Annotated in this window: 112 protein-coding genes and 1 tRNA gene (2 of these 113 cut by a window edge); 28 read left to right on the plus strand and 85 right to left on the minus strand. The window is 66.4% G+C overall.

The features are described 5' to 3' along the window. The 10 genes from RIU96_RS08295 to pdxS all read right to left on the minus strand — a co-directional run. Positions 1-1,633, minus strand: partial view of a DEAD/DEAH box helicase gene (locus tag RIU96_RS08295; RefSeq protein ID WP_144741226.1) — the 5' portion only. It extends 1,136 nt beyond the left edge of the window; 1,633 of the gene's 2,769 nt are visible here — the first part of the coding sequence; it begins with the start codon at positions 1,631-1,633; the stop codon falls past the left edge of the window. Positions 1,634-1,638: 5 nt separating this feature from the next. Next, positions 1,639-2,517 (minus strand): twin-arginine translocase subunit TatC, encoded by an 879-nt coding sequence (gene tatC, locus RIU96_RS08300; RefSeq protein ID WP_144741368.1) that lies wholly within the window; start codon positions 2,515-2,517, stop codon positions 1,639-1,641. A 75-nt stretch (positions 2,518-2,592) separates the two neighbouring features. Next, entirely contained in the window at positions 2,593-2,838 is a 246-nt protein-coding gene (gene tatA / locus RIU96_RS08305) for a Sec-independent protein translocase subunit TatA (RefSeq protein ID WP_144741229.1), read from the minus strand. A gap of 51 nt (positions 2,839-2,889) precedes the next feature. Beyond that, entirely contained in the window at positions 2,890-3,834 is a 945-nt protein-coding gene (locus tag RIU96_RS08310; protein ID WP_144778983.1) for a helix-turn-helix transcriptional regulator, read from the minus strand. Beyond that, positions 3,824-4,768: a helix-turn-helix transcriptional regulator gene (locus RIU96_RS08315; RefSeq protein WP_136648467.1), complete on the minus strand. Its 945-nt coding sequence runs from the start codon at positions 4,766-4,768 to the stop codon at positions 3,824-3,826. Before RIU96_RS08315 ends, RIU96_RS08310 begins: the two co-directional genes overlap by 11 nt. Then, a complete protein-coding gene (gene pafA, locus RIU96_RS08320; protein ID WP_144778981.1) occupies positions 4,768-6,159 on the minus strand; it encodes a Pup--protein ligase in 1,392 nt (463 codons plus the stop codon). Before pafA ends, RIU96_RS08315 begins: the two co-directional genes overlap by 1 nt. 3 nt (positions 6,160-6,162) lie before the next feature. Further along, entirely contained in the window at positions 6,163-6,351 is a 189-nt protein-coding gene (locus RIU96_RS08325) for a ubiquitin-like protein Pup (protein ID WP_259787984.1), read from the minus strand. Between the two features lie 9 nt (positions 6,352-6,360). Further along, entirely contained in the window at positions 6,361-7,854 is a 1,494-nt protein-coding gene (gene dop / locus RIU96_RS08330; RefSeq protein ID WP_259790467.1) for a depupylase/deamidase Dop, read from the minus strand. Then, positions 7,851-8,417 (minus strand): pyridoxal 5'-phosphate synthase glutaminase subunit PdxT, encoded by a 567-nt coding sequence (gene pdxT / locus RIU96_RS08335; protein ID WP_259790503.1) that lies wholly within the window; start codon positions 8,415-8,417, stop codon positions 7,851-7,853. Before pdxT ends, dop begins: the two co-directional genes overlap by 4 nt. 2 nt (positions 8,418-8,419) lie before the next feature. Then, positions 8,420-9,304, minus strand: coding sequence for a pyridoxal 5'-phosphate synthase lyase subunit PdxS (pdxS, locus tag RIU96_RS08340; RefSeq protein ID WP_144318273.1), 885 nt, complete (start codon positions 9,302-9,304; stop codon positions 8,420-8,422). Positions 9,305-9,372: 68 nt separating this feature from the next. On the opposite strand from pdxS, the gene RIU96_RS08345 reads away from it, so the two are divergent. Beyond that, positions 9,373-10,722 (plus strand): MocR-like pyridoxine biosynthesis transcription factor PdxR, encoded by a 1,350-nt coding sequence (locus tag RIU96_RS08345; RefSeq protein ID WP_259801678.1) that lies wholly within the window; start codon positions 9,373-9,375, stop codon positions 10,720-10,722. On the opposite strand, the gene RIU96_RS08350 is transcribed toward RIU96_RS08345, so the two are convergent. From RIU96_RS08350 to RIU96_RS08365, 4 genes are all read right to left on the minus strand, one after another. Beyond that, complete coding sequence (locus tag RIU96_RS08350; RefSeq protein WP_311204876.1) at positions 10,700-11,935, minus strand: HNH endonuclease signature motif containing protein; 1,236 nt, start codon at positions 11,933-11,935, stop codon at positions 10,700-10,702. The genes RIU96_RS08345 and RIU96_RS08350 overlap by 23 nt on opposite strands. A 330-nt stretch (positions 11,936-12,265) precedes the next feature. Continuing rightward, positions 12,266-13,780, minus strand: coding sequence for a proteasome ATPase (gene arc, locus RIU96_RS08355; RefSeq protein WP_259794981.1), 1,515 nt, complete (start codon positions 13,778-13,780; stop codon positions 12,266-12,268). Positions 13,781-13,789: 9 nt separating this feature from the next. Continuing rightward, a complete protein-coding gene (locus RIU96_RS08360; protein WP_136648448.1) occupies positions 13,790-14,623 on the minus strand; it encodes a tRNA (adenine-N1)-methyltransferase in 834 nt (277 codons plus the stop codon). Between the two features lie 158 nt (positions 14,624-14,781). Further along, a complete protein-coding gene (locus tag RIU96_RS08365; protein ID WP_144778971.1) occupies positions 14,782-15,987 on the minus strand; it encodes a M18 family aminopeptidase in 1,206 nt (401 codons plus the stop codon). 26 nt (positions 15,988-16,013) lie between these two features. On the opposite strand from RIU96_RS08365, the gene RIU96_RS08370 reads away from it, so the two are divergent. Further along, positions 16,014-16,805: a RecB family exonuclease gene (locus tag RIU96_RS08370; protein WP_136648444.1), complete on the plus strand. Its 792-nt coding sequence runs from the start codon at positions 16,014-16,016 to the stop codon at positions 16,803-16,805. On the opposite strand, the gene aspA is transcribed toward RIU96_RS08370, so the two are convergent. Genes aspA through RIU96_RS08405 form a run of 7 tightly spaced genes read right to left on the minus strand, consistent with a single transcriptional unit; the run spans position 16,802 to position 22,572 of the window. Continuing rightward, positions 16,802-18,229 (minus strand): aspartate ammonia-lyase, encoded by a 1,428-nt coding sequence (gene aspA, locus RIU96_RS08375; RefSeq protein WP_144741256.1) that lies wholly within the window; start codon positions 18,227-18,229, stop codon positions 16,802-16,804. The genes RIU96_RS08370 and aspA overlap by 4 nt on opposite strands. Before the next feature lie 31 nt (positions 18,230-18,260). Continuing rightward, positions 18,261-19,109, minus strand: coding sequence for an ATP phosphoribosyltransferase (gene hisG, locus RIU96_RS08380; RefSeq protein ID WP_311204877.1), 849 nt, complete (start codon positions 19,107-19,109; stop codon positions 18,261-18,263). A gap of 16 nt (positions 19,110-19,125) precedes the next feature. Beyond that, positions 19,126-19,389 (minus strand): phosphoribosyl-ATP diphosphatase, encoded by a 264-nt coding sequence (locus RIU96_RS08385; RefSeq protein ID WP_144318265.1) that lies wholly within the window; start codon positions 19,387-19,389, stop codon positions 19,126-19,128. An 11-nt stretch (positions 19,390-19,400) separates the two neighbouring features. Then, complete coding sequence (locus tag RIU96_RS08390) at positions 19,401-20,057, minus strand: HAD family hydrolase (protein ID WP_374058457.1); 657 nt, start codon at positions 20,055-20,057, stop codon at positions 19,401-19,403. A 16-nt stretch (positions 20,058-20,073) separates the two neighbouring features. Then, positions 20,074-20,454, minus strand: a complete 381-nt coding sequence (locus tag RIU96_RS08395) for a hypothetical protein (RefSeq protein ID WP_040422764.1) — start codon at positions 20,452-20,454, stop codon at positions 20,074-20,076. A 23-nt stretch (positions 20,455-20,477) separates the two neighbouring features. Continuing rightward, complete coding sequence (gene mshC, locus RIU96_RS08400) at positions 20,478-21,692, minus strand: cysteine--1-D-myo-inosityl 2-amino-2-deoxy-alpha-D-glucopyranoside ligase (protein WP_144741262.1); 1,215 nt, start codon at positions 21,690-21,692, stop codon at positions 20,478-20,480. Between the two features lie 22 nt (positions 21,693-21,714). Further along, complete coding sequence (locus RIU96_RS08405; RefSeq protein WP_144318261.1) at positions 21,715-22,572, minus strand: undecaprenyl-diphosphate phosphatase; 858 nt, start codon at positions 22,570-22,572, stop codon at positions 21,715-21,717. Between the two features lie 46 nt (positions 22,573-22,618). Here RIU96_RS08405 and RIU96_RS08410 point away from each other — a divergent pair, with 46 nt between their 5' ends. Next, positions 22,619-23,656: a YncE family protein gene (locus RIU96_RS08410; RefSeq protein WP_136648435.1), complete on the plus strand. Its 1,038-nt coding sequence runs from the start codon at positions 22,619-22,621 to the stop codon at positions 23,654-23,656. Next, complete coding sequence (locus tag RIU96_RS08415) at positions 23,653-24,738, plus strand: quinone-dependent dihydroorotate dehydrogenase (protein ID WP_136648434.1); 1,086 nt, start codon at positions 23,653-23,655, stop codon at positions 24,736-24,738. The genes RIU96_RS08410 and RIU96_RS08415 overlap by 4 nt, the downstream gene beginning before the upstream one ends. On the opposite strand, the gene RIU96_RS08420 is transcribed toward RIU96_RS08415, so the two are convergent. Next, the gene (locus RIU96_RS08420) at positions 24,713-25,060 is read right to left on the minus strand and encodes a hypothetical protein (RefSeq protein WP_136648433.1); all 348 of its coding nucleotides are present in this window, start codon (positions 25,058-25,060) and stop codon (positions 24,713-24,715) included. The two genes, RIU96_RS08415 and RIU96_RS08420, sit on opposite strands and share 26 nt — an antisense overlap. Before the next feature lie 29 nt (positions 25,061-25,089). After that, entirely contained in the window at positions 25,090-25,620 is a 531-nt protein-coding gene (locus tag RIU96_RS08425) for a YbhB/YbcL family Raf kinase inhibitor-like protein (protein ID WP_136648432.1), read from the minus strand. Positions 25,621-25,783: 163 nt separating this feature from the next. Between RIU96_RS08425 and RIU96_RS08430 the strand changes: the two genes are divergently transcribed. From RIU96_RS08430 to RIU96_RS08440, 3 genes are all read left to right on the plus strand, one after another. After that, positions 25,784-25,869 (plus strand) — tRNA-Leu (locus RIU96_RS08430). Positions 25,870-25,920: 51 nt separating this feature from the next. Further along, complete coding sequence (locus tag RIU96_RS08435; protein ID WP_144689356.1) at positions 25,921-26,568, plus strand: TVP38/TMEM64 family protein; 648 nt, start codon at positions 25,921-25,923, stop codon at positions 26,566-26,568. Positions 26,569-26,574: 6 nt separating this feature from the next. Continuing rightward, positions 26,575-27,123: a MarR family transcriptional regulator gene (locus RIU96_RS08440; RefSeq protein WP_136652558.1), complete on the plus strand. Its 549-nt coding sequence runs from the start codon at positions 26,575-26,577 to the stop codon at positions 27,121-27,123. On the opposite strand, the gene RIU96_RS08445 is transcribed toward RIU96_RS08440, so the two are convergent. From RIU96_RS08445 to RIU96_RS08455, 3 genes are read right to left on the minus strand one after another with little or no spacing between them, the layout of a single operon-like run. Then, on the minus strand, positions 27,120-28,331 hold the full coding sequence (locus RIU96_RS08445; protein ID WP_144689358.1) for an SPFH domain-containing protein: 1,212 nt from the start codon (positions 28,329-28,331) through the stop codon (positions 27,120-27,122). The genes RIU96_RS08440 and RIU96_RS08445 overlap by 4 nt on opposite strands. Further along, positions 28,331-28,759 carry an NfeD family protein gene (locus RIU96_RS08450; protein ID WP_144689360.1) on the minus strand — a complete coding sequence of 143 codons (429 nt, stop codon included), beginning with the start codon at positions 28,757-28,759 and terminating at the stop codon, positions 28,331-28,333. Before RIU96_RS08450 ends, RIU96_RS08445 begins: the two co-directional genes overlap by 1 nt. 19 nt (positions 28,760-28,778) lie before the next feature. After that, positions 28,779-29,621 carry a DUF3097 domain-containing protein gene (locus tag RIU96_RS08455; protein WP_144689363.1) on the minus strand — a complete coding sequence of 281 codons (843 nt, stop codon included), beginning with the start codon at positions 29,619-29,621 and terminating at the stop codon, positions 28,779-28,781. 45 nt (positions 29,622-29,666) lie between these two features. On the opposite strand from RIU96_RS08455, the gene RIU96_RS08460 reads away from it, so the two are divergent. Next, on the plus strand, positions 29,667-30,437 hold the full coding sequence (locus RIU96_RS08460; protein ID WP_144689365.1) for an Rv1486c family protein: 771 nt from the start codon (positions 29,667-29,669) through the stop codon (positions 30,435-30,437). Here RIU96_RS08460 and RIU96_RS08465 read toward each other — a convergent pair. From RIU96_RS08465 to RIU96_RS08475, 3 genes are all read right to left on the minus strand, one after another. Beyond that, positions 30,434-31,504 (minus strand): ferrochelatase, encoded by a 1,071-nt coding sequence (locus RIU96_RS08465; protein WP_144689367.1) that lies wholly within the window; start codon positions 31,502-31,504, stop codon positions 30,434-30,436. The two genes, RIU96_RS08460 and RIU96_RS08465, sit on opposite strands and share 4 nt — an antisense overlap. A gap of 10 nt (positions 31,505-31,514) precedes the next feature. Beyond that, positions 31,515-33,041: a DIP1281 family NlpC/P60 protein gene (locus RIU96_RS08470; protein ID WP_311204878.1), complete on the minus strand. Its 1,527-nt coding sequence runs from the start codon at positions 33,039-33,041 to the stop codon at positions 31,515-31,517. Positions 33,042-33,576: 535 nt separating this feature from the next. Further along, the gene (locus RIU96_RS08475; protein WP_006840297.1) at positions 33,577-34,056 is read right to left on the minus strand and encodes an Rv1476 family membrane protein; all 480 of its coding nucleotides are present in this window, start codon (positions 34,054-34,056) and stop codon (positions 33,577-33,579) included. A 298-nt stretch (positions 34,057-34,354) separates the two neighbouring features. On the opposite strand from RIU96_RS08475, the gene acnA reads away from it, so the two are divergent. The 8 genes from acnA (at position 34,355) to RIU96_RS08515 (ending at position 42,196) form a co-directional block, all read left to right on the plus strand. Then, complete coding sequence (gene acnA / locus RIU96_RS08480) at positions 34,355-37,135, plus strand: aconitate hydratase AcnA (protein WP_222119742.1); 2,781 nt, start codon at positions 34,355-34,357, stop codon at positions 37,133-37,135. Between the two features lie 100 nt (positions 37,136-37,235). Beyond that, a complete protein-coding gene (locus RIU96_RS08485) occupies positions 37,236-37,802 on the plus strand; it encodes a TetR/AcrR family transcriptional regulator (protein ID WP_311204879.1) in 567 nt (188 codons plus the stop codon). 24 nt (positions 37,803-37,826) lie between these two features. After that, a complete protein-coding gene (locus RIU96_RS08490; RefSeq protein ID WP_136652549.1) occupies positions 37,827-38,555 on the plus strand; it encodes a glutamine amidotransferase-related protein in 729 nt (242 codons plus the stop codon). A gap of 39 nt (positions 38,556-38,594) precedes the next feature. Continuing rightward, positions 38,595-38,864, plus strand: coding sequence for an ACT domain-containing protein (locus RIU96_RS08495; protein WP_136652548.1), 270 nt, complete (start codon positions 38,595-38,597; stop codon positions 38,862-38,864). 4 nt (positions 38,865-38,868) lie between these two features. Further along, the gene (locus RIU96_RS08500) at positions 38,869-40,239 is read left to right on the plus strand and encodes a PFL family protein (protein WP_136652547.1); all 1,371 of its coding nucleotides are present in this window, start codon (positions 38,869-38,871) and stop codon (positions 40,237-40,239) included. A 40-nt stretch (positions 40,240-40,279) separates the two neighbouring features. Next, positions 40,280-40,966 carry a MerR family transcriptional regulator gene (locus RIU96_RS08505; RefSeq protein ID WP_136652546.1) on the plus strand — a complete coding sequence of 229 codons (687 nt, stop codon included), beginning with the start codon at positions 40,280-40,282 and terminating at the stop codon, positions 40,964-40,966. After that, positions 40,963-41,451, plus strand: coding sequence for a hypothetical protein (locus RIU96_RS08510; RefSeq protein ID WP_136652545.1), 489 nt, complete (start codon positions 40,963-40,965; stop codon positions 41,449-41,451). The genes RIU96_RS08505 and RIU96_RS08510 overlap by 4 nt, the downstream gene beginning before the upstream one ends. Positions 41,452-41,461: 10 nt before the next feature. Further along, on the plus strand, positions 41,462-42,196 hold the full coding sequence (locus RIU96_RS08515; protein ID WP_144318246.1) for a glutamine amidotransferase: 735 nt from the start codon (positions 41,462-41,464) through the stop codon (positions 42,194-42,196). 6 nt (positions 42,197-42,202) lie between these two features. On the opposite strand, the gene RIU96_RS08520 is transcribed toward RIU96_RS08515, so the two are convergent. From RIU96_RS08520 to RIU96_RS08560, 9 genes are all read right to left on the minus strand, one after another. After that, positions 42,203-42,466, minus strand: a complete 264-nt coding sequence (locus RIU96_RS08520) for a hypothetical protein (RefSeq protein WP_136651253.1) — start codon at positions 42,464-42,466, stop codon at positions 42,203-42,205. A 12-nt stretch (positions 42,467-42,478) separates the two neighbouring features. Next, a complete protein-coding gene (locus RIU96_RS08525; protein ID WP_259809910.1) occupies positions 42,479-44,107 on the minus strand; it encodes an ABC-F family ATP-binding cassette domain-containing protein in 1,629 nt (542 codons plus the stop codon). A 565-nt stretch (positions 44,108-44,672) separates the two neighbouring features. Continuing rightward, complete coding sequence (locus tag RIU96_RS08530; protein ID WP_136651251.1) at positions 44,673-45,053, minus strand: metal-sulfur cluster assembly factor; 381 nt, start codon at positions 45,051-45,053, stop codon at positions 44,673-44,675. Next, complete coding sequence (gene sufU, locus RIU96_RS08535; RefSeq protein ID WP_136651250.1) at positions 45,046-45,507, minus strand: Fe-S cluster assembly sulfur transfer protein SufU; 462 nt, start codon at positions 45,505-45,507, stop codon at positions 45,046-45,048. Before sufU ends, RIU96_RS08530 begins: the two co-directional genes overlap by 8 nt. After that, entirely contained in the window at positions 45,504-46,763 is a 1,260-nt protein-coding gene (locus RIU96_RS08540) for a cysteine desulfurase (RefSeq protein WP_144741291.1), read from the minus strand. Before RIU96_RS08540 ends, sufU begins: the two co-directional genes overlap by 4 nt. Then, entirely contained in the window at positions 46,763-47,518 is a 756-nt protein-coding gene (gene sufC / locus RIU96_RS08545) for a Fe-S cluster assembly ATPase SufC (protein ID WP_144318244.1), read from the minus strand. The genes RIU96_RS08540 and sufC overlap by 1 nt, the downstream gene beginning before the upstream one ends. 33 nt (positions 47,519-47,551) lie before the next feature. Then, positions 47,552-48,718, minus strand: coding sequence for a Fe-S cluster assembly protein SufD (sufD, locus tag RIU96_RS08550; protein ID WP_259809907.1), 1,167 nt, complete (start codon positions 48,716-48,718; stop codon positions 47,552-47,554). A 3-nt stretch (positions 48,719-48,721) separates the two neighbouring features. Then, positions 48,722-50,128: a Fe-S cluster assembly protein SufB gene (sufB, locus tag RIU96_RS08555; RefSeq protein ID WP_136651268.1), complete on the minus strand. Its 1,407-nt coding sequence runs from the start codon at positions 50,126-50,128 to the stop codon at positions 48,722-48,724. 31 nt (positions 50,129-50,159) lie between these two features. Continuing rightward, on the minus strand, positions 50,160-50,885 hold the full coding sequence (locus RIU96_RS08560; protein WP_144741297.1) for a helix-turn-helix transcriptional regulator: 726 nt from the start codon (positions 50,883-50,885) through the stop codon (positions 50,160-50,162). Positions 50,886-51,013: 128 nt separating this feature from the next. On the opposite strand from RIU96_RS08560, the gene mptB reads away from it, so the two are divergent. From mptB to RIU96_RS08585, 5 genes are all read left to right on the plus strand, one after another. Continuing rightward, positions 51,014-52,639 (plus strand): polyprenol phosphomannose-dependent alpha 1,6 mannosyltransferase MptB, encoded by a 1,626-nt coding sequence (gene mptB, locus RIU96_RS08565; RefSeq protein ID WP_136651245.1) that lies wholly within the window; start codon positions 51,014-51,016, stop codon positions 52,637-52,639. Between the two features lie 6 nt (positions 52,640-52,645). Continuing rightward, the gene (locus RIU96_RS08570; protein ID WP_144772639.1) at positions 52,646-53,569 is read left to right on the plus strand and encodes an ABC transporter ATP-binding protein; all 924 of its coding nucleotides are present in this window, start codon (positions 52,646-52,648) and stop codon (positions 53,567-53,569) included. A 12-nt stretch (positions 53,570-53,581) separates the two neighbouring features. Then, on the plus strand, positions 53,582-54,355 hold the full coding sequence (locus RIU96_RS08575) for an ABC transporter permease (protein ID WP_006840274.1): 774 nt from the start codon (positions 53,582-53,584) through the stop codon (positions 54,353-54,355). A gap of 129 nt (positions 54,356-54,484) precedes the next feature. Next, positions 54,485-55,339: a COX15/CtaA family protein gene (locus tag RIU96_RS08580; protein ID WP_258562694.1), complete on the plus strand. Its 855-nt coding sequence runs from the start codon at positions 54,485-54,487 to the stop codon at positions 55,337-55,339. 25 nt (positions 55,340-55,364) lie between these two features. Beyond that, positions 55,365-56,333: a quinone oxidoreductase family protein gene (locus RIU96_RS08585; protein ID WP_136651241.1), complete on the plus strand. Its 969-nt coding sequence runs from the start codon at positions 55,365-55,367 to the stop codon at positions 56,331-56,333. Here the strand turns inward: RIU96_RS08585 and RIU96_RS08590 are convergent. Further along, positions 56,330-57,244 (minus strand): heme o synthase, encoded by a 915-nt coding sequence (locus RIU96_RS08590; RefSeq protein ID WP_136651240.1) that lies wholly within the window; start codon positions 57,242-57,244, stop codon positions 56,330-56,332. The genes RIU96_RS08585 and RIU96_RS08590 overlap by 4 nt on opposite strands. Before the next feature lie 277 nt (positions 57,245-57,521). Here RIU96_RS08590 and tkt point away from each other — a divergent pair, with 277 nt between their 5' ends. From tkt to pgl, 5 genes are all read left to right on the plus strand, one after another. Then, positions 57,522-59,597: a transketolase gene (tkt, locus tag RIU96_RS08595; protein WP_259791462.1), complete on the plus strand. Its 2,076-nt coding sequence runs from the start codon at positions 57,522-57,524 to the stop codon at positions 59,595-59,597. 35 nt (positions 59,598-59,632) lie between these two features. Further along, on the plus strand, positions 59,633-60,718 hold the full coding sequence (tal, locus tag RIU96_RS08600; RefSeq protein ID WP_136651239.1) for a transaldolase: 1,086 nt from the start codon (positions 59,633-59,635) through the stop codon (positions 60,716-60,718). 97 nt (positions 60,719-60,815) lie between these two features. Continuing rightward, positions 60,816-62,351, plus strand: coding sequence for a glucose-6-phosphate dehydrogenase (gene zwf / locus RIU96_RS08605; RefSeq protein ID WP_136651238.1), 1,536 nt, complete (start codon positions 60,816-60,818; stop codon positions 62,349-62,351). A gap of 42 nt (positions 62,352-62,393) precedes the next feature. Next, positions 62,394-63,326: a glucose-6-phosphate dehydrogenase assembly protein OpcA gene (locus tag RIU96_RS08610; protein WP_136651237.1), complete on the plus strand. Its 933-nt coding sequence runs from the start codon at positions 62,394-62,396 to the stop codon at positions 63,324-63,326. 25 nt (positions 63,327-63,351) lie between these two features. Next, complete coding sequence (gene pgl / locus RIU96_RS08615) at positions 63,352-64,068, plus strand: 6-phosphogluconolactonase (protein ID WP_136651236.1); 717 nt, start codon at positions 63,352-63,354, stop codon at positions 64,066-64,068. Here pgl and secG read toward each other — a convergent pair whose 3' ends face one another. The 19 genes from secG to RIU96_RS08710 all read right to left on the minus strand — a co-directional run bounded on the left by secG (position 64,069) and on the right by RIU96_RS08710 (position 83,310). Beyond that, positions 64,069-64,305, minus strand: coding sequence for a preprotein translocase subunit SecG (gene secG, locus RIU96_RS08620; protein ID WP_136651235.1), 237 nt, complete (start codon positions 64,303-64,305; stop codon positions 64,069-64,071). A gap of 18 nt (positions 64,306-64,323) precedes the next feature. Next, a complete protein-coding gene (gene tpiA, locus RIU96_RS08625) occupies positions 64,324-65,106 on the minus strand; it encodes a triose-phosphate isomerase (RefSeq protein WP_136651234.1) in 783 nt (260 codons plus the stop codon). A gap of 20 nt (positions 65,107-65,126) precedes the next feature. After that, complete coding sequence (locus tag RIU96_RS08630; protein ID WP_136651233.1) at positions 65,127-66,344, minus strand: phosphoglycerate kinase; 1,218 nt, start codon at positions 66,342-66,344, stop codon at positions 65,127-65,129. 106 nt (positions 66,345-66,450) lie between these two features. Further along, positions 66,451-67,464 carry a type I glyceraldehyde-3-phosphate dehydrogenase gene (gene gap, locus RIU96_RS08635; RefSeq protein ID WP_136651232.1) on the minus strand — a complete coding sequence of 338 codons (1,014 nt, stop codon included), beginning with the start codon at positions 67,462-67,464 and terminating at the stop codon, positions 66,451-66,453. A 159-nt stretch (positions 67,465-67,623) separates the two neighbouring features. Further along, positions 67,624-68,613, minus strand: a complete 990-nt coding sequence (whiA, locus tag RIU96_RS08640) for a DNA-binding protein WhiA (protein WP_259790041.1) — start codon at positions 68,611-68,613, stop codon at positions 67,624-67,626. 44 nt (positions 68,614-68,657) lie between these two features. Next, a complete protein-coding gene (yvcK, locus tag RIU96_RS08645) occupies positions 68,658-69,617 on the minus strand; it encodes a gluconeogenesis factor YvcK family protein (protein ID WP_259809890.1) in 960 nt (319 codons plus the stop codon). A 24-nt stretch (positions 69,618-69,641) separates the two neighbouring features. Continuing rightward, positions 69,642-70,517 (minus strand): RNase adapter RapZ, encoded by an 876-nt coding sequence (gene rapZ, locus RIU96_RS08650; RefSeq protein WP_136651229.1) that lies wholly within the window; start codon positions 70,515-70,517, stop codon positions 69,642-69,644. Positions 70,518-70,536: 19 nt separating this feature from the next. Next, complete coding sequence (gene uvrC, locus RIU96_RS08655) at positions 70,537-72,606, minus strand: excinuclease ABC subunit UvrC (RefSeq protein ID WP_136651228.1); 2,070 nt, start codon at positions 72,604-72,606, stop codon at positions 70,537-70,539. Positions 72,607-72,612: 6 nt separating this feature from the next. Further along, positions 72,613-73,140, minus strand: coding sequence for a PH domain-containing protein (locus RIU96_RS08660; RefSeq protein ID WP_136651227.1), 528 nt, complete (start codon positions 73,138-73,140; stop codon positions 72,613-72,615). Between the two features lie 97 nt (positions 73,141-73,237). Further along, a complete protein-coding gene (ribH, locus tag RIU96_RS08665; protein WP_136651226.1) occupies positions 73,238-73,723 on the minus strand; it encodes a 6,7-dimethyl-8-ribityllumazine synthase in 486 nt (161 codons plus the stop codon). A gap of 32 nt (positions 73,724-73,755) precedes the next feature. Further along, on the minus strand, positions 73,756-75,012 hold the full coding sequence (locus RIU96_RS08670) for a bifunctional 3,4-dihydroxy-2-butanone-4-phosphate synthase/GTP cyclohydrolase II (protein WP_136651225.1): 1,257 nt from the start codon (positions 75,010-75,012) through the stop codon (positions 73,756-73,758). 5 nt (positions 75,013-75,017) lie between these two features. Then, positions 75,018-75,611 (minus strand): riboflavin synthase, encoded by a 594-nt coding sequence (locus RIU96_RS08675; protein ID WP_136651224.1) that lies wholly within the window; start codon positions 75,609-75,611, stop codon positions 75,018-75,020. Next, positions 75,612-76,586 carry a bifunctional diaminohydroxyphosphoribosylaminopyrimidine deaminase/5-amino-6-(5-phosphoribosylamino)uracil reductase RibD gene (gene ribD, locus RIU96_RS08680; protein WP_136651223.1) on the minus strand — a complete coding sequence of 325 codons (975 nt, stop codon included), beginning with the start codon at positions 76,584-76,586 and terminating at the stop codon, positions 75,612-75,614. Next, positions 76,583-77,239 (minus strand): ribulose-phosphate 3-epimerase, encoded by a 657-nt coding sequence (gene rpe / locus RIU96_RS08685; protein ID WP_136651222.1) that lies wholly within the window; start codon positions 77,237-77,239, stop codon positions 76,583-76,585. Before rpe ends, ribD begins: the two co-directional genes overlap by 4 nt. Before the next feature lie 232 nt (positions 77,240-77,471). Continuing rightward, the gene (locus tag RIU96_RS08690; protein ID WP_136651221.1) at positions 77,472-78,896 is read right to left on the minus strand and encodes an RsmB/NOP family class I SAM-dependent RNA methyltransferase; all 1,425 of its coding nucleotides are present in this window, start codon (positions 78,894-78,896) and stop codon (positions 77,472-77,474) included. After that, entirely contained in the window at positions 78,893-79,816 is a 924-nt protein-coding gene (gene fmt, locus RIU96_RS08695; protein WP_259790038.1) for a methionyl-tRNA formyltransferase, read from the minus strand. The genes RIU96_RS08690 and fmt overlap by 4 nt, the downstream gene beginning before the upstream one ends. Positions 79,817-79,838: 22 nt before the next feature. Further along, the gene (gene def / locus RIU96_RS08700) at positions 79,839-80,339 is read right to left on the minus strand and encodes a peptide deformylase (protein WP_136651219.1); all 501 of its coding nucleotides are present in this window, start codon (positions 80,337-80,339) and stop codon (positions 79,839-79,841) included. A 31-nt stretch (positions 80,340-80,370) separates the two neighbouring features. Further along, positions 80,371-82,386 carry a primosomal protein N' gene (locus tag RIU96_RS08705; RefSeq protein ID WP_144318224.1) on the minus strand — a complete coding sequence of 672 codons (2,016 nt, stop codon included), beginning with the start codon at positions 82,384-82,386 and terminating at the stop codon, positions 80,371-80,373. Between the two features lie 27 nt (positions 82,387-82,413). Continuing rightward, positions 82,414-83,310: a VOC family protein gene (locus RIU96_RS08710; RefSeq protein WP_211346224.1), complete on the minus strand. Its 897-nt coding sequence runs from the start codon at positions 83,308-83,310 to the stop codon at positions 82,414-82,416. A gap of 116 nt (positions 83,311-83,426) precedes the next feature. Here RIU96_RS08710 and RIU96_RS08715 point away from each other — a divergent pair, with 116 nt between their 5' ends. Beyond that, entirely contained in the window at positions 83,427-83,906 is a 480-nt protein-coding gene (locus RIU96_RS08715) for a MarR family winged helix-turn-helix transcriptional regulator (RefSeq protein ID WP_144318223.1), read from the plus strand. Here RIU96_RS08715 and metK read toward each other — a convergent pair. From metK to pyrR, 11 genes are all read right to left on the minus strand, one after another. Further along, on the minus strand, positions 83,903-85,147 hold the full coding sequence (gene metK, locus RIU96_RS08720) for a methionine adenosyltransferase (RefSeq protein ID WP_144689384.1): 1,245 nt from the start codon (positions 85,145-85,147) through the stop codon (positions 83,903-83,905). The genes RIU96_RS08715 and metK overlap by 4 nt on opposite strands. Positions 85,148-85,214: 67 nt before the next feature. Beyond that, positions 85,215-86,432, minus strand: coding sequence for a bifunctional phosphopantothenoylcysteine decarboxylase/phosphopantothenate--cysteine ligase CoaBC (coaBC, locus tag RIU96_RS08725; protein ID WP_259793638.1), 1,218 nt, complete (start codon positions 86,430-86,432; stop codon positions 85,215-85,217). Between the two features lie 78 nt (positions 86,433-86,510). Continuing rightward, a complete protein-coding gene (gene rpoZ, locus RIU96_RS08730) occupies positions 86,511-86,819 on the minus strand; it encodes a DNA-directed RNA polymerase subunit omega (RefSeq protein ID WP_170228699.1) in 309 nt (102 codons plus the stop codon). A 28-nt stretch (positions 86,820-86,847) separates the two neighbouring features. After that, on the minus strand, positions 86,848-87,438 hold the full coding sequence (gene gmk / locus RIU96_RS08735) for a guanylate kinase (RefSeq protein WP_136651213.1): 591 nt from the start codon (positions 87,436-87,438) through the stop codon (positions 86,848-86,850). Positions 87,439-87,442: 4 nt separating this feature from the next. After that, the gene (gene mihF / locus RIU96_RS08740) at positions 87,443-87,766 is read right to left on the minus strand and encodes an integration host factor, actinobacterial type (protein WP_136651212.1); all 324 of its coding nucleotides are present in this window, start codon (positions 87,764-87,766) and stop codon (positions 87,443-87,445) included. 232 nt (positions 87,767-87,998) lie between these two features. Beyond that, positions 87,999-88,808 (minus strand): orotidine-5'-phosphate decarboxylase, encoded by an 810-nt coding sequence (pyrF, locus tag RIU96_RS08745; RefSeq protein ID WP_259793640.1) that lies wholly within the window; start codon positions 88,806-88,808, stop codon positions 87,999-88,001. Next, positions 88,809-92,150: a carbamoyl-phosphate synthase large subunit gene (carB, locus tag RIU96_RS08750; protein WP_311204880.1), complete on the minus strand. Its 3,342-nt coding sequence runs from the start codon at positions 92,148-92,150 to the stop codon at positions 88,809-88,811. A 22-nt stretch (positions 92,151-92,172) separates the two neighbouring features. Then, complete coding sequence (gene carA / locus RIU96_RS08755; protein ID WP_144689393.1) at positions 92,173-93,324, minus strand: glutamine-hydrolyzing carbamoyl-phosphate synthase small subunit; 1,152 nt, start codon at positions 93,322-93,324, stop codon at positions 92,173-92,175. A gap of 18 nt (positions 93,325-93,342) precedes the next feature. Next, positions 93,343-94,626, minus strand: a complete 1,284-nt coding sequence (locus RIU96_RS08760) for a dihydroorotase (RefSeq protein ID WP_136651208.1) — start codon at positions 94,624-94,626, stop codon at positions 93,343-93,345. After that, entirely contained in the window at positions 94,623-95,546 is a 924-nt protein-coding gene (locus RIU96_RS08765; RefSeq protein WP_144772643.1) for an aspartate carbamoyltransferase catalytic subunit, read from the minus strand. Before RIU96_RS08765 ends, RIU96_RS08760 begins: the two co-directional genes overlap by 4 nt. Further along, complete coding sequence (gene pyrR / locus RIU96_RS08770) at positions 95,543-96,109, minus strand: bifunctional pyr operon transcriptional regulator/uracil phosphoribosyltransferase PyrR (RefSeq protein WP_136651206.1); 567 nt, start codon at positions 96,107-96,109, stop codon at positions 95,543-95,545. Before pyrR ends, RIU96_RS08765 begins: the two co-directional genes overlap by 4 nt. 203 nt (positions 96,110-96,312) lie before the next feature. On the opposite strand from pyrR, the gene RIU96_RS08775 reads away from it, so the two are divergent. Then, positions 96,313-97,647, plus strand: coding sequence for a TIGR01777 family oxidoreductase (locus RIU96_RS08775; protein ID WP_144689399.1), 1,335 nt, complete (start codon positions 96,313-96,315; stop codon positions 97,645-97,647). Between the two features lie 630 nt (positions 97,648-98,277). Here RIU96_RS08775 and RIU96_RS08780 read toward each other — a convergent pair. The 16 genes from RIU96_RS08780 to alaS all read right to left on the minus strand — a co-directional run. Beyond that, positions 98,278-99,036: an ATP-binding cassette domain-containing protein gene (locus tag RIU96_RS08780; protein WP_311204881.1), complete on the minus strand. Its 759-nt coding sequence runs from the start codon at positions 99,034-99,036 to the stop codon at positions 98,278-98,280. A 10-nt stretch (positions 99,037-99,046) separates the two neighbouring features. Next, positions 99,047-100,093 (minus strand): ABC transporter permease, encoded by a 1,047-nt coding sequence (locus RIU96_RS08785; protein WP_259823583.1) that lies wholly within the window; start codon positions 100,091-100,093, stop codon positions 99,047-99,049. After that, positions 100,090-100,938, minus strand: coding sequence for a sugar ABC transporter substrate-binding protein (locus RIU96_RS08790; protein WP_396136766.1), 849 nt, complete (start codon positions 100,936-100,938; stop codon positions 100,090-100,092). Before RIU96_RS08790 ends, RIU96_RS08785 begins: the two co-directional genes overlap by 4 nt. Before the next feature lie 571 nt (positions 100,939-101,509). Beyond that, the gene (locus tag RIU96_RS08795; protein ID WP_144689405.1) at positions 101,510-102,361 is read right to left on the minus strand and encodes a PPK2 family polyphosphate kinase; all 852 of its coding nucleotides are present in this window, start codon (positions 102,359-102,361) and stop codon (positions 101,510-101,512) included. A 13-nt stretch (positions 102,362-102,374) separates the two neighbouring features. Continuing rightward, the gene (nusB, locus tag RIU96_RS08800) at positions 102,375-102,941 is read right to left on the minus strand and encodes a transcription antitermination factor NusB (protein WP_136651199.1); all 567 of its coding nucleotides are present in this window, start codon (positions 102,939-102,941) and stop codon (positions 102,375-102,377) included. Beyond that, positions 102,941-103,504, minus strand: coding sequence for an elongation factor P (gene efp, locus RIU96_RS08805; protein ID WP_006840229.1), 564 nt, complete (start codon positions 103,502-103,504; stop codon positions 102,941-102,943). The genes nusB and efp overlap by 1 nt, the downstream gene beginning before the upstream one ends. 69 nt (positions 103,505-103,573) lie before the next feature. After that, positions 103,574-104,665: an aminopeptidase P family protein gene (locus RIU96_RS08810; protein WP_144318210.1), complete on the minus strand. Its 1,092-nt coding sequence runs from the start codon at positions 104,663-104,665 to the stop codon at positions 103,574-103,576. After that, positions 104,652-105,098, minus strand: a complete 447-nt coding sequence (gene aroQ, locus RIU96_RS08815; protein ID WP_136651197.1) for a type II 3-dehydroquinate dehydratase — start codon at positions 105,096-105,098, stop codon at positions 104,652-104,654. The genes RIU96_RS08810 and aroQ overlap by 14 nt, the downstream gene beginning before the upstream one ends. Further along, complete coding sequence (gene aroB, locus RIU96_RS08820; protein WP_136651196.1) at positions 105,095-106,144, minus strand: 3-dehydroquinate synthase; 1,050 nt, start codon at positions 106,142-106,144, stop codon at positions 105,095-105,097. The genes aroQ and aroB overlap by 4 nt, the downstream gene beginning before the upstream one ends. Positions 106,145-106,156: 12 nt before the next feature. Continuing rightward, a complete protein-coding gene (locus RIU96_RS08825) occupies positions 106,157-106,711 on the minus strand; it encodes a shikimate kinase (RefSeq protein WP_136651195.1) in 555 nt (184 codons plus the stop codon). Further along, on the minus strand, positions 106,704-107,930 hold the full coding sequence (gene aroC / locus RIU96_RS08830; RefSeq protein ID WP_144318209.1) for a chorismate synthase: 1,227 nt from the start codon (positions 107,928-107,930) through the stop codon (positions 106,704-106,706). Before aroC ends, RIU96_RS08825 begins: the two co-directional genes overlap by 8 nt. A 13-nt stretch (positions 107,931-107,943) precedes the next feature. Beyond that, positions 107,944-108,348 (minus strand): prepilin peptidase, encoded by a 405-nt coding sequence (locus tag RIU96_RS08835; protein WP_259807932.1) that lies wholly within the window; start codon positions 108,346-108,348, stop codon positions 107,944-107,946. 28 nt (positions 108,349-108,376) lie between these two features. Next, the gene (locus RIU96_RS08840; protein WP_311204883.1) at positions 108,377-109,186 is read right to left on the minus strand and encodes a shikimate dehydrogenase; all 810 of its coding nucleotides are present in this window, start codon (positions 109,184-109,186) and stop codon (positions 108,377-108,379) included. Beyond that, positions 109,186-110,334, minus strand: coding sequence for an endolytic transglycosylase MltG (gene mltG / locus RIU96_RS08845; protein ID WP_144318206.1), 1,149 nt, complete (start codon positions 110,332-110,334; stop codon positions 109,186-109,188). The genes RIU96_RS08840 and mltG overlap by 1 nt, the downstream gene beginning before the upstream one ends. Further along, the gene (ruvX, locus tag RIU96_RS08850; protein ID WP_144318205.1) at positions 110,331-110,825 is read right to left on the minus strand and encodes a Holliday junction resolvase RuvX; all 495 of its coding nucleotides are present in this window, start codon (positions 110,823-110,825) and stop codon (positions 110,331-110,333) included. The genes mltG and ruvX overlap by 4 nt, the downstream gene beginning before the upstream one ends. A gap of 58 nt (positions 110,826-110,883) precedes the next feature. Continuing rightward, positions 110,884-113,159: the 3' portion of an alanine--tRNA ligase gene (alaS, locus tag RIU96_RS08855; protein ID WP_144318204.1), read on the minus strand. Its footprint extends 391 nt past the window's final position; only the last 2,276 of its 2,667 coding nucleotides appear in the window; its start codon lies beyond the right edge, outside the window — the gene reads right to left on this strand; it ends in the stop codon at positions 110,884-110,886.

Raw genomic sequence — 113,159 nt, forward strand, 5'->3', positions numbered from 1 at the left:
GCAGCTGCAGGTAGTCGACCAAGTCCGCTGCGGGATCATCCGAGGGCGGGGCGAAGGAGGCGATGTCGCGCTCCAGCTGTTCGCGAAGCGAGCCCACCTTCGCGCGGAGCCGCTCGATCTCGCGCACCTCGCCGACGACGGAGCGATCGGTCTGGAACTGCGCAAACGACTGCTCCACCAGCCGGATCGAGGCGTCGAAGCCGTTCATCTTCAGCATGTTGATCGCCATGTTGTAGCCCGGGGTAAACGGCGAGATCAGCGGGTAGGTGCGTGTCGACGCCAGCCCCGCGACCTCGCGGGGATCCATCGCCGGCGCCCACTGCACCACCGCGTTGCCGATGGGGTCGATGCCGCGGCGCCCGGCTCGCCCCGTGAGCTGAGTGTATTGGCCCGGCGTGAGGTCGACGTGCGCCTCGCCGTTGAACTTGACCAGCTTCTCCAGCACCACGGTGCGCGCCGGCATGTTGATGCCCAGGGCGAGGGTTTCGGTGGCGAAGACGACGCGCACGAGTCCCTGGACGAACAGCTCCTCGACGATGTGCTTGAACGCGGGCAGAAGCCCGGCGTGGTGGGAGGCAAACCCGCGCATCCAGGCGGTGCGCAGCTGGCGGTAGTTGAGCACCTGCAGGTCCTCGTCGGGGATGCCCTTGATGCCCTTATCGACGATCTCCGCAATGCGCTCCTGCTCCTCCGGCGTGGTCAGCTCCTTGCGCGAGCGCAGGCACTGGAACAGGGCGCCGTCGCAACCGGCGCGGGAGAAGATGAACACGATCGCCGGGAGCATGTCGCGTCCCTGCAGCGCCGAGACGACCTCGGGGCGGCCGACGGGTTTGGTGCGGTCGACGGGGCGCTCGCGCCCGGAGCGTCGTCCAGCAGCGCGCGAGCGAAATCCCCTGCCCTCCTCGAAGTCGCGGCGGCCCTCCTCGGCGCGGCCGGACTCGATGCGCTCGATGGCGTACTCGAGGTCCCGGTTGACGCGGCCGTCGGTGCCCGGCTCGAACAGCGGGAACACCTTGCGCCCGACCATCATGTACTGGCTCAGCGGCACGGGGCGGTGCTCGGAGACGATCACCGCCGTGTCGCCGCGCACCGTGGCCAGCCATTCGCCGAACTCCTCGGAGTTCGACACCGTGGCCGAGAGGCCGATCACGCTGACGGAGTCGTCGAGGTTCAAGATGACCTCCTCCCACACGGCACCGCGGTCGCGGTCGGCGAGGTAGTGGATCTCGTCCATCACCACGTGCGAAAGCAGTGCTAGCTGCGGGGACTCGGCGTAGATCATGTTTCGCAGCACCTCGGTCGTCATCACGACCACCTCGGCGGAGCCGTTGATGCTCACGTCGCCGGTGAGCAGACCGACAGCGTCCTCACCGTGCTCGGCGACGAGGTCGTGGTACTTCTGGTTGCTCAGCGCCTTGATCGGAGTGGTGTAGAAGCACTTCGTGCCGCGCGACAGGGCCAGCGACACGGCGAACTCCCCCACGATGGTCTTGCCGGAGCCCGTCGGCGCGCAGACGAGCACGCCGCGGTCCTGCTCTACGGCCTGGCAGGCCTTCACTTGGAAGTCATCGAGCTCGAAGCCCTGGTGAGCGCGAAACTCGTCGAAATGGGTCTGCGGTGAAGGCGTTGACATGCCCTCTACAGTACGTCTTTGAAGTGGTCCTCTTCAGGTGGGACGACGGGCGTGGCGCTGACGGGGGCTGGCTCGGCGATGGGGCCGGACGCCTCCTCGTCGTCAAGGTCCATCCACTCGGGTCGCTCGACCCTGCGGCGCTTGTCGTTGATGCGGCAGAACTGGAAGGCCAGCTCGACGAGCACCACCATCGCGACGGCCAGCGCGATCATCGAGAACGGGTCCTGGCCCGGGGTCATGAACGCGGCGAAGATGAACAGGCCGAGGATGATGATGCGGCGCTTGTCTTTGACGTGGTCGTAACGTAGGAACCCCGCGAGGTTGAGCATCACGATGATCAGCGGCAGCTCAAAGCTCACACCGAAGATGACGATCAGCGAAAGCAGGAAGTTGTAGTACTCGCGGCCTGTCAGTGCCGCGACCTGGACCTCGTCGCCGATGGACATGAGCACGTAGAGGCCCTTGTCCAAAACGAAGTAGGCCAACAGCGCGCCCAGCACGAACAACGTCACGGCGAGGGAGACGAACGCAAAGGTGTAGCGCTTCTCGTTGCGGTGCAGACCCGGGGTGATAAACGCCCAGATTTGGGTGAGCCAGATCGGCGAGGAGAGCACGATGCCGGCCAGCGCGCCCACCTTCAACCGCAACATGAACATCTCGAACGGTGTCGTCGCCAGCAGGCGGCACTGCCCGTCGCCGGTGAAATCAGCGCGCAGGTCTTCCGGCAGGTTGCAGTACGGGCCGCGGATGATCTCACCGAGCGGTGCCAGGCCGAATGGCGCGTTTTGGTACCAGATGAAGCCGATCACCGTTCCGACGAACAGCGCCGCCAGGGATATGACCACTCGGCGCCGCAGCTCCTTGAGGTGCTCCATCAACGGCATGCTGCCGTCGGGGTTCTTCGCCTTCTTCCGCTTCGCCGGGCGCTTGCCGCCGGTTACGACACGAGCCACGACTACTTAGTTCTGCGGGCGGGGCTGGTTATCGGCGATCTGGGTCGCGCTCTGGGTCTCAGGAGCGGCCTGCGGGAGCTCGGCCTGGACGGGCGCGGGCTTGTCGTCGTTACGCATTTCGTTGACTTCGCTCTTGAAGATACGAGCGGAACGGCCCATCGAGCGGGCGAGATCCGGCAGCTTGTTCGCTCCGAAGAGCAGCAGGACGATCGCCAGGATAATGAGGATTTCCGGCCAACCTAAGCTAGGCATGGGGTTCCTTTCAAAAATGTCGCTGTCGCCTCAGTGGGCGCCGTTAAGGGTTTAGCTTAACCCATCCACCCCGGTTTGAGCGCGCCGAACGGTCTCGCGCGCCAGATTCCCAGGTTCGACCAAGCGAACGCGATCGCCCTGGCTCAGACAGAACCGGATAAGCCAGTCGTCGTTGCCGTAGGCCATCGTGGCGCGGACCCAGTCGCCGCTGCCGAGGTCGGAGTCGAGCTCGATTTCGAAGTAGTCGGCCAGCCACGTCGCGTCGCGGCGGATGGCGAGCTCCGCCCGACGGCGGGTGGAGAACCCGAAGGGGTCGTTCGGATCGAAGCCCGTGGGGTTGCTCGGGGCGTTGGAGGGGGCGTCGAGAAGCTGCGCGCTGACGATGCGATCGAGCCGGAAGCTTTTCGCCTCGGCGAGGCCTTCCTCGTACGCGCGGAGGTAAGTCTGCCCGTTCTGGTGGAAGATCGAGGCCGGTGAGACGATGCGCGTCGATGTCGTGCCCGAGGACGCCGAGTAGTAGACAATCTCCAGCTGGCGCGAGCGCGCGATCGCGTCGGTGAGGATGTGCACGTCGCTTGTCGACGCCTCCACCTCAGGCTCCGTGTCATCGACACTGTGGCCCTTTATCGCCGCGCGCAGCTTCGCGGCCGCCGAGGTGACGGCAGCCTGATCGACGAGGCCGGGCATGGTTTCGAGCGATTCGAGAGTGAGTAGCAGGGCGTTCGCCTCCGTCGGAGTCAAGCGCAGGGGCTTGTTTAGGCCCTGGTCGTCGATGACGGTGATGCCGGTCCAGTTGGCCACGAGGTCGATCAGCTCCCCGGGCCCGCTGCCCACGCCGGACATCGACAGCCTGGTCAGGTCGCGCATCACCTCCTCGTGGGAGTAACCGAGGTCGCGCGCGATCTCCATCGGCGTCGCCTCGCGGTGGCTGTGCAGGTACGGGATCAGGTTGAGCGAGCGCACGAGGCCCTCGAGCTTGGCTGGGCTATCCTTCATCGCTGGCCTCCACGGTTGCCGACAGCAGCGCGATCACGTCTCGCCGTACGTCGTCGGGTTCGATCTCGAACACATCGGGCGCAACGCTGGCGACGGTGCGCACAAGCCAATCGCGCTCGACGCCGACGAACTCGACGACGTCCCCGACGCGCGTGCCCTTGGTCTCCAGCTCGAAGGACGCCGAGGTGGCGACGCCGATGCGGGCGTCAGTGACGGGCCCGCGCAGGATGTCGTTGACTACGTCAGCAAGCGGGCGCGACGCCGCGTGGAAGCGCTCGGCGGAAGTGACGCGCACGTTGCTGACCCGCATCGCGCGAAACGCCCGCTCCGCCTCCCGCTCAGCGTCCCACCCGACGACGTAGGCGCGGTTGTTCAGCGCCACGATTCCCCACGGGTCCATGACGCGGCGTTGCACGTCCGCGGCGGGCGCAGGGGCGTAGTCGAACACCATCCGCTTCTTGGCGCGCACGCACGCGGTGACGCCTTTGACCGTTTCGGCATCAAGACGCATCACGTCGTTGTCCACGCTGGCCAGTGCCGGGCTGTCGAAGGAGCGCGTCGCGCCCGAGGCGGCCAGCTTGGTCCACCCGGACCGGGCGAACGCGCCGAGGCTGCGCTCGCGCCCGAGATCGCCGGCCAGGCCCAGCACGGTGGCCTCTTCGTCGGTGAACTCAATCGGCGGCAGCGTGTAGGCGTCCTTGTCCACCCACACCAGCCCGTTTTCCATCCGCGCCGGCACGCCCGCGCGCCGAATGGTCTGGATGTCGCGGTTGAGCTGGCGATGGAAGGATGCGCGCCCCTTCTCGGAGTCGGCGTAGTCCTTGTAGCCCTCGACGCGGCCGCGCACCCACTCGTAGTCGCGGGGGCGCTGCGTCCCGAGCAGGGCGAAGGTCAGGTTGGTTAACCGGTCGATTGCGGGGTCGTCGTTCGCCATCAGCCCTCCTGGTGGTTCTCGAGCATGTATTCAACCAGCTTTTCGACGTCCGCGCTGGCCTCGCCGTCCGTGGCAAACGGATCGAACAGGGCCACCGTGCGCGGTTCGGGGTGGTTGACCTTGAGGTGCACCCAGTCGACGTTGACCGACGCGCCGGATTCCCGGGCCGCGGCAAGGAATCGCCCACGCAGCGCCGCGCGGGTGGTGCGCGGAGCCGTGGTCGTGGCCTGTTCGATCGCCTCATCGGTGGTCCAGCGCTTGACCAACCCCTTGCGCTGCAGGTGGTAGAAGAGCCCGCGCTCCCGGCGGATGTCGTGGTAGGCGAGGTCGACGTGGGCCAACTTCGGGTGGTCCCAGTCGCAGCCCAGCCGCGTTTTGAACTGCTCGAGCAGTTTGCGCTTGATCACCCAGTCGATTTCTTGGTCCACGCCGCTGAAGTCCTTGGTCTCGATCGCGTCGAGGGTGCGGCCCCACAGGTCCACCACGCGCGCCATCTCGGCGTTAGGGGTGCCCTCGTCCGGGCGCTGGGCTAGCCAGGCGCGGGCGGCCTCAAAGATGCCGCGCTGCACCTCGAGCGCGGTGGCTGCGGAGCCGTCCTTGAGCCGCAGCACCGTCGCCCCAGTCGGGTCGGCCGAGATGTCCCGAATGTGCTCGATGGGGTTGTCTAGCTCGAAGTTGGGCATGGCGAACCCGGCCTCGAGCATCTCGATAACCAGCAGCGTCGAGCCGATCTTCAGCGCGAACGTCGGCTCGGCCATGTTCGAGTCGCCGACGATGACGTGCATGCGCCGGAACCGGTGCGAGTCGCCGTGGGGCTCGTCGCGGGTGTTGATTATCGGGCGGGTGCGCGTGGTGGCGCTGGAGACACCCTCCCAGACCTGGTCCGCGCGCTGCGAGATGACGAAACGGTTCTTCTTAATCAGCCCCGCGCCGCAGATCAGCTGGCGGGTGATCATGTGCGGCATGAGCTGCACCGAGAACGGCTTGAGCGCGAGCTCGCGGCTAATCAGGTAGTTCTCGTGGGCACCGTAGGAGTTGCCGCGCGAGTCCACGTTGTTCTTAAACAGGTAGATCTCGCCGCCGATGCGGTCCGCGGCGAGCGCCTCCTCGGCGGTGCGGGAGAGGCGATCGAAGATCAGCTCGCCCGCCTTGTCACTGTTGAGCAGCTGTGTAATGGAGTCGCACTCGGCGGTGGCATACTCGGGGTGCGCGCCCACATCGAGGTAGAGCCGTGAGGCGTTGTCGACGAAAATGTTGGAGCTGCGGTGCGCCGACACGACCGGGCGAAACAGGTAGCGCGCGACCTCCTCGGGGCTTAAGACCTGCGAGCCGTCGCGAAACGCAGTGACCCCGAACTCCGTTTCCACGCCCATGACGCGGCGCGTGAACATGGGCTACTCGCCGCCCTTTTGCACGTAGGAGCGAACGAACTCCTCGGCGTTGTTGTCCAACAGCGCGTCGATCTCGTCGAGGAGGTCGTCGGTGCCGCTCGTGTTGAGCTGCGCCTGGCCCGCCTCGAATGCGCCGTCGTCTTCGCTGACGTTGCCGTCGCCGGAGCCACCGTGAATCTGCTGCTGTGCCATGTGTAGAGCTTAACGGTTCAGGGCGGCAATAAGCTCGTCGACGCTCCCGGCGGATTCGATGAGCTCGCCGACATCGGCGCGCGTGAAGCCATCGACGTCGTCGATGCGCACCTTGTACGGGCCCTGGTCGGTGTTAAATAGCACGGCCTGCCAGTTCGATGCGAGGATCGAGTCGCCGAACGTGGAGCTGACCGTGCCGCGGAAGTAGGCGCGTGAGTCATCCGGCGGTGTTACGGCCGCGCGCCGGATCGTCTCGGTGTCGACAAGCGTGCGCATCCTGCCCTTGCGCACGAGCGCGTGGTGCAGTGAGGTTGCGGGGTCGATGTCGGCGTACTGCAGGTCGAGCGCCTTCAGCTTCGGGTCCGCGATGTCTACGCCGCGCTTCAGGTACGCGCTGACCAGGGCCCATTTCGCGGTCCAGTCGAGGCGGTCGGCGGTGCTCAGCGGGTCGCGCGCGAGGTCGCCGAGAAGCTCGCCCCACAGCTCAAGCACTTGCTTATCGACGTCACTTTCAGCGGCAACCCTCTCGCGGTACACGCGCAAGATGTCGATGGCGCTTAGGGTGCGGCCGTCGATAAGCGAAAGCTCGTGCGTGCAGCTCGGGTCGTGCGAGACGTTTTTGATTTCGGCGACGGGGTTGGCTAGCGCGAGGTCAGAAAAGTTGACGCCGCCCTCGATGGCGTCGAGGACGAGCTTGGTCATGCCGAGTTTGACGAAGTTCGAGTACTGGCTCATGTTCGCGTCACCAACGATGACGTGGAGGCGGCGGAAGTGCTCTTCGTTGGCGTGCGGCTCGTCGCGGGTGTTGACGATGCCGCGGTTGAGCGTGGTCTCCAGGCTGATCTCCTGCTCGAAGTAGTCCGCGCGCTGTGAGATCTGGAAGCCGTCGCGCTCGCCCTCCTGGCCAATACCGACGCGGCCTGCGCCGATGATGACTTGGCGCGTGACGAAGAACGGGATGAGCGCCTTGGCCAGCACCCCGAAATCAGTGTGGCGCGAGTACTGGTAGTTTTCGTGGCTGCCGTAGGACGCGCCCTTGCCGTCGACGTTGTTCTTGTAGAACTTCAGCGGCGGGCAGGGATCCTTGTCCTTGAGCACGCTCACGCCCTGGGCGTGGAGCTCGGCGATGCTGGCCGCGGCCTCGCCGAGGACGACGTCGCCGGCGGCGTCGTAGATCATCGCGTCGAAAGCGTTGGAGACCTCGGGCGAGGAGTACTCGGGGTGCGCGTGGTCAACGTAGAAGCGCGCGCCGTTGGACGTGACCACGTTGGCCACCCCGATCGCGTTGGCGTCGACGATGGGCACCGTGTGGTAGCGGCGCAGGTCAAAGCCCCGGGCGTCTTTCAGCGGGGCCTCGTCCTCGTAGTCCCAGCGCGCCCGCGCCCCGGTGTGCATCGCGGCGTACGCGACCACGGCGTGGGTGGAGGTAACGATGGGGCTCAAGCTCGAATCGCTTGGCGACGTGATCCCGTACTCCGTTTCGGTGCCCATGTAGCGCGTCATGCGCTCGACGCTACCTTGTCCAAAAACCGCGCGTGAATGGTGGTGTCGCCGGTGAGCTCCGGGTGGAAGCTCACCGCCAGGGCGCTGTCGGTCTCCACGCCGACGATCCGCTCCCCTTTCGTCGCGATGACCTTTACTCCCTCGCCGACGGCGACGACCTCGGGCGCGCGGATGTAGGCGGCCGTGACCTGGCCGTACGCGCTGTCAATGGCCTCAACGGCGCTGTCGACCTGTCGGCCAAAGGCGTTGCGGCGCACCCGCATCGGGATGATCCCCAGGCTGCGCTGGCCAGGGGCGGGGTCGACGATCTCGGTGGCCAGAGTGATGAGCCCGGCGCAGGTCCCGAGGACGGGCGTGCTGTGGTGCAGGGCGGTGCGCAGCGCGTCGTCAAGCGAGAAAATGCGCATGAGGCGGTCGATGGTCGAGGACTCGCCGCCGGGGATGACGACCCCGTCGAGGCTGGCCAGCTCGGCGGCGCGGCGCAACAGCGTGACCTCGGCGCCGAGGTCTTCGAGCATCTCGACGTGCTCGCGCACCCCGCCCTGGAGCGCGAGGACCCCGATCCTTACCATCCGCGCTCGGCGAGGCGGTGCGGCGCGGGCAGGTCGCCGACGTTGATGCCCACCATCGCCTCGCCCAAGCCCCGCGAGGCCTCGGTGACCACGGCGATGTCCTCCCAGGCGGCGGTGGCCTTGACGATCGCGGCGGCGCGGGCGGCCGGGTCGCCGGATTTGAAGATGCCCGAGCCGACGAAGACGCCGTCCGCCCCGAGCTGCATCATCAGCGCCGCGTCGGCGGGCGTCGCGACGCCACCCGCGGTGAACAGGACAACCGGCAGCTCGCCGTGCTCCGCGACGTGGGCGACGAGCTCGTAGGGCGCCTGCAGCTCCTTCGCCGCGACGTAGAGCTCGTCGCGGTTGGAGTTCCACAGCGACTGCAGGCCAGCGATCTCGGCTTTGATGGTGCGGATGTGCTTGGTGGCTTCGGAGACATCGCCGGTGCCAGCCTCGCCCTTGGAGCGGATCATCGCTGCGCCCTCGTTGATGCGGCGCAGCGCCTCGCCGAGGTTGGTGGCGCCGCAGACGAACGGCACGGTGAACGGGCGCTTGTCGATGTGGTTGACGTAGTCCGCGGGGCTCAGTACCTCGGACTCGTCGATGTAGTCCACGCCGAGGTGTTCCAGGATCCGCGCCTCAATGACGTGCCCGATGCGGGCCTTGGCCATGACGGGGATGTCGACGGCCTCGATGATGCCTTCGATGAGGTCCGGGTCCGACATGCGGGCGACGCCGCCCTGCGCGCGGATGTCGGCGGGCACCCGCTCGAGCGCCATGACGGCCACGGCTCCAGCGTCCTCGGCAACGCGCGCCTGCTCGGGCGTGACGACGTCCATAATCACGCCACCTTTCAGCATCTGGGCGAGACCTGACTTCACTGTGTTTTCACTCATACAACCATCGTGGCGCGCGAACTGGTAGATTTCTAGTGCCACTTATTGCCGATTATTTTGGACCAGTTGTGTTTCGCGTCGACCGCCACCACCCCACCAGCATCCCCGCGCAGATCGCGTCCGGCATGCGCGGGCTCGTCGCGTCCGGCCAGCTCGCCGCCGGCGACCGAGTGCCGTCCACGCGCGAGCTCGCAGGCCAGCTCGGAGTCTCTCGCGGCAGTGTCGTCACCGCCTACGACCAGCTCATTTCCGAGGGGTTGCTGAAGTCATCGCAAGGCGCGGCCACGGTGGTCCACCCCGAGCTGCGCCGCGTATCGACGCCCCCACCCACGCGCCCGGTGCCTGGGCGCTCGCGTGCTGATCGCCCCATATCTCTGAAACCGTCAGCGGGCACGGCAGGCGCGATCCGCCCGGCCGCATGGCGCCGCGCTTGGCGCGAGGCGGCGTCCTTTGCCCCAGCCGCATTGGATCGTTCCGGGCAGCCCGAGCTGCGCCGCGCGATCGCCGAGCACCTCCGCCTCGCGCGTGGCCTCGTCGTCGACCCCGATAGTGTGCTCGTCACCGGCGGGTCGCGCGAGGGCTTGCTGCTCATCCTCATGTCGCTGGGCCGCGCGCTCAACGTCGGCGTGGAAACGCCAGGACACCCTGGTCTGCGCAACGTGATCCCTCTCGCTGGGCACACGGCGGTGTCCTGCGCGACCGATGAGCGGGGGCTTGTCGTTTCCGCTTTGCCCGAGGGGTTGGACGCGTTGCTGGTGACTCCTTCGCACCTCTACCCGATTGGCGGGTCGATGCCGGCGACCCGCCGCGCGGCGCTGCTGGAGTGGGCCGCGGAGCGCGGCGTCGTCATCATCGAGGATGACTTCAACAGCGAGCTGCGCTACCGCGTATCTCCCCTGCCCACTCTGGGCACTCTGCCCTCGAAGGCCAGCGTGATTGCTCTCGGCACCTTCTCTACCCTGCTGAGCCGGCAGCTCAGCGCGGGCTACGTTGTGGCCGACGCGGCCACGAGCAATCGGCTCCGCGAGACACGTGACACTTTGGGCATGCCGGTGTCGCCCGTGACGCAGTACGCGATTGCGCACCTGCTCGAAGGCGGGTTTGTCCGGCGCAATACCAAGGCCACGCACAAGCGGCTCGCCGAGCGCAAGGAGACCCTTGCGCGGTGCGTGCTACCCGCGCTGCGGGCCTTCGAGGCGGAGACGATTCAGCAGGAGCGGTCGCTTGGTGTTGACATGGTCGTGCGGTTTCCTGATCCTGCGGCGCAGGGCAGGTTTGTCGGGTGGCTGGAAGAGTGTGGCGTGGTGGGGGCGTCGATAAGCGATGGGCTCCTTCTGAGCTTCGGACATTTGAGTGAGGACGATTTTGAGCGGGTGGTGGGCGTGATCGCGTCGGCTAGCACCACGCGGCCGAGTTGAACTCCTCGAGGGTGAGAGCGTCGTCGTCGCGCACCGGCAGGGCGCGGTTGTGGCTGACGTACCTGGTGCCGTCGGGGAAGACGAAGTGGATGTCGCCCAGCTCCTTGCGGATGGTGACCGCCCCGTCGGTGACGAGGCTGTGGCAGGCCGAGCACAGCGGCAGCAGATTATCCAGGTCAGACGCGCCGCCGTCGGCCCAATCGTGGATGTGGTGCATCTCCATGAAGCGCGTGTGGCTGCACCCTGGCATTGCGCATTGCCCGCGCCACATCAGCATTAGCGCGTTGACCTGGGCGTCGTTGGCGAGGCGGAAGGCGCGGCCCGTATTGAGAACGAGCCCGTGCTCGTCAACCCGGTTGACACTGTAGGACGCGTTGCTGAGGAAGTTTTTCACCGCGTCGGACGATGCGCCAGGGTTGTTGGGAAGGTACGCGCCGCCGTCGGTGGTCATCACGACGTTGACGTGCGCTCCCGGTGCGCGCAGGGGGTTCTTCGGCCGCGTCAAGGCGATGTTGACGACGCCCATAAACGCGCTGACTAGGGCCTCCCCCAGGGGCAGGCCGAAGCCTGAGCAGCCGGCTGTCCGCTCGTCGATCTCGGCATCGAGCTTGCCCTTGTCAATCTGCCCGCTGGGGTCGCGTAGCGCGTCCCAATCGACGTCGTGAAAGGCAAGCTCGCCCACCTTCATCGCCGCCATCACGCGCGCGCCCTCCGCGGCGTTGAAGTTGGCCCACATGCCGATCCTTCCGTCGCTGCGGGCTTTCAGGCGCACATACGACTTGCGCGCGAGGCCTTCCCCCGATTTGCGGTAGCGCAGCAACGCGAGCTCCAGCTCGTGGTAGGTCATCGACGCGGCTAACTCCACCAATTCCGCTTCATTCTCGGCGGTCATGTGCGGCAGAATTAAACGCACCTTGGAATAAGAGATGCGGCCTTCTAGAAAGGCGCTCGACATCAGGTTGAATTCGAGCATTGCGCGAGCCACTTTCACGTACTCGTGGGCGGTTGAGTTGGACAACGACAGGGTTCGGACCATCCACAGCGCAGTGGATGGCGAACCGTAGCGGGTTGCGAGTTTGAGAGCGTCGAAAAGCGCGACGGCCATGAGCACCGCGGCTTTCTTGCGTGTGAATGATCCGAAGCCTTGCTGAATCGTCTCGACGATTGCGCCCGGAGATTGATGATGGTCGAGGTCGGTGATCGTTGTTGACATGGTTCCCCCAAGTGACTAGATCGAGTGTTCGATGCGGTTATGGGTGCACTATAACAAGGGGGTCAGACATGTGCGTTGAGCTGGGGAAACGTAGGTTATGGCAATGCTTATGACGTTGGGTTCAAAGTCCGCATTGCGGACTCGTTCGAGAGGTTGGGGCAGGCGCGTTTGGGCGGCTTGCGAGTCCGCATTGCGGACTAGCATGACGCGTCACCGAACGGTTCTAGGCCATGGCTGGGGTCTAGCGACTCCGCATTGCGGACTCGGTTGATGAGTCACCAAACGCCTTCCAGCCCAAATTAAGCCCGAACATTCCGCATTGCGGACTCGCTACCCCACGACCTCCGCACCGACGACGCGCCGGCCCTGCCGCCCGGTGATGCGCGCCCACTCGTCGGGGTTCGCGGTGTTCGGCAGGTCTTCGTTCTCGTCCTGCTCCGCTCGAACGGCGATGCGCAGGTGTTCGGCGCTCAAGCCGCTTGACGACGCCCCCGAGGCGTGGTCCTTAATAGCTAGCTTCTTCGCCCTGGCGACGACGTTCGCGATCATCGCTCCGGAGACGAAGTCGTGGTAGTGGAGCATCTCGGTGGAGCCGTCGACAAGCTCGAGGCGGACGAACGGGCGCGGGGCGAAGAGGGCGTCGACGGCGGCGTCGATAAGCGAGGGCACGGGCTCCGCGTGGGGGACGGATTCGGTGAGGTGGCGCGCAAAGATGTCTTTGGCCTCGTCCTTTGTGGGGCGGGAGACGCGGATTTTGATGTCGAGGCGGCCCGGGCGCAGGATTGCCGGGTCGATGAGCTCCTCGCGGTTGGTCGCGCCGATGACGATGACGTTAGCGAGGCCCTCTACGCCGTCGATCTCGGTGAGCAGCTGCGGCACGACCGTGGTTTCCATGTCGGAGGAAACCCCGGAGCCGCGGGTGCGGAAGATCGATTCCATCTCGTCAAAGAAAACGATCACCGGCCGGCCCTCGGAGGCGAGCTCGCGGGCGCGCTCGAAGATCAGCCGGATGCGGCGCTCGGTCTCGCCGACGTACTTGTTCAGCAGTTCCGGGCCCTTGACGTTGATGAAGTGGGCCGAACCGCCCTCACCGATGCTGCTGGACAGCGAGTTCGCAACGGCTTTGGCGATGAGTGTCTTGCCGCAGCCGGGCGGGCCGTACAGCAGCAGGCCTTTCGGCGGAGCGAGGTCGTAGGCCTTGTACAGCTGCGGGTGGACGAATGGCAGCTCCACCGAGTCGCGGATCGTTTCGATCTGGGTGGACAGCCCGCCGATGTCGGCGTAGGTCACATCTGGCACTTCCTCCAACGACAGCTGGTTGACCTCGGTCTTGGGCACGCGCTCGTAGGCGAAGCCGACGCGGGGGTCGAACAGGAGGGTGTCACCCGAGCGGGCGGTGTCGAGCAGGGGCTGGGCGAGATGGACTAGCGATTCGCCGCCCTGCTGGTCGGCGACGACGGCGCGATCCGTGCCGATGCGCTCGACCATCGTCCCGAGCTGGCCCGCGCTGTCGAAACCGCAGGCCTCGACGATCACGGTGCCGTCGCCAAGCCGGACGAGGGTGCCCGGCACGAGCGAGCCGGGGGCGACGTTCGGCGACACCTTCACGCGCATGCGCCGCCCCGAGGTGAAGATCTCAGCCTCCATGCCCTTGCGCGACCCAGACAGGTAGACACCGTAGGGGTTAGCGGGCTCTTCGAGAGACTCAAGCTGGGCGTACAGGTCGTTGAGCTTGTCGCGGGAGGCCTTCAGCAGCTCCGCGAGCTGCTTATTGCGGGCGCCCATCGCCTGGTTCTCGCGCTTGAGTTCGCGCAGCTGCGGGCCGAAAGCGTCATCCTCGATCATAAGTCCACCCTACCTGCGGGCTTTGCGCTGGGGACGCGGGGGCGTGACGCCGTCGGCAAGCCTGCGAGTCCACACCAAAAACGCAGTGTGGGCATTCATCCGGTGCTCAGGGCGCGTCGCCAGCCCCTCGACCTTCCACTCGCGCAGCAGGGTCTCCCACGCCCTGGGCTCCGTGAAGCATTTCGCCTCGCGGATTGCCTCCATGATGTTCATCAGCTGCGGAACGGTGGCCACGTACGTCATGAACACCCCGCCCGGGATGAGCAGGTCCTTGACCGTGTTAATGAACAGCCACGGCTCGACCATGTCCAGGATGATTCGGTCAACGGGGCCACCCAGATCCTCGCGCGTCACCTCGCCGAAGTCACCCAAACGCGGCTCCCACCAGGCGGGTTCCGAGCCGAAGTACTCCGCGACGTTGTCACGCGCGAACGCGAAGTGGTCCTCGCGGATCTCGTAGGAGAAAACCTTGCCCTCCGGGCCGACGGCGCGGAGCAACGACATCGACAGTGCCCCAGAGCCCGCGCCGGCCTCGAGCACACGCGCGCCCATGAAAATGTCGCCCTCGACCAGGATCTGGGCGGCGTCCTTGGGGTAAATCACGGCCGCGCCGCGCGGCATGGATAGCACGTGGTCCACGAGAAGGTGGCGGAAGCACAGGTAATCGGAGCCCAGGGATGAACGAACGACGCTGCCCTCGTCAATGCCGATGATGTCGTCGTGGGCCACGATGCCCTTGTGGGTATGGAACTGCCCGCCCTCGACTAGCTCGATGGTGAAATGGCGCCGCTTAGCGTCCGTGAGCTGGACTTTATCGCCCGCTTGGAACGGTCCTGAGTACATCGGTTCTCCTTCGTGCATAAAATTAAGCTGTCCTGTTGCGAGGCGTATGAGTCACTGATAAAAACTTAGGCGAGACAAGGATCCGGAAAAAATAAGCGGTCACACTGTAAACGCGCCCGCCGCCGAGGGGGTCGGCGGCGGGCGCACGGTGGAACCACCTAGTCTCCACGCAAGAACGCCGCTAGGGCTTCAGTAAACCAGGCCATGTCCTGAACACCCACTTGCTCGCGCGCCGAGTGCATCGACAAAAGCGGAACACCGACATCCACCGTCGGGATGCCGAGCCGCGTCGCCGAAATCGGGCCGATGGTCGAACCGCACGGCACGTCGTTGTGGCCGACGAACGTTTGCACGGGCACGTTCGCCGCGCGCGCCGCACGGATCCAGGCCGCGGAGCTCACCGCGTCCGAGGCGTAGCGCTGATTCGCGTTGACCTTAAGCACCGGGCCCTTGCCCAGCAGCGGGCGGTGCGTCGGATCGTGCTTGCCTGGGTAGTTCGGGTGCACCGAATGCGCAGCGTCTGCCGACACCGCCAGCGAGCCTGTGTAAAAGTCCAGCGGATCGCCGAGGCTCGCCGTAATGCGCGCCAACAGCCTTTCTAGCAAAGGACCCCCGGCACCCGTCGTTGAGGCCGAGCCCACCTCCTCGTGGTTAAACGCCGCGAGCACGAGAACATCCTCGGCGGAGTCCTGCGCGCGAAGCAGCGCCTGCACGGAGGCGAACACGCTCGATAGATTGTCCAAGCGACCGGACATGACCGAGTCGCCGACAACCGCGGCCGGTTGCGTGTCCGCCGAGATCAGCTCATGCGCCACAATCTCACCGGCGTCCACGCCAGCCGCGCGAGCAACGAGCTCGGACAACGGCAGGTTCCCACCCACAATGGGCTGCAGGTGGACCTGCCGGTCAATGCCCTGGTCCGCCCCCCGCGTCAGGTGGATCGCCAAGTTCGGCACCCGGGCCACCGCGCCGGTGTCCACCAGCTTCACCGAGCCGTCCGCGCACACCACCCGGCCCGCAAAGCGGAGGTCGCGATCAAACCAACTCGACAGAATCGGCCCGCCGTAGACCTCGACAGCGACCTGCGTAAAACCCTCCCGCACAAAATCCGGATCCGGCTTGACCATCAGCCCCGGCGAATCCGTGTGCGAGCCCACGATGCGCACGCGCGGGTTCGGCTTGCGCGGCACCCACCACGCGAGCACCGCGCCGCCGCTAACGACCACGTGCCCGCCGGGCGTGAGGTCGGAATCCGGGGCGTAACCGGCGTCGATAAGCATGCTCTCGACGTTGCCCGCGGCGTGGAACGCTGACGGGCTGGCGTCGAGGAACTTCAGGAAGTCCGCGGTATCGGTGAGTGTCATACCCCCACTCTAAGATGAGGGGCACAATGACTTCTCGACCACTCGCCCTATCCCCCTCCCGAGCCAGCGACTACAAGCAGTGCCCGCTGCTCTACCGCTTCCGCGCCATCGACCGCCTGCCTGAGCCCAAAACCGAGGCGCAAGTCAAAGGCACGCTGGTGCACGCCGTGCTCGAGGAGATGCACAGCTGGCCGCGCGAGCAGCGCACGTACCCCGCCGCGGTCAAGGCCATCGTGCCGGCATGGGAGCGTCTCATCGAGCAGGACCCCGAGGTCGTCGAGCCCATCAGCGACCGCCAGCAGCTGCTTATCGACGCCCGCACACTGATCCGCGGCTACTTCCACATGGAAAACCCGCTCGGCTTCGACTCCACCGAGCAGGAAATGTACGTCGACGGGGTGCTGCCCAACGGTGTGCCCGTGCGCGGCTTCATCGACCGCGTCGACGTCGCGCCCACCGGCGAGGTGCGCGTCGTCGACTACAAGACGGGCAAAAAGCCACTGCCCCGCTACTCCGCGGACGCGCAGTTCCAAATGCGCTTCTACGCGCTGGTGTACTGGCGGTTCTTCGGCACCATCCCGGCCCAGCTGCGGCTGATGTACCTCAAGGTCATCGACTCGATGATCCTGACCCCATCGCGCGAGGAGCTGGAGTACTTCGAGCGCGACCTGGGTGACCTGTGGGCAAAGATCGAGGCGGACGGGCGCGAGGGGCGTTTCCGCCCCCGCACCTCGAAGCTGTGCGACTGGTGCTCGTTCCAGGACATCTGCCCCGCGTTCGACGGCACCCCGCCGGAGTACCCGGGGTGGCCGAGCTAGGACTCGTCGTCGAGGTAGAGCTTGCCGCGGAACTCGGGGTGCATGAGGTTTTCCTTGCTCAGCGCCCGGTTGAGCTCCTCCTCCGTGAGCAGGCCCTTCTCCAGGATCAGTTCGCGCACGCCGCGACCGGTCCGGGCGGCCTCCTTGCCCACCAGGTCGCCGTTGTGGTGGCCGATCAGCGGGTTGAGGTAGGTGATGATGCCAATCGAGTTGGCCACGTAGGCCTCGCACACCTCGCGGTTGGCCGTGATGCCGGTGACGCACTTCTCGCGCAGGGTGGCCGAGGCGTTGCTGAGAAGCTTCACGGAGCCGAACAGGGACTGCGCGATCACCGGCTCCATAACGTTGAGCTGGAGCTGACCGGCCTCCGCGGCCATGGAGACGGTGATGTCGTTGCCGAAGACCTTGAAGCAGACCTGGTTGACCACCTCGGGGATCACCGGGTTGACCTTCGCCGGCATGATTGAGGAGCCCGCCTGGCGCTCCGGCAGGTTAATCTCATTCAGGCCGGCGCGCGGGCCGGAGGACAGCAGGCGCAGGTCGTTGCAGATCTTCGACAGCTTCATCGCGGCGCGCTTGATCGCGGAGTGCATCATCACGTAGCCGCCAGTGTCGGAGGTGGCCTCGATGAGGTCCGGTGAGGCCTGGATGTCCAGGCCGGTGACCTCGCGCAGCGCTGCGACCACCTGGTCGCGGTACCCGCTTGGGGTGTTAATCCCCGTGCCGATCGCCGTGGCACCAAGGTTGATCTCCAAAAGCGCGTTCGCGGCGGTGGAAATCGTGCGCTGCTCCTCCCCCAGGTTGGAGCCGAACGCCGTGAACTCCTGGCCCAGCGTCATGGGCACGGCGTCCTGGAGCTGGGTGCGGCCCATCTTGATAATGTCGTTGAACTCGTCGCCCTTGGCACGAAATGCCTTCTGCAGCTCGTCGAGCTGGTGCAGCAGGCCCTGCACCGAGTAGTAGAGACCCAGGCGGAAGCCCGTCGGGTAGGCGTCGTTGGTGGACTGCGACATGTTGACGTCGTCGTTGGGGTTGATGACGTCGTAAGCACCCTTTTCCTCGCCGAGGTACTCCAGCGCGAGGTTGGCGACGACCTCGTTGACGTTCATGTTCACCGAGGTGCCGGCGCCGCCCTGGTAGATGTCGATGGGGAACTGATCCAGGCAGCGGCCGCGTTCGATGATTTCGTCGCAGGCCCAGATGATGGCCTCTGCCTTGGATTTCGGCAGGACGTGCAGGCGGCGGTTCGCCATCGCGGCGGCCTTCTTCACCTGAGCCATGCCGCGGATGAAGTCGGGAATGTCGTTGATTTTCGTGCCAGAAATTTGAAAGTTGTCCACGGCGCGAAGCGTGTGCACGCCGTAGTACACGTCCGCGGGAACGTCCATGGTGCCGAGCAGGTCTTCTTCAATGCGAGTAGCCATACCCGTGAGGATACCCACCAAAGGCGGGCGACTAGAGGCGCGCGATACGAAGCTCCGTGGCCAGGATGCCTTCCGCGCCTACCGCGGCGAGCTCGTCCATGGTCTGGTTCGCCTTCTTGCGCGGCACCATGGCGCGCACGGCCACCCACCCCTCGCGCGAGAGCGGGGAGACGGTGGGGCCGGTAATACCCGGGGTGATGGCGGAGGCGCGCTCAAGGTTGTCGAGTGAGATGTTGTAGTCGACCATCAGGAAGTTCTGTGCGTTGAGGATGCCGCGGATGCGCTTGAGCAGCACGTCGTGGTCCGGCCCGCCCTCGTTGCCGCGGCGGCGGATGATAACCGCCTCGCTGCTGACCAGCGGCTCACCGAAGGGGGCCAAGCCCTGCTGGCGCAGCGTCGCGCCGGTGGAGACGACGTCGGCGATGACGTCGGCCACGCCGAGCTTGATCGCGATCTCCACTGCCCCGTCTAGTCGCGTTACGTCGCTCGGCGTGATCCCGTGCTGCGCCAGGTAGGTCTTCACAAGGTGCGGGTACGAGGTGGCGATGCGCTTGCCCTCTAAGTCCGCGACGCTCCACTGCTGATCGGCGGGGGCCGCGAAGCGGAACGTGGAAGAGCCGAAACCGAGCGACATGACCTCGTTGACGTCGGCACCGGAGTCGGCGGCCAGGTCGCGACCCGTGATGCCGAGGTCGAGGTGGCCCTGGGCGACGTAGATGGCGATGTCTTTCGGGCGCAGGAAGTAGAACTCGACGCCGTTTTCCTCGTCGACGACGTTGAGGGACTTGTTGATGCCGCGGCCCTTGTAGCCGGCCTCCTTGAGCACCTCGAGGGCTTTTTCGGACAGCGAGCCCTTGTTTGGCACTGCAACCTTGATCATGGTGATCCGTTCTTGTTTAGAGGTACTTGTACACGTCGTCGGGGGTCAGGCCGCGCTTGAGCATCATCACCTGGGTCCAGTAGATGAGCTGGCTCATCTCCACGGCGAGCTCCGCGTCGGACTGGTACTCGGCCGCGATCCATACCTCGCCGGCCTCCTCGATGATTTTCTTGCCAATGAAATGCTCCCCCTTGTCAAGGGCCTTGACGGTCCCGGAATCAGCCGGCCGGGATGCGGCTTTGGCGGAGAGCTCGGCGAATAGTTCATCGAAGTTTTTCACGGGGGTCTACTCTATCGCACCGGTTGTGTGATGTCCGCGTACCACCGCACAACATCCTTGGGCCCCGCCCCGAGAAAGTTGGCGGGGTCAAAGCTGACGACACCGTCCGGGACGGTCTGCGCCAGCCCGAGGACGCGACACCCCGCGGCGGCGGCTGCGCTCATCCCCGCCCAGGAGTCCTCGAAGACCAGGCAGTCGCGGGCGTCGAAACCGACCCTGCGCGCCGCCTCCAGGTACATGTCGGGCGCCGGTTTCGTGCGCTCCACCTCGTCGCCGGCGATCGAGTCGACGAAGAAGTCGCGGCCGACGGCGTTGATGAGGGCGTCGGCAAGCACGCGCTCGGTGTTGGTGGTGACCAGCATGGGCACACCAGCCTCGCGCAGCGCGGCGAGCAGGCTCTGTACCCCGGGGTTGGGCGTGAGGTCACCGGAGGTGAGCTCGCCCATTCGGCTGTACATCCAGGTTTTGTACCGCTCGTAGTCGCCGGGGCCGAGCTCGACGCCAGCGTGGGCGGCGCAGATCGCCAGCGTGTTGCCGAAGCTGCCGCCGATGGTCTTTTCGCGCAGCTCGGGGGTGAGCCGACGGCCCAGTTTTTCGGACAGCTCGTAGGTGGCCACGCCCCACAGCGGCTCCGTGTCGACGAGGGTGCCATCCATGTCCCAGAAAATCGCAGGAGGTAGCACGCTACTCCAGCTCGGGAAGTTCGTTCAGCGCCTCGTCGTCCGCGCCCGTGGCTGCGGCCGCCTGGAACACCAGCGACTCCAGGTCGGCCTTCTCCTCCGGTTCCAGCACGGCGTTGGCGTGCGCGGCGTTGAACTCGCTCAACGAGGCGTAGAAGGGCACGACGACTTTCTTCAGGTCCTCGCCGGCGGGGTCGTCGCCAAGCAGCTCAAGGGCGTCGAGAAAGCCCTCGATCTTCTGCTTCAGCTCAGGAAGGACTTTCGGGTCGAAGGGCTCGTCCCACAACTCCTTGTCCTCATCGCGCAGGTAGGAGCCAGTGGCAAAAGTGGTGAGGTCGGAGATGAATTCGTCGACGTCGTCTTGGAACTGCTCGCGGATGGTCATGCTCACATTGTGGACGAAAACGTCTACACCTGCACGCCAAGCAGCCCATCGATGGCGCGCGCGACCGTGCCATCGCAATCCCCCGGCGCCTCATCGATGACGCACAGTGCAGTCGCGGTGTCGAGATCGTCGGCCAAAGCGGCACGCAGCTTATCGACGACCACATCAGCGTCGGCCGAACTCACCTGGCGCGCCAGGTTCTCACGCCACCGGGCCAAGCGCTGCTCGGCGGTCACGAGGATCTCGTCGGAGAAGTCCCGGTCGGTGCGGTAGTGTTCGGCGAAGACCGCCAGCCGGATCGCGCCGGGCTCGTGGCCCTGCTCGGTGAGCTTGTGCACGAAGACTAGGTTGCCCAGGGACTTGGACATCTTCACGCCGTCGAGGGCGATCATGCCCGCGTGGACGTAGTGCGTGGCCATGCGCGGCTCGCTGTAGGCAGCCTCGGCGTGCGCCGCCGAGAACTCGTGGTGCGGAAACGCCAGGTCGGAGCCGCCGCCCTGGATCGAAAACGTCGCCCCCAGGCGGTTCGTCGCGATCGCCGAGCACTCAATGTGCCAGCCAGGCCTGCCGGGGCCGAAGGGCGAATCCCAGGCGGGCTCGCCGTCGCGGTGGCCGCGCCACACGAGGGCGTCCAGCGGGTCGCGCTTGCCCTCGCGCTCCGGGTCGCCGCCGCGCTCGGCGAAGTACGTCTCCATCTCCGCGCGGGAGTAGTTCGACTCGTAGCCGAACTGGGCGGTGGCGTCGATGGAGGCGTAGATGTCGCCGTGGTCGAGGCGGTAGGCGGCGGAAGCGTCGAGAAGCTTGCCCACCATCTCGATGACCTCGTCGACGGACTCGATCGCGCCGATGTAATCGCGCGGCGGGATGACCCCGAGGGTGCTCATGTCCGAGCGGAACAGGTCGATCTGGCTCTGCCCCAGCTCGCGCCAGTCCACCCCGTCGCGCTCGGCGCGCTCGAACAGGGGGTCGTCGACGTCGGTAATGTTCTGCACGTAGTGGACGCGGTGCCCGTTGGCGATCAGCTGGCGCTGCACCAGATCGAAGGTCAGGTACGTCGCCGCGTGGCCCAGGTGCGTGGAGTCGTAGGGGGTGATCCCGCAGACGTACATCCCCACCTCGCCGTTGGCGTTGGGGGTGGTATCGACCGGCTTCACCACCTGATCCGCGGTGTCGTAGAGATTCAATTCGACCGGGGTCCCGCTCACCGCGGGCACCTCGGGGGTGGGCCAAGAATGCATGAGCACTACCCTACATCGGCCCCTACAGCGGGCTCATCACTCCTGCCGCGAGCAGCGCCATCACTACAAGGCCCAGCGGAATGCGGTAGGCGGCGAACCAGGCAAACGAGTGGTTGGCCACGAACTTCAGTAGCCAGGCGATGGAGACGTAGCCGAGCACGAAAGCCACACCACTGCCGACGAGCAGCTGCATGCCCGTCGCCGCCTGGCCGGCCTGCGGAGCGAACGCGTCGGGCAGGGAAAACAGCCCAGAGGCGAGCACGGCCGGGATGGCGAGCAGGAAGCTGAAGCGGGTTGCCACCTCGCGGTCGAGGTTGAGGAACAGGCCGCCGGAGATGGTGCCGCCGGAGCGCGACACGCCGGGGATCAGCGCCAGGCACTGCCACAGGCCCATGATTACGGCGTCTTTCATGGTCAGCTCGTCGTAGCCGCGCGTTTTCTTGCCGTAGCGCTCGGCGAGGATGAACACGAGGGAGAACACGATGAGCACCGTGGCGGTGATCCACAGGTTGCGGAAGTTCTCGCGGATCAGGTCTTTGAGCAGCACGCCGAGCAGCGCCACTGGGATCGTGCCGACGATGACCATCCACCCCATGCGGTAGTCAAAGCCGCGCTTGTCCTTGTTGAACAACCCCGCGAACCATCCGGTCAGGATTTGCCAGATCTCTTTGGCGAAGAACACCAGCACGGCCAGCTCGGTGCCGAGCTGGATCACGGCGGTGAAGCTCGCACCAGCGTCTTGGCCCCAGAAGAGTTCCGAGACGATGCGCAGGTGCCCCGAGGAGGACACGGGCAAGAACTCCGTGAGCCCCTGCACGACGGATAGGACGATTACTTGGAGCCAGCTCATCTGCTCCGCGGCGGCGGTTGCTGCGTTCATGAGCAATCAGGCTACCCCCGGATAGCGGTTGCTAGAGTTAGGAGGCGTGATAACCCTACGACGTTGCGTGCTCGCCGGTACCCTCCTCGCCTCTGCTGTGGGCCTGTCTGCCTGCCAGTCAGCCGCGGGCGGCGGCGACGCCGGGGAATTGGCTGTGAATATGGGCAACGCCGAAGCACAGCCCTCGCCGCCGGCGACTGACCCGGCCGGGCGCGTCGTCGACTTCGCCGCGGTGCAGGACCTCGACGCCACCGGGGATACGCTCGCGGTGCGCGCGGGCGACACTTTGACCGTCGGAACCTTTGAGCAAGTCACCTCGGGAACGGCCACGGAGTATCAGCTCGATCCGGCTTGCGGCGATGCCTCGGCCCGGGCCGGCAGCTTCGTCGTCGCCTGCGGGTCGCAGGTGCGCATCTTCGATTCCACGGGCGAGCGCAGCTTCGACACCCCCGCCCCCGCCTCCGTCGCGGCGGTGACGGCGTCAGGCGACGTGGTCACCGGATCCGCCGACGAGCGCACGGTACGCATCTACCGCGACGGCGACGAGGTGAGCAACTTCGGCGTCGCGCGCGAGACCGACCAGCTTCTGACGGTCCCGCGCGAGGGCGCTCCGGACACCGCCGTGCGCGTCAACCATTTCGACACCACGATCCAAGAGCTCGACCTCGAAGGCGGGCGCCAGGGCGGGACGCTGCGCGTGGGCCTGGGCGTCGGCGGTGTCGCCACCGGCGGTGACGGACTCGTGCTCGCCGCCGACAACACGGGCTCCCAGTTGCTGGTCTACACCGTGTCCGACATCATTCGGCTGCAGCAGTCCGCGCCCGTCGCGCAAAGCCCGTGGGGAGTGACGTGGGACGAAGAATCGGCGCTGGCCTGGGTCACCTCCACCGCGACGAACACCGCCGAGGGCTACGACATTTCCCAGGGCGTGCCCCTGAAGGCCGCCGAGGCGCGCACCATCGCCGACGCGCAGAACATGGTCACGCTTGACGACGGCACCCTGGTCATCGCATCCGCCTCCGGCGACGGCCTGCAGGTGATCACGCCGGAGGAAAAGAGCACCCTGAAGGAGAAAACGTCATGAGCCTCTACGACGCCGCGCTAGCGGTCATGTTCCGCGTCCCCGCCGAGCGCATCCACGGGGTCATGGGTAGCGCTCTGCGCGCGCTGCACGTCGCCAAGCCGCTGAACCGGGCGATGGAGCGCGTCGTGCGCGTCCACGACCCGGTGCTGGAGCAGACTCTGTTCGGTGTCACCTTCCCCGCTCCCCTAGGCCTGGCCGCGGGTTTTGATAAGAACGCCCGCGCGATCAACGCCTGGCCGGCGGTGGGCTTCGGCTACGCGGAGGTGGGCACGATCACCCCGAAGCCGCAGCCGGGCAACCCCGCGCCACGGCTGTTCAGGCTTCCCAAGGACAAGGCGATCCTCAACCGCATGGGCTTTAACAACGACGGCGCGCTCGCGGCCGCGACCAGCCTGGACGAGCGCTCGCCGCGCGCCGTGGTCGGCGTGAACATCGGCAAAAACAAAGTGTCCACCGACGCCGTGGCCGACTACCGCGCCGGGGCGACGGTGCTGGGCCCGTTGGCGGATTACCTCGTGGTCAACGTCTCCTCCCCCAACACCCCCGGGCTGCGGGACCTGCAGGCTGTCGAGGAACTGCGCCCGATCCTCAGTGCCGTGGCGGAGGCGACGAGTACCCCGATTTTGGTGAAGATCGCCCCGGATCTGAGCAACGAGGACGTCGACACGGTGGCGGACCTAGCGCTTGAGCTGGGCCTCGACGGCATCGTGGCCACTAACACAACCATCTCCCGCGACGGGCTGGCCACGGACGCGGCCGAGGTGGAGGCGATGGGCGCGGGTGGTATCTCGGGAGCCCCTCTGGGCGAGCGCTCGCTAGAGGTGCTCAAGCGGCTCCACACCCGCGTCGGCGACCGGCTCGTGCTGGTCAGCGTCGGCGGAATCTCCACCCCGCAGCAGGCGTGGGAGCGCATCGCGGCCGGCGCGAGCCTGCTGCAGGGCTACACGCCGTTTATTTACGGCGGTCCGGGCTGGATCCGGCAGATCCACACCGGGCTCGCTGCGCAGGTGCGTGCTCACGGCCTCAGCTCCATCGGTGAGTCGGTCGGCAGCGGCCTTACGTGGCGCTCTGACGCAGAATAAGAGCGCACACCACCGCCGCCCCGGCCCACAGCAGCAGCCAGTAGGTCGGGGTGGCGAAGATCGTCGCTGCGGGCAAAAGAACGCCGAGGATCACGAGGCCCACGGCAACCACGAGAGCCACCACCTGCGCGCGCGAGCGGCTCTGGCCGCGCACGAACGTGGCATTCGCTCCGAAGAGAAGCGCGGCGGCCGCGATCGTGAGCACCTGCGGGGTGATCTCGAAGACCGCTTGGCCGCGGAAGAAGGCGACGGCGGCATAGATCACTAAAACGACGGCGAGGGCGAGAAACGCCCCACCCACGCGAAGTTGAATCGGAATCATTGCCGATTGAGACTACCGGACGCGTCCGGTTAGTTCTCGTACCAGCCCCACAGAATCGCGCGACCGATCGAGTGGAAGTAGAGGTTGAAGCCCAGCTGCGTCGGGTTGGCGATCTCGTCGGCCGGCAGCTCCTCGACGTCGACCGCGTGCACGGCGAACAGGTAGCGGTGCGGGCCGTGGCCCTCCGGCGGATTCGCGCCGTAGAACGCCGTCACACCGGAATCACCCGTCAAGGTCACGGCACCCACGCCCAGGTCCTCCTTGGCGCCGGCGCCGGATGGCAGCTCGGTGACGCTGACCGGGATGTTGAACACGGACCAGTGCCAGAACCCGGAGGCCGTCGGGGCGTCGGGGTCGAAGCAGGTCACTGCCAGGGACTTGGTGCCCTCGGGCAGGTCGGACCACGCGAGCTGCGGCGAGGTGGCGTCGTCGCCGACCAGCGCCTCGCTGAGCTTCTCGCCGTCGACGATGTCGGTCGACGTTAGCGTAAACGTCGGCAGGTCCTTCAGCGGGGCATAGGGGTCGGGTCCGGGGAAACGGGAATCGTTGTAATTGCTCATATCTTAATTCATACCGAAATATGTTCGCCGGGTAAATGACAACGGTGGAAGACCTTGGCGTTGGGTGGGGCGTCGATAAGCGGGGTGAGCTGGCGATTTGTGCGCAACGCGGGGCTGCCCCTATAGTTATCCAGGTGCCAAGCCGAAAGGCTTAAAACACCCAGCCCGGGTGGCGGAATGGCAGACGCGCTAGCTTGAGGTGCTAGTGTCCTATTAACGGACGTGGGGGTTCAAGTCCCCCCTCGGGCACAACCCACCGGTTCCCCTGGACGGAGCCGGTTTTTGCATTGGAAGGACCCCATGAGCAGATCCCGGATTGCGCTCATCGCGGTCGCCGCTGCCCTATTCATCGCCTCATGGATGCTTCTCGACGTCCCCCCGCTCGCCGTCCTGCGCACCTGGGCCGACCAAACCGGAGCCTGGTTCCCGATCCTGTTCTGGGTGCTCTACGTCGTGGTTACGCAGTTCCCCATCCCGCGAACCGTGATGACGATCTCGGCCGGGGTGCTCTTCGGCACGGCGTGGGGCATCGTGATCGCGCTGAGCGCAACGACGGTGGCGGCGGCGATCTCGCTGCTCGTGGTGCGCTTCCTGCTGCGCGACTTCGTGGAGCCGCGCCTGAAGCACCCCGCGATGGAATCGCTCAACCGGCGGCTTGAGCAGCGCGGGTGGCTGGCGATCGCGAGCCTGCGGCTCATCGCCGTCGTGCCGTTTTCCATCCTCAACTACGCCGCCGCGCTCTCGCGCGTGCCGCTCGGCGCGTTCACCTTGGCCACCCTCGTCGGGTCCGCGCCCAACACGGCGATCGTGGCGGTGTTCGGTGATGCGCTCACCGGCGAGGCGAACCCCGTTGTGTTGGTCATCATGGGGGTGCTCGCGGTCGTCGGGACCGCTGGCTTGCTTCTCGACGCCACCCTGCCGACACGCCGACTAAACCCGCTAGACTAGACCGATATGATCGCCGTCCACGCCCGCTACCGGGGCAAAGAAAAGGGCCGCGCCCAGCTTGTGAAGCGCTCGGCCGAGGCGTTGTCGACGCTTCCCGGGGTGGGCACGTTCGAGGTCGTTGGTGTGGAGGACATCCGCGCGCACGTGGACACGCCGGACGACGCGCTGAACGTGATCATGGCGTTGTTGTCCGACGGTAACTGGACTATCGGGCTCGGCATCACCGTGCGCGGGCCGGCGCTGAGCGCCGCGACCGAGGCGGCCGGGCGCAAGCCGGGAAGTGTGGGTGTGAGCACCGAGGCGGACGGCAGCGCGGCCGCGGACATCGCGGCCACGTTCGCGCTGATCGCGCACGTTTTGCTCAAGCGCACCCTCGAGGGCCGGGAGGCCACGGCGCTGGTGCGGCGCGGCATGAACCAAAACGAGGCTGCCGAAGCGCTGGGCATTTCCAAGCAGGCGATGAGCCAGCGCCTTCAGGCGGCCGGGTGGCAGGCGGAGCAGGCCGGCGTCACACTCGCGCTCAATCTGATCAGGCGGGCTGCCCAGCTGGACTAGGAGTCCTGCTCCGTGACAGGCTTAACCACCGGCTCCTGCACGCGCGTGCGCGGCTCAAGGTCGCGGCTGGCGGTGACGGCGCTCTCGATCTCGGGGCGATCCATCGTCGGGTCCGGGGCGTCGACGTGCTTGTTGGCCACGGCGCGAGCCTCGGCCAGCGCCTTGGCCAACTCCGGGTCGGTGGACGTGTCGAACCAGCGGTCGGTGTCCTCCACCCCGGCCATGTCCTTGGTCTCCTGGTCCACGCTGGAGGTTTCGTAGCGGAAGACCCCGTCGTCATCCTTGTTGGCGAACGCCTTGGCAAACTGCTCGAGCGAATCGCCGAGCTGCGAGGGAATCATCCACATCGTCGCGGCCTCGTTGTTCGCGATCTCCGGCAGCTTCTCCAGGTACTGGTACGCCAGCAGCTCGGGCGTGACACCGGAAGACTTGATCGCGGCGTTGACCTTCTGCAGCGCGCGGGCCTCACCCTGCGCGGAGAGGTACTTTGCGGCGCGGTCGCCCTCGGCGCGCAGGATCATCGCCTGGCGTTCGGCCTCGGCGGACAAAATGGCGGCGTGCTTCTCGCCCTCGGCGGAAAGGATGCGGGCCTGCTTCTCACCCTCGGCGGTCTTGATATCGGACTCGCGCCTACCCTCCGCGGTAAGAATCATCGCGCGCTTCTCGCGGTCCGCCTTCATCTGCATCTCCATGGACTGCTGGATGGACGGTGGCGGATCAATCGCCTTGAGCTCAACGCGGCTGATGCGAAGGCCCCACTTCGCGGTCGCGGCGTCGAGCTCGCCGCGCAGGCGCCGGTTGATGGTTTCGCGCGACGTCAGGGTCTCTTCCAGGGTCATGCCGCCGACGACGTCGCGAAGCGTAGCGACGGAGATCTGCTCCACGCCGACGAGGTAGTTATCCACGCCGTAGATCGCCTTGGCGGGGTCGTTGATTTGGAAAGTGACCACGATGTCGATGGCCACCGTCAGGTTGTCCTGAGTGATCACGGCCTGCGGCGGGAAGGACACGACGCGCTCGCGCGTATCGACGCGCTGGCGAACGCGGTCGATAAACGGCACGAGCAGGGTCACTCCGCCGGAGACGGTGCGGGTGTAGCGGCCAAGGCGCTCAATGACCGCGGCCTCGCCTTGCTGGATCATCTTGATGGAACTGAACAGGATCGCCACCACCAAGATGATGATGACGGTTGCAACTATTGCGCCCACTAGGGCTCCTTCCAGACGACCGCAACGGGGCCGTCGATATCCGAAACGGTAACGTGCGCTCCAGCCGGAATGGTCTCGTACGGGTCGAGCGAGCGGGCGGACCAGATGCCGCCGTCGAGACGCACCTGCCCGCCGTGCGGAGTGATGTCCTCGAGCACTTCGGCGCGGGCGCCGACGAGGGCTCGCGGGCTGTCGTCGTAGGCCCCTGGTTTGTGGAACTGCTTGTGCAGGTAGGGGCGAAGGAAGAACCAGAACGCGGCCGAGGACGCGACGAACACCGCGATTTCGGCCCACAGGGGGATCCCCGCTAACGAGACACCGGCTGCTGTGAGCGCACCCGCGGCGAGCATAAGGAACGTGAATTCACCGGCGGCCAGTTCGAGGCCAGCCAGTACTGCCGCTGCGATAAACCAAACGATTGCGCCCACACCCGCCACCTTACATGCGTCAGAGGTCCGACTTTTTGAGCTGCGGGTTGGTGACGAAGTCAACGAGCCTTTCGACGGCCCCGATCAGTGTGTAGTTCAAGTCCTTGTACGTGTTCACGGCTGAGTACACGCGGTGCCACCCTTCCGAGGTGTCGCCCCAGCCGAGCCGGCGGCACACGCCCTGCTTCCAGTCCTCGCCGTACGGCACCTGCGGCCACTCGCGAATGCGCACGCTCGCGGGCTTCACGGCCGCCCAGATGTCGATGTAGGGGTGGCCGGTGACAAGGACGTCGGGCCCGACGTTCTCCACGAGCCGGGTCTCCTTGCTGCCCTCGACGAGGTGGTCGGCGAGAACGCCGATGCGCCTGCCCGGGCCGGGCTGAAACTCCTCCAGTCGTGCCGCGAGGTTATCGAGCCCCTCGAGGTACTCCACCACCACTCCCTCGACGCGCAGGTCGTGGCCCCACACCTTCTCCACAATCGCGGCGTCGTGGATGCCCTCAACCCAGATACGGCTCGGCATCGCGACTTTCGCGCGCACCCCCTCGACGCGCCGCGACCCCGAGTTCGACACCGCGGGGGCCTGTTGCTCAGCGACGGCGCGCGTCAGCGTAACCCGGCGGCCCTCGACCTCGAACGCCCCGGGCAGCATCTTGAACAGCCGCTGCGTCCCGCGCCGGTCTTCGAGCCGGACGAAGTCGCCATCGTGGGTGCGATCGAACGCGATGACTGCGCCCACGAAATCGGAGCCGACGACCTCGACGACGATGCCCGGTTCGGCCTGGACCTCGGGGTATGCGGGCTTGCGTCGGCGGGCGTGGCCTTTGAGGATATCTGAGCCATAGGGGTCGTTACGTGTCATAGTCGGCTCAGTCTACCGCGCGGTGGTGCGCTACCATTGCCCCTCATGCACATCCGAGCAGGCGTCTACTCCCCGCTGCAAAACACCGCGGTGTGGCTCGCCGCGTGGCTCTACGGCGCCGAGTCCACCGACGAGACGGCCGCGGCGCTGACCGACCTCGGCGGCCGTCACATCTACCGCGACGAGGGCATCGCCGCCTTGCTTCTCGACGCCCGCACCAGCGCCGACTTGAGCTCACGCGAGCCTGTAGTCCGCCTGATTCTGTGGGGGCCGGGCCAGGCGGCCACGCTGCGTGCCGGCTCCCCCGCCGCGCAGGCGCTCGGGCCAGCCGGCGCGCTCGTGATCAAGGGCGAAGATGGCCTCTCCCACGTGCTCGTGCCCCACTACGACGTTGAGAATGCCGGCGTTGCCTGGCGCTGGTTCGAGGAGACGGAGCGGCTCCCGGAGCCGTCGTGGCTCAGCCCCGGCGAGGCGGACGCGCTGCTGGCGCGGGCGGCGGACGACGCGGCGGTGCTCATCGAGGCGGCCGGCGGTGCGCGCACCGACCTGCCGAACCCCCGGCTCACCGTGGGCTCGATCGCGGACTTCTACGACACCCCCGGATTGCCGAGGGGTGTGACGCCGCGGGCGGCGAAGATCTTTGCGCGGGCGGATCGCGTCGCTGCGATCGTCGAAACGGTGACTGAGCGCGCGAACGACCACAGCTTCGACCCGCAGCTTTTCGCCCTCTGGCGTCACATCCGCACCGCCCGGATGGCCGGCGTTGCCGACGCGGTGCGTGACTACCAGAGGGCGTGGGATCGGGCGTACCGCTAGACCACCGGGTTCTGCGGGTGACTCGGCGCCGGCATGCCCGGGCGCTGCATCATGCAGCAATCCGGCGCGCACGGCGAGCCGTTGACCGTGCAGCCCTGGACCGTGACCTCTGACAAGGTGGCGGGCTTTTCCTTCTGGGTGACGTTTTCGGCGATGTCCACCACCATTGAGGCGAACCCCGGCTCGAGTCCGACGGTGGGAACGCGATCCACCGTCATGCCCGCTTCGGCGCAATCGTCCTTGAGCTCGGTGTCGAGGTCCCACACCACTTCCATGTGGTCGGTGATGAACCCGATCGGGACGCACACGATGTGCTTGACACCCTCCTTGCCCAGCTCGAGGGAGCGGTCGACAACGTCGGGCTCAAGCCACGGGGTGGCGGGGTTGCCGGAGCGCGACTGCCAGACGACCTCGTAGTCGGAAATGCCCGCGGCCTCGGCGACGAGGCGGGAGGCCTCTGCGACCTGGCGGGAGTACAGGTTGGGGTCCTTCGGCCCGCCCGAGGAGTCGTCAGCGGCGTTGGGCACCGAGTGCGCGGTGAACAGCACGCGGGAAACCGACTGGTCAGCGGCCTCCCACGCGGCGCGCGTCGGCCGCGCCATCAGCTCGACGAAGGCGGGGTGGCCGTAGAACTGCCACAGCTTGGTGTACTCGATCTCCGGTGTGATCTCGCGCAGGCGCAGGATGTCCTCGTCGTACTGGCGGCAGGCGGAGTAGCCGCCCCACGCGGAGGTGGCGAACACCAGCACGCGCTTGTGCCCGGCGGCCTGGATCTCCTTGGCCGTATCCTCGGCCATCGGGTGCCAGTTGCGGTTGCCGAAGTAGACCGGCAGGTCGTGGCCGCGGGCGGCCAGTTCCTTCTCGATGTTGGCGATGATCTCGCGGTTCTGCTGGTTGATTGGGCTGACCCCACCGAAGTGGAAGTAATGCTCGCCCACCTCAGCGAGGCGCTCGCGGGGGATGCCGCGCCCGCGGGTTACGTTCTCAAGAAAAGGAATAACCTCGTCCTCCCCTTCGGGTCCACCGAAGGAAAGAACGAGAAGTGCGTCGTAGTCGTTCAATGCCATGTACGTGATGTTAGAGCAGTCGCACGGCTTTCGGGGACATACCCGACCAGCGCACTGGGGAGACGCGCACGGTCTGGCCCGCCGACGGGGCCTCGATCATCGTGCCGTCGCCGAGGTAGATGGCGACGTGGCTGTCACCGTTGTTGCCCCAGAACAGCAGATCGCCGCGTTGTGCCTGGCTGGGGTCGACCTGGGTGCCGCGTTGGTACTGGTAGCCGGTGTAGTGCGGCAGCGAGATACCCACGCCCGCGAAGGCGTAGAGGACGAGCCCAGAACAATCGAAGCCCTTGATGCTGCCCCCGTTAACACCGTAGGTGGGGCCGTTGGCGTCACCGCCTCCCCACACATAGGGGGTTCCGACCGTCGCCATCGCTCGCGCGATTACGGTCTCCACCTTCGAGGAGTTCGGGGCGGCCGGGAGATTATCGGCGATGTTGCTGGACACTTCCTCCGCCGTCGGCACGTCCGGCAGCACGGAGGACACATCCGGGCTGGGAGCCGACGACGCATCCGGGGACAGCACGGAGGACAGGCCGCTGGAAAACGCGGCGATGAGCTCGCTGCTGCTGCTTCCGTACGGGTTCTCAAACCCGCCGTGCGCCGCCTGCGAGGAGCCGACAAGAGCGGCCGCCGCGGCGATCGTCGCCGCCTGGGATGACAGGTCCTCGCTTGCCGACGCGTCACCGCCGTAGAGGGTCAGCGCGGTTTCCACCGCCTGGATTACCTGCTCCTCGCTCGGGGCCGGCGCGTCGGGGGCAATCTCCGCCACGGTGGTTTCTACGGTGTCTTCGACCGCGGTTTCCAGCTCGCTGAGAGTTTGGGCGTCGACACGCTCGGTGGCGGGCGCGGTGGCTGGTTCAGTGGCGGGTTCGGTGGCGGGCTCTGCCGCGGCCTCGGGCCTAACCTGCGCCAACTGCTCCTGGGAGGCCTTGTGCTGCTCGACGGCGCTGTCGCGCTCGGCGAGGCGAACGTCGAGCTCGGCCTGGTTTGTCTCCAGAGTGGAGCGCGCCTGGCTCTCGGCGTCGGCCGCGGCCTGGGCGGTGCGCTCGGCGTGCTCGGAGGCGAGGCGCAGGCGGGACTCCTCGTTGGCAGCTTCTGTGCGGGCCCGCTCGACGCTGTCGAGCTTCGCCTGCTTCTCCTCAATCTGTTGGCGCAGGAACATGGAGCGGTCGAGCAGATCGCGCTGCGCATCGCTGCTTCCCAAGCCGGCGAGCGGAGACGGGCTGCCGCCGTTGCGGTACTGGGTGCGGGTCAGTGATTCGAGCTCCGCGCGTGCCGCGTCGACGTCGGCCTGCGACTGCGTCAGGCGACGCTGCGCCTCCTCGGCACCGCGTCGGGCCTGCTCTGCGGCCGCCTGGGCGTCGTAAAGATCGACGAGCGCTTGGTTGACGCTCTCGGTGAGGTCTCCAATGGTGACGTCGAGAGAATCGATGCGGGCTTGGGCAGACGAGATGGCGGCGACGAGCGACGAGGCGCTCTGCTCTTGCGCCTGTGCCGCGGGTTGCACAACGGCACCCGCCGCACACAACAAGGACATGGTGGTCGAGCATGCAACGATGCGGGTCGTGAGATGCGACCAGCGTCGTCGGATGCCAGTGGCATGGGTATCCACAAGGGCTCCTCACGGCGCGCGTCGCGACGAGGCACGGTTGCGAGGCGCTGAGAAACCGAACAGGGCCCACACCGGCCTCACCCCATCGGCCTTGTTGACTAGACAAGGCTAGGGGCTGGACACGCGTTGACTATTGACTGACTACTTAAGCCGATCCGCAAGACTGATCGCCCTTCTACTCCCGGCCATCGCTAGTGCTTGGCGTGCTTCCCCACATGCCCGTACTAAAAACACCGCGTGTAGCTGATGTAATTGATGGTGAGATTGAAGTTAAATCCGACTCGCGAGCCGACAATGAAACCATACGCCACTTAATCAATCTGTTGCACAACCTTTACCAACTTTCACAGGCGTCAAGGTTTATAACGTGACCCAAGGGCGCACTACCCAGCGTGAACGCGACACGCCTAAGGGCGGGGTGACATTAGTCACACCCGCCCTGTAATAGTTTGGTGAAGTCTTAAGCCTTGACCCGCGCCTGAAGGGCGGAAATGCCGGCCACAACAGCGAGGCCGATGATCACCGCGAGCGCGATGAGGGCCCAGTTCCAGGAGGTCGACTGCGCGGTGTCGATGAAGAGGCGCAGGCCCGCCGGGTAGTCCGGCTCCGCGACCATGGCGCGCTGCGCCGTCTCAATCTGGTGGCGCGTGAGGTGCTCACTGACCGCGGACGCAGCATGCGGGGTGCGGATGATCACCGTCTCGAAAGGGGTGTTCAGCACGAGGTCCTGGGCGACGTCGCGCAGGTCCGCCGGCTGCAGCGGAGTCGTTTCCAGCACGACTACCCCGACGGGGTCGATGGCTGTGGTGTCGGCGTTGCTGAGGGCGTCGTGAAGCGCTGCCTCGAGCCCGGGGTTGACGGGATTGTCGGTGCCGAAGGCGATGCCGTCGTCGAGGAGCTGCGAGCGCAACGACTCCATATCCGTGTCCGCGGGAATCATTCGGCGGCCTCCTAACGGCAGTAACGACGCGCCGCCACGGGCGCAGGTGCGCTCGCCATTATCCCAGCGCTGTGTCCTGCGCCGAGGATAAGGGCGCCCCGGCGTGTCGACGCCTACTCCCCTACCCCCGGTTGTGTGTCGCTGCCAGTGCCGAAGCACGCGCTCAGTGCGTAAACCTTGCAGCCGCTGGGTTAATATAAGCGCCGAGAGGTGGACTGTGCCCCTAAGATAGGCATTGACCACCCCAATGGGTCGTATTTGACTCACATTGGTTTAACGACGAGAAATGGAGCTCACTGTGGCTGAAAGCAAGAACTCCTTCAACGCCAAGCGCACGCTCGAGGTAGGCGGGAAGTCTTACGACTACTACGCACTCGACGCCGTCGACGGCATGGAGAAGCTTCCCTACTCCCTGAAGGTTCTCGGCGAGAACCTCCTGCGCACCGAGGATGGCAAGAACGTCACCGCGGACCACATCAACGCGATCGCGAACTGGGAGCCGGCCGCAGAGCCCTCCATCGAAATCCAGTTCACCCCGGCCCGCGTCCTTATGCAGGACTTCACCGGTGTGCCCTGTGTTGTCGACCTCGCCACCATGCGCGAGGCCGTTTCCACCCTCGGTGGCAACCCGGACCAGGTCAACCCGCTCAACCCGGCTGAGATGGTTATTGACCACTCCGTGATCATCGAGGCCTTCGGTACCTCCGACGCTCTGGATAAGAACGTCGAGATCGAGTACCAGCGCAACGAGGAGCGCTACCAGTTCCTCCGCTGGGGTGCGGAGAACTTCTCCAACTTCCGCGTCGTCCCGCCGGGAACCGGTATTGTCCACCAGGTCAACATCGAGTACCTCTCCCGCGTCGTCTTCGACAACGACGGCGTTGCGTACCCGGACACCTGCATCGGCACCGACTCCCACACCACCATGGAAAACGGCCTCGGCATCCTCGGCTGGGGCGTCGGCGGCATCGAGGCAGAGGCGGCCATGCTCGGCCAGCCCGTCTCCATGCTCATCCCGCGCGTCGTCGGCTTCAAGCTCACCGGTGAGATCCCGGTCGGCGTGACCGCAACCGACGTGGTGCTCACCATCACCGAGATGCTGCGCGAGCACGGTGTGGTTCAGAAGTTCGTCGAGTTCTACGGCAACGGCGTTCGCCAGATCCCGCTAGCCAACCGCGCCACCATCGGCAACATGTCGCCCGAGTTCGGTTCGACCTGTGCGATCTTCCCGATCGACGAGGAGACCATCAGCTACCTCGAGCTGACCGGCCGCGACAAGGAGACCATCGAGCGCGTCGAGGCGTACGCCAAGGCGCAGGGCATGTGGCTCGAGCAGGACGCTCCGGAGGCTGAGTACTCCGAGTACCTCGAGCTCGACCTCTCCACCGTCGTGCCGTCCATCGCCGGCCCGAAGCGCCCCCAGGACCGCATCCTGCTGTCCGAGTCGAAGCAGACCTTCCGCAACCAGCTTCCGGACTACAACGACGCCGGCAACGAGACGTTCGAGCCGGTCCGCGCCGAGAAGGTCGAGACCGTCTCCTACAACGAGTCTTGGCCGGGCAACGGCGAGTCCGCTGCCGAGGGTGCTGAGGGCCGCGCTTCCAAGCCGGTCATCGTCGAGTCCCCGCAGGGCGGCGAGTACACCGTCGACCACGGCATGGTCGCCATCGCGGCAATTACCTCCTGCACCAACACCTCCAACCCGTCCGTCATGGTCGGCGCGGCGCTGCTGGCCCGCAAGGCTGCTGAGAAGGGCCTGAAGGCTAAGCCGTGGGTCAAGACCATCATGGCTCCGGGCTCCCAGGTCGTCGACGGTTACTACAACCGCGCGGACCTGTGGAAGGACCTCGAGGCCGTTGGCTTCTACCTCACCGGCTTCGGCTGCGCATCCTGCATCGGTAACTCCGGCCCGCTGCCGAACGAGGTCTCTGACGCCATCAACGAGTACGACCTCACCGCGACGGCTGTTCTCTCCGGCAACCGTAACTTCGAGGGCCGCATCTCCCCGGACGTGAAGATGAACTACCTCGCGTCCCCGCTGCTTGTTATCGCCTACTCGATTGCCGGCACCATGGACTTCGACTTCGAATCCCAGCCGCTCGGCCAGGACTCCGAGGGCAACGACGTGTTCCTCAAGGACGTGTGGCCGTCGCCGGAGGAGATCGAGAAGACCATCTCCGACACCATCTCCCGCGAAATGTACGAGGCTGACTACGCCGACGTGTTTAAGGGTGACGCTCAGTGGCAGGGCCTGGACATCCCCCAGGGCAAGACCTTCGCGTGGAACGAGGACTCCACCTACATCCGCAAGGCACCGTACTTCGACGGCATGCCGACGGAGCCGGAGTCCGTGACCGACATCTCCGGTGCACGCGTTCTAGCGAAGCTGGGCGATTCGGTCACCACCGACCACATCTCCCCCGCTTCGTCGATCAAGCCGGGCACCCCGGCCGCGAACTACCTCGACTCCCACGGTGTCGAGCGCCAGGACTACAACTCCTTCGGTTCCCGCCGTGGCAACCACGAGGTCATGGTTCGCGGTACCTTCGCCAACATCCGCCTGCGCAACCAGCTGGTGGAAGAGGCCGGTGGATACACCCGTGACTTCACCCAGGAGGGTGCACCGCAGGCGTTCATCTACGACGCCGCCCAGAACTATGCTGAGGCTGGCATCCCGCTCGTCGTCCTGGCGGGCAAGGAGTACGGCACCGGCTCCTCGCGCGACTGGGCTGCAAAGGGCACCAACCTGCTCGGCGTCAAGGCCGTCATCACCGAGTCGTTTGAGCGTATTCACCGCTCGAACCTCATCGGCATGGGCGTTCTGCCGCTGCAGTTCCCGGAGGGCGAGTCCCACGAGACCCTGGGTCTCGACGGCACCGAGACCTTCGACATCTCCGGCGTGACCGCATTCAACGAGGGCGACACCATCCCGGAGACCGTCCACGTCACCGCCACCAAGGAAGGCGGTGAGACGGTCGAGTTCGACGCCAAGGTTCGCGTTGACACGCCAGGTGAGGCTGAGTACTACCGCCACGGCGGTATCCTGCAGTACGTGCTGCGCCAGATGGTGAAGAACTAACACCATCATTTGACCATTAGGTCACACAGGGGGTCTCCTGCCGGATGGGCGGGTGGCCTCCTTTCTTCTCCCCTCATGCCGATATGTGAACGGGGCACGCATGCCGATTATCAGCGACAACGAATTGTCGCGTCGTCGCCAGGAAATCATTGAGTCCGCTCGGTTGTGTTTCGCACGCTACGGCTACGAGGGGGCCACGGTGTCACGGCTCGAGAAAGCGACCGGCAAGACCCGGGGTGCGATCTTCCACCACTTCAGGGACAAGGAGGAGCTGTTCCTCGCCATCGCCGCCGAGGATGCAGCCCGCCAAGCGGAGGTTGTCGCACAGCACGGCTTGATTGAGGTGATGCGCAGAATCGTGCGCAACCCGGACTCCAACGACTGGTTCATCACACGTTCCGAAATCGTGCGCAGGTTGCGTACTGACCCTGATTTCGAGATACGGTGGCGAACCCATCAGGTCGTGCTCGACGATGCTCTGCGTCAACGCCTGGAGGACAACGCGTTCAAGCGTGACGACGTCTCTCCCGACGTGATTCAGGAATACCTCACCACCGTTTTCGAGGGGCTGATCATCAAGTTGGCCGCAGGCGTTCCCGCCGACCGGCTGGAAGCAATTCTCGATCTGGTGGAACAGTCGGTACGGACCCCGGCGCACAGGGAGTAGACAGAGCGGTATAGGATGTCGCCCATGGCACGCATTCTCCTTGTTTCCTTGCGCACCGGTGAGCTCGGCCCCCAGGTCGCGCGCGCCGAATTTAACGACGTCCTCAAGGCAACCGGACTTCGCGAACGGGACCTGGAGATGCGGGTGATCAGTGATGCCAACACCCCGATCGGTTCTCTCGACGCTGTTGACGGAGTGGTTGTGGGTGGCAGCTCACTCAATGTCACCGCGCCTGAATACGACGTGTGGCAAGAACACGTCCACCGTGAGCTGTCGGGGATCCTCCACTGCGGCCTTCCCGTTTTCTTTGTCTGCTTCGGCATTAGCTGGCTCGTCGCCGAACTCGGCGGTACGGTCGGTCATTCCGCACCGGAAGTCTCGGGGCCGAGCGTCGTCACGCTTGCCGCTCCAGCCAGCACGGACCCGCTCCTTGAAGACTTCCCCGATACTTTCACGGTGTTGACCGGGCACACGGAGAACCCGGAGATCCTGCCGGACTCACTCGAGGTACTCGCTGGCGGCCCGACCTGCCCGGTGCAGATGGTTCGCTACGGCGATCGCGTCTGGGCCACGCAATTCCACGCGGAGATGGACGCTGCAGCGATGCGCACGCGGATGGACTTCTTCTACGACTACGGCTACTTCCCGCTAACGGAGTACGACACCATTGTCGCCGCATTGCCCAGCGTGGATGTTACGTGGTCAAACGAGATACTCCGGCGATTCGTTGAATTCTGCTCTCATACCGGGTAGCTCGGTGGCGTGTCGGGGTGGGGTTCTACACTCACATACATGCACGCAATCATCACCACGACCGGACAGGACCGGGTCGGAATCATCGCCGGTGTCGCCAACGCCGCCGCGGAACGGGGCCTGAACATCGTCGACGTCTCCCAGACCCTGATGGATGACTTCTTCACCATGATCATGCGGGTTGCACTGCCCGAGGGCGAGATTGACATGGGGGATCTCCAGGCGCACCTTTCCGCCAACGGCGAGCGACTCGGTGTCGTGGTGCGCATTCAGTCAGAGGAACTATTCACCGCAATGAACGAGGTGTAGCGCCGTGGCATCAGACATTGACTTCAGGGCCCGCCGCATCCTCGACGTGATTGCGATGATCGAGGATTACCGACTCGACATCCGCACCGTGACCATGGGGATCTCCCTGATCGGGTGTGCACGCGCGACGATGTCCGCTACCGCCGAGGCAGTCTACGACCGTGTCACCGAGCGCGCGGCACGCCTGGTTGAGGTGTGCGAGGGCATCGAGCGTGAACTGGGTATACCGATCGTAAACAAGCGCATCTCGGTCTCCCCCATCTCGCTCGTGGCAGCGGAGCTCGATGGCAATCCCGCCGACATCGCCGCCTCACTTGACCGCGCCGCCGCCGCACTGGGCGTGAACTTCGTCGGAGGCTACTCCTCCCTCGTGGAGAAAGGCATGACGGAATCCGATCGCCGCCTTATCGCCTCGATACCGGAGGCCTTAGCTACGACGAGCAATGTGTGTGGATCGGTCAACGTGGCCACCTCGCGCGCGGGCATCAACATGGACGCTGTGGCCCAGATGGGTCAGGTGGTCAAACAGGCTGCGGAACTAACGGCCGAGGAATCCTCCATTGCCTGTGCCAAGCTCGTCGTCTTCGCCAACGCGGTGGGAGACAACCCCTTCATGGCGGGGGCCTTCCACGGTATCGAGGAGCCGGACACGGTGGTATCGGTGGGTGTTTCCGGGCCCGGTGTCGTCGACCATGCGATCGGCTCACTTGAGGGTGCCAGTCTCAACGAGGTGGCCGAGGAAATCAAGAAGGCGGCGTTCAAGATCACGCGCGCCGGACAGCTGGTGGGAACATTGGCCTCGAAACGTCTGGGTGTGCCCTTCGGCATCGTGGACCTCTCCCTCGCCCCCACCGCAGAGATTGGCGATTCCGTCGCCCACATCCTCGAGCGGATGGGTTTGGACCAGGTTGGAACCCACGGAACGACCGCTGCGCTCGCGCTGCTGAACGACGCCGTGAAGAAAGGTGGAATGATGGCCTGCTCGCGCGTCGGCGGTCTCTCCGGATCTTTCATCCCTGTCTCGGAGGATCAGGGCATGATCGACGCGGTGCGGGCGGGCTCCATCTCGATGGACAAGCTCGAGGCGATGACGTCGATCTGCTCGGTCGGTTTCGACATGGTTGCCATCCCCGGTGACACATCCGCCGAACTTATTGCGGGAATGATCGCAGATGAGGCCGCAATCGGTGTGATGAACCATAAGACGACCGCTGCACGTCTTATCCCCGTCCCGGGAACGGTTCCCGGCGATGAAGTGAACTTCGGTGGTCTGCTGGGCTACGCCCCGGTGATTCCAGTGAGCAGCGTCGGCAACGAGGCATTTATCCGACGCGGCGGCTTCATTCCAGCGCCCGTGCACGGTTTCCGAAACTAGGAGTTGACCCTGACACGGTGTCATAGTGGACACTAGGGGCATGAGGATATCGGATGTCGCCCACGCAGCCGGGTGCTCGGTGCGGGCGATTCGCTACCTGCACACAACGGGTGCTGTGGATGAGCCGAAGCGTACGGGTGCGAACTACAGGGACTACTCCCTCTCGGATGTGGCAGCCATTCTGCGTGCTCGCGCTTTGGTGGATGCCGGGGTTCCGGTAAACCAGATAAAGCAACCGGGTGCCGTCGGGCGGGCGCTGAATTTGATCGAGGAACGCATCGCGACACTCTTATCGCAGCGGGATCGGTTGATTGCTTTGTCCCAGACAGATGTCGGAGTGCCTGCTGATATCCGTCGAGACCTCCGCAACATTATTGAGGATGGGGCTTTGCTTGGACAGGAGCTCGATTCGCTGGATCTCATGGCACTCGCTGGCGTTGCTACAGAGGCAACGTGGGAACAATTGCGACGCAACATCCGCGACGCGACGTGTGTCACGGCCACTCACCGCTGCGTCGAACTCTGGCGGAAGCTGGGAGAAACTAATCCCACCCATGAGGAAATGGAGACTCTGATCGCTGAGCTCAGGCGACAATTACCCTCATCACTCCTCAACGGCATCGTGGACACTCTGAATTCAGGCAATATGGCGCTCGCCCCCGACGACGTTGACCTGACGGGAGCGCAATCCCTCGCACTGGCAGCTCTGATTGGGGAAGTGAGGTGAGCTCGGTCGTCGCATACCTATCGAAGCATCCGGGTTATCGGCTCTTCCGTCACGAACTAGAGCTTTACCGGGATACCTGGAAATGGTTTCGTGGACGTGTTGATGTTCCTACCGGGGCAAGGCTTCTGCCCTATCCCGCAGGAAGAGTACAGATGGTTGGCATGCTGAGCGCTGTCATGTCTGTAGAGATGGTCTGCGTACACCTGTTACTGCCCGTAGGAACGATTCGCCTACTCGCGCTCGTTATCTCACTATGGGGACTTGCTTTTATGTGGGCTGCGCTGGCCTCCGAGCGGGTCTATCCGAGTTACGTAACGGACGATGAACTCGTCGTCGGCGGACCATCTGGCACAGACACGGAACTTTCGCTGACCGTTCCAATCCAGGCGTCAAAGGACACTTTCTTCTGGCAACGCAGTGTTCCTGTCGCAGTGACTCGAGTACGTTTCTACAGCGGTTCCGCCAAAGGTCAGCGCCTGCTGTAAATTCTTCAGCATGACCCAGCGACCATTTCTGCTCCTGAGCACCCGGCCGGAGGATGAAACGGCTGCCGAGGAGCTGAACAGCTTTGCCACTGCAATGGGCCTTCCCGCAGCGGCCATCGAGCAACGCCGTGTTGAGGCTGCGCCGCTGGGTGAGGTTCGCTTCGAGGACTACTCGGGCATCATCCTCGGCGGAAGCCCATTCAACAACACCGACTTGAGCAAGTCCCAACTGCAGCTACGGGTCGAGCGTGAAATCGGCACACTTGTCGCAGCGGCTGTTGCCCGTGACTTTCCACTCATGGGTGCCTGCTACGGCATCGGAGCGATCGGCACAGCCATCGGAGCCCGACTCGGTAACAGGTTTGCCGAGGATGCGGGTACAGTCGAGCTCTTATTGAACGAGGCGGGGGCAATTGACCCGATTCTCGATGGTGTGCCGGGCACATTCACCAGCATCGTCGGCCATAAGGAGGCGGTTGAAACACTGCCGGAGGGAGCGACTGTGCTGGTGACGGGGCAACACTGCCCAATCCAGATGTTCCGGGTGAAAAGCAACATCTACGCCACACAGTTTCATCCGGAGCTTACGGCTGAGGCACTCGAACTCAGGCTGAGGGTGTATGCGGACCGCGCCTACTTCGATCCCACCGAGTTAGATTCGATCCTGACTACTGCCTACGCCGCGGATTTCAGCTCGAATAACCGCGTGATGGAAAATTTCGCGCGCCGCTATCGCCGGAACTAGACGCTGCTAGAGGTCCTCGCCGGCCTGGATGCGGTCGATAACCCGCTTCGCCTCAGCCAGTCCGAGACCTGTCTCAATGCGCAGCTGTTTGATGGCGGCGATTGTTTTGCCCTCCGCCAGCAGCCGGCGAACCTCACCGGATGCGAGGGGTTTGCGCTCGGGTGTCGCGATCCCCGCCTGCTTGGATAGGGCGGCGACGCTGCGTTCGAGCTCGGCTACGCGCACGGTGAGGCGGTCGATGGCCTGTCGGGAATCATTTCCGAAGAACATGGCGCAACGGTATCAGGCCAGTTCAACAATCTCCATGTATTCGTCATTCCATAAATCCTCGTCACCTTCGGGCATGATGATCACACGCTCGGGCTCCAGCGCCCGCACCGCGCCCGGGTCGTGGGTGACCAGCACTACCGCGCCAGTGTAGGTTTTCAGCGCGTCCAGCACCTGCTCGCGCGACTGGGGGTCGAGGTTGTTGGTGGGCTCGTCGAGAAGCAGCACGTTCGCGCGCGAGGAGACGAGCGTGGCCAGCGCGAGGCGGGTCTTCTCGCCGCCCGAGAGCGTCCCGGCCGGCTGGTCGAGCTTGTCGCCGGAGAACATGAACGCACCGAGCAGGCCGCGAAGGTCCTGCTGGCCCGCGTCAGGGCAGGCCGCGATCGTGTTCTCCCACACCGAGCGCTCGCCGTCGATCGTGTCGTGCTCCTGCGCGAAGTAGCCGATCTTCAGCCCGTGGCCCGACACCAGACCGCCCTCACCGTCCGTGCGCTCCACCCCAGCGAGCAACTTGAGCAGAGTGGTCTTACCCGCGCCGTTGGTGCCCAGCACCACCACGCGCGAGCCCTTATCGATCGCCAGGTCCACCCCGGCGAACACCTCGAGCGAGCCGTACATCTTGGTTAGGCCCTTGCCGTACAGCGGAGTCTTGCCGCACGGCGCGGGCTCCGGAAAGCTGATGGCGGCGACCTTGTCGGCGACGCGGACGTCGTCAAGCGAGCCCATCATCCGCTCCGCGCGCGCCAGCATCTGCTTCGCGGCCGACGCCTTCGTGGCCTTCGCCCCCAGCTTCGCGGCCTGCTTCTGCAGCGCCGAGGCTTTCTTTTCGGCGTTCGCGCGCTCGCGGCGCCGCCGCGCCTCGTCAAGGGCCCGCGCGTCCTTGTACTTGGAAAAGCTCATGTTGTAGACGTCGGCCTCGGCGCGCACCGCGTCGAGGAACCACACCTTGTTGCAGACGTCGTCAAGCAGGTCGACGTCGTGCGAGATCATGATCAGCCCGCCCTCGTGCTTGGACAAAAAGCCGCGCAGCCAGCTAATGGAGTCGGCGTCGAGGTGGTTGGTGGGCTCGTCGAGAAGCAGCGTCGTGGTCGACTTACCCGAGCCATTGTTGGCGGCGAACAGGATTTGGGCGAGCTCGACGCGGCGGCGCTGCCCGCCCGACAGGGTTTTTAACGGTTGGTCGAGGATGCGCGCCGGCAGGCCCAGGTTGTCGCAGATCTGCGCCGCCTCCGCGTCGGCCTCGTAGCCGCCGAGCGCCTGGAATCGCTCCTCCAGGCGCGAGTATTTGGCGATGGCCTTGTCGCGCTGCGTCCCCTCGAGGCGTTCCATCAGCTCCTGCTGCTTGTCCATCCCGCGGCGGATCTCGTCGAGCCCGCGCGCCGAGAGCACCCTGTCGCGCGCCGTCTGGTCGATATCACCCTCCTTGGAGTCCTGCGGGAGGTAACCGATGTCGCCGGAGCGGATCAGCGAACCGCCGTACGGCTCGGTCTCCCCCGACAGAATGCGCATCGTCGTGGTCTTGCCGGCGCCGTTGCGCCCGACCAGGCCGATGCGGTCACCCGGCTGGACCCGCAGATGCTGGCCGGGGGCACTGAGCAGGGTGCGCGCGCCGACGCGAACTTCGAGGTCTTGGGTAACAATCACGGGGAACTACTGTACCAACCAGGTGCCCGAACACAGTGACCGTGCTGGCTGCGATGCAAAAACGATTGGTGGCTGTAACCGATTGGTTTAAAAACCGCGGACAAAGAGTAGGCGAAAGTGCATAGACAGTTATGTCGGTAGAAGGATAGTTTTTAAGTTGCGCTGCAACCACTTGGTTTTTGCCTCACTCGGTCACTAGGAGCGGAGGGGTCGAACACACAGTGCACGTTCGAGCCACCTACCATGGCTTCTCTACGTACGGCACAGTGGGATGAGTTGCCAAGATCGCGATCGAGGGTGGCGCAACGGGACTAGCGTCCAGTTTGGTCAATTGTTAGGAGCGGGACGATGCAACTATTCAAGGTTTAGGAATCTCGCTGGTCTTTCTGTTCCTAGTTGCGATCCTGTGGGCAGCGGCTTTCTATGTATTCGATGTCCACGAAGCGCCTTTATGGGCAAAGACCGCGTCCATCACCTTCGTGGGCGCTCCGTGGTTCATCTACCTCGTTAGCTGGATGAAAGAGCGGTAGCGGCGGGGAGATACCCCGCGGCCCGGATGCGAGGCCTAGACCGCGAACCCGAGCGCGCGCAGCTGCTCGCGGCCCTCCTCGGTGATCATCTGCGGGCCCCACGGCGGCATCCACACCCAGTTGATCACGACCTCGTCGACGTCGGTGTTCGCCGTGATCGCGGTGGTGGTCTGGTCCTCGATGACGTCGGTCAGCGGGCAGGCGGGCGAGGTGAGCGTCATGTTGATGATCGCCTTGGTGGCGTCATCCTCCTCCTCGATCCACAGGTCGTAGACCAGACCGAGGTCGACGACGTTGATGCCCAGCTCCGGGTCGATCACGTCGTGCATGTACTCGGCCGCCTCGCCGGCGAGCTTGATCTGCTCCTCGGTCTGCGGCGGGCGCTGCCCCGCGCCCTCAAAGTTGGATTCAGCCATTGTTGTCTCCTTCATTTTCGAGCGCGTCCGCGGTGGCGGCCTGGAAGGCCTTCCACCCCAGCAGCGCGCACTTGACTCGGGCGGGGAACTTTGCGACGCCGCCGAACGCGACGCCGTCGCCGATCACCTCGGGGTCGCCCTCGACTGTCCCGCGCGAGGTAACCATCTCCTCGAAGGCCGCCAGCTTCGCCAGCGCCTCGCCGAGGCTCAAGCCGATGATCTCTTCCGCCATCACGCTTGTCGACGCCTGCGAGATCGAACACCCCGTCGCGTCGTACGAGACATCGGCCACGGTGGCGTTGTCGTCGGAAAGCGAAACGCGCAGGGTGATCTCGTCGCCGCACGATGGGTTGACGTGGTGCACCTCGGCGTCGAACGGGTCGCGCAACCCGGCGTGCTGCGGGTTCTTGTAGTGGTCGAGGATGACCTCTTGGTACATCGCTTCTAGGTTCATGCGCCGAAGAACTCCTTCGCCTTGCCGATGGCCGCGACGAGCGCGTCGACCTCGTCCAGAGTGTTGTACAGGTAGAAGCTCGCCCGCGAGGTCGCCTGCACCTCAAGGCCGCGGTGCGCCGGCCACGCGCAGTGGTGCCCGGTGCGAATCGCCACGCCCTCGGAGTCGAGCACCTGGCCGAGGTCGTGCGGGTGAACGCCGTCGACCGTAAAAGCGATGGCGCCGCCGCGCTTCTCGGCGGTAAGCGGGCCGGCGATGGCCAGGCCCTCGATGGCCTGCATCTTCTTAAGCGCGTAGGCGGTCAGCTCGTGCTCGTGGCGCGCCACGGCCTCCATGCCCACCTCGGTGAGGAAGTCGACGGCCGCGCCGAGACCCACGACCTGGCTGGTCATCTGGGTGCCCGCCTCGAAGCGCTGCGGCGCCGGCGCGTAGGTGGAGCCCTCCATCTTAACCACCTCGATCATCGAGCCACCGGTGAGAAACGGCGGGAGCTTGTCCAGCAGGTCGCCCCTGCCGTACAGCACGCCGACGCCCGAGGGGCCGCACATCTTGTGGCCGGAGAACCCGGCGAAATCCACGCCCAGCTCGTGGAAGTCCACCGGCATGTGCGGAACCGACTGGCACGCGTCCAGCACGGTCAGCGCGCCGACCGCCTTGGCGCGGCGCACCATCTCCGGCACATCGGCGTGCGCACCGGTCACGTTCGACTGGTGCGTAAACGCCACCACCTTCACGCTCTCATCGAGCTCGAGCGAGTCGAGGTCGATGCGGCCGTCCGGGGTCATCGCGTACCACTTCAGGGTTGCGCCCGTGCGCCGCGCCAGCTCCTGCCAGGGCACGAGGTTGGCGTGGTGCTCGAGCTCGGTGACCACGATGGTGTCGCCCTCGCCGACGCGGAGGCTGCCGGCGCGGTCGTCGCCAAGCACGAAGGCGACGGCGTTGAGCGCCTCGGTCGCGTTCTTGGTAAACGCGATCTCGTGGCCCTGCGCGCCCACGAACGCGGCGATCTTCTCGCGCGCGGACTCATAGGCGTCGGTCGCCTCCTCCGCGAGCTGGTAAGAGCCGCGGTGGACCGGCGCGAAGGTGTTTAGAACGAAGTCCCGCTCAGCGTTCCACACGCGCTCCGGGCGCTGCGAAGTCGCGCCGGAGTCGAGGTAGACCAGCGGCTTGCCACCGCGAACCGTTCGGGACAGGATCGGAAACTCGGCGCGGATGGCGTCCACGTCGAGCGTTCCGTCTGGGTGTGTATAGACCATTAGATAAACTTCTCGTAGCCCTCAGACTCGAGGACGTCGGCCAGCTCAGCGCCGCCGGTGGTGACGATCTTGCCGTCGGCGAAGATGTGGACGAAGTCCGGGGTGACATAGTTCAGGATGCGCTTGTAGTGGGTGATCATGAGCACGCCACCGTTGGTTTCCTCCTGGTAGCGGTTGATGCCATCGGAGACGATGCGCAGCGCGTCGACGTCGAGGCCGGAGTCGGTCTCGTCCATCACGGCAAACTTCGGCTTCATCAGCGCGAGCTGCATGACCTCGTGGCGCTTCTTCTCGCCGCCCGAGAAGCCCTCATTGACCGAGCGCTCGGAAAAGGATGCGTCCATCTGCAGGGAGTCGCGCGCTGCGTTGAGCTCGCTGACCCACTCCCGCAGCTTGGGTGCCTCGCCGCGCACGGCGGTCACGGCGGAGCGCATGAAGTTCGACGAGGAGACGCCGGGGACCTCAACCGGGTACTGCATGGCCAGGAACAGGCCCGCGCGGGCACGCTCGTCGACCTCCATCTCCAGCAGGTTCTCGCCGTCGAGGAGCACCTCGCCGTCGGTCACCTCGTACTTCGGGTGGCCGGCGATGGTGTAGGCCAGGGTGGACTTGCCGGAGCCGTTCGGGCCCATGATGGCGTGGGTCTCACCGGACTTGATGGTCAGGTTGACGCCCTTGAGAATCGGGGTCGGCTCCTGGCCCTCTTCGTTCGGCAGGACGTTAGCGTGCAGGTTCTTGATTTCGAGAGTAGACATACGTGTTCTTTCCGTTTCTGAGGTGGGCAGGGGTTAGAGGTTTGCGTGCTCGAGCTCGCCGGAAACCCGGGCGATGAGCTCGTCGCGGACGGACTCCACCGGGATCTTGTTGAGGACCTCGTTGAAGAAGCCGCGGATGATCAGGCGCGTCGCCTCTTCCGTCGGGATGCCTCGAGCACGCAGGTAGAACACCTGCTCCTCGTCGAAGCGGCCGACCGTTGCGGCGTGGCCTGCGCCGGCGATCTCGCCGGTCTCGATCTCCAGGTTCGGGATCGCGTCGGCGCGGGCGCCGTCGGTAAGCACCATGTTGCGGTTGGTCTCGTAGGTGTCGGTGCCCTGGGCCTCCGCGCGGATCAGCACGTCGCCCACCCAGCAGGTGCGAGCGTCCGGCTTGTCCGAGTTCTTGTCTCCCTGCAGCGCGCCCTTGTAGAGCACGTTGGAGCGGCAGTTGGGCACGCTGTGGTCCACCAGCAGCCTGTTCTCGATGTACTGGCCGTCGTCGGCGAAGTACACGCCGGTCAGCTCCACGTCGCCGCCCGGGGCGGTGAACTTCACGCGCGGGGTGACGCGGGTGACCTCGCCGCCGAAGCTGGCAACGGTGTGGCGCAGGGTCGCGTCGCGGCCCACCACGATCGACTGCGCGCCGAGGTGAACGCCGTCGTCGGCCCACTCCGTGTCGACGACCGCGTAGACGCGCGAGTTGTCGCCGATCAGCCAGTTGACGTTGTCGGCGTGGGTGCCGGAGCCGGTGTAGCGGACGATCACGGTCGCCGCGGAGTTGACACCGGACTCAACGAGAACGGTGGCGAACGTCGTGGCGTCCAAGCCCGCGCCGGTGATGGTCACCGTGACGGGCTCGGTGAGCTCGGCGTTGTCCGGGATCTTCACGATCGTGCCGGAGGTCGCCCCCGTCCACGCCTGCGCGGCGACGCGGTCGACGGGGCCGCCGGCGGCCTTGAGGCGGTCGTCGTCAGGCGAGACCGTCTCCACGATCACCTCGGACGGGCCCTCGACGTTGATGCGGGCGTCGGTAAGCGGCGCGAAGGTGCCGTTGTGGAGGCCGCGCAGGCGGCGCAGCGAGATGAAGCGCCAATCCTCGTCGCGACCGCCCGGAACGGCGAAGTCGTCGACGGTGTAGGAGACGGGCATATCGCCCTTGTTGTTGACGCCGGAGGCGTTCTTAACAGCGGTATCCGCCATGGGTTAACCCACCGATCCTTCCATTTGCAGTTCGATAAGACGGTTGAGCTCGAGGGCGTACTCCATCGGCAGCTCCTTCGCGATCGGCTCGACGAAGCCGCGGACGATCATCGCCATCGCCTCTTCCTCCGCGATGCCGCGCGACATCAGGTAGAACAGCTGCTCCTCGCTGACCTTCGACACCTTCGCCTCGTGGCCGAGGGTGACGTGGTCGTTGCGGATGTCGTTGTACGGGTAGGTGTCCGAGCGCGAGATATTGTCCACCAGCAGCGCGTCGCACTCGACGTTGGACGCGGAGTGGTGGGCGTTCTGGTTGATCTGCACCAGGCCGCGGTAGGCCGCGCGGCCGCCGCCGCGGGCAACCGACTTGGACACGATCGACGACGACGTGTGCGGCGCCATGTGCGTCATCTTCGCGCCGGTGTCCTGGAACTGGCCCTCGCCAGCGAACGCCACGGAAAGGACCTCACCCTTGGCGTAGGGGCCGGTCATCCACACGGCCGGGTACTTCATGGTTACCTTCGACCCGATGTTGCCGTCGACCCACTCCATGGTCGCACCCTCTTCGGCCTTGGCGCGCTTGGTCACTAGGTTGTAGACGTTGTTCGACCAGTTCTGGATGGTGGTGTAGCGGCAGCGCCCGCCCTTCTTCACGATGATCTCGACCACCGCGGAGTGCAGGGAGTCGGACTTGTAAATCGGCGCGGTGCAGCCCTCGACGTAGTGCACGTAGGCGTCCTCGTCGACGATGATCAGGGTGCGCTCGAACTGGCCCATGTTCTCCGTGTTAATGCGGAAGTAGGCCTGCAGCGGGATGTCCACGTGGACCCCCGGCGGCACGTAGATGAAGGAGCCACCAGACCACACGGCGGAGTTAAGCGCGGAGAACTTGTTGTCGCCGGCCGGGATCACCGAGCCGAAGTACTCCTTGAAAATGTCCTCGTGCTCGCGCAGGGCGGTGTCGGTGTCGACGAAGATAACGCCCTTCTCCTCCAGGTCCTCGCGGATCTGGTGGTAGACCACCTCGGACTCGTACTGCGCTGCCACGCCCGCGACCAGGCGCTGCTTCTCCGCCTCGGGGATGCCGAGCTTGTCGTAGGTGTTCTTAATGTCCTCGGGCAGATCCTCCCACGAGGTGGCCTGCTTCTCGGTCGAGCGGACGTAGTACTTGATGTTGTCGAAGTCGATGCCGCTCAGGTCAGCGCCCCAGGTCGGCATCGGCTTCTTCTCAAAGACCTCGAGCGCCTTCAGGCGCTGGTTGAGCATCCACTCGGGCTCTTCCTTGATGCGGGAAATGTCCTTGACCACATCTGGGCTCAGGCCGCGGCGCGCGGCGGCGCCGGCTGCGTCAGAGTCGTGCCAGCCGTAGTTGTAGGCGCCAATGGACTCAATAATTTCGTCGTCGTTCATCGGCCTTTCCAGGCCGGGTGCGGGAGTTGTCTCAGTCAAGATCTCCGCTCCTTTCGGTGTGTGTCTCGCGCGCTGCGGCGGTTTTGCCCACAGCGACGAGGGGAATGTTGGTCGTGCAAATTCCGTTGCCGTCCGCGATCATGGCGAGCGGTTGAACGTGCTTTCCGACGAGCTCCGAGATGGCCTCGTGCTCCGCCTCGCAGATTTCCGGGTGCCGGGCGGCGACGGCCGATACCGGGCAGTGGTGCTGGCAGATCTGGATACCCATCCCCGCCCGCGTCACTGTCGCGGCGTAGCCATTGTCGTCGAGCGCGTCCGCGAGGTCGCGGGCGACCGCCTCGATGTCCTCGCCGGACTCGGCTGCGGGTTCGACGCCCTCGAGGATCTTGTCGATCCTCGCGCGCGCCAGCTCCTTGACAGCCTCATCGCCGCCGATTTGTCGCACGATGTCGATCGCGTCGGCGGCGAGGCTATCGTACTGGCTGCCGAAGTGCTCGCGGCCGTCGTCGGTCAGGCGGTAGTGTTTCGCCGGCCGGCCGCGGCTGGACTCCTCCCCCGCTACCGGGTTCGGTTCGCACGTCTCTGCGAGCTGCTCGTCAACCAGTTTGTCCAGGTGGCGTCGTACACCTGCGGCGGAGAGGCCGAGGTGGACTCCGAGGTCGGCGGCGCTGACGGGGCCGTGCTTAAGCAGCAGCGACATCACCTCGCGGCGCGTTTGCCCGCCGATGGAGCGCGTCTGTTCCGCATTGCGAGCCATGTCCACACCTCCGATCCTTGGGTCCACTTCGAGTTTTCTCATTCGCCTTTATCCAACACTAGTGTGTTCAAATTAATTCCGCATGTGAGCCCCCGTCGCAGGTGCCTCGTTTTGTAGACTCCTCGGTTGTGAACGTCCTTCCGCGGGTTTTACCCAGGCTGGGCCGGCCCGGGTCGCGCTCGGCAGAGCTACACGAAAGCTCGCTTGGCGACGCCCACCCCGCCCAAGCGTCCCGAGCGTCGGTAGCCGAGCTCAACCGCTTCGCTGTGCTGCGCTTCATCGGGCTCGTGGGCACGATCCTCATGGGCCTCGGCGGCCTCGGCGGCGGGGCGCTGCCCGTGGTGGACAACCCGTACGCACTCTTCCCCGGCGGCGCCGTGATGGGACGCATGCTGCAGACCTCCTCCGCGCTGATCCTCATCGGCGTGGGCCTGCTCGTAGTCGCGTGGGTGCTCATGGCGCCGTTCGTCGGCGCGGGCAGCACCCCCGCTCGGGTGGGCAAGGGCGTGATCGTGCGCACCTTTGTCGCCTGGGTCATCCCGTTGATCCTGACCGCCCCGCTTTTTACCCAGGACATCTACTCCTACCTGGCGCAGGGCTCGATTGTGCGCCAGGGCCTCGACCCCTACGCCGCGGGCCCTGTCGAGATCCTGGGCACCGAGAACCACCTGGCGCGCTCCGTGCCATTTATCTGGGCGCAGTCGCCGAGCCCTTACGGGCCCGTGGCGCTGGGCATCTCCGCGGCGGTGTCGTGGCTGACGCACGATTCGATCGTGCTCGGTGTTATCGCCCACCGCCTGGTGTCGCTGGTGGGGATCGGCGCCGCCGCGTGGGGCGTGGTGGCGCTTGCGCGCCGCTGCCGCGTCTCCCCCGCCGCGGCGCTGTGGCTGGGTGTGCTCAACCCGCTGACCATCCTGCACCTGGTCGGCGGCATCCATAACGAGGCCATCCTGCTTGGCTTCCTGCTTGTCGGGATAGAGTTGGGCCTGCGCGGGATCGACGCCCTCGGCCCGCGCAACGCCGCCGCCGCGGGCCTGCTTGTGGCAAGCGGGGCCCTCATCACCTGCGCGGGGCTGGTCAAGGTCACGGGCTTTATCGCCCTCGGATTCATCGGCATGGCGCTGGCGCGGGCGTGGTCGTCGCGGCTGCCCGGGGTGGCGGCGATCGCCCTCGCCGCCGCCACGCAGGCCGCGCTCATGGTCGCCACCACGGTGGTTTTCTCGCTGCTGACCGGCATCGGTTTCGGCTGGGTGACGGGCCAGGGAGGGGCGGCGTCGATACGCAGCTGGCTCTCGGTTACCACCGATGTCGGGGTCATCGCGGGCAACATCGGGATGCTACTGGGCCTCGGCGACCACATCGAGGCCATGCTGGCGATCACGCGCGGGGCGGGCCTAATAGTCGCCGCCGCGTTCATGATCCGCATGCTGTGGGCGACCTACCGCGGCACGATCCACCCGGTAGGGGGCTTAGGTGTGGCCACGCTCGTGCTGGTGATCCTCTTCCCCGTCGTCCACCCCTGGTACCCGCTGTGGGCCATCCTGCCGCTGGCGGCGTGGGCCAACCGTCTGTTCTTCCGCGCCGCGGTGGTCATCTACAGCGCGGTGTTCAGCTTCCTCGTGCTGCCGCGCGGCCTGGCGCTGAACCCGGGAGCGGTGATCACCATCTACACAATCGCCGCCACCGGTTTCGCTGTGATCTGCGCTGCCGGCTGGTGGTGGTACCGGCGATTCGGTCGCAGGAGTCTAAACTAGCCAGCCATGAGTGATGCACTTGTCCTGGACAACGTTTCCAAGACATACCGCGACATCGTGGCCGTAGACGGCCTCTCTTTCACCGCCGCCCGCGGTGAGATCCTTGCACTCCTCGGCCCCAACGGTGCGGGCAAAACCACCACCGTCGAGATGTGCGAGGGCTTTACCAAACCCACCAGCGGCAGAATCTCTGTACTGGGTCTCGACCCGTCCGCCGAGCCCGCGAAGGTGCGCTCGCGCATCGGCATCATGCTGCAAGGTGGCGGCTCCTACTCCGGTATCCGCGTCCGCGAAATGCTCGAGCTCACCGCCCGCTACAACGAAGACCCCCTCGATCCGGACTGGCTAATCGACCTGCTTGGCCTGCGCGGGGTGGAAAAGACCACCTACCGGCGCCTCTCGGGCGGCCAGCAGCAGCGACTGTCTCTGGCGCTGGCGATGATCGGGCGCCCTGAGCTGATCTTCCTCGACGAGCCGACCGCCGGGATGGACGCCCAATCGCGCCTCGCGGTGTGGGACATCATCTCCGCGATGAAGCGCGACGGGGTCACCGTGATCCTAACCACCCACCTCATGGACGAGGCCGAAGCACTCGCCGACAAGGTCGTCATCATCGACCGCGGCGCCGTCGTCGCCCAAGGCACCACCGCCGAGCTGACCAGCCACGACTCCTTCCCGCTGATCACGCTCAGCACCGACCGCGAGCTCGCCATCGCGCCGCTTAACGACGCCCTGTCCGCGCACTCCCTGACCGTCCAAGCCACCCGGCCGCTGCGCTACCAGATCTCCGGCGGAGCGACTCCGGAGGTCGTCGCCACGCTCGCGCGCGAAGCCGACGCCCAGGGCGTTTTGCTGCGCGAGTTCAGCGTCGCGCACCGCACGCTCGAGGACGTTTTCCTCGACATTACCGGCCGCGAGCTGCGCAGCTAGGAAAGGATCAGCATGGCTCTAGAACTTGCCGAAGGCACGTTTACCCCGCGCCCCCGCCGCGCTTCCGTAACCCGGATGGCGCTGGCGCAGGGGCGCATCGAGGCGTTGCTCATGCTGCGCCACGGTGAGCAGCTGCTGCTCAACCTGATCATCCCCGCTGTGATCCTCGTCGCCGCCGCGAAGCTGCCGATCCCCGGGGCTGACTCGCCCGCGCGCCTCGACCACCTCGTGCCGGTGGTGTTTGCCGTGGCGGCGAGCAGCGCGGGCTTTACCGGCCAGGCGATCGCGTTGGCGTTCGACCGCCGCTACGGCGCGCTCAAGCGCACCGGCGCCTCCGGGGTGCCGGCATGGACGATCATCGCGGGCAAGATTCTCGGCGTGCTGGCGATGGTGGCAGTCCAGATCGTCGTCCTCGGCGCGATCGCCGTCGCCTTGGGTTGGCGCGTCCCCGTCGGCGGCGCCCTGTTCGGCGGGGTGACGCTGCTGCTCGGCGTGGCGTGTTTCACCGCCCTGGGGTTGCTGCTCGGTGGCACCATGAGTTCCGAGCTCGTCCTCGCCCTGGCCAACCTGCTGTGGCTGATTTTGGTCGGCATCTTGGGGTGGGTCACTTACTCGGGCAACCTGGTCGAGGCCGGCTGGTACAACCTGGTGCCCACCGTCGCCCTGGCGGGTGCGCTGACGCAGGCGCTGCACCTGAGCGTGGACTCCGGGGCGTGGATCGCGCTAACGGTGTGGGTGGCTGTCGCCGTCACCGCCGCCGCCCGCTGGTTCCGCTTCGATGGCTAGAACGGCCGAGGCGTGGGTTAAGCTAAGAATCAATCTTAAGTTTGATACGTGGAAGGTACCGGTGTTGACGTGAACACCCCTGTTAAAACGACCGTGGGCCCATCCCTGAAGCTGCAGCGCGTCCTCGCGATGATCCTGCTCCTGTGCCAGGGCGGCATCACGGTGACCGGCTCGCTCGTGCGCGTCACGGGCTCGGGCCTCGGCTGCAACACCTGGCCGTTGTGCCACGAAGGCTCGCTCGTGCCCGTGCCGGGCGCCGCGCCCGCGATCCACCAGGCCATCGAGTTTGGCAACCGCATGCTGACCTTCGTCGTCGCGGCGGCTGCGGTCGCGGTGACGGTGGCGGTGTACAGGGCGCAGCGCCGCTGGCACGTCAAGCTACTGGGCTTGCTCTCCATCGCCGGCGTGGCGCTGCAGGCGCTACTCGGCGGGATCTCCGTGCTGGTCAACCTGCACTGGTGGGCGGTGGCCGTGCACTTCCTGCCCTCGATGGTGCTGGTGTGGATCGCAGCCGTGCTCTACATGCGCATCAGTGAGCCGGACGACGCGCCCGTCGTCACGCGCTACGACGGTAGCGCCCGCACGGCCGTGGTCGTCGCGGCTGTCGCGCTGAGCTTCGTGCTGGTGACCGGCACGATGGTCACCGGTTCGGGCCCGCACTCGGGCGACAGCGGGGTCGGCATGGAGGGCCGTTTGGCACTCGACACCGAGGTCCTCGCCTACGTCCACGCCGCGTGCATGTACATCTACCTCATTTCCACGCTCGTCGCCGTTTATCTGCTGCGCCGTTCGCAGGCGCCGAAGGACGCGTTCAACACCGCCTTGGTGCTCGTCGCCATGATCGTCGTCCAGTGGGCCGTGGGCGTAACCCAGTTCTACCTCGGCGTTCCGCGCTGGACGGTGCCGCTGCACATCGCCATGTCCTCGGTGGTCGTCGCCTTTAGCGCCTTCCTCTGGGCGCACGGCAAACGCCGGATGGCCTAAACGGGGCTCCGGTAACGTGGGGGCCATGAAGGCGATCTACGTTACCCAGCACGGCGGGCCCGAGGTTCTCACCTACACGGACCGCCCCGACCCGGAGCCGACCGAGGCGCACGTTCTCGTCGAGGTGCTCTACGCGGGTGTCAACTACATCGACACCTACTTCCGCTCTGGCACCTACGACCAGGAACTGCCCTACATCCCCGGCACCGAGGGGTGCGGCCGCGTCATTGCCGACCCCGCCGGTGAAATCGCCGAGGGCACGCTGGTCGCCTGGCACAGCGCCCCCGGCTCGTACGCCGAGAAGGTGTGCGTTCCCCGCAACCGTCTCGTCGCCGTGCCGCAAAGCATCGATCCCGCGGTCGCGGCGTCGATGCTGCTCCAAGGCATGACGGCGCACTACCTTCTGCACGGCACCCGCGAGACGAAGCCGGGCGACACGATGGTGATTACCGCTGGCTCCGGCGGGGTCGGGCTCGTGCTGACTCAACTGGCTGCCGCCGCCGGCGCGGTAGTCTACTCCGTGACCTCGACCGATGAGAAGGAGAAGCTCGCCTACGACGCGGGCGCAACGCAGGTGTTTCGCTACGACACTTTCGCCGAGGACGTCAAGGAAGCCAACGGCGGAAAGGGCGTGGACGTGATCTACGACGGCGTGGGCAAGGACACCTTCGCCCAGGCCCTCGACGTCTGCCGCCCGCGCGGGCTCGTCTGCTCCTTCGGCTCCGCCTCGGGCGACGTCGAGCCGTTCGTGATCCAGGAGCTGAACAAGCACGGCTCGCTGTTTCTCACCCGCCCGTCGCTGGCCGCCTACGTCGCCACTGACGACGAGTACCGCATGCGCGCCCAAGCGGTCGTCCGCGCGGTCGAGGAGGGAACCCTAACGTTTCGCATCCACGAGCCTTTTCCGCTTAGCGACGCCCGCCGCGCGCACGAGGAACTCCAGGCCCGCTGTACCTCGGGCTCGGTCGTGCTCAAGGTTGCTGAGGACGCTTAGAGGAAGTACTCCGCGACGGTTTGCCAGCCCAGCACCGCGTCGACTGACAGGGCGAGGAAGAGCACCGCGAGGTAGTTGTTCGACAGGATGAACAGCTTCAGCGGCTTGACGTCCTCGCCGCGCACGACGCCGTTGTGCAGCTTGGTCGCCATGACCAGGAATCCGGCGCCCGAGGTCACCGCGACAATGAGGTAGATCCACGAGGCGGCTGGGACCAGCAACAGCGAGGTCGCCACGGTCAGCCAGGAGTAGAAAACGATCTGGCGCGTCGTCTCCTGCGGGGTGGCCACGACCGGCAGCATGGGCACCTTCGCCTTGGCGTAGTCGTCCTTGTACTTCATGGCCAGCGCCCAGGTGTGCGGTGGTGTCCAGAAGAAGATGATCATGAACAGCACCACGGCCTGCCACCAGCGATCCGGCGAGCCATCGTTGACGTTGTCGCGCACCGCGGCCCAACCGACGAGGACCGGCATGCAACCGGCGGCGCCGCCCCAGATGACGTTCTGCCACGTGCGACGCTTCAGCCACTTGGTGTAGACGAAGATGTAGAACCAGTTGGTCAGCAGGATGAAAAACGCCGCGAGCCAGGAGTTGCAGACGAACCCGAGCCACAGAACGGACAGGGCGAGCAGCACCCAGGCGTAGATCGCGGCCTTGCGCTTGGTCACGGTGGCTCTCACCAGCGGGCGCGCCCGGGTACGGCCCATCTTCTGGTCAATGTCGTAGTCGGCGACCATGTTGAAGGTGTTCGCGGCCGCCGCACCCATCCACCCGCCGAGCAGCGTGCCCAGGATGAGCCACAGATCCACGCTACCGCGGTTGGCCTGGAGCATGGCGGGGATCGCAGCGACGAGGAGGAGCTCAATGACCCTCGGCTTCGTAAGCGCAAAGTAAGCCTTGATGGTCTCCAAGTAAACAACTCCTCCAGCAGAAACGGCCGCCCGGTACGGGAGGGCCAACATCACAGTAGTCGCACCGCGACGGCGAAAAGTTCCGCCCCCGCCCGAAACCGCGCGGGCGTCATACCTTCGGATGATGCTACCGCCACGGCGCAGTAACGGGTAATCCAGACACGCTCCACTGCCAACCGATAGGCTAGGCGGCGAAGATCACTAGCAAAACCACTCACGAACGACACAAGCGAGGAACAACGTGACCCAGTCGACCCTGCCCCCCGAATTGCACGCGATGACCGTCCGCAACTACCCGGACGATTGGACGCAAACGGATACGCGGGCCGTGGACACTGTACGCGTGCTTGCGGCGGACGCTGTCGAGAACTGCGGCTCGGGCCACCCGGGCACCGCGATGTCGCTCGCTCCCCTGGCGTACACGCTCTACCAGCGCGTCATGAACATCGACCCGCAGGACCCGCACTGGGTGGGCCGCGACCGCTTCGTGCTGTCCAACGGCCACTCGTCGCTGACCCAGTACATCCAGCTCTACCTCGGCGGGCTTGGGCTCGAGCTTGAGGACCTGAAGCAGCTGCGCACGTGGGGCTCGAAGACCCCGGGCCACCCGGAGTACAACCACACCAAGCACGTCGAGATCACCACCGGCCCGCTCGGCCAGGGCCTCGCCTCCGCAGTCGGCATGGCGATGGCGTCGCGACGCGAGCGCGGCCTCTACGACCCAGACGCTCCCGCCGGCGAGTCGCCGTTTGACCACTACATCTACGCCATCGCGGGCGACGGCTGCCTGCAGGAGGGCGTGACCTCCGAGGCCTCGTCGCTGGCGGGCACCCAGCAGCTGGGCAACCTCATCGTCTTTTGGGACGACAACCGCATCTCCATCGAGGACGACACGCAGATCGCGTTCACCGAGGACGTGATGAAGCGCTTCGAGGCCTACGGCTGGCAGACGCTGACCGTGGATTCCGGCGAGGACGTCGTCGCGATCGAGTCCGCCGTGGCGCAGGCGCAGGCCGACACCGCCCGCCCGACGCTGATCCGCGTCAAGACCGTCATCGGCTACCCCGCCCCGAACCTGCAGAACACCGGCGCGGTGCACGGCGCGGCGCTTGGCGCCGAGGAGGTCAAGCTGGTCAAGGAGGCCCTGGGCTTCGACCCCGAGGTGACCTTCCCCGAGGAAGAGGCCGTGATCACCCACACCCGCAAGCTGACGGCACGCGCCAGCGAGAAGCGCGCCGCGTGGGAAGAGAAGTTCAACGCCTGGGCCGAGAACAACCCTGACAACGCGGCCCTGCTCGAGCGCCTCACCGCGCGCCGCCTGCCCGAGGGCTGGGACGCGGAGCTGCCAACCTGGGACGCCGACGAGAAGGGCCTGGCCACCCGCAAGGCCTCCGAGGCCGTGATCCAGGCGGCCGCCGCCGCACTGCCGGAGCTGTGGGGTGGCTCCGCCGACCTGGCCGGGTCCAACAACACCCTGATAAAGGGCGCAGCCTCCTTCGGCCCCGCAGAGATCACCACCGACATGTTCACCGCCGAGCCGTACGGCCGCAACCTGCACTTCGGCATCCGCGAGCACGCAATGGGCGCGATCATGAACGGCATCGCGCTCCACGGCGGCACCCGCGTCTACGGCGGCACCTTCCTCATCTTCTCGGAGTACCTCTACCCCGCGATCCGCGTCGCCGCCCTGTCCGGCATCGACGGCTACTACGTGTTCACCCACGACTCCGTCGGCCTCGGCGAAGACGGCCCCACCCACCAGCCGGTGGAAACCCTCGCGGCGCTGCGCGCCATCCCGGACCTCGCCGTGATCCGCCCCGCGGACGCGAACGAGACCTCCGCTGCGTGGAAGGCCGCGCTCGAGGGCAAGGAGCAGCCCAAGGCGCTCGCCCTGTCGCGCCAGAACCTGCCCGTGCTCGAGGGCACGAAGGAAAAGGCGTTCGAAGGCGTTGCCCGCGGCGCCTACGTGCTGGTTGAGGGCTCCAAGCCGACCCCGGACGTGATCCTCATGGCCACCGGCTCCGAGGTGCAGCTCGCTGTCGCCGCTGCTCGCGAGCTCGAGGGCTCCGGCGTCGCCGCGCGCGTCGTCTCCATGCCGTCGATGGAGTGGTTCCTCGAGCAGGACGACGACTACATCGCCGCCGTGCTGCCTCACGACGTCAAGGCCCGCGTCTCCGTCGAGGCGGGCGTTGCCATGCCGTGGCACCGCTTCACCGGCGACCACGGGCGCAACGTCTCGCTCGAGCACTTCGGCGCCTCCGCGCCGGGCGCCGAGCTCTTCGAGCGCTTCGGCTTCACCGCCGACGCCGTCGTCAACGCCGCCCGCGACTCCATCGCCAGCGCCACCGCCTAACCCTTAACCACACACGCAAAGGACTTAAAACCCCCATGACCTCGATTGACAAGCTGTACGAGATCGGAACCTCCACCTGGCTCGACGACCTCTCGCGGGATCGCATCACCACTGGAAACCTGGACGAGATTAAGGCGTCGAAAAGCATCAAGGGCGTCACCACCAACCCGGCGATTTTCGCTAAGGCCATGAGCGGTGGCAACGCCTACGACATTCAGCTCGCCGACCTGAAGGCGGCCGGCAGCGAGGTCGATGCGGCTGTGTACGCAATGAGCGTCAAGGACGTCCAGGATGCCTGCGACCTCTTCGCCGACGTCTTCGAGGCGACCGACGGCAAGGACGGGCGCGTGTCCATCGAGGTCGATCCGCGCTACGCCGCCGACGAGGAGCGCACCGTGGCGCAGGCGGCCGAGCTGGCGCAGCTGGTCGACCGCCCGAACGTGATGATCAAGATCCCCGCCACCGACGAGTCCCTGCCCGCCGTTACAGCGACCCTGGCCGCCGGCATCTCCGTCAACGTCACCCTGATCTTCTCCGTCGAGCGTTACCGCCAGGTTATCGACGCCTTCCGCGAGGGCGTGCGCCAGGCCGAGGCGAACGGGCACGACGTGTCGACAATCCACTCCGTGGCGTCGTTCTTCGTCTCCCGCATGGACACCGAGGTGGACAACCGGCTTGAGACGATCGGCACGCCCGAGGCGCTCGAGCTGCGGGGCAAGGCCGGCATTGCCAACGCGCGCCTGGCCTACCAGCTCTTCCTCGACGAGTTCTCCGACTCCAGCCAGTTCCCCGCGGGCACAAACAAGCAGCGCCCACTGTGGGCGTCGACCGGCGTGAAGAACCCGGACTACCCCGCCACCATGTACGTCACGGAGCTCGCGGGCCCCGACACCGTCAACACCATGCCCGAGGCGACGCTCGACGCGATGCTCGAGCAGGGCGAGGTGCGCGGCGACACGCTGACCGGAACCGCCGCCGAGGCGCAGGCGACCTTTGACAAGCTCGAGGCCGTGGGCATCGACTTGGACGACGTCGTCGCCGTGCTCGAGCGCGAGGGCGTGGAGAAGTTCGTCGACGCCTGGCAGGAGCTGCTCGACTCCATGGCACAGAATTTGAAGTAGTTTCGCGTTTTGTGCCCGCGCACCCGCGCGGGCACAGTACATTTGAACGAATCCCCAAAAATCTTTCCCATCTACCTATTACTCGAGGTGAACAACCGTGACGGACGAGGCCGTGTGGGTCAACCCGCTCCGACAGCCAGAGGACAAGCGCCTGCCGCGCATCGCAGGGCCGTCGGGAATGGTGATTTTCGGCGTAACCGGCGACCTCGCGCGCCGCAAGCTCCTGCCGGCGATCTACGACCTTGCCAACCGCGGCCTGCTGCCCGCCGGTTTCAGCCTCGTCGGCTTCGGCCGCCGCGAGTGGAGCAAGTCGGACTTCGAGGATTACGTGCGTTCGGCCGTCGAGAAGGGCTCGCGCACGCGCTTCAATGAGAACGTGTGGAACCGCCTCGCCGAGGGCATGCACTTCGTCACCGGCGCCTTCGACGACGACGAGGCCTTTGAGAAGCTCGCGGCGCTTCTGGCGGAGATGGACGCTAACCGCGGAACCGGCGGCAACTGGGCTTTCTACCTGTCCGTGCCGCCTGAGTACTTCTCCGACGTAGTCCACCAGCTCGACCGCTGCGGCATGGCCACCCCGACGGGCAACCAGTGGCGCCGCGTGGTCATCGAGAAGCCTTTCGGTCACGACCTCGCCTCCGCGAAGAAGCTCAACGAGGTGGTTAACCACGTCTTCCCCGAGCGCTCCGTGTTCCGCATCGACCACTACTTGGGCAAGGAGACGGTGCAGAACATCCTCGCGCTGCGCTTCGCTAACCAGATGTTCGAGCCGGTGTGGAACGCCAACTACATCGACCACGTGCAGATCACCATGGCCGAGGACATCGGCCTCGGCGGCCGCGCCGGCTACTACGACGGCATCGGCGCCGCCCGCGACGTGATCCAGAACCACCTGATCCAGCTGCTCGCGCTCGTGGCCATGGAGGAGCCCACCTCGTTCTCGCCGCGCCGCCTGCGCGCCGAGAAGCTCAAGGTGCTGCGCGCCACCACTGCCCTGGAGCCCTTCGACGAGACGACCGCGCGCGGGCAGTACGCCGCCGGCTGGCAGGGCTCGGAGAAGGTCATCGGCCTGCGCGAAGAAGACGGCTTCGACCCGGACTCCACCACGGAGACCTACGCGGCCTGCACCCTGAAGATCAACTCGCGGCGCTGGGCGGGCGTGCCGTTCTACCTGCGCACCGGCAAGCGCCTGGGCCGCCGCGTCACAGAGATCGCCCTGGTGTTCAAGCGCCCGCCCTTCCAGCCCTTTGCCAAGGGCCAGACCGACCTGCTGACCGCCAACGCTGTCGTGCTGCGCATCCAGCCGGACGAGGGCGTGCTCATGCGCTTCGGCTCCAAGGTCCCGGGCTCCACGATGGAGGTCCGCGACGTGAACATGGACTTCTCCTACTCCGAAGCCTTTACCGAGGAGTCCCCCGAGGCCTACGAGCGCCTCATCCTCGACGCCCTGCTGGACGAGTCGAGCCTCTTCCCCACCAACGAAGAGGTTGAGCGCAGCTGGGAGATCCTCGACCCCGTCCTCGAGCACTGGGCCGAAAACGGCCGCCCCGATGCTTACGCAGCCGGTACGTGGGGCCCCGAGTCTGCCGACGCGATGCTCGCGCGCACCGGCCGCCACTGGCGCAGGCCTTAAGCACGGTTTGACCGAGAATAGACGATTGAAAGAGGCCCGGAGATGATCATCAAACTCCCCGACACCACGACGCGCCAGATCACCGCGACCCTTCTGCAGGCGCAGGACAACTACTCGATGGCCACCGGCCGCGTGCTCACCCTGCTCGTGGTCGCCGCCGCGAGCGACGACGTCGACTCCATCCTGTTGTCCGTGCGCGACGCGACCCAGGAGCACCCGGCCCGCGTGCTGGTCATGCTGCTCGGAGACTCGGACGAGCCGACGAAGCTCGACGCCGAGTGCATCCTGACCGCCGACGCGGGCGCCTCCGAGATGGTGGTGATGCACCTGCACGGCGAGCTCACCCAGAATCTCGACTCCGTGGTCACGCCGCTGATCCTGCCCGACACCCCAATCGCCGCCTGGTGGCCGACGACCGCCCCGGCGAACCCGGCCGAGGCGCCCCTGGGCAACATCGCGCAGCGCCGCATCACCAACGCGCGCCGCAACGTCTCCGGCAACGCGCTCCTGCGCCTGTCCAACGGCTACTCCGAGGGCGACTCCGACATGATGTGGTCACGCATCACCCCGTGGCGCGGAATCGTCGCATCCGCCGTGGACCGCCACCAGGGCGAGGACATCACCGCTGTGCACATTTCCGGACCCGTGGACAACCCGAGCGTCGACATCGCCGCCGGGTGGTTGGCGAGCTGCCTCGGCGTCGACGTGACCCGCAGCCCGGGCCCGAGCGCCTCCGAGATCATCGAGAACGTCCCCATCACCGAGCTGCGCCTGACCTACGACCGCGGCGACATCGTCGTCTCCGTCATGGACGAGCACAGCGTGCGCGTCTCCGTCCCGGGCAGCCCCGACTCCTACGTCGCCATGACCGCGCGCACCGACGCGGAGTGCCTGGCCGAGGAACTGCGCCACCTCGACCCCGACACCGCCTACGCCAACGCGCTCGACGGCATCTCCCACGTGCACGTCGTCTAACTCACGAAAGGCCCCACCCTCGCTCATGGTTACGGTTTCACAGTTCCCTGACCTCGCTTCGCTTATCGACGCCGCCACCGAACGATTTGCCCACACCATCAGCGCCATCCACGCCGACCCGGTCGGTGGCGTCAACGGTGACGGCACCGCCCGCGTCGTTCTCACCGGCGGCACCGCCGGCATCCGTTTTCTCGAGAACCTGCGCGATGTGACGATCGACTGGTCGCGCGTCTTCGTCTTCTTCGGCGACGAGCGCAACGTTGAGGTTACGCACGCGGACTCCAACGAGGGCCAGGCCCGCGCGGCGCTGCTCGAGCACGTCGCGATCCCCGAGGCCAACATCTACGGCTACGGTTTGACCGGCGGCGACATGGGTGAGGCGGTGCGGCGCTACGAACGCGACCTGGGCATTGCCGCGCCAGAGGGCTTCGACATCCACCTGCTCGGCATGGGTGGCGAGGGCCACATCAACTCCCTGTTCCCGCACACCCGGGCGGTGCGCGAAACCGAGCGCCTCGCGCTCGTGGTGACGGACTCGCCAAAACCCCCCGCCGAGCGGGCAACGTTGACCCTGCCCGCCGTCGGGCGCGCCGAGCGCGTCTGGCTGCTGGTTTCAGGCGCGGAAAAGGCGGAGGCGGCCGCGCACGTGGCACGCGGCGCCTCCGCCGAAGAGTGGCCGGCCGCTGGGGCCGCCGGGCGCGAAGAGACCGTGCTCTTCGTCACCGAGGACGCTGCCCCCTAGCTAGACCGCGAAGGACTGCGCAAGGTTCAGTCCGATGATGCACGTGATCCAGATAACGGCGATCACAATGGTGTAGCGGGTCAGGTTGCGCTCGACGATCGTCGACCCGGACAGGTTAGACTGCACGCCGCCGCCGAACAGGCTGGACAGGCCGCCACCTTTGCCACGGTGCAGCAGGACGAACACCGTCAGCAGGATTGCGGTGATGACCAAGACGATCTCTAGAGCCAGAATCATGGATTACACCTTACACGACTAGCGCACAGCGTTAGCCGCCGCCGCGGCCAGCTTCGCAAATTCCTGGCCGTCAAGAGACGCTCCCCCGACAAGGCCGCCGTCGACGTCGGGCTGCCCGACGATCTCGCCGATCGTGTCCACCTTGACGGAGCCGCCGTAGAGGATGCGGATCGCGTCGGCGGTGGGGTCGTCGGCAAGCTCGCGAACCGTCTCGCGGATCGCCTTGCACACCTCCTGGGCATCGGCCGCCGACGCGGTCTTGCCGGTGCCAATCGCCCACACCGGCTCGTACGCGATGACCGTCCGACCCAGCTCCACCGTGCCCAGGGTGGCCAGGGAGCGGCGGGTCTGCTTGACGACGTAGGCGACGTGCTCCGAGCGCTCGCGGACGTCCTCCGGCTCGCCGACGCACACGATCGGGCTGATGCCGTGCTCGAGCGCCTTGGCGGCCTTCGCCGCGACAAGCTCATCGGTCTCTCCGTGCTCGTCGCGGCGTTCCGAGTGGCCGACGACCACCCAGGAGCAGCCGAGCTTGGCCAGCATCGCGGCCGAGATGTCGCCGGTGTGCGCCCCGTTGTCGTGCGGGGAGACGTCCTGGGCGCCGTAGGTGATCTGCAGCTTGTCGCCGTCGACAAGGGTTTGGATCGAGCGCAGGTCCGTAAACGGCACCGTCAGCGCGATGTCGACGTACTCGTACCCGTCCTTCGGGAACGCGAACGTTAGCTTCTGGGCGCTTGAGATGGCCTCGAGGTGGTCGAGGTTCATCTTCCAGTTGCCCGCAATAAGCGGCTTCCGAGGCATGTGTAAAGTCCTTTCTCGTCCTACTTGCTCACGACGCTCACGCCGGGCAGTTCCTTGCCCTCGATGAGCTCGAGGGAGGCACCGCCGCCGGTGGAAATGTGGGTAAAGCCATCCTCGTCGAGGCCGAGCGCGCGTACCGACGCCGCCGAGTCACCTCCGCCGACCACAGTGAAGCAGTCGTTGTTCTTCGTCGCGTCGATCATCGCCTCCGCGACTGCCTTCGTTCCGTCCGCAAAGTTCGGGAACTCGAACACGCCCATCGGCCCGTTCCAGAACACCGTCTTCGCGTCCTTGATCGCCGCCACGTAGTTCTGCGCGGTCTCGGGGCCGATATCGAGAGACATCCAGCCCTCGTCGATGTCATCGAGGCCCACGACCTTCTTCTCGGCGTTCTTGTCGAACTCCGGCGCGATCGCGAGATCCACCGGCAGCACCAGCTTGTCGCCGTAGGTTTCGATCAGCTTGCCGCAGGTCTCGACCATGTCTTCTTGCAGCAGGGACTTCTGCACTTTGTGGCCCTGCGCGGCGAGGAATGTGTAGCACATGCCACCGCCGATAACGAGCTTGTCGGCCTTCTGCGCCAGCGCCTCGATCACGCCGAGCTTGTCGGAGACCTTGGAGCCGCCGAGCACGACGACGTACGGGTGGGCGGGGTTGTCCTTGACGATGCTAAGCGTCTCCACCTCCTTTTCCACTAGGTAACCGGCGTAGGCCGGGAGCTTCTTGGCCACGTCGTAGACCGATGCCTGCTTGCGGTGCACCACGCCGAAGCCGTCGGAGACGAACGCGCCGTCGTCGGCGGCGAGGTCGGCCAACTCCGCGGCGAAGGCCTCGCGCTCGGCGTCGTCCTTGGAGGTCTCGCGGGCGTCGAAACGCACGTTCTCCACTAGCAGGATCTCGCCCTCCGTCAGGCCGTTCGCGCGCTCGTGGGCGTCCTCGCCGGAGACGTCAGAGGCCAGCGGGACGAACTGGCCGAGGCGCTCGGACAGGGCCTCGGCGACCGGCTTCAAGGAGAACTCCGGCTTGAACTCGCCCTTCGGGCGGCCCAGGTGGGCGGTGACGATGACCTTCGCGCCGCCGTCGAGAAGCGCCTTGAGCGTCGGGATGGAGGCGTCGATACGCCCGGCGTCGGTGATGTTGCCCTCGTCGTCGAGCGGGACGTTGAAGTCGGAGCGAACAAGGACGTGGCGCCCATCGACACCCTCGTCGAGCAGCTGCTGAATGGTCTGAAGTGGCATGAAAGTCTCCTTCACAAGCTGGTGTAATGCGTCCATATCGAGTCTAGTAAGAAATGGGAAAACCCGGGGTGTGCGCTTGCGCGCACCACCCCGGGCCGGGCCGGGCTTAGTTCAGCTTGTCCGCGACCGTCTTGGTCACGCGGATGAACTGCTCGGTGTAGCCGTACTCGTTGTCGTACCACGAGATGACCTTGAGCAGGTTGCCGTTGATCACGCGGGTCATACCGGCATCGAAGATGCCGCCGTAGGGGCTCTTGATGATGTCAGAGGACACGATCGGGTCCTCGGTGTAGTGCAGCGCCTTGGCCAGGTCGCCCTCCTGGGTGGCGGCCTTGACGGCGGCGTTGACCTCCTCGACCGTGGTGTCCTTCTCCAGCTGGACGGTCAGGTCGGTGGCGGAGCCGGTGATGGTGGGCACGCGCATAGCGAAGCCGTCGAGCTTGCCCTTGAGCGCCGGAATGACCTCAGCCACGGCCTTAGCGGCGCCGGTGGTGGTGGGCACGATGTTCTGGGCGGCGGCGCGGGCGCGGCGCAGGTCCTTGTGAGGAGCGTCCTGCAGGCGCTGGTCACCGGTGTAGGCGTGAATGGTGGTCATCAGGCCGGAGACGATGCCGAAGTTATCGTTGATGATCTTCGCAACAGGGGCCAGGGAGTTGGTGGTGCAGGACGCCGCGGAGATGACGGTGAGGTCGTTGGTGTAGTCCTCGTGGTTGACACCCCACACGAACGAGCCGTCGACGTTCTTGCCCGGGGCGGAGATGATGACCTTCTTCGCGCCGGCGTCGATGTGGGCCTGGGCGTCTTCCTTGGTGCGGAACTTGCCGGTGCACTCGAGCACGATGTCGACATCGAGCGCGCCCCAGTTGATGTCGGCCGGGTCCTTCTCCTCGGATACCTCGATGTGGTGCCCGCCGACGGTGATCGAGGTCTCGTCGTGCTCCACGGTGCGGCCGAGGTGGCCGTACGCGGTGTCGTACTTCAGAAGGTGTGCGAGGGTCTCGTTGTCGGTCAGGTCGTTGATCTTGACAACCTCGAGCTCGCCCTCGAAGCTGTCGAGGATGACGCGCAGGGAGCTGCGCCCGATTCGTCCGAATCCGTTGATGCCGATGCGGGTAGTCACTGTCAGTCACTCCTTAAAGAGTTTCGGTTCACTTACCGGAACTGGAAGTTTCCTGAGTCGAGTTCCTCGCAGCCCCGTTGATCCCCAGTGTAGCCCTGTTTGACCTTGCCCGCATGGTACCGATTTTGCCCGGTTTGCGCCCCAGGCGCCTGTGTAGTACTAGGGCGCGGACGCGTCGTCCTCCGCCGCAAGCGCCGATTGCGTATCGGCGATTCCGAGCTCGGCGGCGCGCCTGTCCGCAAGCGAGAGCAGCCGGCGGATCCGCCCCGCCACGGCGTCCTTGGTCATCGGCGGGTCTGCGAGACGACCGAGCTCCTCCAGCGAGGAGTGCCGGTACTCCACGCGCAGGTGCCCGGCTTCAGCCAGGTGCTCGGGGACGTCGTCGCCAAGGATCTCCATGGCGCGCTCGACGCGTGCCGCCGCTGCCGCCGCCGCCTGCGCCGAGCGCCGCGTGTTGGCGTCGTCGAACGTGGCCAGGCGCTGCCCGCTTTTCGCGGTCATCTGCTTCTTCTTGCGCTTCTCGTCCCAGCTCACGCGCGTACGCTGCGCGCCCATGCGGCTGAGTAGCACCGCGATGGCGTCGCCGTCGCGCAGAAACACCCGCTCCACCCCACGCGTTTCCTTCGTCTTCGCCGCGACGGAGAGCCGGCGGGCTAGGCCGACGAGCGCGAGCGCCGCCTCCTGGCACGGGCTGAGCACCTCGAGGCTCGAGCTGCGCCCTGGCTCGGTGAGCACGCCGCGCGCGAGGAAAGCCCCGCGCCACGCGGCTTCGACCTCGGCGATCGAGCCGGAGATGATGTGCCGCGGCAAGCCCACGACCGGGTGGCCCGACACCGTCACCAACTTCAGCCGGCGGATCACGTCTTTGGTGCCGTCGACCACGCTGACCGTGTACGTGGCGTCGCGGCGGCCCGGGTCCGGGCTCAGCGTCTGCACGCGCACGTCGACGTCGCATAGCTCGCGTAACGACGCCGCAAGCCGTTGAGCGACGCGCATCTCCGAAAACTCAGCGCACAGGCTCAGCCCGCGCGGGGTCTGAGCGACCTCGCCGGCGAAGCGGATCATGGCCGCGGCCTCGGCAAAGCGGGTGGCTTGGGAGGGGTGCTCGACCAGCAGCAGCTCGTCTTTCACCTGGGCGGTTAGCGACACCGCGGTACCTCCATCTGCATTGCACACCGTAAAGTCCACACAGTTTAACTCGCCCCGCCGAGCGCGAGAAGCGCAGCCGCCAACTTTGCTGGGTCGTGCACGTTGCGCTCGGCCTCGTTGGCCGACTCCGTGCGCACGTCAGTGTAGGTGATCTCCCCGCCGACGCGTTGCGCGGTGCGCTGCAGGTGGGTGCGCTCGCCGGGGGTGGTGTTGACGTTGCTGTCCGCGAGGAAGTGATCGACCCGCAAACCAGGCGCGTGCTGCGAAAGCAGGTGGATGTGGCGCTCGGTAGTAAAGCCCTGGGTCTCCCCCGCCTCCGGCGACAAATTCAGCACGACGATCACCTTCGCCGCGGTCTCGTTGAGCGCCGTGACGACATCTGGCATCAGCAGGTGCGGGATCACGGAGGAAAACCACGAGCCGGGCCCGATCGTAACCACGTCGGCGTTCATGACCGCCGCGATCGCGGCGCTGTTGACGGGCGGATCCGCCGGCAGGATGCGCACGCGGCGCACCGAGCCGGGAGTCGTCGCCACCGCCACCTGGCCACGCACGGAGCGCAACACCCGGGGGTCGTCGTCAAGCCCAGCGACATCCGCCTCGATCTCCAGCGGCTCGTTACACACGGGGATGACCCGGCCGTTTGCGCCCGCCCAGGTGGTGAGTACGTCGAGCGCCGCCTGCATGCCGCCGGCCTTTTCGCTCAAGCCGGCGAGCAGGAGGTTACCCACCGCGTGCCCGGCCATCGCGCCGTTGCCCTGGAAGCGGTGCTGCAGCGTGTTGCGCCACAGCCGGCCGGTGTCGGTGTCGGGCATCAGCGCGGACAGCGCCATGCGCAGGTCCCCTGGGGGGATCATCCCGAGCTCGCGGCGCAGCCGCCCGGAGGAGCCGCCATCGTCGGCGACCGTGACGACGGCGTTGATGTGCTCGGCGCGGGCGCTTCGACACGCTAAAAGCGTTTGGTACAGGCCGTGGCCGCCGCCGAGGCAGGTGAAAGTGGTCATGGGTTAATCGCTTCGCTCTAAGGTCTAGTGGCGCTCGAGATCGCGGTGCAGGACGTGAACGTCGACGTTATCAAGCTCGCGCAGGCGCTTCGCAATGGCCTCGGAGACGGCGACCGACCTGTGGTGACCGCCGGTGCAGCCGATGCCCACGGTGACGAAATCCTTGCCCTCGTGGCGGTAACCGGCGAGCATCGAGTTGAGCAGCGCGACGAAATTGTCCACGAACTCGGCCGCACCCGGCTGGGAGAGCACGTAGTCGGCCACGGGCGCGTCGACGCCACGGAACTGGCGCAGCCCCTCAATCCAGTACGGGTTGGGCAGAAAGCGCACGTCCATCACGATGTCCGCGTCGCGTGGCGAACCGTGCTTGAACCCGAAGGATTCGATGGTGACGTGCTGGCGATCGATCGGCAGCTCGCCTACCGACGCCTCCACGGCGCGGCGCAGGTCGTGCACGGAGAGGTTGGAGGTGTCAATAATCACATCCGCCTGCTCGCGCACCGCTGCGAGCTGTTCGCGCTCACGCTCGATACCGACGCTTAGAGGGTCCACGCCCTGCAGCGGGTGCGTGCGGCGAACGCTGTCGAAGCGGCGGATGAGGACGTCGTCACGCGCCTCGAGGTAGAGCACGAACGGGGCGATGCCCTTCGCCTTGATCGATGCGATGGTTTCCAGCAGCGAGCCGGAGAAGTTGCGGGCGCGCACGTCGGTGACAAACGCGAGGTGCTCCACCGGCGCGGTGCCGGCGAGCGCCATGTCGGTCAGCTCCAGGATCATCGACGGCGGCAGGTTCTGCGACACGAAGTATCCCTTGTCCTCGAAGATCTTCGCGGCCGAGGACAGCCCTCCCCCCGACAGCCCCGTGATAATCACCGGCCGAATGCCCGTTGTGGTCTCCATGGCTGCCCATCCTAGCGCGCTAGTCGCGGTGGAGGTGCTCGTAGATCGACTCGGCCAGCTTTGGGCCGACGCCCTTGACCTGCTGGATTTCCTCCTTGGTAGCCTCGGTGATCTTCTTGACGCTGCCGAAGTGCTTGACCAGGTCGGTGCGGCGCGCCGGCCCCAGCCCCGGCACCCCGTCGAGCGCGGAGGCGCGCATCCGCTTGGAGCGCTGCTGGCGGTGGTACGTAATGGCGAAGCGGTGTGCCTCGTCACGGATCTGCTGCAGCAGGTACATGCCCTCGGAGTTGCGCGGCAGGATGACGGGCTCGTCGTCGTCGGGCACCCAGATCTCCTCGAGGCGCTTGGCCAGGCCAATGAGCTGCACGTCAATGATTCCGAGCTCGTCGAACACAGCCTGGGCTGCGTTGACCTGGGGCTTGCCGCCGTCGACGATGAAGAGCTGCGGCGGGTAGGCGAACCGCCTCGCCCCGGTTGTCTCGACGTCGGCGGCCTCGTCGGCAAACGTCAGCGCGGCGGCCTCCTCGTCCGGGTTGGCCAGCTTGTCCTCGGTGTAGCGCTTGAAACGCCTGCGGGTCACCTCGGCGATGGAGCCGACGTCGTCGGAACGCCCGTCGCCCGCGGCCTCCTTGATGCGGTAGCGGCGGTAATCGTTCTTGCGTGGCAGGCCGTCCTCGAACACGACGAGCGAGGCAACGATGTCTGTGCCCTGGATGTGGGAGATGTCCGTGCACTCCATCCGCAGCGGCGCCTGCTCCATGCCGAGCGCGTCCTGGATGTCTTGCAGGGCCTGGGAGCGCGCGGTGAGGTCGCCGACACGCTTGAGTTTGCGCTGGTTAAGCGCCTCCTGGGCGTTGCGGCCCACGGTCTGCATCAGCGCGGCCTTGTCCCCGCGCTGGGGCACGCGGATGTCCACCGGCCCGCCGCGCAGCTCGGCGATGAGGTCGGCGACCTCCTCGGCTTCCTCCGGCAGCGTGTCCACGAGGATCTCGCGCGGGATCGCGACCGGCGGCGTGACGGGCGCGTGGGACTCCTGATCCACGCCGCGCCGGCGCACCTTTGACTCCCGCAGCCGGGCATCCTCCGCCTGCTCCTCTTTGACCCTGTCCGCCGTGTCCGAGTAGTACTGCACGAGGAAGTCCTGCATCAGCGCCGGCACGGCCGGGTCGGCTTCGCCCTTGTCCAGCCGCTCCTGGCTGCCCGGCTCGTCGCCCGTCTTCTCCACGACCCAGCCGCGTTGCGCGCGGATGCGCCCGTCGCGCACGGTGAAGATCTGCACCGCGGCCTCGAGCTCGTCGGTGGCAAACGCGATCACGTCGGCGTCGGTGCCGAGGCTGAGCACCACCGTCTGGCGCTCCATCACCTTGTTCACGGCCCCGAGGTCGTCGCGAAGCCGCGCGGCTTTCTCGAATTCGAGCTCGGCGGCCGCGGCGTTCATGCGCTTGGTCAGCTGCTTGACGACGTCATCCGTGCGCCCCGACAAAAATGCCACAAACCCCCGCGCGATCTCGTCGTACTCCTCCTCCGAAACGCGGCCCACGCACGGCGCCGAGCACTTGTCGATGTAGCCCAGCAGGCACGGCCGGCCCAGCGCCTCGTGGCGGTTGAACACCCCGTTGGAGCAGGTGCGGATGGGAAAGACGCGGGTGAGCAGGTCAAGCGTTTCGCGCACCGCCCAGGCGTGGGAGTACGGCCCGAAGTAGCGCACCCCTTTGCGGCGCGGGCCGCGGTAGAAGAACGCGCGCGGGAAGCGCTCCCCCACGCTCACGGCGAGCATGGGGTAGGTCTTGTCGTCGCGGTACATGACGTTGAACCAGGGGTCGAAACGCTTGATCCATGTGTACTCGAGCTGGAGGGCCTCGACCTCGCTGGCGACAACGGTCCACTCCACCGAGGCGGCGGTAAAGACCATCTGACGGGTTCGCGGGTGCAGCTGCTTCGGGGGCTGGAAATAGTTGTTCAGCCTCGCGCGCAGGTTCTTCGCCTTGCCGACGTAGACGACGCGCCCGGCGCCATCGCGGAACTTGTACACGCCGGGCTCGGTGGGGATGGTACCCGGCGCAGGGCGGTAGGACTCGGGGTTGGCCACGCGCGCCTAGCTTTCGGGCATGTACTTCGCCTCGAGGGCGCGGAACTTCTCGACGGCCTCAATCGCGCGCTGCCCGTCGCCGGACTGGATCGCCCAGAGCGGGACGTACTCGAACTCCGGCAGCTCGAGCCGGGCCATGCGCGACGAGCGCGGGAAGGTCAGCCCGTAGATCACCAGCCACGGGTAGAAGCGGGTGCCGATGATGTTGCGCACCTCGACCCCGTCCTTGTTCACCCGGACGCGGGGCCGGGTGAGGCAGATCCAGGAGACAATGGAGATGATCAGGCCGACGCCGGGGAAGGCGAACTTGTCAATGGTGGTGATTGCCAGGCCCGTAAACTCGACGTCGAGCACCAGCGCCATGAAGATGTGCACCGCCATGACCAAGATGACCCAGCCGATGGCGACCTTCTTCAGAAACGGCGAGGTGATCTCAAGCTCCCACGGCTCCGTAGAAGTCACGGCGTGCGGATCGGACGCGTAGAGGTGCAGCAGCTCCTCGTCGCTTAGCTTCTTGGTGTCTTTGGCCTCCACGGCACCGCCGTCCTCTCCACGCACGTCGCGCGCACGGTTGTCGCCCGTGCATGCGCGAGCAGTCTTTCGCTTGATCCTAACCCGTGCCCGTTATTTCCTAGCGCTTGGGCGCGGCCGCGCGGGCTTTGCGCAGCTCCGCGACGGCACCCAGCGCGGCGTACACGGCGTCGGCGCCCTTGTTTTCCTTGGCGTCCTCGCCGCCGGCGCGCTCGAGCGCCTGGTCCTCGTCGTCGACGGTGAGCACGCCGTTGCCCACTGGGGTTTCCTCGTCCAAGGCGACGCGGGTCAGCCCGGCGGTGACGGAGTCGCACACGTAGTCAAAGTGCGCCGTCTCGCCGCGGATAACGCAGCCTAGGGCGACGACGGCGTCGTAACGCCGCGCGCAGGCCTGCGCCAGGACGGGCAACTCAAAGGCACCGGCAACCCAAAACTCGTCGACCTTCGCGCCGAGGTCACGGGCGGCGTCCACTGCGTGCTCGTGCAGCTGGGTGACGATCTTCTCGTTCCAGTGCGTAGACACAATCGCCACGGTCATGCCCTCGGCGTTGGGTCTCGGTATGTCGGGTGCTCCCTGGTGCGGCATCGCGTGCCTCGTCCTTTCTGTGTCGGGCGGGCCTACCGGCCGCCCGTGGTGTGGTCCGCGCTCCAGCGCTCCACGAGCGGCAGGTCATGGCCGAGCCGGTCGCGCTTGGTGCGCAGATAGCGGATGTTGTCGTGCGATGGAACAATCTCGATTCTAGTGCGCCCGTCGACACTCGGTCCATAACCTTCCAAGGCCGCGACCTTGTCGGGGTTGTTGGACAGGACATCGAAGGACGTCACGCCGAGGTCCGCGAGGATGTGCCCGGCGACGGAGTACTCGCGGGCGTCGATAGGCAGGCCCTGCTCGAGATTCGCGTCGACGGTGTCCAGCCCGGCGTCTTGCAGGCGGTAGGCCTCGAGCTTGGCCAGCAGCCCGATGCCGCGGCCCTCGTGCCCGCGCACGTAGACGATGACACCGCGGCCGGCTTCCTGGACCCGGCGCATGGATTCGTGCAGCTGGGGGCCGCAGTCGCAGCGTCGCGACGCGAACACGTCGCCGGTGAGGCACTCCGAGTGGACGCGCACGAGCACCCCGGGCTGCGCCGCGACGTCGCCGACGACGAGGGCGACGTGCTCGGTGCCGTCGATGGTGTTGCGGTACCCGTAGGCCTGAAACTCGCCGAATTCGGTGGGCAGGCGGGTCTGCGTGCAGCGGGTGACAAAGTTCTCGCGGTGGCGGCGGTAGTCGATGAGCTGGGCGATCGAGATCATGACCAGGCCGTGCTCGTCGGCGAAGCGGCGCAGCTCGGGCCCGCGCGCCATGTCGGTCGGGTCCTCGGCCGAGACGATCTCGCACAGCACGCCCGCAGGCCTTAAACCGGCGAGCCGGGCAAGGTCGACGGACGCCTCGGTGTGACCGTCGCGGGCAAGCACCCCGCCGGCACGCGCGCGCAGCGGCACGATGTGGCCGGGCCGAGTAAAGTCGCTCGCGCCTCGCGCGGGATCCGCCAGGCGGGTGATCGTCTCGCAGCGCGAACGCGCGGAGATGCCCGTCGTGCCCGTCGCTGCATCGACCGTCACCGTGTAGGCGGTGGCGCGGGCGTCCTCGTTGCGCGCCACCATCGGCGGCAAGTTGAGCCTGTCGGCGTCGGCGTTCTCCAACGCGACGCAGATGTAGCCGGAGGTGTGGCGCACCATAAACGCGACGAGCTCGGGCGTGGCCAGCTCCGCGGCGAAGATCAGATCGCCCTCGTTCTCCCTGTCTTCGTTGTCCACGACGACCACGGCCTCGCCGCGGGAGACAGCGGCGATAGCCTCCTCGACGCTATCCAGGGAAATCGGGTCACTCATGGCGATTAATGGTAGCCCTGCGTCATCTTTTCGACGTACTTGGCCACGATGTCGACCTCGATGTTGACATCCTCGCCGGTAGCAAGGCTCCCCGCGGTGGTGTCGCTGAGCGTGGTGGGGATCAGCGAAACCTCAAAGTAGTCCTCTCCGATCGCCGAGACCGTCAAAGAGGTCCCGTTGACCGTGATCGATCCCTTCTCCACCACGTACCGGGCCAGCCCGGCGGGCAACGTAATGCGCACCACCTCCCAGTTCTCCGAGGGCGTGCGCGAGACCACCTGCGCGACGCCGTCGACGTGGCCCTGCACAATGTGCCCGCCCATGCGCGCCCCCGCCGCGAGCGCCCGCTCAAGGTTAACGCGCGAGCCTGCGACGTAGCTGCCGAGGCGCGAGCGGTCGAGGGTTTCCTGCATCACGTCGGCGCTGAACACGCCGTCGGCGTTGTCGACGACGGTCAGGCACACCCCGTCGACGGCGATCGAGTCGCCGTGGCGCGCGTCGGCGGTGACCAGCGGCGCGCGCACGGCGATGCGCACGGCGTCGTCAAGCTTCGTCAGCGCGACAACCTCGCCGACCTCTTCTACCAGCCCAGTAAACATCTACCTCTCCATTTCTATGAGTACGTCGCCACCCAGCACCGTGACGCGCGAAAGGGCAAAGCGCGGCGCGTCGGCCAGGGTTGCAGCAAGCGCGGTGTCGACCACGCCCGCGCCGGCGCCGAGCAGCAGCGGGGCCACGTAGGCCTGGACCCGGTCGACGAGGCCCTCTCGAAGAAAGCTCGCCGCCAGCCCCGCCCCGCCTTCCACGAGCACGTCGCGCGCGCCCGACTCCCACAGCGCCTCCAGCGCCGCGGCGGGGGTGGCGTACTGCTCGAAGCCGAGCCGTGTGAGGTTTCCCTCAGGCACCGCTCGCGTGCCGACGACCACCCGACGCGGCTGCGTTTCCATCAGCGTGCCGTCGCCGCGGCGCGCTGTGAGCGAGGGGTTGTCGGCGATCGCGGTGCCCGTGCCGACGACGATCGCGTCGCGCACCGCGCGGTCGGCGTGCACGTGGCGGCGAGCGTCCTCGCCGGTGATCCACTTGCTCGTCCCGTCCGGCGCCGCCGTTAAACCGTCGAGGCTGGCGGCGTACTTCAGCGTGACCGACGGCCGGCCGCGCGCGACTGAGGTCAGCCAGGGCTGCAGGGCGTCGACGCGCTGCAGGGCGTAGATCACCTCGACTCCGTGGCGTTCGAGGTAGTCGGCGCCGCCGGCGGCCTGCGGGTTGGGGTCTTTGGTGAGGTAGACCAGGCGCGTTATGTGGGCGTCGACAAGCGCCTGCGAACACGGGCCGGTGCGGCCGGTGTGGTTGCAGGGCTCGAGGGTGACCACCGCCGTGGCCCCGCGGGCCCTGTCGCCTGCCGCTCGCAGCGCGTTGATCTCCGCGTGCGCTCCCCCTGCCGGGGAGGTGCCCCCGGTGGCGATGAGCGCGCCGTCCGGGCTGAACAGGGCGCACCCCACGGGCGGGTTCGGCGAGGTGGTGCCGCGCACGGCGTCACCCGCACGCAGCGCAGCCGCGTAGTCGATCTCACTCACCGCGCGGCCTGCGCGAGGCGGCGCAGCGTATCGACGGCCGCCGCCGGGTCGTCTTTGCCGAACACCGCCGAGCCCGCGACAAAGGACTCCACGCCCGCGGCCGCCGCCTGGACGATGGTGGCCTCGGCGATGCCGCCGTCGATAGCAATGATGGTGTCTAGTTTTGCTCCGGTGATGTGTTCGCGCAGCGTGCGCACCTTGCTAAGCACCTCGGGCATGAACTTCTGCCCGCCAAAGCCGGGCTCGACGCTCATGATCATGACCTCCTCGAAATGCTCGAGGTCATCCAGGTAGGGCTCGATGGGCGTGCCCGGCTTGACTGCGAAGCCGGCCTCGACGCCGAGCTCGTGGACAGCCTTCGCCGCTGCGACGTGGTCGCTGGTGGCCTCGACGTGGAACACGAGGCGGTCCCCGCCTGCCGCGACGTAGGTTTCGAACCACTTCTCCGGCTGCTCAATCATCAGGTGCATGTCGAGGAACTGCTCTGTGACTCCGTCGACCGCCTTGGTCACGTCCGGGCCGAAGGAGAGGTTGGGCACAAAGTGGCCGTCCATGATGTCGACGTGGATGAGGTCGGCGTTGGGCACCTTGCGCACGTCCTCACCGAGCGCCGCGTAGTCGGCGGCCAGGATGGAAGGAGCGATGTACAACATGGTTCACAGCCTACTTTTCTCTGAGCTGGGGCGCGTCTTTGAGTCCGGGATCTTGGTCGGCGGGTGGGTGTGCTGTGTGTGTTCGGCTGTGCCTTCTCGCTGAGGTCTAGTAGCTATACCTCAACAACCCGGCCCCACATCTGTGACTCGCGACCTGCGGTTTCACCAACTGCACCTCGCTGAGGTCTAGCAGCTATACCTCAACAACCCGGTCCCACCAGCCCACAGCGCACTACCTCCTTCGAAGCACCGAGAAAAACATCGCATCGGTCCCGTGCCGGTGCGGCCACATCTGCACGCTCTTGCCCGCGCCCGTGCCCTCCATCGGGGGCAGGTAGGCGCTAGCGTCGAGCTCCTCGGCCACGCCTTCTGCGAGCACGGCGTCAACCACCCCGCGCGTTTCCCGCACGTCCGGCGAGCACGTGGAGTAAACAACGACGCCACCGGGCTTGACCAGGCGCAGCGCCGACTGGAGCAGCTCGGTCTGCAACTGGGTGAGCTCGCCAATCTCGGACTCCTGCTTCTTCCACCGCGCCTCGGGGCGCCGCCTCAGCGCGCCGAGTCCAGAACAGGGGGCGTCCACAAGCACGCGATCGTAACCGGGCTCCAGGCCCGGGTCACGGCCGTCAGCGACGGTGACGGAGACGGGCAGCCCGCCGATGACCTTGCGGATCAGCTCCGCGCGGTGCTCACTGATCTCGACGGCGTCGACGTGCGCGCCCTCAATCCCGGCCAGGGAGCCGAGCAGCGCGGCCTTACCGCCGGGGCCAGCGCACAGGTCCAGCCACCGCCCGGCGTCTGCCTCGACGTCGACCTCGGCGAGCGCGCGGGCGATGAGCTGGGAGCCCTCGTCCTGCACGCCGGCCAGGCCGTCGCGCACCGGCTCGAGCGCGCCGGGGTCCCCCTCGTGCAGGTAGACGGCGTACGGCGAGTACCTGCCCTCGTCGCCGCCGGTGATCGCGGCGAGCTCGGCGGCGGAAATCTCGCCGGGGCGGGCGACGAGGTGGACAACCGGGCGCTGCGAGTCCGCCTCGAGTGCCGCCTCCAACTCCCCTTCTGCCCCGCTCGCGCCGAGCGCTGTGCCAAAGGATCGCGCGATCCACTCAGGGTGCGCGGTGCGAAACGCCACCGCCGCCACCGGGTCAGACGGGGTGAGATCGTCCAGCCACTGCTCGGCCGGGGTGCGGGTAATCGTGCGCAGGATCGCGTTGGCAAAGCCCTTCGCCTGGCCCGCCCCGGCCGCTTCGACGAGGCGCACGGACGTGTCGACGGCCGCGTGGTCGTCGACACGCGTGTACAGCAGCTGGTACGCGCCGAGACGCAGCGCAGCGAGCACCTCGGGCGCGATCTTGTCCAGCTCGCGCGAGGAGCACCGCGCGATCACGGCGTCGAGCACGCCCTGGGCGCGCAGCGTTCCGTAGGCGAGCTCGGTGGCAAACGCCGCGTCGCGGCCTGTGATGTTGCGCTCGCGCAGCAGCCTCGGCAGCACGAGGTTGGCGTACGCGTCGTCGGTGGCCACCCGGCGCACGACCTCGAAGGCCGCCTCGCGCGCGCCGTCGCCGATGCGCGTCGCCTTCACCTGCGGCTTGCTCACCCGCTTGCTCTCCCGGCGCTCCTCTCGCCGCCCGGACGCGCGCGACCTAAACCCACCACTCATGCGAACTCAATCCCTTCCGTGTCCTGCAGCCCGCGCGCCCAATCCGCGGCGGCCATCATTTTCTTTCCCGGCGGCTGGATCCGCGTCAGCGCCACGTTCGCGCTGGACGTTCCCACCTCCACCGAGTCCTTGCTCACGCGCACCTCGCCGGGGTGCAGATCCGCACCGCTTACAGACTCAACGCGCTCGAGCTTTACGCGCTCGCCGCCGAGCGTCGTCCACGCGCCCGGCGCCGGAGTGTGCGCGCGGATGGCGCGGTCGATCACCTCGGCGGGCTGGGCCCAGTCGATGCGCGCGTCGTTAGTCGAGATTTTCGGCGCGTAGGTGCCCTCGGCGGGCTGCGGGACTGCGGTGATGGTGCCGTCGGCAAGCCCGTTCATGGTTTCCACGAGCAGGTCCGCCCCGGAGTGGGCGAGGCGCGTCAGCAGGTCGTCCGCGGTGTCCGTGGGGTGGATCGGCTCGTGGATGTGGCCGAGGATGTCGCCGGTGTCCAGGCCGGCGTCGATGCGAAACGTCGTCGCGCCGGTGTCCGTCTCGCCGCTGCTTATCGACGCCTGCACGGGCGCCGCTCCACGCCACGCGGGTAGCAGGGAGAAGTGCAAATTGACCCAACCGTGCTTCGGGATGTCCAGCATGTCCGCCGGGATCAGGTTGCCGTAGGCGACAACGGGCACAGCGTCTGGGGCGATCTCGCGCAGCACCTGGCGGATCTCCCCGTTGTCTTTCAGAGTCTGCGGCGTCAACACCTCGATGCCGTAGCTGTGCGCAAGCTCCTTGACGGGCGAGGGGTGCAGGCTGCGGCCCCGGCCCTTGCGCGCGTCGGGCCGGGTGATCACCGCGACCACCTCGTGCTCGGAGGCGATGAGCGTGCTCAACGCCACGGCGGCGGGCTCGGGGGTGCCGGCGAAAACAAGTCGCATGGTGTTTATCTCCTTCATCGTCTTACGCCTGCTGGAACCACTCGGAACCGCGAATGATGGTCATCGCTTCCTTGCGCGCTTCGGGCTCCATTCTGCGCATGAACATGATCCCATCGAGGTGATCGCTTTCGTGCTGGATGCAGCGCGCGAGAAGGCCCGTGCCAACAATCGCCAGCGGCCTGCCAAAGGCATCGACGCCTCGCGCCACCACCCGGTTGTGCCGGGAAACCTGGCCGCTGACCCCGGGCACCGACAGGCACCCCTCGCGCCCGATTTGCATGTCCTGCCCCGCCGCTTCCCAGGTCGGGTTAATGATGTGCCCGCGCATGCCCTGGCAATCGAAAACGAATACCCGCGCATCCACGCCCACCTGGTTGGCGGCGAGGCCGACGCCTCCCGCGTCGTCCATGGTGTCGAGCATGTCGGAGACGAGCGTGCGCAAGGAGTCGTCGAAACGCGTCACGGGCGCGGCGACGGAGTTGAGCACGGGGTCTCCGAAGAGACGGATCGAGCGGACTGCCATACCTGCGAGCTTAGCCAAGCGCCCCGGCGGCCTAGCCAATGCGCACAGGGTCGACCTGGATCCGCAGCGGCGCGTCCTGCTTCCGCGCCGCGCGCAGGCTCGCCGCGGAGCGCAGCGCGCGGCCCAGCTCGGTGCGCCCGGACAGCGGGCTGCGCACCATCATGCGCTGCGCGGGCCCCAGCTCGCGCTCGTCCCACTCCCCCGGCAGCTGCACACCGGGCGGCAGGTCCACGGGGCCGAGTGTCTCCGCGTGCGGCGGGAGCTGGGCGTGGGCGAAGAAGTCCTCAAGCGCCTTGCGCGGGGCGTCGACCACGGCGACGTGCACCGCGGGAGGCAGACGGGTCTCGGCGCGCTGCGCGAGCTCTATGGCGGCGTGGCCCGGCACGTCCCACCGGATTAGGTGCTGGACTACCGGCAGCGCGGGCTCCGCGACGACGACTACCTCGCCGTCGTCGCTGGCGGCGTCGACAAGCGTGCAGGCGGCGAGCCACTTCTCGTAGGTTTCCTCGGTCGCGCGCAGGTCGGGCCTGCCCAGCAAAGCCCACGTGTCCAGCAGGATCGCCGCGCCGTACCCGCCGTCGGCGACGCGCGGCTCCGCGCCCGGCGTCGCCACCACGATCATCGGTGTGCGCGGCACCTCGGCGATGATTTTTTCGCCCCACGACGAGCGCACCCGCGTCTTGGGAAACGCCCTGCCCAGCTCCTCGGCGGTGCGCTCGGTGCCGAGCACCACCGCGCGCAGCCGCCGCGAGCCACAGACGGGGCACACGTGGGCTGTGTCCATCCGCCCGCACCAGCGACACGTCGGGGCCGCCGCGGGACCTCCCGACGGCAGGCTCAACGGCCCGCTGCACCAGCGGCACCGCGCCGGGGTGCGGCACGCCCCGCAGGCGAGTGACTGCACGTAGCCGGTGCGCGGCACCTGGAACAGCACCGGAGCCCCGCGCTCAAGGGTCTTCGCGGCCGCGGCGAACGCCACCGAGGGCAGGCGCGCCTGGCGCGCGCGGGGGTCGCGCTCGAGGGCGAAGTCCGAGTCGCCGGCGGCGTGGATGAGTGGCGAGCGTGTGCGCAGTGTGCTTCGGGGCGCCACCAGCTCCTGCATCCACCCCGTGGACACGAGAAGCTGCGACTCAGCGGTGCGCGAGTGCCCGCCAATGACAAGGCATGCCTTCTGCTGCGCGGCGCGGGTGGTCAGCACCTCCCGCGCGTGGACGTAGGGCGCGCGGGGATCAACTAGAGAGTCGTCGCCGTCGTGCATGAGGACGATGAGGCGCAGGTCTTTGACCGGGGCAAACGCCGCCGAGCGCGTGCCGACGACCAGCCGGCCCTGGCCGTGGAGGATCGACAGGTAGCGCGAGTAGCGCGCCTGCGGGCCCTGCGACGCCGTCAGCGTTGTTACCTGCCTTGCACCGACGTGCTCGCGCAGCGCCGCCTCGCACGCGTCGACGTCGCGCTGGTCCGGCACGACGATGAGCACCCCGCCACCGGACGCGGCGACCTTGGCGGCAAGGGCGCTGACGGGATCGGTCCATTTCTCCCCGGGCGCGATCTGCCAGGCGGCGCGGGCGATGCGACCCTCGAGCACCGCGTCGACGAAGGATTGCCCGTGCTCGTAGGTGCTCCAGGCGGACAGATCGGGCTCGCCGACCTCGCCGAGCTCTTCCCAGTCGGTGGTGGTGTCGGTTTCCTCGGCCTTGGCGTAGCGGGCGGGGATGGCGGCGCGGTAGATGTCGGAGCGCACGCCCGCGTAGCGGGCGCTGAGGGCGTCGATAAGCGAGCGCAACTCAGCTGGGGCGACGACTTCGTCGCTGATGATGCGCTCGATGAAACGCAACTCGCCCTCGTGCTCTGACTCCGCGCGGCGCTCGGTGATGATGGCGTCGACGAGGCGGCCGGCGAAGCGCACGCGGGCGCGCACCCCGGGCTGCGCGGCGCGGGAGTCGGCCTCGGTGACAAGGTAATCGAATTCCCTGTCGAGGTGCGCCAGCCCGAGGAGCGGAAGCACCCGCACCACCGGCTGGCTGGCGGCGCCGGGTGAGTCAGTCATGGAGCCTGATTCTAGCCCGCGTTGACCCTACTGCTCGGCGGAGGTGACGCGGATCAGCGTGTTCCACGGGTCCTCGAAGGACAGGGTGCGCCCATCGTGGCGCGTGGTCACACCGTGGTCGTGCAGGCGCGCCTCCAGCGCGCTGAGGTCCTCGTCGCCCGGCAGGTCGATGTCGACCCGGCCCAGGCCCAAGGCGGCGGCGCGGGGGCCAGCGCCCTTGCTGTTCCATGTGTTGAGCGCGATGTGGTGGTGGTAGCCGCCGGCGGAGACGAACAGGGCGGAGCCGATCTCGCCCTTGACCTCGAAGCCGAGGGTGGAGACGTAGAACTGCCGCGCGGCGTCGATGTCGCCGACCTGCAGGTGGACATGCCCTAAGGTGCCGCCGAGCGTAACCGGTTCGCTCGGTGCGTTGCGCTGCAGAAACGCGCGCGGATCAAGCGGGTCGGTGGCCAGGGCGTAAAGGCCGCTAGGCTCGGTCACCCACTGCTCGCGGGGGCGGTCGGCGTAGAGCTCCACGCCGTTGCCCTCGGGGTCATCGAAATAGAAGGCCTCGCTGTAGATGTGGTCGGCGCTGCCGGTGAAGTTGCGGGGGTAGAGCTCGGCAACCTTCATCACGGACGCAGCGAGCAGCTCGCGCGTGGGGAAGAGGATCGCGGTGTGGAACAGCCCGGCGTCGTGGCGGCTCGGCGCCGGCAGGTTCGGCTCGCGGCGCAGGGTCATCAGGTGCTCGCCTCCAAGGCCCAGCAGGGCGGTCTCGCCGGTGTGCTCGAACACATCCAAGCCGACGCCGTCGTGGTAGAAGCGCACCATCTCGTCGAGGTCGCGCACGAGCAGCTCGACGGCGCCCATGGTCAGGCCGTCGGGCAGCAGGTCGTCGGGGTTTCGCTTAAGCAGGGAGTCGGGGTGCGGGGTCTGGGTGAACATGGGGGCACTCGCTTTCGCTCGGTTTCGTTGCTTTGTGAACTCAACGATAGCGCGTTTTAGTTCACGATGCAATCATTAGTTGTTCACAGTGCAACTGAAAGTGTAGGATGTATCCCATGTCCACTACCCCAGAACAGGAAGCAACCATCTACCTCGACGCCCAGGAACGCCAGGTCTGGGACGCACTGGTCGCCATCCTGGTTCGGCTCCCCGCCGCGCTCGACGCGCAGCTGCGTCGCGACGCCGGGATCACGCACTTCGAATACCAGGTGCTGGCGATCCTCTCCGAGAGCCCCGAGCGCACGCTGCGCATGAGCGACCTCGCCGGGCGGGTCGAATCCGCGCTACCGCGGCTGTCTCAAGTGGTCGCGCGACTAGAAAAGCGCGGCTGGGTCACGCGCACCCCCGACCCGGACGACGGGCGCTACACCCTGGCCAGCTTGAGCAACGAGGGCATGGCCAAGGTCGTCGAGACCGCGCCCGGCCACGTCGCCACGGTGCGTTCGCTGGTCTTCGATCCGCTGACCAAGACCCAGCTGCGCCAGCTGCAGGAGGGCGGGCGCAGGATTACCAAGGCGATCGAGGACGCGACTTAAAGCGCAGCGGCCTTCTGCAGGGCCTCGACCTTGTCCAAGCGCTCCCACGGCAAGTCAATGTCGGTGCGGCCGAAGTGGCCGTAGGCGGCGGTCTGCGCGTAAATCGGGCGTTTCAGGTCGAGTTCCCTGATAATCGCGTCGGGGCGAAGGTCGAAGACCTCCTGCACCGCCCGCTGGATGCTCAGATCAGTGTTGCCGTGCTTGGCCGTGCCGAAGGTCTCCACGTACAGCCCCACCGGGTTCGCGCGGCCGATCGCGTACGCGACCTGGACCTCCACGCGGTCGGCGAGACCGGCCGCGACGATGTTCTTGGCCACCCAGCGCATCGCATACGCGCCGGAGCGGTCCACCTTTGAGGGGTCCTTGCCGGAAAACGCGCCGCCGCCGTGGCGTGCCATGCCGCCGTAGGTGTCGACGATGATCTTGCGCCCGGTCAGGCCCGCATCGCCCATCGGACCGCCGACCTCGAAGGTGCCCGACGGGTTGACCAACAGCGTCGTGTCGGCGTCGTAAAAGCGGCCCAGGCCGGCGTCCTCGATCACCCACTCGACGACCTTGGTACGCACGGCCTCTTCCAGCTCGGGGCGCAGGAACTTGGGGTCGTGCTGGGTGGAGATCACGATGGTGTCCAGGTGGACCGGAGTATCACCGTCGTAGGCGAAGGTGACCTGGGTCTTGCCGTCCGGGCGAAGGCCCACGACCTCGCCCATCTTGCGCACCTGCGCCAGGCGGCGGGACAGCCGGTGAGCCGTCGAGATCGGCAGCGGCATGTACTCGGGGGTCTCGTTGGTTGCGTAGCCGAACATCAGGCCCTGATCCCCCGCGCCGGATTGCTCGGATTGGTCGGTCGCGCGGTTCTCGCGGACCTCCTGGGAGTTGGTCACGCCGTGGGAAATTTCCTCCGACTGCTCGCCGATGGCGATGTTGACGCCGCAGGTACGACCGTCGAAGCCGACCTCGGAGGAGGTAAACCCGATGCCGACGAGCTTCTCGCGCACGATTTTCGCGATGTTGGAGTACGCGTCGGTGCTGACCTCGCCGACGACATGGACCTGCCCGGTGGTCACGAGCGTCTCGACGGCGACGCGTGCGTCCGGGTCCTGGGCGAGCATGTCATCCAGGATGGCGTCGGAGATCGCGTCGCAAATCTTGTCGGGGTGGCCCTCAGTGACCGACTCGCTGGTAAAGAGGCGGTGGAAGGTCTTCTTCTGCTCGCGCTGGGTGCTGGAGGGTGTAGACAAGGCGGTCTTTCCTTTGGTTTGGGAAGTAACTCCGACCAATATAGACCAAGCTGTCTAATTTGCCAAACTACTCATTCCCGCGCTCGATGACCTGCCACATCCGCGCGGCCACGACCTGCTTCGGGCCGTCCGGAATCTCCACCTCAGAGCCATCCGCGCCCAGCAGCCAGCCGCTGTTGCGGGGCTGGCCGAACACTGCTCCCCCGGCGACGGAATTGACCATCAGCATGTCCGCCCCCTTGCGCTTGAGCTTTGCCCTGCCGTTGTCGAGCACGTTGTCGGTTTCGGCGGCGAAGCCCACGATCCTCGCCGCGGTCTGCCCAGCCTCCCGCTTGTCGACGAGCCCCCGCAGCACATCCGGATTCTCCACCAGGTCAATCCGCGACAGCGCGTCGGAATCCTTGCCCTTCTTCAGCTTGGAGTCGGACGTGCTGGCGGGCCGGAAATCGGCCACCGCCGCTGCCATGATGATGATGTCGGCCTCGGCGGCGCGCTCGTTCATCGCCTCCTCGAGGTCGCGGGTTGAGCTCACGCGGATCACCTCGGCGCCCGCCGGGGTGGAGAGTTCGTCGGTGTCGCCCGCCACCAGGGTCACCCGCGCTCCCTTCTGCGCGGCGACCTCGGCGAGCGCGAAGCCCTGGCGTCCCGAGGAGCGGTTTCCGATAAACCGCACTGGGTCGATGTTCTCCTGGGTGCCGCCCGCGCTGATCAGTACGCGCTGGCCCTCAAGCGCGCGGCCGAACGGGCCCGTTTCCGCCACGGTGCGCGCTAGCTCAGCGATCTGCTCCGGTTCCAGCATGCGCCCCGGGCCGCTGTCCGCGCCCGTGAGGCGCCCGTGGGCTGGCTCGAGCACCGTGATCCCGCGGGAGCGCAGGGTTTTAACGTTGGCCTGGGTGGCGGGATTGAGCCACATCTCCGTGTGCATCGCCGGGGCCAAAACGATCGGGCACGTGGCGACGAGGATGGTGGAGGTCAGCAGGTCGTCGGCACGCCCGGCGGCAATCCGAGCCATCACATCGGCCGTGGCTGGGGCGACGACGATCAGATCCGCTTCTTGTCCGACGCGGACATGCTGGACCTCGTCGACACGCGTGAACACTCCCGTGTCCACAGGGTTGCCGGACAGCGCCTCAAAGGTCGCTGCGCCGACGAAGTTGAGCGCGCTCGGCGTGGGCACCACCCGCACGTCGTCGCCGCCCTCCTTGAAATCCCGGATGAGGTGACAGGCCTTGTAGGCGGCGATGCCGCCGGCCACACCGACGACCACGTTGCGGGGTTGTGTCATGAATCCCGAGTTTAGCCCACCTGCAACGCAAAGCGGCCGCACCCTTGAATCCAAAGGTGCGGCCGCTACTGCAGGCTCTTAGTGGCCTTCCTCGTGCTCGAGGAGACCCGCCTGGATCTCGCGCAGAGCGATCGACAGGGGCTTCTCGCCCTGCTCAGGGGTGACCAGGGGGCCGATGAACTCGAACACGCCCTCGTCCTGCTCCTGGTAGTAGCTGTTGATCTGGCGCGCGCGCTTCGCGGCGAAGATCACCAGCGCGTACTTCGACGACACCTTGCCCAAAAGCTCGTCGATCGGGGGCGCGGTAATGCCCTCCGGGGTGTCGTAGACCAGGCTGTCGTCGCGCTCAGCGCTGCCAGCAGCCGCGGAGTCAGTCTCCGCCGTCAGGTCGTTGCTTACGTTGCTCAAAATGAACCTACTCGTTGTTGTTGTTGGGTGTGCTCAGCAGAATGTCCGCTATCGCTGACACTGCGTCACCGACGTTGTCGTTGACTACGACGCAGTCGAACTCTCCTCGAGCTTCCAGCTCCTCGCGCGCCGTAGCAAGACGGCGCTCGATGACCTCAGGGGACTCGGTGCCCCGGCCGGTCAGCCGCTCGACCAAGACGTCCCACGACGGCGGCGCGAGAAACACTGTCTGCGCCTCCGGGAGCAGGGCCTTGATGTTGCGCGCGCCGACCAAGTCGACCTCGATCAACACGGGGCGACCTACGGAAAGCGCGTCGCGCACCGGGCCCGCGGGCGTTCCGGAGCGCTGCAACCCGCCGTGGATGTCCGCCCACTCGAGCATGGCTCCGGCGTCAATGTGGCGCTGGAACTCCTCGGCGCTGACGAAGAAGTAGTCTTCGCCGTCGACCTCGCCGGGGCGCGGGCCCCGAGTGGTCATGGACACCGAGAAATAGAGGTTAGGAACGTCAGTGCGCAGACGATGGACAACCGTGGACTTCCCCACTGCGGAGGGGCCGGCCAGTACAACTAGCCTTCCCCGCGGCGTCACGTCTGCCACTTGTTTAAGCCTCAGAGAAACCGAAACGCTCCAGCAGGGCACGGCGCTGACGCTCGCCCAGGCCGCGCAGGCGGCGGGTCTGAGCGATCTCGAGCTCCTCCATGATCTCGCGGGCCTTGACCTTGCCCACCTTCGGCATGGCCTCGAGCAGTGCGGAGACCTTGGTCTTGCCGATGATTTCGTCGGAGTCGGCCTTGTCCAGCACGTCCTTGAGATTAGTGTCGCCGCGCTTGAGCGATGCCTTCAGCTCTGCGCGCTGCTTGCGTGCCTCGGCTGCCTTTGCGAGTGCTTCCTTGCGCTGCTCATCGGTCAACTGTGGAAGGGCCACGGATTCCTCCATTTGTAGTAGTGAAAATGTTCGCCAGCGGGCCACGTGAGTCTTTCACCCGCCGGGATTAAATCCCAACGGTGCAACTCGCTGATTTACGGCTCAGTGTAACACCGGGCCTGCTTATCGACGGTGAACGTGGCTGCACAGACGCGTATTTTACCACGTCACCGCGATGACGCACCTAAACTACCAGGCTTTTTCCCTACCGCCGAATACAACCCACGCTTTTTCAGCGTTTTGCCAGCTCGCGGGCGCGTTTGCGCAGCTCACGGGCGTCTGGCCCGGCGGCGAGCACCGAGCGCGACACGTTCGGAAAAACCAGGTGCGCAGCATCGCCGGCGACGCGGGAGACGTCGTCAAGCGTGGCTCCCTGCGCGCCCACCCCGGGCATGAGCACGACGGCGTTGAGCTCGTCGAGACGCGGCGGCCTAGCGACGGTCGCCCCGACCACGACCCCGATGTCACCGACTCCGTTTTGGGAGTTCGAGCGGTTGAGCTCGGCGCACGCGTCAACCATCTGCTGGGCAATGCTCACCCCGCCAACGGTTTGGGACTGGAACTGCTCGGCTTCCGGGTTGGAGTTCGCCGCCATGACGAACACGCCCTTGCCGCTCGCGCGGGCGAGGTCGAACGCGGGGGCCAGCGAGCCGACGCCGAGGTAGGGCGTGAGCGTAACCGCGTCGGCCTCGAGCGTCGAGCCCTCAGCCAGCCACGCGCGGGCGTAGCCCTCCATGGTGGAGCCGATGTCGCCGCGCTTGGCGTCGGCGACGACCAGGCTGTCCGAGGCCCGCAGCGCCGCGAGCACCTCCTCGAGCACCGCGTAGCCGGCAGAGCCGAAGCGCTCGAAGAACGCCACCTGCGGCTTGACTAGGGCGACGTGGTCGGCGAACGCCTCGACGCAGGTCATGGCGAAGTCGCGTAGGCCAGCCGCGTCGTCGTTTAGCCCCCACTGCTCAAGCAGCGCTGCGTGGGGGTCGATGCCGACGCAGAGGCGGCCGAAGCGCTCGCCGGCGCTAACCAGTTGCTCGCCGAAGCCCATCTACTGCCCGCCCGCCGGGTTGTGGTCGAGCTCCTGCAGGCTCATGACGGTGACCTCGTTGTCGCGAATCGCTTCGATGCCCTGCACCGCGGCGACAACACCCTGGACCGTGGTGACCAGCGGGACGTTATTCGCGGCGGCGGTGGCCCGGATCTCGTAGCCGTCGTGGCGCGCGCCCGCGGACCCCGCCGGGGTGTTGAGGATCAGGTCGATCTCCCCGCTAGCGATGCGCTCGACGATCGAGGTGCCCTCGGCGCCGTCTCGGACCTCGGAGGCCTTCAGCGCCACCTCGCAGTCGATGCCGTTGCGGCGCAGCATCGACGCCGTGCCGGCGGTGGCGACGATGGTAAAGCCCATGGTGGACAGGCGCTGGATCGGGAAGATCAGCGAGCGCTTGTCGCGGTTGGCCACTGAGACGAACACGGTGCCCTCAGTCGGCAGCTCGCCGAACGCGGCCGCCTCGGCCTTCGCGTACGCCACGCCGAACGAGGGTGCCAGGCCCATGACCTCGCCGGTGGACTTCATCTCCGGGCCGAGGATGGTGTCGAGCACCTCGCCGGCGGGCGTGCGGAAGCGGGTAAACGGAAGCACCGCTTCCTTCACCGCGATCGGGTGCTCCAGCGGCAGCGCCCCGCCGTCGTAGTCCGTCGGCAGCATCCCCTCGTCCTTGAGCTCGGCGATCGTCGCACCCATCATGATGCGCGAGGCCGCCTTGGCCAGGTGAACGCCCGTGGCCTTGGACACGAACGGCACGGTGCGCGAGGCGCGCGGGTTGGCCTCGATGACGTAGAGGATGTCGTCCTTGAGCGCGAACTGGACGTTCATCAGGCCCCTCACGCCAATGCCGTGGGCGAGCGCCTCGGCGGAGCGGCGCACCTTGGCGATATCCTCCGGGCCAATCGTCATCGGCGGCAGGGCGCAGGACGAGTCGCCTGAGTGGATGCCCGCCTCCTCGATGTGCTCCATCACTCCGCCGAGGTAGACCTCGGTGCCGTCGCACAGAACGTCCACATCGATCTCGATGGCGGAGTCGAGGAAGCGGTCCACCAGCACCGGGTGATCGGGCGAAAGCTCGGTCGCGCGGTTGATGTAATCTTCCAGGCTCGCCTCGTCGTAGACGATCTCCATGCCGCGGCCGCCGAGGACGTAGGAGGGGCGCACCAACACGGGGTAGCCGATGCGGTCGGCCACCTCGCGGGCCTCGGCAAACGACGTCGCCGTGCCGTAGGCCGGCGCCGGCAGAGCTGCGGCGTCAAGGACCTTGCCGAACTCCCCGCGGTCCTCGGCCAGGTCGATGGCCTCGGGTGAGGTGCCCACCACCGGCACGCCGGCGTCGGCAAGCTGCTGCGCCAAACCGAGCGGGGTCTGGCCGCCGAGCTGGACAATCACGCCAGCGACGTTGCCGGAGGCCGACTCGGCGCGGTAGATCTCCATGACGTCTTCAAAGGTCAGCGGTTCAAAGTAGAGGCGATCTGCGGTGTCGTAGTCCGTGGAGACGGTCTCCGGGTTGCAGTTGACCATCACGGTCTCGTAACCGATGCGTGACAGCTCCAGTGCCGCGTGGACACAGGAGTAGTCGAACTCGATGCCCTGGCCGATGCGGTTCGGGCCAGAGCCCAAGATGATGACCTTATCCTTGCCGGAGGCCGCAATCTCGCTCTCGGCGGCCTCGTCGTACTCGTACGTTGAGTAGTGGTACGGCGTCTGGGCCTCGAACTCGCCGGCGCAGGTGTCGACGGTCTTGAACACCGGGTGCACACCGAGCGACAGGCGCAGCGAGCGAACGCCCTGCTCACCGGCCAGCTCGGGGCGCAGCACGGCGATCTGGGCGTCAGACAGGCCGTACACCTTTGCCTCGCGCAGGAGCTCCTTGTCTAGCACGGGGGCGTCGATAAGCTCTTGGCGGAATTCGACGAGCGCGGCGAGCTCGGCGAGGAACCAGGGGTCGATGTGGGAGGCCTCGTGGACCTGCTCGATGCTCGCGCCGAGGCGCAGCGCCAGCTCGACGTCGTACATGCGCTTGTCCGTCGGGGTGCGCAGGTCATCGAGCACGGCGCTGAGATCCGTCTCGCGGCCGGGCGCGAAGTAGGAGTCGGGCCGGGTCCAGAAGCCGTTGGGCTTGTCCTCCATCGAGCGCATGACCTTGTTCAGGCCCTGGATGTAGTTGCGGCCGATGCCCATCGCCTCGCCGACGGCCTTCATGGAGGTGCCGAGTGTCTCGTCCGAGCCCGGGAACTTCTCGAAGGCGAAGCGCGGCATCTTCACAATGACGTAATCCAGCGTCGGCTCGAACGCGGCCGGGGTGACGCCGGTGATGTCGTTGGTGATCTCGTCGAGGGTGTAGCCGATCGCCAGCTTGGAGGCGATCTTCGCGATCGGGAAGCCGGTCGCCTTCGACGCCAGCGCCGAGGAGCGCGACACGCGCGGGTTCATTTCGATGGTGATGATGCGACCGTCGTCCGGGTTGACCGCGAACTGGATGTTGCAGCCGCCGGTGTCGACGCCGACCTCGCGGATGATCGCGATGCCTTGGTCGCGCATGGTCTGGTACTCGCGGTCCGTCAGTGTCAGCGCGGGGGCGACAGTGACGGAATCGCCGGTGTGCACGCCGAGCGCGTCGACGTTTTCAATCGAGGCGATCACCACGACGTTGTCGTCGCCGTCGCGCATCAGCTCAAGCTCGAATTCCTTCCAGCCCAGGATGGACTCCTCGATCAGCACGTTGGCCTCCGGCGAGGCCTCGAGCCCGCCGCCGGCGATGCGGTCGAGGTCCTCCATGGAAAACGCCAGGCCAGAGCCGAGCCCGCCCATGGTAAACGACGGTCGGACCACAACCGGCAGGCCGAGCTCGGCGACGGTTGCGTGGACCTCGTCCATGGTGTGGCACACGCGCGAGCGCGCGGACTCGCCGCCGATCTTGGCCACGATGTCCTTGAACTTCTGGCGGTCCTCGCCGCGCTCGATCGCGTCGATGTTGGCGCCGATCAGCTCGACGCCGTGCTTGGCCAAGATGCCGGCCCTGTCGAGCTGGATCGCCGCGTTGAGCGCGGTCTGCCCGCCCAGGGTCGCCAGAATCGCGTCGACGGGGTGGCCCTGCTCCGCCTCGCGGGCGAGGATCTTGTCGATGTAGTCCGGCTCGATCGGTTCGACGTAGGTGTGGTCGGCGAACTCGGGGTCGGTCATGATCGTCGCCGGGTTGGAGTTAATCAGCGTGACCCGCAGGCCCTCGTCTTTGAGCACGCGGCACGCCTGTGTGCCGGAGTAATCGAACTCGCAGGCCTGGCCGATCACGATCGGGCCGGAGCCGATAACCAGGACGTGGTTGATGTCTTCCCTCTTCATGCGTGAGTTTTTCCTCTCCTGGTTACTTCTTGTTGGGGCTGGCGTTGTCCATCAGCTCGATAAACTGATCAAACAGCGGGTTGGCGTCGTGGGGCCCGGCCGCGGACTCCGGGTGGTACTGCACCGAGTACGCCATGCCGCTTTCCAGGGCGACGCCCTCGATGCTGCCGTCGTTAAGGCAGGTGTGGGTGACAAGGGCTGGGCCGAAGTCGGTATCGAAGCTCTCGCCCGGGCCCACCGGTGCTTCCAAAACGAAGCCGTGGTTCTGGGAGGTGATGTCGATCTTGCCGGTGAGGTGGTTTTTCACCGGCACGTTGACGCCGCGGTGGCCGAACTTCATCTTCGTCGTCCCGAGCCCGAGCGCGCGGCCGAGGATCTGGTTGCCGAAGCAGATGCCGAACAGCGGCACGCCTGCGGCGATGACGTCGCGGGTGACGTTGACCATGGCGTCGGCGGTCGCGGGGTCGCCAGGCCCGTTGGAGATGAACACGCCGTCGGGGTTGTACTGCGTGATCTCGCTGTACGGGGTGTTGGCGGGTACGACGATGGTCTCAATGCCGCGGTCGGCGAAGTGACCCGGGGTGGCGCTCTTAATGCCCATGTCGTAGGCGACGACGGTGTAGCGCTTCTCCCCCTTGGCGGACACGGTGTAGGGCTTGTCGGTGGAGACCTCGTCGGCGAGGTCGGCGCCGGCCATCGAGGGCTGCTCGTTGACTCGCGCCACAAGCGTATCGACGCTCGCACGCGCAGCGTCACCGATGAAGATTCCCGCGGCGATCGAGCCTTCAGTGCGCAGGTGGCGCACGACGGTGCGGGTGTCCACGCCGTAGATGCCGACGACGGACTGCGAGGCCATCTCCTCTTCCAGGGAGCGCTCCGCGCGCCAGTTGGACACGCGCTTGGCCAGGTCGCGGATGACCAGGCCCGCGACCCAGATCTGGTTGTCGTGGGACTCATTGTCCTCGTCGTTCCACCCGGTGTTGCCGATCTGCGGGGCGGTCATCACCACGATCTGGCGGTGGTACGACGGATCCGTCATGGTTTCCTGGTAGCCGGTCATGGCGGTGGTGAAGACCGCCTCACCGAAGACCTCCCCGGATGCGCCGAAGGAGTAGCCCCGGAAGACGTGGCCGTCGCCGAGCACGAGGACGGCCGGGATGCGTTCGTTTGTCATGGTAGAAATCCTTAGCTCTCAGTTGCTCTCAATGCTCGAGTGGGTCAGGGCGCCGCGCAGCAGCGTCAGCTCGACGCGCGCTGCAAAGTCCATGCCCTCGTAGGGGGTGTTCGACGCCTTGGAGGCCATCTCCTCGCCGCGGGCGGTCCACGCCGCAGTGGGGTTGACCAGCGCGAGGTTGGCGGGCTCGCCGACCGCGATGGGCCGGCCCTGGTCCGCGAGTTTCAGGATCTGCGCGGGGCGCTCGCTCATCACCTTGGCCACGAACCGCCAGTCGGCGCGGCCCGATTCGACGAACACCTTGGCCACGACGGCGAGCGATGTCTCCAGGCCGAGCATGCCGGGCTTGGCGTGCTCGAACTCCACGCACTTGTCCTCGCTGCCGTGGGGCGCGTGGTCGGTGGCGACGACGTCGACGGTGCCGTCGAGAAGCGCCTCGCGTAGCGCTCGCGCGTCCCGGTCCTCGCGCAGCGGCGGGTTTACGCGGAAGTTGCCGTCGTAGGTTTCGAGCTTCTCGTCGGTCAGCAGCAGGTGGTGCGGAGTGACCTCGGCGGTGACGTTAATGCCCTGGGCCTTGGCCCAGCGCAGAAGCTCGACGGTGCCTTCGGTCGAGGCGTGGCAGATGTGCAGGCGCCCGCCGTAGTCGCGGGTCATGATCGCGTCGCGCGCCACAATGGACTCCTCCGCCACCCGCGGCCAGCCGCGTAAGCCGAGCCGCGCCGCCGTCTCGCCCTCGTGCGCGCAGGCGCCCTCGGTCATCCTGTGGTCCTCGGCGTGCTGGGCCAGTAGCACGTCGTAGGCCTTCGCGTACTCGATGGCGCGGCGCATCAACTGCGGGTCATTGACGCACTTGCCGTCGTCGGAGAACATGCGCACATGCGAGCGGCTCATCAGCCCAATCTCGGTGAGCTGCTCGCCGCGAAGCCCCTGGGTGATCGACCCGACCGGGTAGACGTCGCAGGTGCCGTGGGCTTGGCCCTTTTCCCACACCGCGTCGGCGAGGAAGGGCTGGTCGATCACGGGGTTGGTGTTGGCCATGGTGAACACGGCGGTAAACCCGCCGCGCGCGGCCGCGTCCGAGCCGGTGGCGATGGTTTCCGTGTCCTCGCGGCCGGGTTCTCGCAGGTGCACGTGCATGTCGACGAGCCCCGGCAGCAGCACCTTGCCCCCGCAGTCGTAGGTGGCGTCGGCGCCGCTGGGGTCCACATCCGCGCCGATCTGCGCGATCACTCCGTCTTTAATGAGGATGTTGACCTCGTCCTCGCCATAGGGGCGGGCGTTTAACAGTGCGAGTGTGGTCATGAGTTGTCCTCTCCTGCCAGAAGCGTAAACAGCACCGCCATGCGGGTGTACACGCCGTTGGTTACCTGGTCGAGAACCACGGCGTTGTCGCGGTCGGCGACGCCGAAGTTGATTTCCATCCCGCGCAGCATCGGGCCCGGGTGCATGATGATCGCTGAGTCTTTCAGCGCGGCAGCACGCGCCGCGGAGAGCCCGAACAGGGTCGCGTACTCGCGGTGCGAGGGGAAGAACCCGCCGTTCATCCGTTCCGCCTGCACGCGCAGCATCATGACCACGTCGGCGTCGGCGAGCTCGGCGTCGAAGTCGCTGCTCACGCGAGCGGGCCACGTTTCAACGCCCGTGGGGAGCAGGGTCGGCGGGGCGACTAGCACCACCTCGGCGCCGAGGGTCGACAGCAGGTCGACGTTCGAGCGCGCCACGCGCGAGTGGAGCACGTCGCCGACGACCAAAACCTTGCGGCCCTGAACATCGCCGATGCGCTGGCGCATGGTGACGGCGTCGAGAAGCGCCTGCGTGGGGTGCTGGTGCTGGCCGTCGCCGGCGTTGATGATGGAGGTTCCCGGCAGCCACTGGCTTAGCAGGTGCGGGGCGCCGGAGGCCGGGTGGCGGATGATGATGGCGTCCGCGCCCACCGCCTCAACGGTCAGTGCCGTGTCCTTGAGGGATTCGCCCTTCTTCACCGAGGAGGACGATGCCGAGAGGTTGATTACATCGGCGCTCATCCACTTGCCCGCCGTCTCGAAGGAAGATCGCGTGCGGGTGGAGTTTTCGTAGAAGAGGGTGAAAATCGTGCGCCCGCGAAGTGTCGGTAGCTTCTTCATCTGGCGTCCGTGCAGGGCCTCTTTAAAGCGGTCGGCCTCGTCCATGATGCCGACGATCTCGTCGCGGGTCAGGTCCTTGATGTCAATGAGGTGCTTCACTGCGTATCCTCCCTGCTCAGCGTCACCGCGTCGGAGGCGTCGATTGGGGTCAGCGTGACGCGCACGTCCTCGCTGCGCGCGGTCGGGATGTTTTTGCCCACGTAGTCTGCGCGGATCGGCAGCTCCCGGTGCCCACGGTCGACCAGCACTGCGAGCTGGATTGCCGCTGGGCGGCCGATGTCTGCGATGGCGTCGAGGGCGGCGCGGATAGTGCGACCGGAAAACAGCACGTCGTCGACAAGGATGACAATCCCGCCGTTGATCTCCCCCGGGATATTCGTCGGCAGCAGCGCGCGGTGCGGGCGGTTGCGCAGGTCGTCGCGGTAAAGCGTGACGTCTAAGCTGCCCACCGGGATCGAGGTGCCGGAGAACTCCTCTACGGCTGCCGCGATGCGCTCGGCCAGCGGGACTCCTCCGGACGGGATGCCGAGCAGCATCACGTTGGACGTGTCCGCGCCAATGGCGTTTTTCTCTATGATCTGGTGCGCTATGCGTGCGATCGTGCGCGCCACGTCGGAGGCGTTTAACAGCTCCGTCGCCGCGCGCGAATCTTTCTCGCTCACCGGACCTCCTTCCCCGCCTCTCTGTGCGGAATTTAAAGGATGTCGAACTTTAGGTTGTAAGTCTTCCGAGACCTGTCGCAATGCTACCAGTACCACGGCGGTGCGTTGCTAGTCACGGCGTCGGCCCTGCTGCAGCGGCCCGGAAGTGTCTACGTTGGTGTGCACACACCCTTGTCACCCGACGCTCGATCCGAGGCCCCCTTATGAGCTTGAACGCTTCCCACCACGTCCTCGCACCACGCGAAAAAGTCTGGCAGTGGCACACCCGCCCCGGTGCCGTTGTCAGGCTTACTCCCCCGTTTTTGCCCATGCGACCTATCGAGCAAGCTCGCTCGCTTGCCGACGGCACCACCACCTTCGCCCTGCCAGCCCGCCAGCGCTGGGTGGCCAAGCACGTTGACACCGGTTACCGCGAGGGTGCCCAGTTCCAGGACACCGTGGTCAACCAGCCATTACGCACCACCACGCAGTGGGTGCACACCCACAGCTTCGCCGACGCCGGGGACGGCGCCACGACCGTGACTGACGACATTGACACACGCGTGCCCCGGTTCCTGCTGGAAAAGGCGGTGGCCTACCGCCAGCACCAGCTCATCGCGGACTTTAAGTTCCTGTCCACCCTGCCCGACACCGCCCCGCTGACCGTCGCCATGACAGGGGCCAGCGGCCTTGTCGGCACCGCGTTGGCGGCGCAACTGGGTACCGCGGGGCATACGGTGATTGCGCTGTCACGCAGCCGCGGTGAGGGTGCCGGGACGCGTCATTGGGACGTCGATAAGCCCGCGGCTAACCTGCTTTCCGGTGTTGACGCGGTGATTCACCTCGCCGGCGAGTCAATCATGGGGCGCTTTACGGAGAAGAAGAAGCGCGCGATCCTCGAATCCCGAGTCGGGCCGACGGAGAAGCTGGCGCGGCTGGCCGCGGACAGCGGGGTCAGCACGTTCGTGAGCGCCTCCGCCGTGGGCTACTACGGCTCGGACGCCGGGGGTTACGAGCACGACGAGAGCGCTCCGCGCGGCACCGGCTTCCTCGCCGAGGTGTGCGAGCAGTGGGAGCAGGCCTCGCGTGTCGACGGCCTGCGCACCGTCAACATCCGCACCGGCCTGGCACTCTCCGGCGCGGGCGGGCTGCTGCCCGTGATGCGGCTGTCCGCCTCCACCGGCGCCGGCGCCCGCTTCGGCCAGGGCGAAAACTGGATGAGCTGGATTGCGCTCGACGACCTCACCGACATCTACGTGCGCTCGCTTATCGACGCCCGCTTAAGCGGCCCCGTCAACGCCACCGCGCCGCACCCGGTCACCAACGCCGAGTTCTCCGCCACTCTCACCGACATTCTGCGCCGTCCCGACATAGTGTCAATCCCGAAGTTCGGGCCCGCCGTCTTGCTCGGGCGCGAGGGCGCCGACGAGCTGGCGCTGGCAAGCCAGCGCGTCGTTCCCCGCGCCGCCACGGAGGCCGGGGCCGACTTTCGCTACCCCACGCTCGAGACCGCGCTCGCACACGAGCTCGGGCGGGAATCACTGGTGGACCAGGCCTGATGGATCGTGTGGAGGTTGGTGCGTGGGCGGTACTGTCGCGCGCTGGGGTGTCCGCGATGTGGGGGCGCCAGGTTTGGAGCGCGGCGTTTACAATCCGCAATGCGGAGTCGCCTAGTGATGAAGCGCGGTGCTCAAAGTCCGGAATGCGGAGTCGTCGCAAACCAAGTCACACCGCAAGTCGGCCCACTCAGTCCGCAATGCGGACTCATAACTAGCCAGGCTTTACCCTAAACTCGCCCGCAAAGTCCGCAATGCGGAGCCCCCAGGGATGAAGCGCGGCGTTTACAATCCGCAATGCGGAGTCCCCACGACTTGAAGCTCGCCCGCAAAGTCCGCAATGCGGAGTCGCCGCAAACCAAGTCACGCCCCAAGTCGGCCCACTCAGTCCGCAATGCGGACTCATAACTAGCCAGGCTTTACCCTAAACTCGCCCGCAAAGTCCGCAATGCGGAGCCCCCCCGGTTTGGAGCGCGGCGTTTACAGTCCGCAATGCGGAGTCCCCACGACTTGAAGCGCGACCCGCAGAGTCCGCCATGCGGAGTCCCCGGGTTCAGAGCAATACGTTCAGAGTCCGCAATGCGGACTCGCCCAGACCCCGCAGCCACCTCAAACGCGGCAGCGGCTATAGCCCTACCGCTCCAGCTCGTGGCTTAATGCAGCGAGCTCTTCACCGCCGGCCATCTGCGCGGTGAGCTCCTCGAGTGTGATGTCGGCGCGCTCGGCGTTAATCTCCTGGCGCCCCAGCTTCAAAATGGTGAAGCGGTCGCCCACCAGGTACGCGTGGTGGGGGTTGTGGGTGACCAGCACAACAGCGACACCGCGGTCGCGCGCTGCCGCGACGAATCTCAGCACCACGCCCGACTGCTTGACGCCCAGCGCCGCGGTCGGTTCGTCGAGAATGACCACCCGGGCGCCGAAGTGAATGGCGCGGGCGATGGCGAGGACCTGGCGCTGGCCGCCCGAGAGGTTGCCGGCCTCGACGTCGACTTCGGGAATGTTGATGCCCATCTCGCGCAGGGCGTCGTCGCAACGCGCGCGCATCTCGTCCTGCTTCAAGGTGCCAAGCATGCCGCTGATCTCGTTGCCGAGGAAGAAGTTGCGCCACACGCTCAAGCTGTCGACGATCGCGAGGTTCTGGTACACGGTCGCGATGCCGTGGTTGATTGCGTCGCGCGGGGAGGAAAACGTGGTGGGGGTGCCGTCGAGAAGCATCTGGCCCGAGGTGGGTTGATGCAGCCCAGAAAGAATCTTGATGAGAGTCGATTTGCCCGCTCCGTTGTCACCGAGCACGCACAACACTTCGCCCTGATCAATTTCGAGGTTTACTCCGCGCAGGGCGTCGAATGCGCCGTAGGACTTTGTTACGTCCTGAAGTTGGATAATCGCCATTGCTGCTCCCCTACCTCGAATCCGTGTACCTGGTGAAGGCGGTGTTGGTGAACACTGCGAACAACAGCATCGCGCCGAGGAAGAACTTGAACCAGTCCGGGTTCCACCCAGCGTAAACAATGCCCTGGTTGGTCAGGCCGAAGATGAGCGCGCCGATAGCGGTGCCGATTGCGGTACCGCGGCCGCCGTTCATCGAACAGCCACCGATGACCGCCGCGATGATGTAGAGAAACTCGTTGCCCACGCCCTGGCCCGCCTGGATGGAGTCGAAGGCGAACAGGGTGTGCATGCCGACGAACCACGCGGCGAAAGCGACCGTCATGAACAGGATGATCTTCACTCTCGCCACGGGCACACCGGAGGCGCGCGCGGCGTCCTGGTTGCCGCCGACCGCGAAGATCCAGTTGCCAAATGTCGTCCTAAACAGTACGAACGACGCCACAGCGACGAACAGCAGCCACCACACGACGGTGATGCGGATGCTCACCCCACCGATGGAAAAGGAGCTAGCGAACACCGCCCGAGCCGAATCAAAACCCGCCATGTTGGAAATGCTCGGGGTGGCAACCTGGCCGGTCACCAGCTTGGTCACCGCCAGGTTCAGGCCCTGGAGCATGAGGAACGCAGCGAGGGTGATCAGGAAGCTGGGGATGCCCGTGCGCGTGACAAGCACGCCGTTGAGAGCACCGATGGCCAGCGAGATGCCCAGCGCAATGACCGCGCCGACCCACACGTTGAGGTGCAGGTTGTAGTTGAGCATCGTCGCCGCCAGCGCCGCGGTGGTCACCGCCACGCCGCTGGACAGGTCGAACTCGTCGCCGATCATCAGCAGGCCGACGGCCAGCGCAACAATGCCGAGCGTGGAGCTGGCGTACAGGACCGTGGCTACCGCGTCGAGTGAGCGGAACGCGGGTGCGACGAACATGAACAGCGCGAACACCAACGCCAGGCCCAGCAAGCTGGCCAGCTCGGGGCGGCGGATCAGGGCACTGACGCCGGAGTGGCGCCTGAGTCTGTCCTCGTCAGAGGCACAGGCAGCCGTGGTTGCGGTGCTCATCGCATGCCAGCCTTCGCGGCCTCCGCGATCTTGTCCACGTTGCTCGCTTCGACGAAGCTCGGGCCGGTGTAGACGGGCTGGCCACCGCCGATGGTGCCGCCGTTGCGTTTAGCCAACCACAGCGAGTCCACGGCGAGGTAGCCCTGCAGGTACGGCTGCTGATCGACGGCCCACTTCACGCTGCCGTCGGCAATGGCGTCGACAAGCTCAGCGTTCGTGTCAAAGGTCGCGATCTCAGCATCGGAACCGGCGTCCTTGACCGCGTCGATCGCGCGCATGGCCACCGGGGCCTGGAGGCCGAACACGGTGTCAATCCCGGGGTCTTGTGCCAGCTTGGCCTGCATCGTGGCCTGCGCCGAAACGAGGTCCTGGCCGTTGACGTAGAGCAGCTCCACCTTGCCGGAGTCGCCGAGGCCCTCCTTGACACCAGCGCAGCGTGCTTCCTGCGAGGAGTTGCCCTGCTCGTGGATGACGCACAGCACGTTCTTCGCGCCCTCGTCCTTCAGACGCTCGCCCGCGGCGGTGCCGGCAACGGTCTCGTCCTGGCCGAAGAAGCCGCTGAGCCCGTATTCGGCGTACTCGTTCATGCCGGCGTTGAGCCCGACGGTGGGAATGCCCGCCTCGACGGCGCGCTGCGCGGCCGGGCCGATGGCCTCGGCGTTGGGCAGGGTCACGGCGATGCCGTCCACGCCGGCGTCGATCGCAGACTGCACCAGGTTCGCCTGGTTGGGCGCCTGCGGGTCGGAGGAGTAGCGCAGCTCGATGTTGTCCTTCGCCGCCGCATCCTCCGCGCCCTTGCGCACGAGGTCCCAGAACGTGTCGCCGGGGGCGCCGTGGGAGACCATCGCGACAACGTAGCGCGGGGTGTCCACGCCGCCGGCTGTTTCACCGCCAGCGGAGCTCTCCGGCGCACCGCCGGTGGACGAGCACGACGCCAAAGCGGCGGCTGCAGAAACGGTAACGAGAGCGGCAAAAAGTTTTCGAGTATTTATCACCCCAACATAGTGGCCGAGCGTATCTGCCCTAGTCAAATGGGGTTTTTTCCACTTGAATCGATCAAGATCGCTTGACCTGCGCAGTCACTAACCCTTTTCGCCCTAGGCAAAGTAAAGAAAAACGGCAAAGGTCATAATCGGCCACGCGAACAGTGTGAGAATGAGCGCGGGGTAGAGAAGCCAGTCGGGTTTGCTCACTGCGGTTGCTAGGCCGTACACCACGGTGACTGCAAGAAGGACCACGTACAGATACCACGACAGATTGGGATTGTGGGGCTGTTATACGGAGTTGCCACCCACACCGCAATAATCAGAAGCCACGCTACAGGCCGCCGCGATACCGTCTCCTGCGACATTCAGACCTCTTTTTCGCGGCGCGTTTCCATCACCGAGAACTTTAGCGGACCCGAGACCGCGACCCCTAGGAATGCGCGAGCCTCTCCAGCTCTACCTCGGGGTCGAAATCGGCCTCCGGCCACGACAGGCCAAGCGATTTCAGCGCGTCGTACATCAGGGTCTTGACCACGGTGCGGCAGTAGTCCTTGTTGTCGGACGGGATGCAGTACCAGGGCGCTGCGTCGGTGGAGGTGCGGGTCAGCGCGATCTGGTAGGCGGCCATGTACTGCGACCACAGGCGGCGATCATCGATGTCGCCTGGGTTGTACTTCCAGTGCTTCTCCTCGTTTAGGATGCGCTCGCGCAGGTTCTCCTCCTGGAACTCGCGCGAAATGTGCGGCATGACCTTGATGATCTTCACGCCGCGCGCGGCCAGCTCGCTCTCCCACTCGACGATCGCGCCGTAGCGGCGCTCAATCTCCTCCGGCGGTGCCATCTGCTTCACGCGCTGCACCAGCACGTCCTCGTAGTGGGAGCGGTCAAACACCGCCACCATGCCAGGCTCCGGCACGTGCGGCTCGAAGCGCCACAGGAAATCGTGGGCGCGCTCCTCCTCGGTCGGCGGGCCGAACGCGTGGACGCGCACGCCTTGCAGGTCCATCGTGGAACCCACAACGTGCTTGATCAGCCCGCCCTTGCCCGAGGTGTCCATGCCCTGCAGGATCAAAAGGACGCTGCCCGCATCGCTGTTGCCCGCGCGGGCGTTGGCGAAGAGCATCTCTTGCAGGTCTTCGAGCTCGTCGTCGAAGGTATCGAAAGCCTTGTCCACCTTCTTATCGCTGTCGAGACCCGGGGTCGCGGTCGGGTCGACGTCGGCAAGCTGGAAGTTCTCGTCGACGCGGAATTGCTGCGCTTCCTCTACAGAAATCCTGGCCATGGTTTGTCCTTACTTAAGCCTTGTGCGGTTCGTCGCGCTCGATGTCCAGCGCGCGGGGCTCGGCGATCGGCGCCTCGGCGATGATCTCGCCGAGCACGTCTTCGCGCTCAGCCGACTCGTCGGCGGGTGAATCGGCCTCGGGCGCCGGGAGCGTCTTCACAACGTCGTCAAGCACCGCGTGAATGTACGGCGGTGCGGCGTGGCCCGCGTACTCCTCCGCCATCCCCAGCGCGTTAGAAATCGCGATCGGCGCGGCGACGTCGTCGTTGAACAGGATCTCCCAGGCGGCGACACGGAGAATTTGCCTATCGACGGCCGGAAGGCGACCAAGCTCCCAATCCTGCGAGAGGAACCGCTCGACCGCGTCGTCGACGTCGTCAAGCTTTTCGGCAACCCCGGTGATGATCTCGCGGGTGTACTCCGCAATCGGCGCGACCGCGTTCTGCGGGTCCTGGGCCAGCTCGATGCGGTCCTCGACCACCGCGACGGGGTCGATGTCGCGCGTCTCGGCCTCGAAGAGGATATCCACGGCTCGGCGGCGCGCCCGGTACCGCGCGCCGCGACTCTTGTAGTCGCTCATTACTGGTTCACGCGCGAGAGGTACTCGCCCGTGCGCGTATCCACCTTGACCACGTTGCCGGTCTCCAAAAACAGCGGGACCTGGATCTCCGCGCCGGTTTCCAGCGTCGCGGGCTTGGTGCCGCCCGTGGAGCGGTCGCCCTGCAGGCCCGGCTCGGTGTGCTCGATCTTCAGGTCGACCGAGATCGGCAGCTCCGCGAACAGTGCCTCGCCCTCGTGGAAGGACACCTGCACGCGCATGTTCTCCAGCAGGAAGCGCGACGCCTCGCCGAACTTGTCCTCCGGCAGCTCGTACTGCTCGTAGGTCTTGTCGTCCATCACGACGTAGCTGGTGCCGTCGTTGTACAGGTACGTCATGTCGCGGCGGTCCACCGTCGCGGTCTCCACCTTCACGCCGGCGTTCCAGGTCTTGTCCACGGTCTTGCCGGAGACGACATCCTTGAGCTTGGTGCGCACGAATGCGGGGCCCTTGCCCGGCTTGACGTGCTGGAACTCAATGATCTGCTGCAGCTTGTTATCAACCTTGAGCACAAGACCGTTTTTGAAATCGGCGGTAGTTGCCACGTGACGTGCCTTTCCTAGTGGTCGGGAGTGGTATGCAAACACGACAATGCTACACCACCGGCGGAGGACTTAAACAATGGTCAGCGCCTTGTCCCACTCGGTGATCACCTGCGGCGCGCCGGAGGTGATGATCAGCGTGTCCTCGATGCGCACCCCGCCCTTGCCGGGGACGTAGATGCCGGGCTCGATGGTCAGCAGCATGTTCTCCTCCAGCACGCCCTTGCCGGTCGGCGCGGCGGCGGGAGCCTCGTGGACCTCTAGACCGATGCCGTGGCCGGTGGAGTGGGTGAAGTAGTCGCCGTAACCCGCGTCCTCGATGATCTCGCGCGCCGCCTTGTCGACGTCGACAAGCGCCGTGCCCGGAGTCGCCGCATTGATGCCGGCGAGCTGGGCGCGCAGCACGATGTCGTAGATTTCGCGGGCGAAGTCTGTGGCGTGGCCGACGACGAAGGTTCTCGTCATGTCCGAGTTGAAACCCTGGCGGTGCATGCCGAAGTCGATGGTGACCAGGTCGCCGTCGACAAGCGTGCGCTCGCCGGCGCTGTAGTGCGGCATGGCGGAGTTCGGCCCGGAGGCGACGATGGTGTCGAAGCTGGGCCGCTCGGCGCCTAGCACGCGCATGCGGTACTCGAGGTCGGCGGCGATGTCGCGCTCGGTGCGCCCGGCGGCGAGCTCGCCGGCCTCGACGAGCCCGGTCAGCGCCTGCGCCGCGAGACGCGCGGCCTCGGTGAGACGGCGCAGTTCAATGTCGTCTTTGGTCAGGCGGATCTGCTCGATCACGCCTGTCACGGGCACGAGCGTGACGCCCTCTGGGCACGCTTTGGTCAGCCGCTCGAGCGCGGCGACGGAGACGTAGTCCGCCTCGAACCCGACGCGGCGGCCCTCCGGGACCCCCGACAGCAGCGCCTCGGCGCACTGGCGGGTGATGGTGGCCTCGATGTCCGGGACCTCGACCGCGACCTGGGTGGTGTAGCGGCCGTCGGTGGCGATCTCGGCCGAGAGGTCCTTGGAAATCTTCAGCGCGGCGTTCGAGCCGGAGAAACCGGCCAGGTAGCGCACGTTGATCAGGTTGGTCACCAGCATCTCGTCGACACGCTGCGCGGCGAGCATGCTCGCCAACTTGCGACGGCGGGTGGCAAAGCGGGTATCAGCAAGCGGCATGGTTCCTCCTGACAAAGTAATCGAGGGCGAGGTCGTAGCCGGTCGTGCCCAGCCCGGCGATCACCCCGATGGCGATCGGCGAGAGGTACGAGTGGTGGCGGAATTCCTCGCGGGAGTGGACGTTGGAGATGTGGACCTCGATAAAACCCGCGCCGTCGGCGACCTCGGCCAGCGCGTCGCGCAGCGCGACAGACGTGTGGGTCAAGCCCCCGGGGTTGATAATCACGGCCCAGCCGCCGTCGGCGGCCTCGTGCACCCAGTCGATGAGCTCGCCCTCGTGGTTACTTTGGCGGCACTCGAGTTCCACGCGGCGCTCGGCGGCGGCCTCGCCAAGCCGCTTGACGACGTCAGCGAGCGTCTCGGAGCCGTACACGTCGGGCTGTCGCTTGCCCAACCGGTTCAAGTTGGGCCCGTTGAGCACTAAAACCTTCATGAGATAGCAGAATACGCGTCGCGCATCTCCTCGATGGTCGAATCCTCGATTCGGGTGCACGAGCCCAGAGAATCGAGCACGACGAAGCGCACCCGGCCGTCGCGGTTCTTCTTATCGCGCGTCATCGCCTCATACAGTTCGTCGAACGCGCCCGCCTCGTAGGTTGTGGGCAAGCAGATGCGTTCGAGGATGTTTCGGTGCATCTCCACGATGTCGTCGCCGATCAGCCCCCTGTTGCGCGCGAGGTGGGCGACGAACATCATGCCGACGGCCACGGCGTTGCCGTGGCGCCAGGTGTAGTTTTCGCGCAGCTCAATCGCGTGGCCAAGCGTGTGGCCGTAGTTGAGGATCTCCCGCAGGCCGGATTCCTTCAAGTCCTGGCTGACCACCGACGCCTTAACGGCCACAGAGCGCTCCACCAGCTCCGCGTAGTGGGCCTGGGGGTCGTCCATGTAGAGCTCCAGGATCCGCGGATCCGCGATAAACCCGGTCTTAATCAGCTCCGCCGAGCCGGAGATGAGCTCCTCTTCCGGCAGCGTGATGAGCCGCTCAAGGTCGATAAACACCGAGTCCGGCTCGTGGAAGCTGCCCACGAGGTTCTTGCCCGCGGCGGTGTTGATCCCGGTCTTGCCCCCGACCGCGGCGTCAACCATCCCGAGCAGTGACGTGGGCACCTGGATGACCTTGATCCCGCGCATCCACGTCGCGGCCACGAAACCGGCCAGGTCGGTCGCAGCGCCGCCGCCGACACCGATGACGACGTCCTGGCGGGAGAATTTCTTCTCCCCCAGCAGCTCCCACAGCCCGGACAGGACCTCCATGGTTTTGCCGTCCTCAGCGTCGGGCACGGGCGCGAGGACGCACTCGACGTTGGCGGACTCCACGGCCCGGCAGATCTCGCGCGCCACGGCCGCCAGCGGCACCTGGTGGACGATGAGCACTTTGCGCGCGCCGATCGCACCCACGCGCTCGGCGACGCCGGAGAGGTTGCTGTGCCCGATGTGGACCTTGTACGGGGAAGGCCCGTTGACCTCGACTACTGCCATGTTCCTACTCCTTCACAGGGAATCGATGATTCCCAATACCTCGGCCACCACGCGCTGCGGCGGCCGCTCGTCGGTGCGCACGCGGTGGCTGGAGACCTCCCGGTACAGGTGCTCGCGCGACGCCAGCAAGTCCCGGTAGTGCTGCGCCGGGTCGGCCGCGTTGAGCACCGGGCGCGTCGTCTCGTTGGCGGTGCGGCGGATTCCTTCCTCCGCGCTGACATCAATCCACACCACGGTGTGTGCTTGGAGGAGCGTGCGGGTGGCGTCGTTAAGCACTGCTCCCCCGCCGAGGCTGACCACCCCGCCGGTCGCGAGCGCTGTGGCGACGTAACCGGCCTCGAGCTCGCGGAAGTTCTTCTCGCCGTGCTCGAGGTAGACCTCGCCGCAGGCCTTGCCCTCCCCCTGCTCGATCAGCTCATCGGAGTCCACCAGCGGCAAGTTCAGAGCGCTCGCTAGACGACGCCCAATCGTCGACTTTCCGGCGCCCGGCGGCCCCACCAACACCACGCGCGGGCGCGAGTGCACCACTGCAGCCGTCGCAGCTACATCGCCATGCGTATCACTCATCCGTACCTCCAATACCCGGGAAAGCCAGACGCTTCGAAACATAGTCATTGTAGGAGACAACGTTGGCTTTGACCTCCGCAAGACTGTCGCCGCCGAACTTCTCGGTCACAGCGCGCGCGAGCACGAGCGCCACCATCGCCTCGGCGACCACGCCGCCGGCGGGTACGGCGCAGACATCGGAGCGCTGGTGGATGCCCGTCGCCGCCTCACCGGTGGCCATATCGACGGTGCGCAGAGCGCGCGGCACCGTGGAGATCGGCTTCATCGCGGCGCGCACCCGCAGCTGCTCGCCGTTGGTCATGCCCCCTTCGAGCCCGCCGGCGCGGTTTGTCAGGCGGCGGACGCCGTCGCTGTCGCGGACCATCTCGTCGTGGGCTGCGGAACCGCGGCGGCGCGCCTCCTCGAAACCGTCGCCGACCTCCACGCCCTTGACTGACTGGATGCCCATCAACGCCGCGGCGAGCTGCGCGTCTAGGCGCGCGTCGCCGGAGATGTGCGAGCCCAGGCCGATGGGCAGGCCGTCGACGGCAACCTCGACGATGCCGCCGAGGGTATCGCCGTCCTTCTTCGCGGCTTCGATCCGCGCCACCATGTCCTCCTCAGCGGCCTTGTCGAATGCGCGAACGGGCGAAGCATCGACGGCCTCAATGTCGGCAGGCGTCGGCGCGTGTCCGCTGTACGGCGCCGACTCCCCGATGGAGATCACGTGGGAGACGATTTCCACGCCGAGGACCTCGCGCAGCAACGAGCGCGCGACGGCACCCGCGGCGACACGCGCCGCCGTCTCGCGCGCCGAGGAGCGCTCCAGGATCGGGCGCGCGTGCAGGTGCCCGTACTTGACCATGCCGGCAAAATCAGCGTGCCCGGGGCGCGGCCGGGTCAGCTGCGCGCCGCGGCCGGAGCTCATTGCCTTGGCCACCTCGGGGTCATCCATATCCACCGGCTCCGGGGACATGATCGTGGTCCACTTCGGCCACTCGGTGTTGGCGATCTGGATGGCGATCGGGCTGCCGATGCTATAGCCGTGCACCACGCCGGTGAGCAGGGTGAGCTCATCGGCCTCAAACTTCATGCGCGCCCCGCGGCCGTAGCCGAGGCGGCGGCGCGCGAGCTGGTGGCCGATCTCCTCCTTGGTCACGGGCACGCCAGCAGGCATGTTCTCGATCAGGGCGACAAGCGCCTGGCCATGGGATTCCCCAGCGGTGGTCCAACGAAGCATGCGCAACATTGTGTCACAGGTCGCCTTGCGCCAGCGCATATAGGCCAACCAGCCACGCCGCCGCGAGCATCGACGGCCCGTGCGCCAGCCCACGCCTGCGCGTCACAGCGGCTGCGACCAGCGTGAACAGGCTGGCCGCCAGGATCGCGGCAAGCACACCCCCGACGCCCGCCAGCAGAGCGCACGCGATGCCCAGCGGCACTGCCAGCTTCACGTCCCCGCCGCCCACACCGGACCCGGCAACCAGGTACAGAGACGGCCAGAGAAACCCCCACAGCCCCACCGGGTGCGCCACGCACGCCGCGAACATGACGACGGCCCCAGGCAGCGTCAACCAATCCGGCAGGCGCAGCCTGGTTAGATCGAAATACGTCAATGCGGCGCTCCACGCGAGCGCCGCAGCCCCCCACAGCCACATAAGGTGTGAGTCTAGGCCACGGCCCGGCCTAGCACCTGGGGTACAACAGCGCCTCGCGCATCGCCTCGCGCGGCGCGGCAACCCCGGTGAACTGCTCAAACTGGCTAAACGACTGTTCGGCGAGCATGACCAGCCCGCCCACTGACGTGTACCCGTTGGACGCCGCGGCCGTGGCAAGCGGTGTGGGCCAGGGATCATAAATCACGTCCACCACGGGCGCGTGGCCGAGCAGCTTTGCGTGCTCCTTCAACGCGTGGGCGGGCACCGTGGACACAATCACGTCCGCATCGATCGCGAGTGCCCTAACATCCGCGTCAAAGGACGTGAACTGCAGCTGCGCGTCCTTGACCAGCGGGCGAACCTCTGCACTGCGGTCGCTGCGGTTGAGCACCGTGAGGTTGTTCACCCCACGCTCGCCAAGCGCCCACAGTGCCGGGCGCGCCGTGCCACCCGCGCCGATGACCAGGGCGGACGTGATAGGGGCGTCGCCAAGCAGGGCGGTAAGCGCCCCGGCGATGCCCTCGCAGTCGGTGTTGTCGGCGCGCCACCCGCCGTCGATACGCGTGAGCGTATTCGCTGAGCCGATCGCTGCCGCGCGCTCGGTGGCCTCAGTAGCGAACTCGAGCGCGGCGAACTTCGCGGGCATGGTCACCGAGAAGCCGCGAAAGGTCTCGTCCGCGCGGCCGACGATTGCGGGCAGCTGCGCGGCGGTGCATTCGATGCGCGAGTACTCCCAGTCGCGCAGCCCCGCCGCGGCATAGCCGGCGTTGTGCAGCACCGGCGACAGGGAGTGATCAATCGGCGAGCCGAGCACGGCCGCGCGGTGGTTGACACTCATTAGCGCTGCGAGTCCAAGATGCCGGACTCGTAGGCGCGCTGAGTGTCCTCCAGGTGCTGCTCGAAGGTGTCGTTGAACACCGTCGTGCCGTCGGAGTCGATGGTGACGAAGAACAGCCAGTTGCCCTCGGCGGGGTTCTCCATTGCGGTGATTGCCTCGAGCGACGGCGAGGCGATCGGGGTCTCCGGCAGGCCGTCCATCGCGTAGGTGTTCCACGGGGTGACGCGCTGGCGCGCCGAATCGCCCGTGGCGACCTCGACCGTGGGCAGGTCGTAATTGACGGTGGAGTCGAACTCCAGGCGCATCGGCGCATTCAGGCGGTTGAGGATCACGCGCGCGACCTTGTCAAACTCGCCCGCGGGGGCCTCGCGCTCCACCAGCGACGCCGCGACCAGCAGCTCGTAGGGGGTGATGCCGACCGTCTCCGCGCGCGCGACGATGTTGGTGGAGTCGTACAGGTCCGCCGAGCGGGAAATCAGGTCGGTGAGGATCGTCTCGGCGTCCGCACCCGGGTCGATGATGTACTCGCCCGGGGCGATGAGGCCTTCGAGGCGCTTCGGGTCGCCGGCGCGCGCGGTGACCGTCTCAGCCGCCCAGTCGGGCACACCGAGGTCAGCGGGGTTCGTGTTCGCCGCGACCTGCTGGAGCTTCTCGACGGTCACACAGTCCTGCGTCGGCTGATCCCCGCAGGAGACCTGCTGGATCTGCGAGTAAATGCCCTGGCGGGTCTGCCCGCCGACGACGTTTACGTCCATCAGCGTGGCGCCCCCGTTGACCTGCAGCGGCGTAATCCGGTTCGCCGGGTCGAGCAGGGCAGCCACCGCGGCCTCCGCGCTCATGCCCGACTGCAGGCGGTAGAAGCCCGGCTGGATGTTGTGGGAATCCGGGTGCGCCATCGCGGCGGACTGGAAGGCGGAGTTCGACTTCACCACACCCTTTTCTTCCAGCTGGGGGCCCAGCGCGGAAACGCTTGAGCCCTCGGGGATCTCCACGACCTGCTCCTCGCCGGTTCCTTCGCCCTGGAAGTCCCCGCCGCCGGCCGAGCGCGCCGTGCCAATCCACGCGATAAGGCCCACGATGAGCAAAATGGATGCGACGATGACGGCTACGCCGAGGGTGCGCTGCCGGGCGATTCGTCCAGTTGTCATGGGTGAGTCTCCTTGAGAGTAGTTAGTCGGCCATCGAGCCACGATTGCAAGATCTCCACCGCCGCAGCTTGGTCGATCACCTTGCGGCCCGCTTTCGCGCTCACCCCGGACGCGCGAAGCGCGTGCGTGGCGGCCACGGTGGTGAGGCGCTCGTCGCCCATCCTCACCGGGACGCCGCAACGTGCGCGAAGGCGCGCCGCAATGTCTTCGGCGTGCTTGACGCTTTTCGAACCGTTGCCCTTGAGGTCACGGGGCAGACCGACGACGACCTCGACGGCCCCGTAAAAACCAATCAGCTCAACGAGGCGGTCGACGTCCGCCCCGTCGTCATCTCCGAAAGTAGTCACACGGTCCACGGTTTCAACGGGCATGGCCAGGCGTGCGTCGCGGTCGGAGACGGCGACACCGATGCGAACGGTCCCGACATCAAGACCGATGCGTCGGCCGTTGCCCGGGTCGTCCGCCCCTGGTGTGTCGGGGAGCACCTTCATAGCCTGTCCTCGCTCGTGATAGTAACGTGTCCGATTTGTTATCTTACGGTACGAGGACCTAAGCCTGTGCCAGGTGATCCCTAACTGCGTTGAAGCCGGCCGAAAGCCCTTCCGGATTCGAGCCCGAGCCCTGCGCCAGATCCGGCTTGCCGCCGCCCTTGCCGTCAACGTAGCCGCCGATGAGCTTGACCAGGTCACCGGACTTGACACCCGCCTGGACCGCGGACTTCGTGGCCGCCACCGCAAACGGCACCTTGCCGTCGACGCTGGAGGCGAGCACGACCACACCCGGCTGGGTGCCGAGGCGCTCGCGCACGTCGGACGCCATGGTGCGCAGGTCGCCGGCGCCGAGGCCGTCGGGAAGCGTCACGGCGACAAGCGAGAACTCGCCGACGCGCTGCGCCTGCTCGACGTACTGCGCGGTCTGGCTGGAGAGCTGCTGGCGGCGCATTGCCTCGAGCTCCTTCTCCGCGGCGCGCAGGCGATCGGTGAGCTGCGCGATGCGGTCCGGCAGCTGCTCGGTCGGCGTTTTCAGCTCCGCTGCCAGACCCGATGCCAATGCGGCCTCGCGGGAGAAGTAGCGGAAGGACTCCAAGCCTGAGTACGCCTCAATGCGCCGCGCGCCGGAGCCGACGGAGGATTCACCGAGCACCGCCACGGGGCCGATCTGGGAGGAATGGTCGACGTGCGTGCCGCCGCACAGCTCGATGGAGAACGGTCCGCCGATCTCCACGACGCGCACGACGTCACCGTAGTTCTCGCCGAACAGCGCCATCGCGCCCATCGCCTTCGCCTCCTCGAGCGAGGTCTCGATGGTGTTGACGGCGAAGTCGGCGTCGACGGCCTGGTTGGTGATCGTCGCGATCTCGCGCATCTGCTCGTCGCTGAGCTGCTCGGTGTAGTTAAAGTCAAAGCGCAGGTAGCCCGGCTTGTTCAGCGAGCCCGCCTGCACCGCGGTGGGGCCGAGCACCTGGCGCAGCGCAGCGTGGATGAGGTGGGTGGCGGTGTGCGCCTGACGCGCGCCGTGGCGCCACGCGCTGTCGACCTCGGTGGTCACGCCCTGGCCCAGGTCAAGCCCGCCGTTTTGCACGGTGGCTTTGTGGATCCACAGCTTCTTGCCCACCTTCTGCACGTCGGTGACGTTGAGCACGGTGTCGCCGACGACGATGCGGCCGCGGTCGCCCATCTGGCCGCCGGACTCGGCGTACATCGGGGTGACGTCGAGGATGACCTCGACCTCATCGCCCTGGGAGACCTCGGTGACCTTCTCGCCGTCGCGCACGAGGCCGATGACGGTGCCGTCGTGGGTCAGCTCGCTGAACCCGACGAACTCAGTCGGGCGGGTATCGACCCACTCGCGGTAGAGGGACTCGTCGACGTTGCCCTGCTTCTTCGCCTTGTTGTCAGCCTTGGCGCGCTGGCGCTGCAGCGCCATCTCCCGGTTGAACTCCTCCATGTCCACCTTGAGGCCGGACTCGCGGGCCATCTCCAGCGTCAGGTCGATGGGGAAACCGTAGGTGTCGTGCAGCTCGAAGGCTTGGGCTCCCGGCAGCGTGCCGGCCCCAGCAGCCTTCACCGATGCCGCGGCCTCCTCGAAGCGGTGCGTGCCGGACTCCAGCGTCTTCATAAACGCGCGCTCCTCGGCCACGGCGACGCGGACGATGCGCTCGCGGTTGTCGGCGATCTCGGGGAACGACGGGGTCATGGTGTCCATGATCGTGTTCATGAACGACTCCAGCACCGGCGCGGTGGCGCCGAGGAGGCGTGCCGAGCGCACGATGCGGCGCAGCAGGCGGCGCAGGATGTAGCCGCGGCCTTCGTTGGACGGCGTGACGCCGTCCAGGATGATCATCATCGCGGTGCGCGAGTGGTCGGCGATCACGCGGAAGCGGACGTCGTCACGCTGATTGCCCGCGTTGTAGCGCGCGCCGGTGAGCGAGATGGCGGCGTCGATCACTGGGCGCAGAAGGTCCGTCTCGTAGACGTTGTCCACGCCCTGCAGGATGCAGGCGACGCGCTCAACGCCCATGCCGGTGTCGATGTTCTTCTTCGGCAGCTCGCCGATGATCTCGAAACCCTTCTTGTCGCCCTCGCCGCGGATCGACTCCATGAACACGAGGTTCCAAATTTCGAGGTAGCGCGTGTCGTCGGCGATGGGGCCACCCTCTTTGCCGTGCTCGGGGCCGCGGTCGTAGTAGATCTCGGAGCACGGCCCGCAGGGCCCGGGCACGCCCATGGACCAGAAGTTGTCCTCCATGCCCATGCGCTGGATCCGCTCGGCGGGCACGCCGATAACGTTCTCCCAAATGTCGGCGGCTTCGTCGTCGTCAAGGT

This window comes from Corynebacterium sp. Z-1 (assembly GCF_031844665.1).
Taxonomy (GTDB): Bacteria; Actinomycetota; Actinomycetes; order Mycobacteriales; family Mycobacteriaceae; genus Corynebacterium; species Corynebacterium sanguinis.

Bases quoted from the DNA above. Each gene is read 5' to 3' on its own strand.
- tatC (WP_144741368.1), bottom strand. From the start codon at position 2,517: ATGCCGTTGATGGAGCACCTCAAGGAGCTGCGGCGCCGAGTGGTCATA.
- tatA (WP_144741229.1), bottom strand. From the start codon at position 2,838: ATGCCTAGCTTAGGTTGGCCGGAAATCCTCATTATCCTGGCGATCGTC.
- RIU96_RS08310 (WP_144778983.1), bottom strand. From the start codon at position 3,834: ATGAAGGATAGCCCAGCCAAGCTCGAGGGCCTCGTGCGCTCGCTCAAC.
- RIU96_RS08315 (WP_136648467.1), bottom strand. From the start codon at position 4,768: ATGGCGAACGACGACCCCGCAATCGACCGGTTAACCAACCTGACCTTC.
- pafA (WP_144778981.1), bottom strand. From the start codon at position 6,159: ATGTTCACGCGCCGCGTCATGGGCGTGGAAACGGAGTTCGGGGTCACT.
- RIU96_RS08325 (WP_259787984.1), bottom strand. From the start codon at position 6,351: ATGGCACAGCAGCAGATTCACGGTGGCTCCGGCGACGGCAACGTCAGC.
- dop (WP_259790467.1), bottom strand. From the start codon at position 7,854: ATGACGCGCTACATGGGCACCGAAACGGAGTACGGGATCACGTCGCCA.
- pdxS (WP_144318273.1), bottom strand. From the start codon at position 9,304: ATGAGTGAAAACACAGTGAAGTCAGGTCTCGCCCAGATGCTGAAAGGT.
- RIU96_RS08350 (WP_311204876.1), bottom strand. From the start codon at position 11,935: ATGTCAACAACGATCACCGACCTCGACCATCATCAATCTCCGGGCGCA.
- arc (WP_259794981.1), bottom strand. From the start codon at position 13,780: ATGATCGAGGATGACGCTTTCGGCCCGCAGCTGCGCGAACTCAAGCGC.
- RIU96_RS08360 (WP_136648448.1), bottom strand. From the start codon at position 14,623: ATGTACTCAGGACCGTTCCAAGCGGGCGATAAAGTCCAGCTCACGGAC.
- RIU96_RS08365 (WP_144778971.1), bottom strand. From the start codon at position 15,987: ATGACACTCACCGATACCGCGGACTTCCTGAAGTTCCTCGACGCCAGC.
- RIU96_RS08370 (WP_136648444.1), top strand. From the start codon at position 16,014: ATGACTTCTCGACCACTCGCCCTATCCCCCTCCCGAGCCAGCGACTAC.
- aspA (WP_144741256.1), bottom strand. From the start codon at position 18,229: ATGGCTACTCGCATTGAAGAAGACCTGCTCGGCACCATGGACGTTCCC.
- hisG (WP_311204877.1), bottom strand. From the start codon at position 19,109: ATGATCAAGGTTGCAGTGCCAAACAAGGGCTCGCTGTCCGAAAAAGCC.
- RIU96_RS08395 (WP_040422764.1), bottom strand. From the start codon at position 20,454: ATGACCATCCGCGAGCAGTTCCAAGACGACGTCGACGAATTCATCTCC.
- mshC (WP_144741262.1), bottom strand. From the start codon at position 21,692: ATGCATTCTTGGCCCACCCCCGAGGTGCCCGCGGTGAGCGGGACCCCG.
- RIU96_RS08405 (WP_144318261.1), bottom strand. From the start codon at position 22,572: ATGAACGCAGCAACCGCCGCCGCGGAGCAGATGAGCTGGCTCCAAGTA.
- RIU96_RS08415 (WP_136648434.1), top strand. From the start codon at position 23,653: ATGAGCCTCTACGACGCCGCGCTAGCGGTCATGTTCCGCGTCCCCGCC.
- RIU96_RS08420 (WP_136648433.1), bottom strand. From the start codon at position 25,060: ATGATTCCGATTCAACTTCGCGTGGGTGGGGCGTTTCTCGCCCTCGCC.
- RIU96_RS08425 (WP_136648432.1), bottom strand. From the start codon at position 25,620: ATGAGCAATTACAACGATTCCCGTTTCCCCGGACCCGACCCCTATGCC.
- RIU96_RS08435 (WP_144689356.1), top strand. From the start codon at position 25,921: ATGAGCAGATCCCGGATTGCGCTCATCGCGGTCGCCGCTGCCCTATTC.
- RIU96_RS08440 (WP_136652558.1), top strand. From the start codon at position 26,575: ATGATCGCCGTCCACGCCCGCTACCGGGGCAAAGAAAAGGGCCGCGCC.
- RIU96_RS08455 (WP_144689363.1), bottom strand. From the start codon at position 29,621: ATGACACGTAACGACCCCTATGGCTCAGATATCCTCAAAGGCCACGCC.
- RIU96_RS08460 (WP_144689365.1), top strand. From the start codon at position 29,667: ATGCACATCCGAGCAGGCGTCTACTCCCCGCTGCAAAACACCGCGGTG.
- RIU96_RS08465 (WP_144689367.1), bottom strand. From the start codon at position 31,504: ATGGCATTGAACGACTACGACGCACTTCTCGTTCTTTCCTTCGGTGGA.
- RIU96_RS08470 (WP_311204878.1), bottom strand. From the start codon at position 33,041: ATGTCCTTGTTGTGTGCGGCGGGTGCCGTTGTGCAACCCGCGGCACAG.
- RIU96_RS08475 (WP_006840297.1), bottom strand. From the start codon at position 34,056: ATGATTCCCGCGGACACGGATATGGAGTCGTTGCGCTCGCAGCTCCTC.
- RIU96_RS08485 (WP_311204879.1), top strand. From the start codon at position 37,236: ATGCCGATTATCAGCGACAACGAATTGTCGCGTCGTCGCCAGGAAATC.
- RIU96_RS08490 (WP_136652549.1), top strand. From the start codon at position 37,827: ATGGCACGCATTCTCCTTGTTTCCTTGCGCACCGGTGAGCTCGGCCCC.
- RIU96_RS08495 (WP_136652548.1), top strand. From the start codon at position 38,595: ATGCACGCAATCATCACCACGACCGGACAGGACCGGGTCGGAATCATC.
- RIU96_RS08505 (WP_136652546.1), top strand. From the start codon at position 40,280: ATGAGGATATCGGATGTCGCCCACGCAGCCGGGTGCTCGGTGCGGGCG.
- RIU96_RS08515 (WP_144318246.1), top strand. From the start codon at position 41,462: ATGACCCAGCGACCATTTCTGCTCCTGAGCACCCGGCCGGAGGATGAA.
- RIU96_RS08520 (WP_136651253.1), bottom strand. From the start codon at position 42,466: ATGTTCTTCGGAAATGATTCCCGACAGGCCATCGACCGCCTCACCGTG.
- RIU96_RS08530 (WP_136651251.1), bottom strand. From the start codon at position 45,053: ATGGCTGAATCCAACTTTGAGGGCGCGGGGCAGCGCCCGCCGCAGACC.
- sufU (WP_136651250.1), bottom strand. From the start codon at position 45,507: ATGAACCTAGAAGCGATGTACCAAGAGGTCATCCTCGACCACTACAAG.
- RIU96_RS08540 (WP_144741291.1), bottom strand. From the start codon at position 46,763: ATGGTCTATACACACCCAGACGGAACGCTCGACGTGGACGCCATCCGC.
- sufC (WP_144318244.1), bottom strand. From the start codon at position 47,518: ATGTCTACTCTCGAAATCAAGAACCTGCACGCTAACGTCCTGCCGAAC.
- sufD (WP_259809907.1), bottom strand. From the start codon at position 48,718: ATGGCGGATACCGCTGTTAAGAACGCCTCCGGCGTCAACAACAAGGGC.
- sufB (WP_136651268.1), bottom strand. From the start codon at position 50,128: ATGAACGACGACGAAATTATTGAGTCCATTGGCGCCTACAACTACGGC.
- RIU96_RS08560 (WP_144741297.1), bottom strand. From the start codon at position 50,885: ATGGCTCGCAATGCGGAACAGACGCGCTCCATCGGCGGGCAAACGCGC.
- RIU96_RS08570 (WP_144772639.1), top strand. From the start codon at position 52,646: ATGAGTGATGCACTTGTCCTGGACAACGTTTCCAAGACATACCGCGAC.
- RIU96_RS08575 (WP_006840274.1), top strand. From the start codon at position 53,582: ATGGCTCTAGAACTTGCCGAAGGCACGTTTACCCCGCGCCCCCGCCGC.
- RIU96_RS08580 (WP_258562694.1), top strand. From the start codon at position 54,485: ATGATCCTGCTCCTGTGCCAGGGCGGCATCACGGTGACCGGCTCGCTC.
- RIU96_RS08585 (WP_136651241.1), top strand. From the start codon at position 55,365: ATGAAGGCGATCTACGTTACCCAGCACGGCGGGCCCGAGGTTCTCACC.
- tkt (WP_259791462.1), top strand. From the start codon at position 57,522: ATGACCGTCCGCAACTACCCGGACGATTGGACGCAAACGGATACGCGG.
- tal (WP_136651239.1), top strand. From the start codon at position 59,633: ATGACCTCGATTGACAAGCTGTACGAGATCGGAACCTCCACCTGGCTC.
- RIU96_RS08610 (WP_136651237.1), top strand. From the start codon at position 62,394: ATGATCATCAAACTCCCCGACACCACGACGCGCCAGATCACCGCGACC.
- pgl (WP_136651236.1), top strand. From the start codon at position 63,352: ATGGTTACGGTTTCACAGTTCCCTGACCTCGCTTCGCTTATCGACGCC.
- secG (WP_136651235.1), bottom strand. From the start codon at position 64,305: ATGATTCTGGCTCTAGAGATCGTCTTGGTCATCACCGCAATCCTGCTG.
- tpiA (WP_136651234.1), bottom strand. From the start codon at position 65,106: ATGCCTCGGAAGCCGCTTATTGCGGGCAACTGGAAGATGAACCTCGAC.
- RIU96_RS08630 (WP_136651233.1), bottom strand. From the start codon at position 66,344: ATGCCACTTCAGACCATTCAGCAGCTGCTCGACGAGGGTGTCGATGGG.
- yvcK (WP_259809890.1), bottom strand. From the start codon at position 69,617: ATGACCACTTTCACCTGCCTCGGCGGCGGCCACGGCCTGTACCAAACG.
- rapZ (WP_136651229.1), bottom strand. From the start codon at position 70,517: ATGGAGACCACAACGGGCATTCGGCCGGTGATTATCACGGGGCTGTCG.
- ribH (WP_136651226.1), bottom strand. From the start codon at position 73,723: ATGCCGCACCAGGGAGCACCCGACATACCGAGACCCAACGCCGAGGGC.
- RIU96_RS08670 (WP_136651225.1), bottom strand. From the start codon at position 75,012: ATGAGTGACCCGATTTCCCTGGATAGCGTCGAGGAGGCTATCGCCGCT.
- RIU96_RS08675 (WP_136651224.1), bottom strand. From the start codon at position 75,611: ATGTTTACTGGGCTGGTAGAAGAGGTCGGCGAGGTTGTCGCGCTGACG.
- rpe (WP_136651222.1), bottom strand. From the start codon at position 77,239: ATGTTGTACATCGCTCCTTCCATCCTGGCCGCCGACTACGCGGCGCTC.
- RIU96_RS08690 (WP_136651221.1), bottom strand. From the start codon at position 78,896: ATGAGTGGTGGGTTTAGGTCGCGCGCGTCCGGGCGGCGAGAGGAGCGC.
- fmt (WP_259790038.1), bottom strand. From the start codon at position 79,816: ATGCGACTTGTTTTCGCCGGCACCCCCGAGCCCGCCGCCGTGGCGTTG.
- def (WP_136651219.1), bottom strand. From the start codon at position 80,339: ATGGCAGTCCGCTCGATCCGTCTCTTCGGAGACCCCGTGCTCAACTCC.
- RIU96_RS08705 (WP_144318224.1), bottom strand. From the start codon at position 82,386: ATGACTGACTCACCCGGCGCCGCCAGCCAGCCGGTGGTGCGGGTGCTT.
- RIU96_RS08710 (WP_211346224.1), bottom strand. From the start codon at position 83,310: ATGTTCACCCAGACCCCGCACCCCGACTCCCTGCTTAAGCGAAACCCC.
- RIU96_RS08715 (WP_144318223.1), top strand. From the start codon at position 83,427: ATGTCCACTACCCCAGAACAGGAAGCAACCATCTACCTCGACGCCCAG.
- coaBC (WP_259793638.1), bottom strand. From the start codon at position 86,432: ATGACACAACCCCGCAACGTGGTCGTCGGTGTGGCCGGCGGCATCGCC.
- pyrF (WP_259793640.1), bottom strand. From the start codon at position 88,808: ATGGGCTTCGGCGAGCAACTGGTTAGCGCCGGCGAGCGCTTCGGCCGC.
- carB (WP_311204880.1), bottom strand. From the start codon at position 92,150: ATGAAGAGGGAAGACATCAACCACGTCCTGGTTATCGGCTCCGGCCCG.
- carA (WP_144689393.1), bottom strand. From the start codon at position 93,324: ATGACAAACGAACGCATCCCGGCCGTCCTCGTGCTCGGCGACGGCCAC.
- RIU96_RS08760 (WP_136651208.1), bottom strand. From the start codon at position 94,626: ATGACCACACTCGCACTGTTAAACGCCCGCCCCTATGGCGAGGACGAG.
- RIU96_RS08775 (WP_144689399.1), top strand. From the start codon at position 96,313: ATGAGCTTGAACGCTTCCCACCACGTCCTCGCACCACGCGAAAAAGTC.
- RIU96_RS08780 (WP_311204881.1), bottom strand. From the start codon at position 99,036: ATGGCGATTATCCAACTTCAGGACGTAACAAAGTCCTACGGCGCATTC.
- RIU96_RS08785 (WP_259823583.1), bottom strand. From the start codon at position 100,093: ATGAGCACCGCAACCACGGCTGCCTGTGCCTCTGACGAGGACAGACTC.
- RIU96_RS08790 (WP_396136766.1), bottom strand. From the start codon at position 100,938: ATGGTCTCCCACGGCGCCCCCGGCGACACGTTCTGGGACCTCGTGCGC.
- RIU96_RS08795 (WP_144689405.1), bottom strand. From the start codon at position 102,361: ATGGCCAGGATTTCTGTAGAGGAAGCGCAGCAATTCCGCGTCGACGAG.
- nusB (WP_136651199.1), bottom strand. From the start codon at position 102,941: ATGAGCGACTACAAGAGTCGCGGCGCGCGGTACCGGGCGCGCCGCCGA.
- RIU96_RS08810 (WP_144318210.1), bottom strand. From the start codon at position 104,665: ATGCCGCTTGCTGATACCCGCTTTGCCACCCGCCGTCGCAAGTTGGCG.
- aroQ (WP_136651197.1), bottom strand. From the start codon at position 105,098: ATGAAGGTTTTAGTGCTCAACGGGCCCAACTTGAACCGGTTGGGCAAG.
- aroB (WP_136651196.1), bottom strand. From the start codon at position 106,144: ATGGCAGTAGTCGAGGTCAACGGGCCTTCCCCGTACAAGGTCCACATC.
- RIU96_RS08825 (WP_136651195.1), bottom strand. From the start codon at position 106,711: ATGAGTGATACGCATGGCGATGTAGCTGCGACGGCTGCAGTGGTGCAC.
- aroC (WP_144318209.1), bottom strand. From the start codon at position 107,930: ATGCTTCGTTGGACCACCGCTGGGGAATCCCATGGCCAGGCGCTTGTC.
- RIU96_RS08835 (WP_259807932.1), bottom strand. From the start codon at position 108,348: ATGTGGCTGTGGGGGGCTGCGGCGCTCGCGTGGAGCGCCGCATTGACG.
- RIU96_RS08840 (WP_311204883.1), bottom strand. From the start codon at position 109,186: ATGAGTGTCAACCACCGCGCGGCCGTGCTCGGCTCGCCGATTGATCAC.
- mltG (WP_144318206.1), bottom strand. From the start codon at position 110,334: ATGACAACTGGACGAATCGCCCGGCAGCGCACCCTCGGCGTAGCCGTC.
- ruvX (WP_144318205.1), bottom strand. From the start codon at position 110,825: ATGAAGGTGCTCCCCGACACACCAGGGGCGGACGACCCGGGCAACGGC.